106 protein-coding genes (1 of these 106 only partly in view) are annotated in these 113112 nt (G+C 62.4%); 54 read left to right on the forward strand and 52 right to left on the reverse strand.

The annotated features are described in order from the left end of the window. Both FB009_RS10770 and FB009_RS10775 read left to right on the forward strand, forming a co-directional pair. A partial coding sequence (locus FB009_RS10770) for a YDG domain-containing protein (protein WP_234886174.1) occupies positions 1–637 on the forward strand: 637 nt, incomplete at its 5' end. Positions 638–787: 150 nt separating this feature from the next. Continuing rightward, positions 788–1396, forward strand: a complete 609-nt coding sequence (locus FB009_RS10775) for an invasion associated locus B family protein (protein ID WP_012067721.1) — start codon at positions 788–790, stop codon at positions 1394–1396. A gap of 63 nt (positions 1397–1459) precedes the next feature. Here FB009_RS10775 and FB009_RS10780 read toward each other — a convergent pair whose 3' ends face one another. The 8 genes from FB009_RS10780 to FB009_RS10820 form a co-directional block, all read right to left on the reverse strand. Continuing rightward, positions 1460–2593, reverse strand: coding sequence for an imelysin family protein (locus FB009_RS10780; RefSeq protein WP_012067722.1), 1134 nt, complete (start codon positions 2591–2593; stop codon positions 1460–1462). Then, positions 2593–4146: a di-heme oxidoreductase family protein gene (locus tag FB009_RS10785; protein WP_012067723.1), complete on the reverse strand. Its 1554-nt coding sequence runs from the start codon at positions 4144–4146 to the stop codon at positions 2593–2595. Before FB009_RS10785 ends, FB009_RS10780 begins: the two co-directional genes overlap by 1 nt. A 45-nt stretch (positions 4147–4191) precedes the next feature. Beyond that, positions 4192–5472 carry an imelysin family protein gene (locus tag FB009_RS10790; RefSeq protein ID WP_012067724.1) on the reverse strand — a complete coding sequence of 427 codons (1281 nt, stop codon included), beginning with the start codon at positions 5470–5472 and terminating at the stop codon, positions 4192–4194. 144 nt (positions 5473–5616) lie between these two features. Further along, on the reverse strand, positions 5617–6906 hold the full coding sequence (locus tag FB009_RS10795) for an RsmB/NOP family class I SAM-dependent RNA methyltransferase (protein WP_012067725.1): 1290 nt from the start codon (positions 6904–6906) through the stop codon (positions 5617–5619). A 132-nt stretch (positions 6907–7038) separates the two neighbouring features. Further along, positions 7039–7413, reverse strand: coding sequence for a septal ring lytic transglycosylase RlpA family protein (locus tag FB009_RS10800; protein ID WP_012067726.1), 375 nt, complete (start codon positions 7411–7413; stop codon positions 7039–7041). A gap of 461 nt (positions 7414–7874) precedes the next feature. After that, complete coding sequence (locus FB009_RS10810; RefSeq protein WP_012067728.1) at positions 7875–8750, reverse strand: SDR family oxidoreductase; 876 nt, start codon at positions 8748–8750, stop codon at positions 7875–7877. Continuing rightward, on the reverse strand, positions 8747–9910 hold the full coding sequence (gene queG / locus FB009_RS10815; RefSeq protein ID WP_012067729.1) for a tRNA epoxyqueuosine(34) reductase QueG: 1164 nt from the start codon (positions 9908–9910) through the stop codon (positions 8747–8749). The genes FB009_RS10810 and queG overlap by 4 nt, the downstream gene beginning before the upstream one ends. Before the next feature lie 10 nt (positions 9911–9920). Further along, complete coding sequence (locus tag FB009_RS10820) at positions 9921–10613, reverse strand: glutathione S-transferase family protein (protein ID WP_102045682.1); 693 nt, start codon at positions 10611–10613, stop codon at positions 9921–9923. A gap of 156 nt (positions 10614–10769) precedes the next feature. Between FB009_RS10820 and FB009_RS10825 the strand changes: the two genes are divergently transcribed. Then, positions 10770–11576 (forward strand): undecaprenyl-diphosphate phosphatase, encoded by an 807-nt coding sequence (locus FB009_RS10825; protein WP_012067731.1) that lies wholly within the window; start codon positions 10770–10772, stop codon positions 11574–11576. 111 nt (positions 11577–11687) lie between these two features. On the opposite strand, the gene FB009_RS10830 is transcribed toward FB009_RS10825, so the two are convergent. The 7 genes from FB009_RS10830 to dnaN form a co-directional block, all read right to left on the reverse strand. Continuing rightward, positions 11688–11849, reverse strand: a complete 162-nt coding sequence (locus tag FB009_RS10830; protein WP_012067732.1) for a hypothetical protein — start codon at positions 11847–11849, stop codon at positions 11688–11690. 245 nt (positions 11850–12094) lie between these two features. Continuing rightward, entirely contained in the window at positions 12095–13075 is a 981-nt protein-coding gene (locus FB009_RS10835; RefSeq protein WP_012067733.1) for a complex I NDUFA9 subunit family protein, read from the reverse strand. Between the two features lie 120 nt (positions 13076–13195). Then, positions 13196–13483 (reverse strand): DUF1330 domain-containing protein, encoded by a 288-nt coding sequence (locus tag FB009_RS10840; RefSeq protein ID WP_018013208.1) that lies wholly within the window; start codon positions 13481–13483, stop codon positions 13196–13198. Positions 13484–13587: 104 nt separating this feature from the next. Further along, the gene (pyrF, locus tag FB009_RS10845; RefSeq protein ID WP_012067735.1) at positions 13588–14286 is read right to left on the reverse strand and encodes an orotidine-5'-phosphate decarboxylase; all 699 of its coding nucleotides are present in this window, start codon (positions 14284–14286) and stop codon (positions 13588–13590) included. Positions 14287–14293: 7 nt separating this feature from the next. Next, positions 14294–14875: a histidine phosphatase family protein gene (locus tag FB009_RS10850; protein WP_028054342.1), complete on the reverse strand. Its 582-nt coding sequence runs from the start codon at positions 14873–14875 to the stop codon at positions 14294–14296. Between the two features lie 14 nt (positions 14876–14889). Continuing rightward, the gene (gene pmtA, locus FB009_RS10855) at positions 14890–15492 is read right to left on the reverse strand and encodes a phospholipid N-methyltransferase PmtA (RefSeq protein WP_012067737.1); all 603 of its coding nucleotides are present in this window, start codon (positions 15490–15492) and stop codon (positions 14890–14892) included. A 201-nt stretch (positions 15493–15693) separates the two neighbouring features. Further along, a complete protein-coding gene (dnaN, locus tag FB009_RS10860) occupies positions 15694–16812 on the reverse strand; it encodes a DNA polymerase III subunit beta (protein ID WP_012067738.1) in 1119 nt (372 codons plus the stop codon). Positions 16813–17073: 261 nt separating this feature from the next. On the opposite strand from dnaN, the gene rsmI reads away from it, so the two are divergent. From rsmI to FB009_RS10885, 5 genes are all read left to right on the forward strand, one after another. Continuing rightward, positions 17074–18036, forward strand: coding sequence for a 16S rRNA (cytidine(1402)-2'-O)-methyltransferase (gene rsmI, locus FB009_RS10865; protein ID WP_012067739.1), 963 nt, complete (start codon positions 17074–17076; stop codon positions 18034–18036). Next, positions 18026–18394: a YraN family protein gene (locus FB009_RS10870; RefSeq protein ID WP_145161590.1), complete on the forward strand. Its 369-nt coding sequence runs from the start codon at positions 18026–18028 to the stop codon at positions 18392–18394. Before rsmI ends, FB009_RS10870 begins: the two co-directional genes overlap by 11 nt. A gap of 188 nt (positions 18395–18582) precedes the next feature. Then, positions 18583–19530 (forward strand): glutathione synthase, encoded by a 948-nt coding sequence (gene gshB, locus FB009_RS10875; RefSeq protein WP_012067741.1) that lies wholly within the window; start codon positions 18583–18585, stop codon positions 19528–19530. 182 nt (positions 19531–19712) lie between these two features. Then, on the forward strand, positions 19713–21245 hold the full coding sequence (locus FB009_RS10880; protein WP_028054343.1) for a YifB family Mg chelatase-like AAA ATPase: 1533 nt from the start codon (positions 19713–19715) through the stop codon (positions 21243–21245). 16 nt (positions 21246–21261) lie between these two features. Continuing rightward, complete coding sequence (locus FB009_RS10885) at positions 21262–21636, forward strand: SH3 domain-containing protein (protein WP_012067743.1); 375 nt, start codon at positions 21262–21264, stop codon at positions 21634–21636. A 409-nt stretch (positions 21637–22045) separates the two neighbouring features. On the opposite strand, the gene cysK is transcribed toward FB009_RS10885, so the two are convergent. Both cysK and FB009_RS10895 read right to left on the reverse strand, forming a co-directional pair. Beyond that, positions 22046–23014, reverse strand: coding sequence for a cysteine synthase A (cysK, locus tag FB009_RS10890; protein WP_012067744.1), 969 nt, complete (start codon positions 23012–23014; stop codon positions 22046–22048). 135 nt (positions 23015–23149) lie between these two features. Then, the gene (locus FB009_RS10895) at positions 23150–23767 is read right to left on the reverse strand and encodes a LysE family translocator (RefSeq protein WP_028054344.1); all 618 of its coding nucleotides are present in this window, start codon (positions 23765–23767) and stop codon (positions 23150–23152) included. Positions 23768–23933: 166 nt separating this feature from the next. On the opposite strand from FB009_RS10895, the gene FB009_RS10900 reads away from it, so the two are divergent. Further along, positions 23934–24566 carry a LysE family translocator gene (locus tag FB009_RS10900; RefSeq protein WP_012067745.1) on the forward strand — a complete coding sequence of 211 codons (633 nt, stop codon included), beginning with the start codon at positions 23934–23936 and terminating at the stop codon, positions 24564–24566. Between the two features lie 68 nt (positions 24567–24634). Here the strand turns inward: FB009_RS10900 and FB009_RS10905 are convergent, their stop codons facing one another. After that, entirely contained in the window at positions 24635–25543 is a 909-nt protein-coding gene (locus FB009_RS10905) for a DMT family transporter (protein WP_012067746.1), read from the reverse strand. Positions 25544–25676: 133 nt separating this feature from the next. Between FB009_RS10905 and FB009_RS10910 the strand changes: the two genes are divergently transcribed. Then, on the forward strand, positions 25677–26114 hold the full coding sequence (locus FB009_RS10910) for an Lrp/AsnC family transcriptional regulator (protein ID WP_012067747.1): 438 nt from the start codon (positions 25677–25679) through the stop codon (positions 26112–26114). Here FB009_RS10910 and dut read toward each other — a convergent pair. Further along, positions 26107–26589, reverse strand: coding sequence for a dUTP diphosphatase (dut, locus tag FB009_RS10915; protein ID WP_012067748.1), 483 nt, complete (start codon positions 26587–26589; stop codon positions 26107–26109). The genes FB009_RS10910 and dut overlap by 8 nt on opposite strands. A 98-nt stretch (positions 26590–26687) precedes the next feature. On the opposite strand from dut, the gene FB009_RS10920 reads away from it, so the two are divergent. After that, positions 26688–28271 carry a peptide chain release factor 3 gene (locus FB009_RS10920; RefSeq protein WP_012067749.1) on the forward strand — a complete coding sequence of 528 codons (1584 nt, stop codon included), beginning with the start codon at positions 26688–26690 and terminating at the stop codon, positions 28269–28271. Positions 28272–28289: 18 nt separating this feature from the next. On the opposite strand, the gene FB009_RS10925 is transcribed toward FB009_RS10920, so the two are convergent. The 9 genes from FB009_RS10925 to FB009_RS10970 all read right to left on the reverse strand — a co-directional run bounded on the left by FB009_RS10925 (position 28290) and on the right by FB009_RS10970 (position 38948). Further along, positions 28290–29183, reverse strand: coding sequence for a DMT family transporter (locus tag FB009_RS10925; RefSeq protein ID WP_024325363.1), 894 nt, complete (start codon positions 29181–29183; stop codon positions 28290–28292). A gap of 82 nt (positions 29184–29265) precedes the next feature. After that, a complete protein-coding gene (locus tag FB009_RS10930; RefSeq protein WP_012067751.1) occupies positions 29266–30075 on the reverse strand; it encodes an AraC family transcriptional regulator in 810 nt (269 codons plus the stop codon). A gap of 121 nt (positions 30076–30196) precedes the next feature. Further along, entirely contained in the window at positions 30197–30601 is a 405-nt protein-coding gene (locus tag FB009_RS10935) for a GFA family protein (protein WP_012067752.1), read from the reverse strand. A gap of 282 nt (positions 30602–30883) precedes the next feature. Further along, the gene (iolB, locus tag FB009_RS10945; protein ID WP_024325362.1) at positions 30884–31684 is read right to left on the reverse strand and encodes a 5-deoxy-glucuronate isomerase; all 801 of its coding nucleotides are present in this window, start codon (positions 31682–31684) and stop codon (positions 30884–30886) included. A 163-nt stretch (positions 31685–31847) separates the two neighbouring features. Then, entirely contained in the window at positions 31848–32750 is a 903-nt protein-coding gene (gene iolE / locus FB009_RS10950; RefSeq protein WP_012067754.1) for a myo-inosose-2 dehydratase, read from the reverse strand. Between the two features lie 81 nt (positions 32751–32831). Further along, a complete protein-coding gene (gene iolD / locus FB009_RS10955; RefSeq protein WP_024311530.1) occupies positions 32832–34685 on the reverse strand; it encodes a 3D-(3,5/4)-trihydroxycyclohexane-1,2-dione acylhydrolase (decyclizing) in 1854 nt (617 codons plus the stop codon). A gap of 60 nt (positions 34686–34745) precedes the next feature. After that, entirely contained in the window at positions 34746–36713 is a 1968-nt protein-coding gene (locus FB009_RS10960) for a bifunctional 5-dehydro-2-deoxygluconokinase/5-dehydro-2-deoxyphosphogluconate aldolase (protein WP_012067756.1), read from the reverse strand. 118 nt (positions 36714–36831) lie between these two features. Then, a complete protein-coding gene (locus FB009_RS10965; RefSeq protein WP_012067757.1) occupies positions 36832–37686 on the reverse strand; it encodes a MurR/RpiR family transcriptional regulator in 855 nt (284 codons plus the stop codon). Positions 37687–37817: 131 nt separating this feature from the next. After that, the gene (locus FB009_RS10970) at positions 37818–38948 is read right to left on the reverse strand and encodes a Gfo/Idh/MocA family protein (protein WP_102045679.1); all 1131 of its coding nucleotides are present in this window, start codon (positions 38946–38948) and stop codon (positions 37818–37820) included. Positions 38949–39191: 243 nt separating this feature from the next. Here FB009_RS10970 and FB009_RS10975 point away from each other — a divergent pair, with 243 nt between their 5' ends. Then, positions 39192–40016, forward strand: a complete 825-nt coding sequence (locus FB009_RS10975) for a class II glutamine amidotransferase (RefSeq protein WP_012067759.1) — start codon at positions 39192–39194, stop codon at positions 40014–40016. 18 nt (positions 40017–40034) lie between these two features. On the opposite strand, the gene coaBC is transcribed toward FB009_RS10975, so the two are convergent. After that, entirely contained in the window at positions 40035–41258 is a 1224-nt protein-coding gene (gene coaBC, locus FB009_RS10980; protein WP_012067760.1) for a bifunctional phosphopantothenoylcysteine decarboxylase/phosphopantothenate--cysteine ligase CoaBC, read from the reverse strand. Between the two features lie 144 nt (positions 41259–41402). On the opposite strand from coaBC, the gene FB009_RS10985 reads away from it, so the two are divergent. Together FB009_RS10985 and FB009_RS10990 are read left to right on the forward strand one after the other, a co-directional pair. Next, on the forward strand, positions 41403–41861 hold the full coding sequence (locus tag FB009_RS10985; protein ID WP_012067761.1) for an Rrf2 family transcriptional regulator: 459 nt from the start codon (positions 41403–41405) through the stop codon (positions 41859–41861). Next, positions 41851–42756: an NAD(P)/FAD-dependent oxidoreductase gene (locus tag FB009_RS10990; RefSeq protein ID WP_012067762.1), complete on the forward strand. Its 906-nt coding sequence runs from the start codon at positions 41851–41853 to the stop codon at positions 42754–42756. The genes FB009_RS10985 and FB009_RS10990 overlap by 11 nt, the downstream gene beginning before the upstream one ends. A 52-nt stretch (positions 42757–42808) precedes the next feature. Here the strand turns inward: FB009_RS10990 and FB009_RS10995 are convergent, their stop codons facing one another. From FB009_RS10995 to ubiE, 4 genes are all read right to left on the reverse strand, one after another. Continuing rightward, positions 42809–43402, reverse strand: a complete 594-nt coding sequence (locus FB009_RS10995; RefSeq protein WP_024311533.1) for an ankyrin repeat domain-containing protein — start codon at positions 43400–43402, stop codon at positions 42809–42811. Positions 43403–43515: 113 nt separating this feature from the next. Next, positions 43516–44295: an SDR family oxidoreductase gene (locus tag FB009_RS11000; protein WP_012067764.1), complete on the reverse strand. Its 780-nt coding sequence runs from the start codon at positions 44293–44295 to the stop codon at positions 43516–43518. 83 nt (positions 44296–44378) lie between these two features. Further along, positions 44379–45953 (reverse strand): 2-polyprenylphenol 6-hydroxylase, encoded by a 1575-nt coding sequence (ubiB, locus tag FB009_RS11005; protein ID WP_012067765.1) that lies wholly within the window; start codon positions 45951–45953, stop codon positions 44379–44381. 4 nt (positions 45954–45957) lie between these two features. Continuing rightward, complete coding sequence (ubiE, locus tag FB009_RS11010; protein WP_012067766.1) at positions 45958–46734, reverse strand: bifunctional demethylmenaquinone methyltransferase/2-methoxy-6-polyprenyl-1,4-benzoquinol methylase UbiE; 777 nt, start codon at positions 46732–46734, stop codon at positions 45958–45960. 183 nt (positions 46735–46917) lie between these two features. Here ubiE and mutM point away from each other — a divergent pair, with 183 nt between their 5' ends. From mutM to FB009_RS11050, 8 genes are all read left to right on the forward strand, one after another. Next, positions 46918–47838 carry a bifunctional DNA-formamidopyrimidine glycosylase/DNA-(apurinic or apyrimidinic site) lyase gene (gene mutM / locus FB009_RS11015; protein ID WP_012067767.1) on the forward strand — a complete coding sequence of 307 codons (921 nt, stop codon included), beginning with the start codon at positions 46918–46920 and terminating at the stop codon, positions 47836–47838. Between the two features lie 72 nt (positions 47839–47910). Next, entirely contained in the window at positions 47911–48684 is a 774-nt protein-coding gene (locus tag FB009_RS11020) for an enoyl-CoA hydratase (RefSeq protein ID WP_012067768.1), read from the forward strand. A gap of 192 nt (positions 48685–48876) precedes the next feature. Next, entirely contained in the window at positions 48877–49143 is a 267-nt protein-coding gene (gene rpsT, locus FB009_RS11025) for a 30S ribosomal protein S20 (protein ID WP_011974216.1), read from the forward strand. Between the two features lie 1003 nt (positions 49144–50146). Continuing rightward, positions 50147–51592, forward strand: coding sequence for a chromosomal replication initiator protein DnaA (gene dnaA / locus FB009_RS11030; RefSeq protein WP_234838699.1), 1446 nt, complete (start codon positions 50147–50149; stop codon positions 51590–51592). 234 nt (positions 51593–51826) lie between these two features. Beyond that, positions 51827–52201, forward strand: coding sequence for a YciI family protein (locus FB009_RS11035; protein WP_011974218.1), 375 nt, complete (start codon positions 51827–51829; stop codon positions 52199–52201). Beyond that, on the forward strand, positions 52198–53481 hold the full coding sequence (locus FB009_RS11040; protein ID WP_011974219.1) for an RNA polymerase sigma factor: 1284 nt from the start codon (positions 52198–52200) through the stop codon (positions 53479–53481). The genes FB009_RS11035 and FB009_RS11040 overlap by 4 nt, the downstream gene beginning before the upstream one ends. Positions 53482–53767: 286 nt before the next feature. Next, complete coding sequence (locus tag FB009_RS11045) at positions 53768–54250, forward strand: SRPBCC family protein (RefSeq protein WP_011974220.1); 483 nt, start codon at positions 53768–53770, stop codon at positions 54248–54250. 23 nt (positions 54251–54273) lie between these two features. Beyond that, the gene (locus FB009_RS11050; RefSeq protein WP_011974221.1) at positions 54274–55140 is read left to right on the forward strand and encodes a nuclear transport factor 2 family protein; all 867 of its coding nucleotides are present in this window, start codon (positions 54274–54276) and stop codon (positions 55138–55140) included. A 38-nt stretch (positions 55141–55178) separates the two neighbouring features. Here the strand turns inward: FB009_RS11050 and hemW are convergent, their stop codons facing one another. From hemW to rph, 4 genes are read right to left on the reverse strand one after another with little or no spacing between them, the layout of a single operon-like run. Further along, positions 55179–56360, reverse strand: coding sequence for a radical SAM family heme chaperone HemW (gene hemW, locus FB009_RS11055; RefSeq protein WP_018013186.1), 1182 nt, complete (start codon positions 56358–56360; stop codon positions 55179–55181). Between the two features lie 11 nt (positions 56361–56371). Next, positions 56372–57016 carry an RdgB/HAM1 family non-canonical purine NTP pyrophosphatase gene (rdgB, locus tag FB009_RS11060; RefSeq protein ID WP_011974223.1) on the reverse strand — a complete coding sequence of 215 codons (645 nt, stop codon included), beginning with the start codon at positions 57014–57016 and terminating at the stop codon, positions 56372–56374. A gap of 30 nt (positions 57017–57046) precedes the next feature. After that, a complete protein-coding gene (locus tag FB009_RS11065; RefSeq protein WP_011974224.1) occupies positions 57047–57460 on the reverse strand; it encodes a glyoxalase/bleomycin resistance/extradiol dioxygenase family protein in 414 nt (137 codons plus the stop codon). A gap of 28 nt (positions 57461–57488) precedes the next feature. Continuing rightward, positions 57489–58208 (reverse strand): ribonuclease PH, encoded by a 720-nt coding sequence (gene rph / locus FB009_RS11070; RefSeq protein ID WP_011974225.1) that lies wholly within the window; start codon positions 58206–58208, stop codon positions 57489–57491. Between the two features lie 204 nt (positions 58209–58412). Here rph and hrcA point away from each other — a divergent pair, with 204 nt between their 5' ends. Both hrcA and grpE read left to right on the forward strand, forming a co-directional pair. After that, positions 58413–59492, forward strand: a complete 1080-nt coding sequence (hrcA, locus tag FB009_RS11075; RefSeq protein WP_011974226.1) for a heat-inducible transcriptional repressor HrcA — start codon at positions 58413–58415, stop codon at positions 59490–59492. A 158-nt stretch (positions 59493–59650) separates the two neighbouring features. After that, positions 59651–60277 (forward strand): nucleotide exchange factor GrpE, encoded by a 627-nt coding sequence (gene grpE / locus FB009_RS11080; protein WP_011974227.1) that lies wholly within the window; start codon positions 59651–59653, stop codon positions 60275–60277. Positions 60278–60415: 138 nt separating this feature from the next. Here grpE and ptsN read toward each other — a convergent pair whose 3' ends face one another. The 6 genes from ptsN to lptC all read right to left on the reverse strand — a co-directional run bounded on the left by ptsN (position 60416) and on the right by lptC (position 65696). Next, positions 60416–60880 carry a PTS IIA-like nitrogen regulatory protein PtsN gene (ptsN, locus tag FB009_RS11085; protein ID WP_011974228.1) on the reverse strand — a complete coding sequence of 155 codons (465 nt, stop codon included), beginning with the start codon at positions 60878–60880 and terminating at the stop codon, positions 60416–60418. 173 nt (positions 60881–61053) lie between these two features. Continuing rightward, positions 61054–61626: a ribosome hibernation-promoting factor, HPF/YfiA family gene (gene hpf / locus FB009_RS11090; RefSeq protein ID WP_011974229.1), complete on the reverse strand. Its 573-nt coding sequence runs from the start codon at positions 61624–61626 to the stop codon at positions 61054–61056. A 254-nt stretch (positions 61627–61880) separates the two neighbouring features. Continuing rightward, positions 61881–63422 carry an RNA polymerase factor sigma-54 gene (gene rpoN / locus FB009_RS11095; protein ID WP_011974230.1) on the reverse strand — a complete coding sequence of 514 codons (1542 nt, stop codon included), beginning with the start codon at positions 63420–63422 and terminating at the stop codon, positions 61881–61883. 188 nt (positions 63423–63610) lie between these two features. Beyond that, positions 63611–64423, reverse strand: a complete 813-nt coding sequence (lptB, locus tag FB009_RS11100; RefSeq protein ID WP_011974231.1) for an LPS export ABC transporter ATP-binding protein — start codon at positions 64421–64423, stop codon at positions 63611–63613. 12 nt (positions 64424–64435) lie between these two features. Next, the gene (locus FB009_RS11105) at positions 64436–64996 is read right to left on the reverse strand and encodes an LptA/OstA family protein (protein ID WP_011974232.1); all 561 of its coding nucleotides are present in this window, start codon (positions 64994–64996) and stop codon (positions 64436–64438) included. A 31-nt stretch (positions 64997–65027) separates the two neighbouring features. Next, positions 65028–65696 carry an LPS export ABC transporter periplasmic protein LptC gene (lptC, locus tag FB009_RS11110; protein WP_011974233.1) on the reverse strand — a complete coding sequence of 223 codons (669 nt, stop codon included), beginning with the start codon at positions 65694–65696 and terminating at the stop codon, positions 65028–65030. 377 nt (positions 65697–66073) lie between these two features. Between lptC and sppA the strand changes: the two genes are divergently transcribed. The 3 genes from sppA to FB009_RS11130 all read left to right on the forward strand — a co-directional run bounded on the left by sppA (position 66074) and on the right by FB009_RS11130 (position 67971). Continuing rightward, positions 66074–67033, forward strand: a complete 960-nt coding sequence (gene sppA / locus FB009_RS11120) for a signal peptide peptidase SppA (protein ID WP_011974235.1) — start codon at positions 66074–66076, stop codon at positions 67031–67033. Between the two features lie 102 nt (positions 67034–67135). Then, positions 67136–67447, forward strand: a complete 312-nt coding sequence (locus FB009_RS11125) for an integration host factor subunit beta (protein WP_011974236.1) — start codon at positions 67136–67138, stop codon at positions 67445–67447. A gap of 179 nt (positions 67448–67626) precedes the next feature. Beyond that, positions 67627–67971 carry a LapA family protein gene (locus tag FB009_RS11130; protein ID WP_011974237.1) on the forward strand — a complete coding sequence of 115 codons (345 nt, stop codon included), beginning with the start codon at positions 67627–67629 and terminating at the stop codon, positions 67969–67971. A gap of 15 nt (positions 67972–67986) precedes the next feature. Here the strand turns inward: FB009_RS11130 and FB009_RS11135 are convergent, their stop codons facing one another. Beyond that, complete coding sequence (locus FB009_RS11135; RefSeq protein WP_011974238.1) at positions 67987–68445, reverse strand: SRPBCC family protein; 459 nt, start codon at positions 68443–68445, stop codon at positions 67987–67989. Positions 68446–68616: 171 nt separating this feature from the next. On the opposite strand from FB009_RS11135, the gene FB009_RS11140 reads away from it, so the two are divergent. The 5 genes from FB009_RS11140 to FB009_RS11160 all read left to right on the forward strand — a co-directional run bounded on the left by FB009_RS11140 (position 68617) and on the right by FB009_RS11160 (position 74429). Next, complete coding sequence (locus FB009_RS11140) at positions 68617–69774, forward strand: class I SAM-dependent rRNA methyltransferase (protein WP_011974239.1); 1158 nt, start codon at positions 68617–68619, stop codon at positions 69772–69774. Further along, entirely contained in the window at positions 69771–70631 is an 861-nt protein-coding gene (locus FB009_RS11145; RefSeq protein WP_018013182.1) for a TrmH family RNA methyltransferase, read from the forward strand. The genes FB009_RS11140 and FB009_RS11145 overlap by 4 nt, the downstream gene beginning before the upstream one ends. Further along, a complete protein-coding gene (lspA, locus tag FB009_RS11150; RefSeq protein ID WP_011974241.1) occupies positions 70631–71128 on the forward strand; it encodes a signal peptidase II in 498 nt (165 codons plus the stop codon). The genes FB009_RS11145 and lspA overlap by 1 nt, the downstream gene beginning before the upstream one ends. Positions 71129–71175: 47 nt before the next feature. Next, complete coding sequence (locus tag FB009_RS11155) at positions 71176–73422, forward strand: PAS domain-containing hybrid sensor histidine kinase/response regulator (RefSeq protein WP_164855709.1); 2247 nt, start codon at positions 71176–71178, stop codon at positions 73420–73422. Positions 73423–73538: 116 nt separating this feature from the next. After that, complete coding sequence (locus FB009_RS11160; RefSeq protein ID WP_011974243.1) at positions 73539–74429, forward strand: GNAT family N-acetyltransferase; 891 nt, start codon at positions 73539–73541, stop codon at positions 74427–74429. Between the two features lie 258 nt (positions 74430–74687). On the opposite strand, the gene FB009_RS11165 is transcribed toward FB009_RS11160, so the two are convergent. Further along, positions 74688–76973: an NADP-dependent malic enzyme gene (locus tag FB009_RS11165; protein ID WP_011974244.1), complete on the reverse strand. Its 2286-nt coding sequence runs from the start codon at positions 76971–76973 to the stop codon at positions 74688–74690. Between the two features lie 102 nt (positions 76974–77075). Here FB009_RS11165 and mutS point away from each other — a divergent pair, with 102 nt between their 5' ends. From mutS to trmB, 18 genes are all read left to right on the forward strand, one after another. Next, positions 77076–79823, forward strand: coding sequence for a DNA mismatch repair protein MutS (mutS, locus tag FB009_RS11170; protein ID WP_127580665.1), 2748 nt, complete (start codon positions 77076–77078; stop codon positions 79821–79823). A 200-nt stretch (positions 79824–80023) separates the two neighbouring features. Further along, positions 80024–82873 carry a [protein-PII] uridylyltransferase gene (locus tag FB009_RS11175; protein ID WP_011974246.1) on the forward strand — a complete coding sequence of 950 codons (2850 nt, stop codon included), beginning with the start codon at positions 80024–80026 and terminating at the stop codon, positions 82871–82873. Next, positions 82870–84477 carry a murein biosynthesis integral membrane protein MurJ gene (gene murJ, locus FB009_RS11180; protein ID WP_011974247.1) on the forward strand — a complete coding sequence of 536 codons (1608 nt, stop codon included), beginning with the start codon at positions 82870–82872 and terminating at the stop codon, positions 84475–84477. Before FB009_RS11175 ends, murJ begins: the two co-directional genes overlap by 4 nt. Then, positions 84474–84863, forward strand: coding sequence for a VOC family protein (locus FB009_RS11185; protein ID WP_011974248.1), 390 nt, complete (start codon positions 84474–84476; stop codon positions 84861–84863). Before murJ ends, FB009_RS11185 begins: the two co-directional genes overlap by 4 nt. A gap of 90 nt (positions 84864–84953) precedes the next feature. Further along, positions 84954–86018 carry a tryptophan--tRNA ligase gene (trpS, locus tag FB009_RS11190; RefSeq protein ID WP_011974249.1) on the forward strand — a complete coding sequence of 355 codons (1065 nt, stop codon included), beginning with the start codon at positions 84954–84956 and terminating at the stop codon, positions 86016–86018. 52 nt (positions 86019–86070) lie between these two features. Then, positions 86071–86562 (forward strand): universal stress protein, encoded by a 492-nt coding sequence (locus tag FB009_RS11195; RefSeq protein ID WP_011974250.1) that lies wholly within the window; start codon positions 86071–86073, stop codon positions 86560–86562. Positions 86563–86765: 203 nt separating this feature from the next. Next, a complete protein-coding gene (locus FB009_RS11200; protein WP_011974251.1) occupies positions 86766–87332 on the forward strand; it encodes a NifU family protein in 567 nt (188 codons plus the stop codon). A 219-nt stretch (positions 87333–87551) separates the two neighbouring features. Continuing rightward, a complete protein-coding gene (gene tsaB, locus FB009_RS11205) occupies positions 87552–88208 on the forward strand; it encodes a tRNA (adenosine(37)-N6)-threonylcarbamoyltransferase complex dimerization subunit type 1 TsaB (RefSeq protein WP_011974252.1) in 657 nt (218 codons plus the stop codon). 75 nt (positions 88209–88283) lie between these two features. Then, the gene (locus FB009_RS11210) at positions 88284–88787 is read left to right on the forward strand and encodes a GNAT family N-acetyltransferase (RefSeq protein WP_011974253.1); all 504 of its coding nucleotides are present in this window, start codon (positions 88284–88286) and stop codon (positions 88785–88787) included. Positions 88788–88826: 39 nt separating this feature from the next. Then, on the forward strand, positions 88827–89696 hold the full coding sequence (locus FB009_RS11215) for a lysophospholipid acyltransferase family protein (protein WP_011974254.1): 870 nt from the start codon (positions 88827–88829) through the stop codon (positions 89694–89696). 113 nt (positions 89697–89809) lie between these two features. Further along, positions 89810–91228 carry a tRNA (N6-isopentenyl adenosine(37)-C2)-methylthiotransferase MiaB gene (gene miaB, locus FB009_RS11220; RefSeq protein ID WP_011974255.1) on the forward strand — a complete coding sequence of 473 codons (1419 nt, stop codon included), beginning with the start codon at positions 89810–89812 and terminating at the stop codon, positions 91226–91228. Between the two features lie 4 nt (positions 91229–91232). Beyond that, positions 91233–92288 carry a PhoH family protein gene (locus tag FB009_RS11225; RefSeq protein WP_011974256.1) on the forward strand — a complete coding sequence of 352 codons (1056 nt, stop codon included), beginning with the start codon at positions 91233–91235 and terminating at the stop codon, positions 92286–92288. A gap of 63 nt (positions 92289–92351) precedes the next feature. Beyond that, positions 92352–92858 (forward strand): rRNA maturation RNase YbeY, encoded by a 507-nt coding sequence (ybeY, locus tag FB009_RS11230; RefSeq protein ID WP_011974257.1) that lies wholly within the window; start codon positions 92352–92354, stop codon positions 92856–92858. A gap of 12 nt (positions 92859–92870) precedes the next feature. After that, complete coding sequence (locus tag FB009_RS11235; protein WP_011974258.1) at positions 92871–94046, forward strand: hemolysin family protein; 1176 nt, start codon at positions 92871–92873, stop codon at positions 94044–94046. A gap of 253 nt (positions 94047–94299) precedes the next feature. Next, a complete protein-coding gene (gene lnt / locus FB009_RS11240) occupies positions 94300–95895 on the forward strand; it encodes an apolipoprotein N-acyltransferase (RefSeq protein ID WP_024325025.1) in 1596 nt (531 codons plus the stop codon). Positions 95896–96032: 137 nt separating this feature from the next. Then, positions 96033–96452: a helix-turn-helix domain-containing protein gene (locus FB009_RS11245; protein WP_003527670.1), complete on the forward strand. Its 420-nt coding sequence runs from the start codon at positions 96033–96035 to the stop codon at positions 96450–96452. Positions 96453–96845: 393 nt separating this feature from the next. Further along, complete coding sequence (metK, locus tag FB009_RS11250; protein ID WP_011974260.1) at positions 96846–98126, forward strand: methionine adenosyltransferase; 1281 nt, start codon at positions 96846–96848, stop codon at positions 98124–98126. Between the two features lie 216 nt (positions 98127–98342). Continuing rightward, positions 98343–99041 (forward strand): tRNA (guanine(46)-N(7))-methyltransferase TrmB, encoded by a 699-nt coding sequence (gene trmB, locus FB009_RS11255; RefSeq protein WP_011974261.1) that lies wholly within the window; start codon positions 98343–98345, stop codon positions 99039–99041. A gap of 150 nt (positions 99042–99191) precedes the next feature. On the opposite strand, the gene FB009_RS11260 is transcribed toward trmB, so the two are convergent. After that, a complete protein-coding gene (locus tag FB009_RS11260) occupies positions 99192–99449 on the reverse strand; it encodes a BQ00720 family protein (RefSeq protein WP_011974262.1) in 258 nt (85 codons plus the stop codon). 50 nt (positions 99450–99499) lie between these two features. Beyond that, positions 99500–99931: an Hsp20 family protein gene (locus FB009_RS11265; protein WP_011974263.1), complete on the reverse strand. Its 432-nt coding sequence runs from the start codon at positions 99929–99931 to the stop codon at positions 99500–99502. Positions 99932–100092: 161 nt separating this feature from the next. Between FB009_RS11265 and FB009_RS11270 the strand changes: the two genes are divergently transcribed. Continuing rightward, positions 100093–101037 (forward strand): nucleoside hydrolase, encoded by a 945-nt coding sequence (locus tag FB009_RS11270; protein WP_011974264.1) that lies wholly within the window; start codon positions 100093–100095, stop codon positions 101035–101037. An 81-nt stretch (positions 101038–101118) separates the two neighbouring features. On the opposite strand, the gene FB009_RS11275 is transcribed toward FB009_RS11270, so the two are convergent. The 3 genes from FB009_RS11275 to FB009_RS11285 all read right to left on the reverse strand — a co-directional run bounded on the left by FB009_RS11275 (position 101119) and on the right by FB009_RS11285 (position 105981). Then, entirely contained in the window at positions 101119–103509 is a 2391-nt protein-coding gene (locus FB009_RS11275) for a methyl-accepting chemotaxis protein (RefSeq protein ID WP_011974265.1), read from the reverse strand. Between the two features lie 251 nt (positions 103510–103760). Beyond that, positions 103761–104681, reverse strand: coding sequence for a ribokinase (locus tag FB009_RS11280; protein WP_011974266.1), 921 nt, complete (start codon positions 104679–104681; stop codon positions 103761–103763). Positions 104682–104781: 100 nt separating this feature from the next. After that, positions 104782–105981 carry a DNA recombination protein RmuC gene (locus tag FB009_RS11285; RefSeq protein WP_011974267.1) on the reverse strand — a complete coding sequence of 400 codons (1200 nt, stop codon included), beginning with the start codon at positions 105979–105981 and terminating at the stop codon, positions 104782–104784. A gap of 139 nt (positions 105982–106120) precedes the next feature. Between FB009_RS11285 and def the strand changes: the two genes are divergently transcribed. From def to truA, 3 genes are all read left to right on the forward strand, one after another. Continuing rightward, positions 106121–106645 carry a peptide deformylase gene (def, locus tag FB009_RS11290; protein ID WP_011974268.1) on the forward strand — a complete coding sequence of 175 codons (525 nt, stop codon included), beginning with the start codon at positions 106121–106123 and terminating at the stop codon, positions 106643–106645. 75 nt (positions 106646–106720) lie between these two features. After that, positions 106721–107656: a methionyl-tRNA formyltransferase gene (gene fmt, locus FB009_RS11295; protein WP_011974269.1), complete on the forward strand. Its 936-nt coding sequence runs from the start codon at positions 106721–106723 to the stop codon at positions 107654–107656. Beyond that, positions 107656–108399 (forward strand): tRNA pseudouridine(38-40) synthase TruA, encoded by a 744-nt coding sequence (gene truA / locus FB009_RS11300; RefSeq protein ID WP_011974270.1) that lies wholly within the window; start codon positions 107656–107658, stop codon positions 108397–108399. The genes fmt and truA overlap by 1 nt, the downstream gene beginning before the upstream one ends. 54 nt (positions 108400–108453) lie before the next feature. Here the strand turns inward: truA and FB009_RS11305 are convergent, their stop codons facing one another. Together FB009_RS11305 and FB009_RS11310 are read right to left on the reverse strand one after the other, a co-directional pair. After that, a complete protein-coding gene (locus FB009_RS11305) occupies positions 108454–110406 on the reverse strand; it encodes a CHASE2 domain-containing protein (protein WP_011974271.1) in 1953 nt (650 codons plus the stop codon). Then, on the reverse strand, positions 110406–113112 hold the 3' portion of the coding sequence (locus tag FB009_RS11310; protein ID WP_028054030.1) for a FecR domain-containing protein. The gene runs 890 nt beyond the window's last position; the window shows 2707 of its 3597 coding nt (coding positions 891–3597); its start codon lies beyond the right edge, outside the window; the stop codon is at positions 110406–110408. The genes FB009_RS11305 and FB009_RS11310 overlap by 1 nt, the downstream gene beginning before the upstream one ends.

A 113112-nucleotide genomic window follows, 5' to 3' on the forward strand; every position in this document is an offset into this window, starting at 1 on the left:
CAAGCATGCGGGCGCCGGCAAGACGGTGACGGTTTCGGATGTGACGCTCAATGACGGCAATTCCGGCGGCAACTACATCCTGACCTATGCCGATAACACCGCCAGCGAGATCACGGCGCGTGTGCTGACGGTTTCGCTCAGCGGTACGGTGTCGAAGGTCTATGACGGCGCGACGGCAGCGACGCTGTCTCCCGGCAATTACAGCCTGTCGGGCCTTGTGCCGGGCGACGTCGTTTCGATTGTGCTCCTGTCGAGCAATTACGATACCGCGGATATCGGCACAGGCAAGACGGTGAGCGTTGCCGGGCTTAGTCTGTCGGGTGTGGATAAGGCCAACTATCTGCTCGGCTCGAGTGCGGCGAGCGCGGCGATCGGGGAGATCACGTCGGCCGTCACCCCGTGGGATGACAGCGTCAAGCAGGTCGTAGAGCCCTTGTTCGATCAGGAAGAGTCGGGCAAGCCGGACCGCGTGAGCTTGGATGAGACGCTGGGAATCAGAACCGGTAACCGCCTCGACTCGGGCGCTGGTTTGCTGGTGAACTGCATGGAGCCGGAGGGGCGGGTGTTGAAACTGGTCGGCTCGCCCGTCGATGTCACGGGGTGGCAGGTCGCAACCTGTATGAGCGGTAGCCTATAGAAAGAACGAAGTGCAGGGCAGGTTGTGAGTATGACGTTGGCGACCAGGCCAGGCGCAAACAGGAGGCGACGATGACGGATCGTCGTCGAAACGGGAGGGTGGGCGAGGGCCCGCAGCCCAGCAAGCAGAAACATTGAGCGGATCTTTAGAATGAAAACATGTGTGCAGAACGCATTGAGGGCGGTTTTCCTGGCTGCCCTCATCGGGAGCTTCAGTGGTTATGGCAGGCTGGCGCTGGCGCAGGATCAGGAGGCTGCAACGCCTGACTGGACGACCGAAAGCTACGGCGACTGGTCGGTGCGCTGCGCCACCCGCGAGGGCGTTCCGCCCTGCGACATTGTTCAGGTGGCCACCGACAATAAGACCGGGGCGCAGGTCATGCGCCTGTCGATCGCCCATGCCGGCGATCGCGAGCGGTATGGCGTGCAAGTCATCGTTCCCCTGGGCGTACTGATTTCGGGTGGTGTATTGGTCCGTATCGACGATGCGCATGATATCAAGGACCTCAAGTTCACGCGTTGCGATGCGGGGGGGTGTTACATCGAGGCGCTGCTGGACGCCCAGATGCTTACCCCGTTCCGGCGCGGCAACAAGGGTGTGCTCGCCATTATCGATGGAAACGGTAAACCGCTGGTCGTCCCGCTCTCCTTCAAGGGCTTCACAGCGGCATCCGATGTCATGATCGACCGTAACCGCCAGTGGGCGCAAGACAAAGGGAACAAGACCGAGAATCAGAAACCGCCGCGGCGATTACCATAATCAGCGCATAAGGAATTCCTGAACAATTATCTTTGCGGTTTTTGCGAGCTGATCGAAGGGTTGTCAATCGCCGTCGGCGAAGGAGAAACCGGCGCCTAGCCCGATCGATGCCCCGAATTGGCGGTTGAGCCGGTCGAGCAGGTCGGCCGTGTTGAGCGCAATGAAATCGAGTGTGGCGCGCTGCCTTTCGTCGGCAAGCGCTGCGTCGACGGGACCCTCCATACGATCCGCAGCCGCAATCAGGGCCTTGAAAAGGAAGTCGATGGAGCCGGCAATCGAACGGCTGTCGGCCGGTAGAAGCTCTTCCATGCCGGCGGTATCGAAGAGCCTTTGCAGGGCACTGAAATTCGCTGATATCGCCGGCATCGTGTTGACCGAACGCCAGTAGATCGCAAGCTTCGGGCGCCCTTTGTCCGGCTTGCCGTCGATCGTGCCGGCATAGAACGGGCGAAGGCGCTGATCCTTGACCATCTCGACGCTGTGGACGAGAACGCCCAGAAGCTCGGTCGCGGCTTCCTTGTTATCGCGGAAGAGCGGATTGCTGGTTCCGGGCTTCTTCCAGGCGGCCTGGATGCCGTCCGGCTTTTCCCATTCCGCAAGGAACTCTCCCGCTATGTTCCTCAAATTCTGCGAAACGGCAAGCCCGTAGCGGCAGCGAAAGCCGCCGCTCCCGCTCGAGAGGATCTCTGCTCCGTTGCCATAAAGCACCAATTCGAGTGCCCCGAGCCCCTGGACCGCCACGCTCTTCCCCTTGAGACTCTCCGCCGTGGTGGCGCTTTCGTCTTGCTTGGCAAGAATTGCCTGAACTTGCTTCCGGCCGGTGCTCTTCCGGTCGGGATAAAAGAGGAACCGTTCGAAGCGATTTTGTTCGAGGGCCGGGCCGAGGCGGATGATCTCGATCGCGGACCACGCCTGAACGACGCTGGAAAAGGCCGACCGTGCGACATCGAGCGTCGCATCGGACGGTGACTTGCACAGCGCCGCACTCGCATCGGAGAGGCTGTTCGTCGCCTCCGCAAGGTCGCGATAGCCGGGGATGATGAACCCGTCCACGGCCCGGGCCATTACGCTCGGCACGGCTGCCTCGTTGACAGCGCGCGGCGAAAGCGCGTCCTCCTCCTGCGCCGCCGCGGGGGCCAGCGCGAATACGAGGCTAAGAGCCAGGGGAAGACTCGTGAGGGGGGAGCTCAGGCGCATCAGAGGGACTCCAGAAATGTGATCAGGGCTTCGCGGTCGTCCTTCGGCATGGCGGCAAACGCATTGCGGGCCTTCTCCGCCTCGCCGCCGTGCCAGAGGACAGCTTCGGTAAGATTGCGCGCGCGTCCGTCATGGAGCAGAAAACTGTGCCCGCTTACCGTCTCGGTCAAGCCTGTGCCCCAGAGCGGGGGCGTGCGCCATTCGCGACCGGTGGCCTCGCCGACTTGCTGGCCGTCGGCGAGGCCCGCACCCATGTCGTGCAGGAGGAAGTCGGAATAGGGCCAGATGAGTTGAAACGCCTGCGCCTTGTGTACGGCGTCGCGCCGGGTCACGAATTTCGGCGTATGGCAGATGGCGCAGCCCGCTTCGTAAAAGAGCCGTTTGCCCTTCAACGTCCTCGAGGAGCTTGCCTTGCGGCGAGCGGGTACGGCGAGGTTCGAGGAATAGAATGTCACCAGATCGAGGACCGGATCGGGCGCTTCGGCTGTTCCAAGCCGGCGCTGCACCCCGTCCGGCAGAGCGAGACAAGCCGTCTGGCCCGACGTGCAATCGCCATGGCTGCGATCGAGATCGGAGGTGGAAATGCCGATGTCGAAGGCAAAGGCGTCTGCGACCTGCTGGCGTACGGTCGGGTTCTGCGCTTTCCATCCGAACCGGCCGAGCGCAACGAGGCCGCTCCGGCGTTCGCGCACGAAGGCCGCGCGTCCGCTGACGCCGTCACCGTTGCGGTCTTCCGGATCCGCGCGCGCCAGAATGTCGCCCTCGGGGATAGCTTCGACGAGGCCGATGCCGATCATCGGTGACGCGACGCGCGGAGAGAGCGTCGTTGCTGTGTCGAGCGGCCCGTAGGCGGGTTCCGCGACCGAGTAACGAGGCTTGCGGAGGGAGATGGTTTCGCCGCCGGCAAGCGTCACCGGCACTTCCGTATAAATGATCCGCAGTCCGCCCTCGGCCGAAAGCCCCGGCACGGCGCTGCCCTGAAGCTGCGTACCGTAGACCGGATCGGGAAAATTAAGCGCCTTGTGCGAAGCGATCGCCTCGCGCTCTGCTTCGCCGCGCGGAGCGCGGGCGAGACGGAACAGCATCGACGCCGACTCAGCCTTCGGCTCGGGGGGACGTCCGCGCCCGCCGCGCATGTGGCACGTCTCACAGGCTCGGGCATTGTAGAGCGGCCCAAGTCCGTCCGACGCCTGCGTCGAGGAAGGCGAAGAGACCCAGAGCTTTTCAAAAAGCGCCTTGCCGAGATGGAAATCCTGTTCGTCCTCGAAGGCGAGATTGGCGGAGGCGTGCGAGAAGATCATCCGATCGCGAGATCCGGGCGTCGTAGTGGCACCGCCAGGCATCGTCTCGAAAGGCTCGGCTTCGGAAAAGCCCGTTGCCGGTCGCGTGACCTCCGTGACGCGCTCGAGGTCGTGTGCGGAAAGGTCGTCGCGTGTCGCGCGGGTGTCGATCCCGCCATCCGCCCAGCCGCGGATGTTGCCCGCCAACGTCGCGGGGGCGATACCGATAAGCGCGACCAGCGGCAGCGCAAGGAAGCGGGCGATTATCCTCATCGAAGAGGGCCGGGCCGCCTGTCCGCAGCGGCCCGCCTTTTCAGCTTATTGGAAGACCGCTCCGGGATTGTCCAGGCTGTCGGAACCTTCAAGCTCGACGGTGCCGAGTTCGAGCGCGGCGATGACCCGTTCGACCGTCTTGGCCTGGGCGATCAGCCCGTCGATTGCGGCCTGAACCGTTGCGTTGCCCTCCGCATTTCCCTCACCGATCATCTGGTCGTAGGCTTCGACCGTCTCGGCGCGCTTGGCCATCGCCTGCATCTTTTCGACCGTGGCGCCCAGATTGTCCTTCATCTCCTTGTCGAGGGCCGCGTCCTTGGCGCCGACCAGTTCGGAGAGGGAGGGACCGGTAAGCTTGCCGCCGTCGACGCGGGTATATTCACCGCTATAGGCCGACTGGATGCCGATCGCGTCGTGGAGATGCGAGTTGTGGGTGTTGTCGGAGAAGCAATCGTGTTCCTCTTCCGGATCATGGAGAAGCAGGCCGAGCTTCATGCGTTCGCCCGCAAGCTCGCCATAAGAGAGCGAACCCATGCCGGTCAGGATCGCGACCAGGCCGGCCTTCGGATCCGCCTCGACAGCCTTGGTGGCTGCGCCGTCGGGAGTCCAGTTCGCGACCATTTCCTTGAGGTCGGCGACGAGCAGGCTGGTGGCCGCCTTCAGATAGGCGGCGCGGCGGTCGCAATTGCCATTGGTGCAGGCCTCGGTGTCGAAATCCGTGTAGGACCGGTTGCCGGCGCCGGGACCAGTCCCGTTCAGATCCTGTCCCCAGAGCAGGAATTCGATCGCATGATAGCCGGTCGCGACATTCGCCTCGATGCCGCCGGCTTCCTGCAGCGTGCCGGAAATGAGCTCCGGCGTGATGCTCGTCGCATCGACATCCTGTCCGTCGATCTTGAGCACCTTGTTGGCGATCACATTGGCGGTGAAGAGGGCGTTTTCATCGCTTTCGGTGCCGTAGCTCGCGTCGACATAGTCGATGAGGCCCTCGTCGAGCGGCCAGGCATTCACTTTGCCTTCCCATTCGTCGACGATCGTATTGCCGAAACGGTAGACTTCGGTTTCCTGATAAGGGTTGCGTGCCTTGAGCCAGGCCTCGCGCGCGGCCTTCAGCGTTTCTTCGCTCGGGCTTGCGATCAGCGCATCGACGGCCTTGTCCAGTGCCTCAGCCGTCGTCAGCGCGTCCTCGTATTTGGCATGTGCGACGGCTGCGTAATGCTTGACGACCGCGGCGGCATCGGGGGCCGCATTTGCCGGTTGCAACGCCAGCGCCGATGTCGCCGTCATGAGCGCCAGTGCAGCGGTGCGGATGAAATTCTTGGTCATGATCCTCTCCTTATGCTCGTCGGTAGAGCGCACAGGCTCCAGCCCCGTGAAAGCGCAAGAGTCATGGACCAAAAGCAAACTGGTGTCAAAGTGTATAGTTTAGAATGGCTTGAAGTTGCAGCGCCGCCCCAGGAGACGCAAACGCTAGTTTTTCCGCCCCATGAGGCAGAAGAAAAAGCCGTCCGTTCCGGTTGAAGCCGGCGTCAGCGTCACGGTCTTCATATCGGCGGACCAGGGTTGCGGCCTGTCGGTGCCGAAGAGGGCTGCCCAGTTGTCGGCGGCCGAAAGCACCTCGAATTCCGGATTGTCGTCGCAGAAACCGTAGACCTGCGACTCGTTCTCCTCCGGAAGCACGGAACAGGTGACATAGATCAGATGTCCGCCGGGACGCACGAACCGGGCGGCGCCGGCGAGCGCCTCTTCCTGCTGGGCCAATCGCTCCTCGAGGTTCTTCTGCGTCAGGCGCCATTTCGTATCCGGACGGCGCCGCCAGGTTCCGGTTCCGGTGCACGGCGCATCGACGAGCACGCGATCGGCACGACCGACGAGGGACGCAAGTGAACCGGCCGTTTCATGCACCTGGACATTTCTGGTGCCGGCACGCTTCAGCCGCTCGATGATCGGTGCCAGCCGTTTGCGGTCGGCGTCGTAAGCGTGGACCTGCCCCTTGTTGTTCATCGCCGCCGAGATGGCCAGCGTCTTGCCGCCGCCGCCGGCGCAATAATCGAGCACCTGCTCACCCTCGCGCGGGAATACGAGATCAGCGACGATCTGCGAGCCTTCGTCCTGAACCTCGAACCAACCCTTCTGGAACGAGACTTCCGCCGTAACGTTCGGCAGGCGCGAAGCGCCCTCGCCAGCGGGGATGCGCACGCCGTGCCGGGCAATCGTTGCAGGCTCGGCGCCGCTGCGCTCCAGCGCCTTCAATACCTTTTCCCGCGTCGCTTTCAGTGTGTTGACGCGCAGGTCCAGAGTCGGCCTTCCGGCAAGCGCTTGCGCCTCGGCGAGCCAGTCGTCGGAGAAGTTTTCTTCAAACGAGGCTTGCGTCCATTCCGGAATATCGGCCCGCACATGCAGAGGCGCATCTTCGAGCCGTCGTTGATCGAAAGCCGTCATCATGGCTTCGGAAGGCGGCTCGGGCGCGAACCTGTCGTCGGCAAATTCCGCGGCAAGCGTGTCGACGTCAAAGCCCCATTGCCGGTAGAGGACCGCATGGGCGAGAGCAACGGGACTGTCGCTGTCCATGAGATAGGCGTGGGAGAGTTTCATCCGCAGGGCGTCGTAGACGATATTGCCTATCGCGGCTCGATCGCCGGAGCCGGCGAAGCGGTGGGACAGGCCCCAGTCCCTGAGCGCATCGGCGACGGGTCGCTTGCGCTTTTCGATATCGTCAAGAACCTCGATGGCTCCCGAGAGCCTTCCGCCCAATCGCATCTTCGATGAACTCCTTTTTCGCCGTGGTAACGGCGATGACATCGAAGAGCAAGACGGCGACCGCATTATGTGGCAGGGTGGTTGGCTCTTGCAGTCTGGTTCGCCGAGATGCGCCGGGCGAACCTGGTGCCGTCAGGAATTCACGACCGTGTAACAGATGCTGGCGGTGCCCGAGCGGATCATGCCGATCTTCGAGGCGGCGGCCTTAGAGAGGTCGATCACCCGGCCGCGAATGAACGGGCCGCGATCATTGATCCGGACGATGACGGACTTGCCGTTGCGTTTATTGGTGACCTGAACCTTGGTGCCGAACTTCAGTTTCCGGTGTGCGGCGGTCAGGTGCGCGGCGTTCATTCTTTCGCCGGAAGCCGTTTTAGAGGAAAGCGCGTACCAGGATGCCCCGCCGCAACCGGCGCCTGCTGCCTGACTATCGGAGGCCGAGACAAACCCGATCCCGGCGGTGAATAGTGCTGCCGCGGCAGCAGTCTTGATTTTCGCTGGCGTCAAGCGATGCCCCCTTCGGTTCGAAAAATTTAATAGTTCCCTTTGTTGATCGAGCTAATTGAGGTCAAAGATGGCGAAAACGTGCCTCAACCGTTAAGGTCCCATTAAGGATGCTTGATATGTTGTTAAATTTAAAATTCAGCGACAGTTTGAATTAGTTTAAAAGCGTGCTGGAAGTTCTTTGGAATCAGCGACTAAGCGCCCACGACGGCGGCAGGTTGAGGGCAACGACCCCTTGCTGAAATAAAATCATTAAAAATTTCGCCTTCGATGAAATTCCGCCGAATTCGATCGTCGAATTCTTGCTACTATCGCTCAGGTTGCGGAAAATGGCAAAGTATTGACGCAAAAGTGACAGCATTATCGAGTCAAGGTGATTCGCGATAAATCAATACTTGCGAATTGGCCGCAGACTTTCTTTGTCCGGCGCGCGATATTCTGATCGCTTCCGGGGGTTGGCGGGCTTACCGCGGATTCCAGGCGCCGGATGTCCACAATTGTGCAAGCGACACGCGATAGTTCGGGAAGGCCGGATCAAAGCCCGCCTGGCGCAGCCGCGCGTTGGAAACACGCTTGTTCTCACCATAGAATGTGCGCGCCATCGCAGACATCTCGGCGGTTTCGAAGGGAATCTCCGGCGGCGGTTCGATGCCCATCAGCCGGGCCGCTTCTTCGACGACATCCTGCGGCGGCGCCGGTTCGTTATCGGTCACGTTGAAGACCCCTCCCATGCCGCGTGCCGCAAGGAAGGCGCTCGCCGCGCCGATGTCTTCGACACGGATGCGGTTGAAGACCTGGTTCGGCTTGATGATGCGGCGCGCCGTTCCTTCGGAGAGGTTGCGAAACGCGTTCCGGCCCGGGCCGTAAATGCCCGCAAGCCGCAACACCGCCACCGGAACGCCGCGCCGTGCACCGTGCTCGAGCCAGGCGCCTTCAGCTTCCACACGCTCCAGCGAGCGCTGCGAGACCGGGTTGAGCGGCGTATCCTCCGTGACCCAGGCGCCGCCATGATCGCCATAAACGCCGACCGTGGAAAGATAACACACCCATTCAAGCCGGGGCATGAGCTCGGTAAGCGGCGCCGTGCCGGCGCGGAACATCGGGTCGCCTTCGCGGCCGGGTGCGATCGATTGAACGAGATGAGTCGTGTCTCTCATCGCATCCTTGAGCTCGTCCGAAATTTCCGCGCCGTCGAAGAGTATCGGGCGGATACCGGCATCCTGGAGGCGGCCGAGCTTTTCTGCCGATCGAGTGGTGCCGGTTACGGATTTCGCCAAAGGAGCGAGCGCGCTCGCGATCGCCGTGCCCGAATAGCCGGCACCAAGGATCAGGACATTCATAGGCTCACTCCCGCCATTTTCCATTCCGAAAGAACCGCGTCATCATTTTCAGCTTCGCATTGCCGGCCGAAGTCCGCCAGATCAGCGGTTGAAGTCAGCCGCGAAAGCGCCCAGACCGCCATGCCTCTGACGGTCGGCGAGGGGTCCGCCGCCAGCAACTTGCAGACCGGTATCAGGCTCTTTTCGCCGGAATTGCCAGCGGCGATCAAGGCATTCCGGACGAACCGGTCGCGCCCGATGCGCTTGACGGGAGATCCGGAAAAGAAGGTCCGGAAAGCTGCGTCATCCAGGGTCAGCAGAAACGAGAGCTCCGGTTCCCTAAGATCGTTCCGCGCCTTCAGCTTCATCTCCGATGCCGAGCGCGCGAACTTGTTCCAGGGACAGGCCGCGAGACAATCGTCGCAGCCATAGATGCGGTTGCCGATCAGCGGCCGGTACTCCGGCGCAATCGGTCCCTTGTGCTCGATCGTGAGATAAGAGATGCAGCGTCGCGCATCGATTCGGTAGGGCGCTGGAAAGGCATCGGTCGGACAGGCGTCGAGGCAGGCCCGGCAGGAACCGCAATGGTCGCGTTCGGGCTCGTCCAGTTCCAGTTCGGCGGTCGTGAAAAGGCTGCCGAGAAACAGCCAGGAGCCGAACTCGCGGCTGACCAGGTTGGTGTGCTTGCCCTGCCAGCCTATCCCGGCCTTTTCCGCGAGCGGCTTCTCCATGACCGGTGCGGTATCGACGAAGACCTTTACGTCCTCGCCCGCACGGGCGGCGAAACGCGTTGCGATGTCTTTGAGCCGGCCCTTGACCACGTCGTGATAATCTCGGTTCCGGGCGTAGACGGAGATCGCGCCGCGGTCGCGCTTGGCAAGGACATCGCGCGGGTCGTCCTCAGGAGCGTAATTCATGCCGAAGAGGGTAATGGAGCGCACATCCCCCCAGAGAACGCGCGGGTCGGATCGGCGCTCCTCGGTTTCGGCAAGCCACTCCATCGTGCCGTGGCAGCCATCGGCCAGGAACTGCCTCAGCCGCTCCGGCGCTTGCGGGATGGCGTCCGGATGCGTGATGCGACAGATGTCAAACCCCTTGGCCGCAGCTTCCTCCTTCAGGAAGGCGGTGAGGGTCCGTCGTTTCCTGCCCTGGATCTCCGCTTCTGCGGCGTTGCCGGGCATGATTGCGTCCTTAAAAGTCGAGATCCGCATAATGTGAGACCGGGGTCACGCCGCGCACGCGCTCGACGAGCAGAGGCCGGAAGGATGGACGCGACTTCAGCCGCTGGTACCATTCCTTGGCGGCCGGCGCATCGGCCCAGTCGATTTCTCCAAGATAGTCGAGCACGGAAATTGCCGCGGCGGCAGCGAGGTCCGCATAGGAGATGCGGTCGCCGGCAAGCCAGGGACGCGATCCGGCGAGCCAGGAGAGATACTTCATATGCTGGCGGATATTGCTGCGCGAGGTGCGCAGAACCTTCGAATCCGGCGCGCCGCCGCCCTGGTCCGGAGTCATCTGCAGCTTGAAGATGCGCTCACGCACCAGCGGGCGCGTTACGTCGGCTTCCATCTTGTGCAGGAACCATTCGGCGAGCCGGCGGATCTCGGCGCGCTGAAACGGGTCCTCCGCAAGAAGGCGGCGGTCGCGCTTCATGATGCCGCTGGTCTCGTCGAGATATTCGGAGATGATCGTGGCGCCGCAGAGCGCGCGCATGCTGTCGTCGACATAGACAGGGAGCGTACCGGCAGGGTTCAGCGTCAGGAAGTCACGCCGGTTCTCCCATGGCTGTTCTTCGCTCAGCTCCGTCTGATAGCCATATTCTGAGAGAATAAGGCGTACGAACCGCGAAGCTGGGGACATGGGGTGATGATACAGTGTCGGCATCGATGATCAGATTACAGCTGTTTTCGGGGATATTGGCGTCGCGGCATATGCAACTGGCCACGGCTCGTTACAAGGAGCTATAGGTAGTTGCGGTGGCAAACACAAGAGAATCGACTTTCTCCTCCCACATCCAATTATATCAGGAATAACGAATTCATGGCGGATCAATCGATCATAAGTGCGCTCGTGCTCGGGCTTATCGAAGGGCTGACGGAGTTCATCCCGGTGTCGTCGACGGCGCATGTGCTGCTCGCCGGGCACTTTCTCGGCTTCAGGTCGCCCGGAAATACTTTCGCCGTTCTGATCCAGCTCGGCGCCATACTGGCGATCCTGCTCGTCTATTTCCAGAAGCTGCTGTCGATCGCGCTGGCCCTCCCCACGAGCGTCAGGGCGCGCCGTTTCGTCCTGTCGGTTCTCCTCGCCTTCCTCCCGGCGGCGCTGATCGGCGCGGCTGCGCATGGGTTCATCAAGTCGGTGCTCTTCGAGACGCCGATGCTGATCTGCGTCGTGCTGATCGTCGGCGGCATCATTCTCTATGTGATCGACCGTCTCCCCTTGACGCCCCGCTATACCGACGTGTTCGATTATCCGCCGTCGCTGGCCCTCAAGATCGGCCTCTTCCAGTGCCTCGCCATGATCCCGGGCACATCGCGTTCCGGCGCGACGATCGCCGGCGCCTTGCTGATGGGAACCGACAAGCGCTCCGCCGCGGAGTTTTCCTTCTTCCTGGCCATGCCGACAATGGTGGGAGCTTTCGCGCTCGATCTTTACAAGAATCGGGAAGCGCTCTCCATCGACGATATCGGACTGATCGCCGCCGGTTTCATTGCCGCGTTCATCGCCGGCATTTTCGTGGTGCGTTCGCTGCTCGATTTCGTATCGCATCGCGGCTTCACGCCCTTTGCGATCTGGCGCATCCTCGTCGGCACCGCTGGCCTGGTCGGATTGTGGCTGCTAGGATAGCGCTACCCGCAAACATAAAGCCGGATGCGTCTCCTTCGAAACGCACCCGGCTCCTGGCCCCCGCCAAAACTGGAAAATGCCTGGCACGAAGCCGAGGCGAAAATGTCCGGCCTACTCGCCGGAAACCCCGATCGACGCCGTCGTGCACGGGTTGACACCGTAGGCCGGCGTGCAGCCCTTGTTGCTGCTGGCAACGGTGCCGGGTGCCATGAACGAGCCAGCCAGAATAATCAGTGCCGCAGACGCAAAAAAGATTGCGATCGACTTGCCCATGGGACGTTATGCCTTTCGAGTGTGATGTCTGCACCGGCAGCGCCCGCTGAGCGGTGAGTGCGAGCGGTGTTTATGCTGCGATCCTGTCATGATCAATATCAGGGCCAGCTGAATCTGCGGTAAACGGAATTCGGATTTTCAACTGCTGCAGAACTGCAACGCTGTTGCTAAATAGGCACAGTGGGGGCCGCAAAAAAGCCGCCGGCGAACCGGAGGCGTAAGTGCGTTCGCAGCGGAGCCGCGGCTCAGGCGGCGCGGCCGGTGCGGGTATATTGCCCGTGCGGGCGATAGCGTACGAGATAGGTCGGCAGGATCGACTCGAGCATTGTCGGCTCGATGCCTATACCGGCAAACGTGCGCCCTTCAGTTTCAGCCATTGCGGAAACGACATTGTCCGATTTCAGCAACACGACCTGATCGGCCGTGAGCGGCGGTTCGATGAACGGCACCAGCGAAGCGACGCTGCCCATCAGAGAGGCGATGCCGAAGGGGAGCGAGACGAAGGAGCGCTTGCGGTCGATCGTCTTCAGCATGATATCGAGACATTCGCGGAACGAGAGCACCTGCGGTCCACCGAGTTCGTAGATCGTGCCACCCGCGAGCTTGCCGTCGACGGAGCGGGCCACAGCCTCGGCGACGTCCGTGACGTAAACCGGCTGAAACCTGGTATTGCCGCCGCCGATGAGCGGCAGGACCGGCGAGAACCGAGCCATTTCGGCGAATTTGTTGAAAAAGCCGTCTTCGGGGCCAAAGATGATCGAGGGGCGAAGGATCACGGCGGTGGGAAGTATCTCCAGGATCGCTGCCTCTGCGCGCCCCTTCGTCCGTGCATAGCTCGAGTCGGACCTCGCGTCGGCACCAATTGCCGAGATATGGGTCAGAGTTGCGCCCGTCGCCCGCGCCGCCTCGGCGACCGCCCGGGCACCGAAATCCTGAACCGCGTCGAAGGTGTTGCGGCCGTTTTCGAAGAGTACGCCGACGCAATTGATCACATGATCGGCGCCATCGACCGCGCGATCGACCGAGTTGCGATAGCGTAGGTTGGCCTGAACGAATGAGATCTGCCCGACATTGCCGAGCGGTTGCAGGTGGCCGGCAAGATCCGGACGGCGAACGGCGACGCGAATACGGTAGCCGCGTTTGGCAAGTGCGCGCACCACATGACGGCCGACAAATCCGGATCCGCCGAAAATCGTCACCAGCGGCGGAAGATTGGACAAGGTCATGAGAAACGCACTCCTGATGCCAATGGAAGAATTGCTTGCTACATAGCCCAAGCGGCGAGCGAGGTGAAGGCCATTCCGCGCGCTTCGGAGGCCTCCTTCGATGCTTCGCCGAACCTCGCCTCAGACGCCTTCGACGACCACCATCTCGGCATCGGCGGCCTCCTGTCGGATGGCCGCGGCAATCTGGTATTCCGGCGAGTTGTAGCAATCGACCGCCGCCTGAAGCGAGGGGAATTCAATGATGACGTTGCGGGCGCGAACGGCACCTTCGAGCCGTTGGAACTGCCCGCCGCGCGCGAGGAAGGACGCGCCGTATTTCTCGAAGGCGGGCTTTGCCGCCGCCACATAGTCCTTGTAGCGTTCGGGGTCCCTTATATCGACCCGAGCGATCCAGTATCCTTTGGCCATTGTGAGCTCCTCGTCATCAGCGAAATGCAGACGGGATAGTTACTTCCGGCAAATTGTGTCCGGGGTCAAGCATGCCGGACGCAGTCCGGTGGGGTATGCGCCAATCAGCCGGAAAGGGCGCTCTCCATCTCGGCCAGAATCGCGCGGCTTGCTGCAAGAGGGTCAGGCGCGGCAACGATTGGCCGCCCGACGACGAGATGGCTCGAGCCGGCCGCAAGCGCATCGGCCGGCGTCATCACCCGCTTCTGGTCGCCTTTTTCCGCGCCGGCCGGGCGGATGCCCGGTGTCACCAGCGCCATGTCGCCGCCAATGATCTTGCGCACCGCGGCGGCCTCCGCCGCCGAGCAGACAATGCCTCCCATGCCCGCGGCGTGTGCCTGCTCGGCACGGCGCAGGACCAGGCTTTGCGGATCATAATTGTAGCCGGCATCCATCACGTCCTGCTCGTCCATGGAGGTGAGCACCGTCACTGCAAGCAGGCAGAGGTTTGAGCCTCTGGCCGCCTCGACGGCTGATTTCATCGCCTTGGGATAGGCATGGAGCGTCAGCATCGACACGCCCATCTTGACGATGTTCTCCACGCCCTTCGCGACCGTGTTGTCGATGTCGAGCAGCTTCATGTCCAGAAAGACCTGCTTGCCGCTCGCGGCGAGATCGCGCGCGAAGTCGAGACCGCCAGCGAATGCCAGTTGGTAGCCTATCTTATAGAAGAGGACTTCCTCACCGAGCGCCGAGACGATTTTTTCGGCCTCGGCCAGCGTTGGAAGATCAAGGCCGACGATCAGCCGGTCGCGTGCGCTCATATCGAGTCTACCCCTGCCAGGTTTCCATCGGCGTCCAGTCGCATGTGACGGCGCGATCCGCAAGACGGAAGGCGAAGAGATTGCCGCCCCCCGGCAACTGGTCGGCGATGCGGGCGATCGCCGTGCCAGTCATCCGGCATTTGAGCAGCGTGCCGACGCCGCCATGGCCGATGAACGCTATGGGTATGGACGGATCATGCCGGTCGAGGATGGAAAAGACGGCCCTCGAGATCCGTGCCTGTGCGTCCACGGCGCGCTCCCAGCCATCGAAGCTTGCCTCGGGTCGGGCAAAGAACTCATCGGCCGCCTTCTCGAACGCGTCCGGCGGCAGGAAACCGGTGGAGGAACGGTCGTTCTCGCCCATCGCCTGGTCCGTTTCGGTCGCAATACCGGCAGCATCGGCCAGTATCCGCGCCGTTTCGACCGCCTTCGTCTCGCCGCTGGAGATGATGCGCCCAAGCAAACGGACCCATGGCTTCTTCGCCGTGGCACGCGCGCGGGCCGCGCCTAATTCGGAAAGACCCCATTGCGGTACGGGAACCGCGGGTTCGATCCTGATCTGTGGATGCGTGAGATAGATGCCGAACACCGCACTAAGCGCCGTCAATGCGTCTTGCGGTAGACCCAGAGCTGTGCGGGCGGAATGTTGCGCACGACGAAGTCGAAATGCTGGATGCGGTAGCTATCCGGCACGGCGACGACCGGAGACATCGGGCCGTAGGAAATCTGAATGACGGGGCGGCCGAAAGGGATGCGCGAGAGCAGGTCTTCAAGCAGCTCGACGCGGCGGTGCATCGGGAAGTTCAAAAGCGGTACGGCGGAAATGACGCTGTCGAACTGCTGGTCTTTCAGGGAACCAAGCGTGCGGTCAAGATCAAACGCGTCGCCATTGATGAACTGAACGCCGTCGAATTGCGCCTTGAGCTGGTTGTAGAAATCGGTCGAATATTCGATCGATATCAGCTTTTCAGGCTCTATGCCGCGCTCGAGGATCGCCTTGGTGATCACGCCGGTGCCGGGGCCAAGCTCAAGGACGGGCAGGCCGGAGTCCGGATCGACGACGCTTGCCATACGGCGCGCCGTCACCGAGGATGTCGGGAGTATCGCGCCGACGGCGCGGCTGTTGCTCATCCAACCCTTGAAGAAGCGGATTTCTTCGTCGAATTTCCGACCGAATTTTTCCTTCACCCTCAAGCGCAAGCTCATCGAATCCCCTCGCATGTATCATTGCAGCTGCGCTCTTATCGTGATTCGCCGGGCTGCGTGAGCATTTATTCATAATGTGCTTCTATCTGCGGCAAAAACAAGTCCGGCTGCGTCTAAAAGCGACAGTGCATGAACAATGCGCGACGGGAAATAGGATGAAGCGCGCCGAAGGGCGGTTTCATCCGTACCTGCGACAGGCCGTTAGACTCGCATCGGCATTAGGACGTAGAGCGCGTCATCCGCGGCCAGGTCGCGTACCAGCGTCGGCGAACCGGGATCTGCGAGCAGGAAGACCGCCTCGCTGCCGGTCAGTTGCGCGGTGATGTCGAGAAGATACTTTGCGTTGAATCCGATCTCGAGCGGATCACTTTCGTAGCCGACCGGCACTTCTTCGGTGGCGCTGCCCGAATCCGGGTTGTTTACCGTCAGCGTCATCTGGCCATCGGTGAGTGCCAGCTTCACGGCGCGTCCGCGTTCGGACGAGATCGTCGAGACGCGGTCGACGGCCTGCGAGAAGGACTGGCAGTCGACGCGCAATTCCTTGTCATTGCTGGCGGGGATCACGCGCTGATAGTCGGGGAAGGTCCCGTCGATCAGCTTCGACGTCATGACGATGGAGCCGATCGTCAACCGGATTTTCGCGTCCGAGACCTCGACTGTGACGACGACGTCGGGATTGTCGAGCAATTTTTGCAATTCGCTTACGGTTTTGCGCGGGATGATGATGCCGGGCATGCCCTCGGAGCCGGACGGGGCTTCGACATCAGCACGGGCGAGCCTGTGTCCGTCGGTCGCGACGGCGCGCAGCTTCAGTTCGCCGTTGCTCTCGACCGTGTGCACGAAAATGCCGTTCAGATAATAGCGCGTCTCTTCCGTCGAAATCGCGAACTGCGTGCGGTCGATCAGCATCTTCAGATCGGTCGCCTTCAGGCGGAAGGAATGCGAGAACGTGCCGGCGGTCAGGTCGGGGAAGTCCGATTGGGGCAGGCACTGCAGCGAAAATTTGGAGCGGCCGGAGGCGACCGTCATCGCCGTGCCCTCCGCATTGGTGGCAAGCAGCACCTCTGAACCGTCGGGCAACTTGCGCACGATGTCATAGAGCAGGTGCGCCGGAACGGTCGTGGCGCCCGCCTGCTCGACCTGCGCCTGCGTCGCCTCGGTGATCTCCAGGTCGAGGTCGGTCGCCTTCATTTCGAGACTGGCGCCGTCGGAGCGCAAGAGCACGTTCGAAAGGATCGGGATCGTATTTCGCCGTTCCACCACACGGTGGACATGGTTCAGCGATTTCAACAGGTTGGACCGCTCTAGAGTAATACGCATGGATGCTACCGCTTTCAACCGTTGCCGGGGCGGGCGAGGGTCACCGCCGCGGCGTCAACTGCGTGCCCCGGCCGCTTGGCCGGAAGGATGTGGACGGGCAAAATGGCAGAAAGAGAGCCGAAAAAGCAAGGGGTTTCGCGGCCTCTTCCCCAAATGCGAGGCTGTGGGCGCGGCCCGCCCTTGCCCCGGGCTTCCCGCTCACTCATAAAGGGCGCGAGCCGGCTCGTCGTAACCATCGTCCGGTATTTGCAAGGGCCCGCAATGATCGGGGCCACGAGGGATTGGAAGGCGGCGTTGGAGAAGCAGCAATCGGCGGAAGTGTCGGAAAAGGAACGGCAACGCGGCTTTCGCCTGCACAATGCGAATATTCCCGCGCGTCCGCTGGAGCCGTGCCTTTATCTCGTCGCAACGCCGATCGGCAATCTCGGCGACATCACCCTCAGAGCCCTCGAGACAATTGCCGCGGCGGACGTCCTCGCCTGCGAAGACACGCGCGTGACGCGGGTCCTGCTCGACCGCTACGGCATCGTCAACCGGCCTATCGCCTATCACGAGCACAATGCCGCCGAGGCAGGTCCGCGCCTGCTTGCAGCGCTTGACGGCGGCAAATCGGTGGCACTCGTTTCCGACGCAGGCACGCCGCTCGTCTCCGATCCTGGCTATCGTCTGGCGCAGCAGGCGGTCGAGGCCGGGTACCGGGTGGTGCCGGTGCCGGGACCCTCGGCGCCGCTTGCGGCTCTCGTCGGTTCCGGCCTTCCGAGCGATGCCTTCCTCTTCGCCGGCTTCCTGCCGGGTAAGGACAAGGCCAAGCGCGACCGGCTTGCGGAACTCGCCAACATCCCGGCCACTCTCATCTTCTTCGAGTCCCCGCATCGCATCGCCGCGACCCTCACTGCTGCCGCCGAGGTTCTCGGCGAAGACCGGAGGGCGGCCGTCTGCCGCGAACTGACCAAGGCTTTCGAGGAGTTCCGCCGAGGCACGCTCGGCGAGCTCAGGACAGCTTACGACGAAGGCGGCAATGTGAAGGGCGAGATCGTCCTGGTGGTCGGTCCGCCCGAGGCAAGGCCGCAGCCGGAGGCAGCCGATATCGACGCGCTCCTCAGGGCGCTTGCCCGAGATCTGCCGATGGGCAAGGCAGCGACGGAGGCCGCGCATCGCACAGGACTTGCACGCAAGGCGCTTTACGACCGGCTCCTCGAGCTCAAGGACAGCGATGAAGGCTGAGCGATCGGACGACCTCAAGCTGAAGGCTCTGAAGCGGGGCCATCTGGCCGAATACCGCGCGGCGCTCTGCCTGATCCTGAAAGGTTACCGCATCGTTGCGATGCGCTATCGCACCAGGCTGGGTGAAATCGACATCATCGCCCGGCGCGGGGATCTCATCGCCTGCGTCGAGGTGAAGGCCCGGCGGAGTTTTGACGATGCGATCTTCGCCGTTTCCAGCACTGCGCAACGACGCATCCGTGCCGCAAGCGAGGTTTGGCTGTCGCGTCAGGGCGACTTCCATCGCCTGTCGCTGCGCCACGATATCGTCGCCGTCATGCCCTGGCGATGGCCGCGGCATCTGACGGACGCTTTTTGATCGGCGGGAGCGGCAGGAGCCTTCTTGCCTAACCACGGTACGCATTCTACATCTTGCTGGCTTTTCTGCGTGCCGCCTTTTCAGGAGTACAGGCGCAGCATCGCGTTGAAGTGCCGTATAATTCGATTTCCGGCCGACACCGGCCGAAGGAACTATGCGGATCGAAGATCCAGATCAGGAATGGGAAGATGGCAGGAATCGTCAATGTCGGGGTCCAGATGGACCATGTTTCGGGCATCACCATTGCGGGCGATTCGACCTTCGCGATGAGCCTGGAGGCACAGGCCCGCGGCTACCGCCTGTTCCACTACACGCCCGACAAGCTGTCGCTTCGGGACGGCAAGGTCTATGCGACCGCGCAGCAGATGCAGCTGCGCGACGTCAAGGGCGATCACTTCACCCTCGGCGAGGACGAGCGGATCGACCTTTCGACTCTGGACGTCATCCTGCTTCGCCAGGATCCGCCCTTCGACATGGCCTATATCACCTCCACCCATCTGCTCGAGCGTCTCCACCCCAAGACCTTGGTCGTCAACGATCCGGCCTGGGTACGGAACTCTCCGGAAAAGATCTTCGTGACCGAATTTGCGGACCTGATGCCGAAGACGCTGATCACCCGCGATGCGGACGAGATTGCCCGCTTCCGCCAGGAAATGGGGGACATCATCCTGAAGCCGCTTTACGGCAATGGCGGCGCGGGGGTCTTCCACTCGGCGCGCGACGACCGCAATTTCTCGTCGCTCCTCGAAATGTTCGCCCAGATGTTCCGCGAGCCTTACATTGCCCAGGAATACCTGCCGGAGGTCCGCAAGGGCGACAAGCGCATCCTGCTCGTCGATGGCGAGCCCGTCGGCGCGATCAATCGCGTCCCGGCCGAGCACGACTCGCGCTCCAACATGCATGCTGGCGGGCGCGCGGAGGCAACCGAGCTGACGGCGCGCGAAAGGGAAATCTGCACCCGTATCGGGCCGGCGCTGAAAGAACGCGGCTTCCTCTTCGTCGGCATCGACGTCATCGGCGACTATCTGACGGAGATCAACGTCACCTCGCCCACCGGCATCCGCGAAGTGAAGAAGTTCGGCGGCGCCGATGTCGCCGGTCTTCTCTGGGACGCGATCGAGAAAAAGCGCGCCTGATTCGCTCGGCGGGCCTTCATCCTTCATTGTTCTGTAATTGTTCTTGTTTTTAAGCGCATTCCGTGCAAGGTTTGCCGATGCAACCGAATTCGGTTGTGACGGCGGCGTGAGCCGCCATGCCGTATCGGGTTATGCGGAAGGGGCAATGGTCTTTCGCGCTCAGCTCGAATTCAGGGGGCGTCATGGTCGCGCGCGTCAGCACGGTTGCGTTTCAGGGTATCGAGGGCCTTCCGGTCGACGTCCAGGTGATGGTAGCGCCCGGCAGGGTCGGCATGCAGATCGTCGGGCTGCCGGATAAAGCGGTCGCTGAAAGCCGCGAGCGCGTTCAGGCGGCGCTGCATGCATCTGGACTGGCGCTTCCCGCAAAGCGCGTCACGGTCAATCTGGCGCCGGCGGATTTGCCGAAGGAAGGAAGTCATTTCGATCTCGCCATCGCGCTTGGCCTGATGGCGGCGCTCGGTGCTGTCCCGGCGGACGCGCTGTCCAATTATATCGTCATTGGCGAGCTCAATCTGGACGGCACGATCGCCGCCGTTGCCGGTGCCTTGCCGGCGGCGATCGGCGCGAATGCGCTCGGCAAGGGGCTGATCTGCCCCGCCGATAGCGGACCGGAGGCGGCCTGGGCCGGCTCGGAGATCGACATTCTCGCCCCGCGCAGCCTGATCGCGATTGCCAATCACTTCCGCGGCACGCAGGTGCTCTCCCGTCCGGAGCCGGCGGTGCGGATGGCGGCCGCAGGCCTTCCCGATCTCTCCGATATCAAGGGTCAGGAAAGCGCCAAGCGGGCGCTGGAGGTGGCCGCCGCCGGCAATCATAATCTCCTGATGGTCGGCCCGCCGGGTTCCGGCAAGTCGATGCTCGCGGCGCGGCTCCCGTCCATTCTGCCGCCGCTTTCGCCCGCCGAACTGCTCGAAGTCTCCATGATCCATTCGATTGCCGGACAGCTTCCAGGCGGCAAGCTCTCCGACAGCCGGCCGTTTCGCGCGCCGCACCACTCCGCCACCATGGCGGCGCTCATCGGTGGCGGCGCTCGCGCCAAACCGGGCGAGGCATCGCTCGCCCACCACGGCGTGCTCTTCCTCGACGAGTTTCCGGAATTTGCGCCGCAGGTTCTCGATGCCTTGCGCCAGCCGCTCGAAACCGCCACATGCATAATCGCGCGCGCCAATCACCGCGTCACCTATCCGGCGGCGATCCAGCTCATCGCAGCCATGAACCCCTGCCGCTGCGGCATGGCCGGCGAACCGGGGCGCAGCTGCGCCCGCGGTCCGCGCTGCATGGCCGACTACCAGGCGCGGATCTCCGGCCCGCTAATGGATCGCATCGACATCCGTGTCGACGTCCCGGCGGTCAGCGCCGCCGACCTCATTCGCCCCGGCACGTCAGAGCCGAGCGCTGCCGTCGCCCGCCGCGTCGCCCGCGCCCGCGAGCTGCAGAGAGACCGCTTCGCCGTCCTCGGGCATGCCGAGCTCACGAGCAATGCCCGCTCGTCGACGACGGTGATCGAAAAAATCGCCGAGCCCGACGCGGCCGGCCTGCAGCTTCTGAGAGATGCTGCGGAGAAGATGAAGTTCTCGGCGCGCGGCTATCACCGGGTGTTGAAGGTGGCTCGCACGCTTGCCGACCTGGACGAGGCGCCGAGGGTTGGCCGCATTCATCTGGCCGAGGCGATTTCCTATCGAATGGCGGGGGAGCGGCTGCCGGTGGCGGCATAGGGATTGCGTGAGTTCAATGAAAAAAGCCGTCGTCGAGGATCATGAGGCGAGTTACCCAGATCCGATCGCGGTCGAGGCCGGCCAGGTCATCAGGCCGACCGGGGCAAAGGACAACTGGGATGGATACGAATGGCTCTGGGCAGAAGGTCCGGACGGCAAGTCTGGTTGGATTCCGGACACCATCGTGGAATGCCGCTATGGAAAAACATATGCGATGCGCCGCTACTCCGCAGTGGAGCTTACCTGCCGAAAGGGAGAGGTTCTGCTGACTATCGAGGAAATTGACGGTTGGGCCTGGTGCCGGTCCGATGGCGGCAGACAGGGCTGGGTGCCTCTGCGCAAGCTTACATCGCTGGAGGGAGGCGAAGGCGCCCAGCCGTTTTCAGCTTGACTCGGTTGCGGCAGCGGATTCACCGGCTCACCCGGCCAATACCCAGCGGGTCGCAGATGGTGAGGAGCAGCGCCGCGAGTCCCCTTCGCCCCGCCTTGCGGGGAGAAGGTGGCGGCAGCCGGATGAGGGGGCGTTTCAAATCGGCCTGCATTGGGAGGAGCCATGTCGTGGGGAGGAGCCATGTCGTGCACCCGCGGGAACGAAGGCGGTGAAGTGGAAACTCTCCGTCCGCTGCCGCCTCATCCCGCTGCCGCGACCTTCTCCCCGCATGCGGGGAGAAGGGGGGGTGCCGCGCCCGCTCGCTCCCTCGGCAAAGCGGTGAGGACGGGCTCAGGTGGTGCCCCTTGTCCCTTCGCTCCGCCTTGAAGGTGGCGGCAGCCGGATGAGGGGCGCTCGCTGAGTGCTTGCGCTACGCTCCCAACCCCTCGAACAACACCGTCGACAGGTAGCGCTCCGCAAAAGAGGGAATGATCACCACAATATTCTTGCCGGCGTTTTCCTCGCGCTGGCCGATTTCGATCGCCGCCTGGAGCGCCGCACCGGCGGAAATACCGACCGGGACGCCTTCGAGCCTGGCGACGAGCCGTGCTGTTTCAACGGCCTCGCCGGCATTTACGGTGACGACCTCGTCATAGACGCTCGTGTCGAGGATCGCCGGTGCAAATCCCGCGCCGATGCCCTGGATTTTGTGCGGACCCGGGGCGCCGCCGGAGAGTATCGGAGATTCCTCGGGCTCGACGGCGATCACCCGGAGCGATGGCTTACGCGCCTTCAAGACCTGGCCTGCGCCGGTAATGGTACCGCCCGTGCCGATGCCCGATACGAGGATGTCAACCGCGCCTTCCGTGTCGTTCCAGATCTCCTCGGCCGTCGTCTGGCGATGGATTTCCGGATTGGCCGGATTTTCGAACTGCTGCGGAATGATTGCGTCGGGAAGGGTCTCGGTAAGTTCCTGGGCCTTGGCGATCGCGCCCTTCATGCCCTTGGCACCCTCCGTCAGCACCAGTTCGGCACCGAGAAGGGCCAGCATCTTGCGCCGCTCGACGGACATGGTTTCGGGCATGGTGAGGATCAACCGGTAACCTTTCGCAGCCGCCACAAAGGCGAGCGCTATGCCCGTATTGCCGGAAGTCGGCTCGACGAGCGTTGTGCGGCCGGGGGTGATCTTGCCCTGCTCCTCAAGTGATTCGATCATCGCAACGCCGATGCGGTCCTTCACCGAGCCTATGGGGTTGAAGAATTCCAGCTTGGCGAGCAGGTTTGCTTTCACGCCCTTTTCCTTGGCGAGCTTGTCCAGCCGCACGATGGGAGTGTCGCCGATCGTCTCGGTGATCGAAGAAAAGACGCGGCCACGGCCGGGCTTGCGCGCTTCAGACATAGGTTTCTCCCTTGGTTTTGATTTATAGCCCGGAGAATAGGAGCAATGTGCATTTCCTTCCAGAGCGCGAAAGCCCCTTAGCGACGGAGCGGGAGGAAAAAACGATTGCGAAACGGTCGGTCGTGGAATCTTTTTTCAGGTCGCGCGGGTTGCAATATAGGCGGCGGTTCCGGCGAGAATACCGGCTGCGGCCCGGTTCAGGACTTTCAGTGCCTGTGGTTCTCTCAGGAGCGATCGGGCGCGGGTCGCCAGAAGCATATAGGGCAGCAATACCGCAAGAAGCACGAGGAAGGTCGCGACGAGCAGCAGGCTATAGTCGCGGACCTCGATCGAAGCGAGGTCTATCAGGGTCGGAACCAGCGCCACGTAGAAAAGCATCGTCTTCGGATTGCCGAGCGTGACGGCCAGGCCCGCGAGGAAGGAGAGCGTAGCGCTTGTAGATTTCCGGGCCGCGATGTTTTGCGAAAGGAGGCCGGCCGTCCAAAGCTTCCATGCGATACAGCCGAGATAGAACGCTCCGCCGAGCTTGACCAACAGAAACGCGGTCGTGAACGTCTGTGCAACGAAGGCAAGCCCCAGAATCACCGCCGTCAGATAGACCATGTCCCCGACGATAAGCCCGAGTCCCATGAAGAAGGTTTCCCGAAAGCCGGACCCCAGCGCACGCGCGACGAGCGCCGTCACGCCCGGACCGGGAATGATGCCAGCGATAAAGAGAGCGCCGCTATAGGCGAGAAGAGCCGCAAGTGTGATGATCGTTCCTCCTGATGGGTGCAGCTGTACCGTAAACCATTGCCGGGGAAAACCCGACTGAGGTGGTGGCGCGCGCTTTCGGGTAAAATGACCTGGTGACAAGAATGGCGTTGCCCTCACGGGAATGGCCATACACCTTCCGAAAGATTGGGGAGACCGGTGAGCCATGCCCGAAATTCAGAACCTCCTGGGCTTTGCCCTGATCGCGCTCGGCATGGTCCTGACTCCGGGGCCGAACATGCTTTATCTGATCTCCCGTTCGATCTGTCAGGGACCGGCGGCGGGACTGATCTCGCTCACGGGTGTTGCGCTCGGTTTCGTTTTCTACATGGTCTCCGCCGCACTCGGAATCACGGCCCTGCTTCTGGCGGTTCCCTTCGCCTATGATGCCCTTCGTTTCGCGGGCGCGCTTTACCTGCTCTATCTTGCCTGGCAGGCGGTGCGGCCGGGCGGTCGCTCGCTTTTTCAGGTGCGGGACCTGCCGAAGGACGGGCCCCGCAAGCTCTTCGCAATGGGCTTTTTCACCAGCCTGCTCAATCCGAAGGTGGCCATCCTTTACCTGTCGCTGCTGCCGCAATTCGTCAGCCCCGAAGCCGGCAATGTGCTTGCGCAATCGCTTGTCTTCGGCAGCGTGCAGATCATGATCAGTGTCACCGTCAACGCAGTGATCGCAGTGACGGCCGGCTCGGTAGCCGCCTTCCTGGCGGGTCGCCCGTCCTTCATGCTGGTGCAGCGATGGCTGATGAGCACGGTGCTCGCCGGCCTCGCTATCAGCATCGCCGCTGAGGCACGGCGTTAAAGCACTTCCAGGAAAAGTGTGTAACGGTTTTCCGTCCGGAAGTGCGTAAAGCGATCACTTCCAACGATTTAGGCTTGCCGTTTCAATCCACGCTTGGCCGACGGTGGCCGGAGGGTCCAGCCGAGATTTGTGCCCGCGGCTGCAATGAGGATCGCGATCGAGCCTGCGATCTGCGCCGGCTGTAAGGCGTGGCCGAATGCGATGCGGTCGACCAGGATCGCAGCGATCGGATAGATGAAGGAAAGGGCGCCCGTCATGTGGGTCGGCAGCTTCTGAATGGCGCCGTAAAGCAGGATATACATGATGCCCGTGTGGACCACCCCCACGGTCAAGAGGAGCGTCCACTGGAGCGTTCCCTGCGGCAGCGGCGCGGCAAGGGCGAAGGGAGCGAGCATGGCCGCTCCGGTTATGACCTGTACCAGCGCGATCAGATGCGGCGGCGTGCCCTTGAGGAGCTTGGTGACGAGCGCAGCGATGGCATAGAAGAATGCGGCACCGAGCGACAGTGCTATTCCGGTGAGATAATCGACTGGCTCGTAGCCACCCGCGGGCTCGGCGGAGACAATCGCGACCATGCCTGCGAAGGAGAGCGAGAGCCATAGAAGCTTGCTGGCGGTGATCTTCTCTCCGAGAAAGATCGCACCAAGCCCGAGCAGCATGAAGGGCTGCGTGTTGTAGACCATCGTGGCAATGGAGATAGAAGCGCGGGGATAGGCGGCGAAGAGCAGTAGCCAGTTCAGGACGATCGCGACGCCGCCCAACGCCGAAAGCAAGATGACCTTCATCCGCAGGTGCTTGAGGTCGATGAGGCCGAAAAATGCCGCAAGCACGGCAAGCGTCGCGGCGCCGAACACGCAACGCCAGAAGACGACACCCGCCACAGGCTGCCCCGACATCAGCACAAACCAGCCGATCGTTCCCGAAATCAGCATGGCAGCCGTCATTTCCACGCTTCCGCGTCGCAAATCCCTATCCATGACCTTGGCTCCTTCTACTTGTGTCGCAAGAATAATGAGCCTGTTCGCGTGGATATATGGATATTTGTAGGAAGACATGGGAGTATGGCTAAATGTGAAAGGTGAAAAGGCCGAAATGGCTTATGGAGATTTTATGCTGGACGAGCTTGACCGACGCATTCTCGAAATTCTGGCCGGCAATTCCCGGGTGTCGCTGAAGGAACTGGCGCAGGAGGCGGGCCTGTCCTCGCCGAGCGCGGCGGAGCGGTTGCGCAAGCTGGAGGAGCGCGGCGTGCTCGATGGCTTTACGATCTCGGTCAATCCGGCTCGTCTCGGCTACCCGCTGCAGGCGATCGTTCGCATCCGGCCCATGCCCGGAATGCTGCATATCGTCGAGCGGCTGATCCAGGAAACGCCCGAATTCATCGAATGCGACAAGGTTACTGGAGACGACTGTTTCATCGCCAAGATGCTGGTGCGCGATATGGCGGAACTCGACACGATTCTCGATCGCATCGCGGAAAAGGCACAGACGAATACGTCGATCGTCAAATCGTCGCCGGTCAAGCGGCGCTTGCCGCCCCTTAACTGAGGCCCGTCGAGCCGAAGCCGCCGCCGCCGCGCGCGGTTGTGGACGCGCCGTCTGCCTCGCGGATCGCCATTTGGGTGACCGGGGCGATCACCATCTGGGCGATACGCATGCCGCGCTCGACAACGAAATCATCCGAGCCGAGATTGACGAGCAGCACCTTTACTTCGCCGCGATAATCGCTGTCGACGGTGCCCGGCGTGTTGAGGCAGGTAATGCCGTGCTTGAAGGCAAGGCCGGAGCGCGGACGAATCTGTCCTTCATGACCAGCCGGAATCTCGAAGACGAAGCCCGTCGGGACCAGCGTGCGCGCGCCCGGCCGGATCGTCATCGGCTCATCTGCCGGGACGGCCGCGCGGAGGTCCATACCGGCGGCACCCGCGGTCTCGTAGGCAGGCAGGTCGAGGCCTTCGCCATGGGACAGGCGGACGAGGGTGAGGTCAGGGGTGAGATCAGCGCGATTTTCGGGTCTGTGCATGCTCATTCCTTCATAAGCACGGCCCGGCTTGCCGCAGTCAATTGCATATTGGCCCCCGAGCCTGTAAAGGACGCCGCAACTCACAGGATACTCAGATCATGGCCGAAAGCATTGCCGAGGCGGTCTCCCGCCGCCGCACATTTGCGATCATTTCGCACCCGGACGCCGGTAAGACGACGCTCACTGAGAAGCTTCTGCTGTTCGGTGGCGCGATCCAGCTTGCCGGCGAGGTCAAGGCCAAGAAGGATCGCATCCAAACCCGTTCGGACTGGATGAAGATCGAGCGTGAGCGCGGCATTTCCGTCGTTACCTCGGTGATGACTTTCGAATACGACGATACCGTATTCAACCTCCTCGATACCCCCGGCCACGAGGACTTCGCCGATGACACCTATCGCACGCTGACGGCGGTCGACGCGGCTGTCATGGTGATCGACGCGGCAAAGGGTATCGAGCCGCGCACCCTCAAGCTTTTCGAGGTCTGCCGCCTGCGCGACATCCCGATTATCACCTTCGTCAACAAGATGGACCGGGAGAGCCGCGATCCCTTCGAGATCCTCGACGAGGTCGAGCAGAAGCTGGCGCTTGACTGTGCCCCGGTCACCTGGCCGATCGGCCGCTCCAAGACCTTCTGTGGCACTTATCATCTTGCCACCGACGAGGTGCGGGGCGCCGACACCCAGGAGCGCCTGACCAAGGTCAACGGTCCGGAAATGGTTTCGCACCGCCTGCCCGAGAACGAACGCGACACCTTCATCGAGGAAACGTCGCTGGCGATCGAGGCCTGCAAGCCCTTCGACCGCAAAGCCTTCCTCGAGGGCCATCTGACGCCCGTCTTCTTCGGTTCCGCCCTTCGGAATTTCGGCGTCCGCGATCTGATCAATGCGCTTGCCGAATTCGCGCCGCCGCCGCGGGCACAGGTTGCCGATACCCGCACCGTCGAGGCGACGGACGACAAGATGACCGCCTTCGTCTTCAAGATCCAGGCGAACATGGACCCGAATCATCGCGACCGCATCGCCTTCGTGCGCGTCTGCTCGGGCAAGCTCGAGCGCGGCATGAAGGCACGGCTTTCGCGTACCGGCAAGCAGATGGGCCTGACGGCGCCGCAATTCTTCTTCGCCTCCCAGCGCCAGCTCGCCGACACGGCGTTCGCCGGCGACGTCGTCGGTATTCCGAACCACGGCACGCTCAGGATCGGCGATACGCTGACCGAGGGCGAACCGCTCGTCTTTCAGGGCGTTCCGAACTTCGCGCCGGAAATCCTCCGCCGCGTCCGTCTGGAAGACGCGATGAAGGCGAAGAAGCTAAAGGAGGCGCTGCAGCAGATGGCGGAAGAGGGCGTCGTGCAGCTCTTTTCCCCGGATGACGGGGCGCCGGCGATCGTCGGCGTCGTTGGCGCGCTGCAGCTCGACGTCCTGAAGGAACGGCTGCAGGCGGAATACAGCCTGCCGGTCTCGTTCGAAATGTCCCGCTTCTCGATCTGCCGCTGGATCTCGGCCGAAAGCGCCGCCGATCTCGAAAAGTTCATTGCGGCCCATCGCGGCGACATCGCGCGCGATCTCGACGGCGACCCGGTCTATATGGCGCAGGACGGATTCTCGCTGCGTTACGAATCGGAACGCTATCCGGCGATCAGGATGGTGGCGATCAAGGAGTATCACGTCGCCAAGGCGGCGTGACAGGTTCCGGGCATCCTTTCAAGGCTTGCCTGGAAGCGCTCGCGCTCCGGGAAGTGCCAGGGTTAAAACGGCGATAAGTACGCAGCCGATGCCGAGCACCTGGCTGAGACCCAGCGGCTCGTCGAGTATCGTATAGGCGAGAAGCACGGCGGAGACCGGTGCCAGTGCCGTGAAGACCGAGGCCTCGGTGCCGCTCACCTTGGCGAGCCCCGCATACCACAGCAGGAAACCGCCAACCGTCGGTACGAGAGCGTAGTAGACCACTGCCGCAAACGCCGGCACCGTTGCCGCCTCAACCCAGGCCGGCTCGAAAAGGGCGAAAGGTGCGGCGATGGCTCCACCGAAGCCAGCCATGAGAGAAGACAAAGCGAGCGGTTGAATCGGCGTATTCAGGCGCTTGTTGAGAAGGATGAACAGACCTTCGCAGACGACTGCACCGAAGATCAACGCACCGCCTGAAAGCGAATGTGGCCCGGCATTGCCGGACTTGGAGACGATCGCCAGCACCCCTGCGGCGGCCAGGCCGATCGCGAAAAACAGGGAAGGGTGCGGCCTTTCTCCAAGCACGACTATGGCGATCGCCGCCGATACGACAGGAAGCGTGCCGATGATGACGCCGGCATCGGCCGCGGAGGTAAACTTCAGGCCGGAAATGAGCAGTGTGGTATAGCCGACGCTGCCGGCGCCTGCCTGCAGCAGCAGGAGGAGCCAGTCCCGCCTGGTCAGCCGCGGCCATGGGGTCGTCCTTGCCCGCATCAACAAGAGAAAAAGCGGGAAGGCAACCACGAAGCGCAGCGCCGTCGCCGTGAACGGCGGCAGATCGGCCGCGATGATCTTGCTCGCGATCACGGTGCTGCCGACAAGCACCATTGCGAGCGACAAATAAACATATCCCTGAGCTTGCTTCGACATTCTGCCGCCGTCCGGATTGAAGATGGCGGCAGAAGAAACGATCCGCATCGCGCGGTCTTGTACGAAATTGCAGATGCTGAGGTTAGTTCATTGCCTGCGCATAGGCACCGGGCGAGAAGCCGTATTTGCGCACGAAGACGCGCGTCATGTGGCTCTGGTCGGCGAAGCCACCGGCAGTTGCCGCTTCAGCGAGTGGCGTGCCCCCGGCAATCAGCCGCCGGACGATGTCCATCCGACGCTGGATGAGATAGGCATGAGGTGTGAGACCCGTAGACTTGGCAAAGCCGCGCACGAGCTGGAAGCGGCTCAATCCGCTCTCGCGGGCAAGGTCCTCGAGCGTCACGGACGCAAGCGGATCGTGGTCGATCAGGTTTACGGCCCTGGCGACCGACCTGGACACGCTGGCCGGAGCACGTGCCGGGGCAAGCTGCATCGCCTCCGCGAACAGAGTGACGGCGAGTTCATCCCAGCAAAGCGTCGACCCGGGGCTGTCGACCGCTATGGCAGCAGCGAAGATCGCCCGAAAGCGGCCTGCAAGGGTGGGGCTTCTGATCACCGGGTCCGAGAATTCGCAACTCGATCTTTTCCCTTCGGTGACGTCATTGACGAGCGCGGCCACAAGCGGCGGATCGAGGTAGAGCATTCGCCAGGATCGTCCGAGATCGCCAATCGGCGCTCCGTCATGGACCTCGCCGGGATTGACTGTGATCACGTCGCCGGCTTCCGCCGCGACGGTTCCGCGGCCGCTCAGCGACGTTTGCGCACCGGCATGGACCAGGCCGATGCCGAATTGTTCGTGCGTATGGCGGGCGAAACTGTGGTTCGTCGTTGCCTCGACCACATCGATGCCCGCAATGCGACGCGGAAGTACCCTGAAATGCCCTTTTGGCATGTTCCGCTCGCCGCCCCCGTTCTTCGTTGAGCCTCGATGCTGTTATAGAGCAATACCGGGAAAAGCGCGTAGCGGTTTCCCGGGCTTGCGGAACAACAAAAGCTTAGCGGCCACAGGAGGGCTATCCACGTGCTTGCGCCGGTAGCTTGGCGATGTCACCGACCCAGGACAGGGCCGAGGAACACCAGATCTGCTGGCGTGGTGAAAGTTCGCGCCGCTGATTGATCGTGCCGAGGCGGATGCCGATCTCCTCGGCGTCCTCGTCCGTTCCCGTCGTATAAACCGGCGACCCGCAATTGGGGCAGAAGAACTGCAGCCGCTTGCGTCCGTTTTCGCCGATCTTGACGTAAAGCTTCGGCTCGCCGCCCGTCAGCCGGAACGATGATCGCGGCGTGCTGGTGCTGACGCGGTAGGCCGTGCCGGTCAGTCGCTGGCAATCGGTGCAATGGCAGATGGTTACGTGCTCAGGGTCGATCTCCGCTTCGTAGGTCACGAAACCGCAATGGCATTGGCCGTCAATGTGCATCCGACGCTCCTCGTCACTTGTGTTCAGTAGACACGCGAAAGCATTTCCGCTTTCTCCCAATCACGGAAACTCTCCAATCCCTTGTTTTGCCGCAATTCCGGACGGAAAACCGCTACGCACATTTCCTGGAATTGCTCTACTGCATGTTTCCTTTGATCGGATCCGATTGAAGGACAAGAACATGCAGCAGATCAAAGTGCTACAGCGACCTTTGTGCCTCTGATAAGACGCACGGCGCTGTAGTACGCAGGGTCATTCGTCCAGAGCGGTGTCGCGGACGACTCAAATGCCGGTGAAAAGCCATTCGTGTTCCCCGGCATTGTGGAATTTCCAGATCCGCCTCGGCCCGGCCATGACGTTGAGGTAGTAGGAATCATAGCCGTGGATCGCGGCGACCGGATGGTAGCCTTTGGGGACCAGCGTAACATCGCCGTCCTCCACGGCCATGGTCTCGTCCAGGGAGCGGTCGTCGGTATAGACCCGTTGCATGGCAAAACCCTGTGGCGGGTTGAGGCGGTGGTAGTAAGTCTCCTCGAGGTAGCTTTCGGCCGGTAGATTGTCTTCGTCATGCTTGTGCGGTGGGTAGGAGGAGGTGTGACCGCCCGGCGTGATCACCTCGACGACCAGCAGCGACTGCGCCGCGCCGTCGTCCTCCGGCATGATGTTGGTGACGTAGCGCGTGTTGGTCCCCTTGCCGCGTGTCATCTGCGGGTGCGTGCCGGGGCGGATGACCTTCGCCTCGAAGCCCTCGCCGCCGGGCGCGGAGCATATGGCGAGGTCAAGGCCGGTCGTCGCTTCAGCCCGCCAGGTGCCGCCCTTCGGCACATAGACAGCATAGGGTTGGCCATCGAAGGGCGTCATGCGCTCGCCGAGCTCGCCGAAATCCTTGCCATCGACAGAGATTCTCGCCTTGCCGCTGACGAGCACGAGGCAGAGTTCCTTGTCCCCCGCCTCGCCACCGGTCATCTCGCCAGGCGACAGCCGATGAAGTGCGAAGCCGACATAGGACCAGCCGGCGCCCTCAGGCGTGATCTCCTGCATCAGGCCGGTCTGTGCTTTCGGTTTGACGAGCAGTCTGGACATGTAGGTCTCCTCGTATTTGTACCATCTCTCCACGCCCGCCGGGAGAGGGGATACCGGCGTTTGCGACTGGCCCATCCTGCCCCGGCGGCGGAGTGAATTGCATGGTGCGGCATATTCCTTTTCCCCGCTTGCGGGGACAAGGCGGCGGCCGGATGAGCGGCGGCTACATTCTCTCCAGCCCCGCCTCCTTCGCCAATGCCTTCAATGACTTCAGCCCCAGAGATTGGTAGTCGAAGGGGTTGCGCACGGCCGAATCCTGCTCAGCCTCTATCACAAGCCAGCCGTCATAGTCGTGTTCGGCCGCGATTTTGAGGACCGGCAGGAAATCGATGCCGCCCTCGGAATCGCCCGGAACGGTAAAGACGCCGCGGCGTACGCCTTCAAGGAAGGACAATCCTTCGCTTTCGACCACCTTCCGGACGGCCGGGCGGACGTTCTTGCAATGAATGTGGCGAACGCGGCCCATATATTTCCGCGCCAGTTCCGCCGGGTCGGAGCCGCCGAACCAGGCGTGACCGGTGTCGAGCAGCAGCTTGGTCGCCGGACCCGTGTTCTGCATCAACAGGTCGACCTCTTCGCCGGTCTGGACGATGGTGCCCATGTGGTGATGATAGACCAGGTCGATGCCCTGGCTGGCGCAATATCCGGCGATCGCCTCGAGATCGGCGCCGAACGTCTTCCACTCGTCCGCTGCCAGCACCGGCTTATCCTTGACGAGCGACTTGGAATCGTCCCCATGGATGGCGTTCGAGGTTTCGCAGACGATCGCCACCTTGCAGCCATTGTGCTTCAAAAGGTCGAGATGCGGCTGGATAGCCTTCTTCTCCGCCTCGACATCATGGGTCAGCAGATTGGTCGAGTGCCAGCCCGAGACGAAGACGAGATCATACGAGCCAAGCTTCCGCTTCAGCGCTTCCGGATCGGAAGGCATCTTGTGGCCCTTTTCGATGCCGTCGAAGCCGATTTTCTGACAATCCGAAAGGCAGTCCTCGAGGGTCAGATGCGCCCCGATCGAGTGGTCGTCGTCATTGCTCCAGGCGATCGGGTTGGTTCCGTAGCGGATCATGTGCTTGCTCTCTGTTGTCTTGTCTGCCGGAGGCCGTTGGTTCGTAGTTTTGTTTTGGTGCGCGAAGGAGGCCGCAGTAGGTCAACCAAACCGCTGTGACCGGAGGGCATTTTCGTAATCTTCGCGGGCGGCCTTTACCTGGTCGCGGTCCGAAACCTCCGGGACCGCGACGTCCCACCAGTGCCCACCGGCTTCCGTCGTGATCAGCGGATCGGTATCGATGACGATGACGGTCGTGCGAGCCTCGTCTGCCGTTTCGGCAAGCGCCGCTTCGAGTTCGGGGATCGATCCCACCTTTCGGGTGACCGCGCCCATGGCGGCGGCGTGGGCGGCGAAGTCGATCTGCGGCAGCGCCACGTGATGTGTGTCCTTCAACAGGTTGTTGAAGTTGGCGCCGCCCGTACCCATCTGCAACCTGTTGATGCAGCCATAGCCGGCATTGTCGAGCAGCACGATCGTAAGCTTGGCACCGAGCATGACCGAAGAGGCGATCTCGGAGTTCAGCATCATGTAGCTGCCGTCTCCGACCATGACGATCACGTCACTTTCGGGCTTGGCAAGTTTCACGCCAAGGCCGCCAGCGACCTCATAGCCCATGGTCGAGAAGCCATATTCCATATGGTAGCTGCCTGGAGACTCCGCCTGCCAGAGCTTGTGCAGCTCGCCGGGCAGCCCGCCGGCGGCGCAGACCAGTGTCGTTTGCCTCCCGCCACGGGCGCGTTGCACGGCGCCGATGACCTGCGCATCGGAGGGAAGCGCCGCATTGGTGGTGGCCGTCGCCCTGTCGGCTGCAGCAAGCCACTCGGCCTTTCCGGCCCTCGCCTTCTCTGTCCAGGCGCTGTCGGCGCTGTAGCTGCCGAGCCCGCCCGAGATGCGGTTGAGGCCGGCCCGCGCATCGGCGATCAAAGGCTGTCCATCGTGCTTGCCGGCGTCGAAGGGCTGGACGTTGAGTCCGATGATCTTCACCGCTTCATTCTTGAAAAGCGCCCAGGAGCCGGTAGTGAAATCCTGCAACCGCGAGCCGACGGCGAGCACCACGTCCGCCTCTTCCGCCAAGGCGTTGGAGGCAGAGGTACCGGTGACGCCGACCGAACCCATGTTCAGCGGATGCGCGTGCGGCAGGGCGGACTTGCCGGCCTGCGTCTCGAGGACCGGAATGCCGTGTTTTTCGGCGAACTCGGCAAGGTCGGCGCTCGCTTCCGAATAGAGCACGCCTCCGCCTGCGATGATGATCGGCTTCCTGGCAACCTTCAGCGTCTCGATCGCCGCGGCCAGTTCGTCGAGATCGGGCTCGACGCGGCGCGGTACCCAGACTTTTTCGTCGAAGAACGATTCCGGGTAGTCATAGGCTTCCGCCTGAACGTCCTGGCAGAGCGAAAGCGTCACCGGGCCGCAATCGGCCGGGTCTGTAAGCACCTGCATGGCGCGGCGAAGCGCCGGAATGATCTGCTCCGGTCGCGTGATGCGGTCGAAGTAACGCGAGACCGGGCGGAAGCAGTCGTTCGCCGAGATCGTCCCGTCGCCAAAACTCTCTACCTGCTGCAAGACCGGGTCCGGCCGGCGATTGGCGAAGATGTCGCCGGGCAGGAGGAGCACCGGCAGCCGGTTGACGTGTGCGAGCGCGGCCGACGTCACCATATTCAGGGCGCCCGGGCCGATGGACGTCGTGCATGCCATGAAGCGGCGGCGGAAGCTCGCTTTGGCGAAGGCGATCGCCGCGTTCGCCATGCCCTGCTCGTTCTGGGCCCGGTAGGTCGGAAGGGTTTCGCGCACGGCATAGAGCGCTTCCCCGACCCCGGCGACGTTACCGTGACCGAAAATCGCGAAGACGCCGCCAAAAATCGGCACGCGCTCGCCCTCGATGATCGTCATCTGCCGGGTCAGGAACCGCGCCACGGCCTGCGACATGGTCAAGCGCACTGTACCCTGGCGCACGGTTTTCTGGGTCATTGTCTCCTCCTCGCGGCCGAATCCGTGCCGCTTCCTATTTGACCACTATAGATCCCTGGTCTCGCCCAGTTGCAGCCAAAGATCCACGAGTGCCTTGAACTTTGCCGCCATGTCGGTGATCGCCTGTTCGTCGGTCATCCCGCCGGAGAGCCAGGCTCTGGCGGCATCGGCGAAGATCGTCCTTCCGACGGCAAATCCCCTGACCGTCTTCGATGTTCTGGCCGCCGCGAACCCATTCTTCAGCACTTCATAGGGTGCTTCCAGGCCGAGGAGCACCACGCCCCGGCAAAGCGGGTCGCGCCGCTCGATCACGGCATCGATGGCTCTCCAGGCTGCGCGGCTTGCCTGGGGCTCGAGCTTCCACCAGTCCGGCTTCAAGCCTGCATCATAGAGTTCCTCGAGCGCTCTCGGTACAGTCCGGTCGTCGAGTGGTCCATGCTTGCCGGCGATGATCTCGATCAGGATCTCGCGTCCGACCTTGCGCGCCGCCTCGAAGGCCGAACGAAGCTTGGCAATCTGGGCGGTCTTGAGTTCGGCCGGATCGTCAGGGTGGTAGAAGGAAAGCACTTTGATGCAATGGTCGACCGGCCACTCGATAAGGCGGCTGCCGAGATCCTGGCTGAATTCGAACTGCAACGGCCGCGAGCCCGGCAGCTCGACGGGCTTTCCGATCCAGAAATCGCGATAGGCGCCGGCAGCATAAAGCGCATCGCGTCCGTATTTGTCGTCGATGAGCATCCCGAAGCCGGAGCGGCCGGCGGCCACCTCCGCCGCCGCCTTGACGGCGAGGACCTTGAAGGCCGGTATGCGCGAGAGCAGTTCCGGATTTCCCTCGGCAATGTCTTCGAGCTGGCTGCGGTGATCGACGGCAAGCGCCATCAGCAGCGGTATCTCGCGCCTGCGCGTCGTTGCCCAATGCACGTGGTTGATCGCCTCGTCCTTGCGAAGCGCCTTCACCTTGCTGCCGTGCTCGAGGAAGTACTGCAGCTCGGTCCAGGTCGGGATTTCAGGCGCGCAGAGCAGGCGGGAAACCGCGAAGGCGCCGCAGGCATTCGCCCAGGTCGCGCAGGTCGCATGCGGCTCGCCCCTCAGCCAGCCGCGCAGGAAACCGGACATGAAAGCATCGCCGGCGCCAAGGACGTTGTAAACCTCGATTGGGAAGCCCTTGCCGACGATACCGTCTTCGAGGTCGTCCGAGATCGGTCCGTCATAGACGATGCAGCCCATCGGTCCGCGTTTGAGCACGATCGTGGCCTTGGAAAGCGAGCGGATGGACTTGAGCGCCGCGAGCAGATCGTTTTCGCCTGATGCGATCAGCACTTCTTCCTCGGTGCCGACGATCAGGTCGCAATCGCCAAGGACGGTTCGCAGATGTGCGGAGACGCGGTCGGAGGCTATATAACGGCTCTCGCCCGCATCGTGGCCCGCAAGGCCCCAGAGATTAGGGCGGTAGTCGATGTCGAAGACGATCCTGGAACCGTTTTCCTTGGCAATCCTGATCGCCTTGCGCTGGGCTGCGTCCGTATTGGGCTTCGAGAAATGCGTGCCGGTAACGAGGATCGCATGCGCGGAGCGAATGAAGTCTTCCGCCACATCATCCTCGCTGAGCGCGTTATCGGCGCAATTGTCGCGGTAAAAGAGCAGCGGGAAGGATTTTTCGTTTTCGACGGAAAGAATCGCAAGCGCGGTCAACCGCTCCGGATCGGTGACGATGCCGCGCGTCTCGACCCCTTCACGCTGAAGCTGCTCGCGAATGAAGCGGCCCATCTGCTCGTTGCCGACGCGGGTCAGCAAGGCGGATCTCAGGCCAAGTCGCGCGGTACCGACCGAGATGTTGCAGGGGCAGCCGCCGACCGACTTGGCAAAGCTCGCCACGTCTTCCAGCCGCGTGCCGATCTGCTGCCCGTAAAGATCGACCGAGGCTCTGCCGATCGTGATGATGTCGAGAGGCCTGGTTCCCTCTGTTGCAGGAATGTCAGCCGATGGAACTTCAGCCGATGAAATCTGGCTCACTGCATCCTCCCCGTGGACGCCGGGTCGGCGCCGACAATTATACTCATGCCATGGGTCACGGGCATATGAAACATAAATTCCGTTGCCTCGTCAATATGGAATTTACGTTCTATATTACTCACTCCCCCTCGGCGATACGGCGCCGTTTCTCGGCAATCGCGACGGTTAGCGCCATGGCGAAGGCCATGCTGGCCGAGAGCGAACGGAAGCCGGCGTGATCGGCCTCGACGAGTTCGAACCAGACCTTGGAGGATTCGGCGAGCGGCGAGAAGGCGGAGTCGGTCAGCGACACCACGGGCACTTTGCGGTTGGCGAGCAGGCGCGCCTGGTTGGCGCTTTCGCTTGCGTAAGGCGAGAAACTCACCGCGAAGGCGGCATCTTCCCTGTTGGCCATCGCCAGCATGTCGTCGTCGATCCCGGCAGCCGTACCGACATGCTGATATTTCACCTTCAGCTTGCCGAAGGCATAGGCCATGTAGCTGGAGATCGGGTAGGAGCGCCGCTTGGCGATCAGATAGATGGTATTCGCCTTGGCGAGTATATCGACGGCGCGCTCGAAGGAATGGGGGTCGACCGACGTTGCGATGTTTTCAAGCGAGCGATGAGCAGCCGCAACGAAGCCGTTGAAGATCGATCCGCTCTCGAGATTGTTGTGATCGTTCTGGCGCAGCGCCTTCAGCCGCTCCTCGTAGCCGGGCGTGCGTTCGCGCAACCTTGCGCGAAAAATCTGCTGCAGGCTTGAAAACCCTTCGAAGCCGAAATGCTGGGCGAAACGCACCAAAGTCGAGGGCTGGACGTCGGCCGAAGTCGCAATGCTTGCCGCGGTGCCGAAGGCGATCTCGTCCGGATTGTCGAGCGAATAGGCCGCCACCTGCTTCAGCCGTTTCGGCAGTTGCGCCTTGCGCTCGAGAATGACCGCCTTCAGTGTCTCGAAATCCTGCGGGACATCGTTGGTCGTCTCGGGCATGGGCATGGTTCGCGGACTCCGGGCTGCTTGCGATTGACCGACTCTAATGGATTAGCCTATCTCGGGATAGAATGGATATTCCATTTTGATACCTTATCCATGTTGAACGCGGGAGAAGGGCCCAACGGCCACGCCATTCACCCGATCTCCACCCAGGCGTTCGTCCGGGCGGAGTGGTAGGTCGCGGAGAGGACCTTCTGGACCTCATAACCCTCGCGGAAATCGGTAGACGTCCTGACGCCATTCGCGATCGCTTCCAGGAATTCGTGGACCTCGATCGCCTTCAGATCGTTGAAGCCGATCTGGTGGCCCGGAGCGACGCAGAACGCCCCGTAGGGCGGATGTTCCGGACCCGCCCAGATGGTGCGGAAGCCGCGGCTCCTTATATCGTCGCCCGCATAATAGATCTTGATTTCGTTCAGCCGTTCCTGCGTGAAGACGATGCTGCCTTTTGACCCGTAAATTTCGAAGTCGTGCTGCATCTTGCGGCCGGTCGCGATCCAGTTGGCTTCGAAGCTCCCGCTTGCGCCGCTCTCGAATCGAACAAAAGCCCGCGTTACGTCGTCGACTTTGACGGCGCGGGTCTCTGTTGCGCCGCGAGCGAGCGGGCGTTCCGCAACGTGGATTACGGAGTCGGCCAGCACGGACCTAACGGGCCCGACGAGATGGCGCATGCAGGCGATCATATGGCTGCCGATGTCGGCAAGAGCCCCGCCGCCGCTGCGCGGATCGAGCCGCCAGCCCCAGGGAACGGTCCGATCCGCCATGAAGTCCTCCGCGTGAACGCCGCGAAACGACCGTATCTCGCCGATCTCGCCGCTTTCGATGATGTCCCTGGCGAGAAAAATGAGCGGGTTCTTGAGATAGTTGAAGCCGAGCTGGGTGACGACCCCTGCCTTTTCGGCCGCCGCAACCATCTCGGCGCAGTCGGCGACCGTCGGGGCCAGCGGCTTTTCGCAATAGACGTGCTTACCATGGGCAATCGCGGCGAGCGCCATCTCCTTGTGCAGGAGGTTCGGCGTGGTGATATCGATGACGTCGATCTCCGGGTCGATCAGAAGGTCGCGCCAGTCGGTGGTCGCCTTGCGGAAGCCGAGCCGTCCCCTGGCCGCCTCCGCGCCCTCCACAGTCACGTCCGCGACGGATACGAGGTCCAGCTCGAAAGGCAGGTCGAAGACCCGCGCTGCAATCGTGAAGCCGAGAGCATGGGCCTTGCCCATGAAGCCCGTGCCGATCAGGCCGATGCCCAGCCTGCGCCTGCCGCTCATGTCGTTTCTCCCGGGTCAGGCCCTCATTCGCGTTCGGTGGAAATGAAATGAACTGTGCGAACAATGTCAATATGGAATATTTGTTCGAAAACATTTCTCTTTCTTGGAGGGGAACAGGAGGAAACCGCTATGTTTCAGGAAAGAATGTGTTAACGCAATTTTACCATGTTCCGTTGAAACATCGCTGCTGACGGGGGCGCACGAATCATTTTCATATGGCGGGGCCAAACCAGGGTGATGAGCATGTGCCGTTGGGCAGCCTATCGCGGAGAGCCGCTCTATCTCGAAGAACTCGTGACGTCGCCCAAGCATTCCCTGATCGAACAGTCCCATTGCGCCGTCCGGGCTAAGACGGCGACCAATGGCGATGGCTTTGGGATTGCCTGGTACGGCGACCGGCCTGAGCCGGGTCGCTATCGCGATATCTTGCCGGCCTGGTCGGATTGCAATCTGAAGAGCATCGCGAGGCAGATTCGATCCCCGCTGTTCCTCGCCCATGTTCGCGCGGCGACCGGCGGCGGTACACGCCGCGACAATTGCCATCCCTTCGTCTTCGGCCGCTGGTCCTTCATGCACAATGGTCAGGTCGGAGATTTCGAGTATTTGCGGCGGCCGATGGAGACCATGCTCGGCAACGAGCTCTATCAGGCGCGCACCGGCACGACGGATTCGGAACTGCTTTTCCTGCTCGCCTTGCAGTTCGGCCTCGAGCGCGATCCCCTCGGGGCCGTCGCCGAGGCGCTCGCCTTCGTCGAGCGGCTTGCCGAACGCCTGGAGCGACCGGCACTCGTGCGCTTCACGGCGGCTTTTTCCGACGGCCGCGACCTTTACGCGGTTCGATATGCCACCGACTGGAAGGCGCCTACACTCTATGCCGGGCCGATGGGGCCCGCCGGTGGATATTGCCTCGTCTCCGAGCCGCTCAACGATGATGACGATGCCTGGCTGGAGATTCCGGACGGCAGCGCGATCGTGGTCGGCGAAAACGGAGTCGACGTTCGTCTCTTCAGGACCGGCGACGTTCCGCCGCGGCCGGTCCTGGTCATTCCGGAAGAGGTTGAGGCGTAACCGATCGTTGGTGTCGCGCTACTGGGCGGAGAGCTTCTTCTCGATCAGAGCCGCCAGCTTCTCCGCCACGTCATCCTTGCCCATTTCTGGCCAGTCCTCCGTTCCGTCGCGGCCGATCAGCTTCACGCGGTTGCGGTCGCCGCCCATGATGCCGGTTTCGGGCGAGACGTCGTTGGCAAGAATGTAGTCGGCACCCTTCTTCTCAAGTTTGGCGCGGCCGTTCTCGCTGACGTTCTCGGTTTCCGCGGCAAAGCCGATCACGAGCCTGGGCCGAGATGCGTGGTGGCCCACGGTCTTCAGGATGTCGGGATTTTCCGCAAGCCGAAGTGAAGGCGGGGCCTCGCCCGGCCGCTTCTTGATCTTGTTGCCGGCTGTGGATGCGACGCGCCAGTCGGCCACCGCTGCCACCATGACGGCCACATCGGCGGGCAGAGCAGACAGCACGGCATCGCGCATCTCCTCGGCGCGCTCGATCCGCACGACGCGCACGCCGGCGGGATCCGCGATGGTCACCGGCCCCGAAATCAGCGTGACATCCGCACCGAGCCGCGCAAGTGCCGCTGCGATCGCGTGGCCCTGCTTTCCCGACGAGCGGTTGGCGATGTAGCGAACCGGATCGATCGGCTCGTGCGTCGGGCCGGAAGTGACGATCGCCTTACGGCCGGAGAGCGGCCCCGATCCGCCGATCCTCGTCTCGCCAAGCATTCCCTCTACCGCCGCGACGATCTCCAGAGGGTCGGCCATGCGGCCTTCACCTGCCTCTCCGCTTTCAGCCATTTCACCTGTGCCGGGTCCGATAAAGCGGACGCCGTCGCCGGCAAGCGTCGCGCGGTTGCGGCGTGTGGCCGGATGCATCCACATCTTCGGGTTCATGGCCGGAGCGAGCAGCACCGGCCGGTCGGTCGCCAGGAGCACCGTCGAGGCGAGGTCGTCGGCATGGCCATTGGCAATCTTCGCCATGAGGTCAGCCGTTGCCGGCGCCACCACGACGAGATCGCAATGGCGCGCCAGCCGGATATGGCCGACATCCTGTTCGTCCTCGCGCGAAAAAAGCTCCGTAAAGACGTGAGAGGCGGAAAGTGCGCCGACGGTGAGCGGCGTCACGAATCGCTGCGCCGCCGCCGTCATCACCGGACGCACGTCGGCGCCGCGCTCGCGCAGGCGGCGGATCAGGTCGAGGCTTTTATATGCCGCGATGCCGCCGGAGATGATGAGAAGGATACGCTTTCCCGACAGTGTCATTCCGCTTCGGCCTCAGCCGCCTCCGTCCGTTTTCGGCGACCCTACTCGACCGTCTTGCCGCACGCAATTGCGGGCCTAGTTGGTGTGTTGGCCAAAATTTCCAGGCATTGACTTTTTTGAAAATCACGTAACATATTGAGTTACATGAAACGCGATAGTAGACTTTCCATCACCCTGCATGCGCTGCTTCATATGGCGGAGCGTAAAACCATCACCTCGGAAGAGCTGGCGGCCTGCCTGTCCACCAACCCCGTCGTGGTCCGGCGCACGATGGCCGGTCTGCGGGAAGCGGGGCTGGTGCGCTCTGAAAAGGGGCATGGCGGTGGCTGGTCGCTCGCCTGCGACCTCGCAACGGTCAGCCTCGCAGACGTGCATGCCGCTCTCGGGGAGCCTGCCTTTTTTGCGATCGGCAATCGCACCGAGTCCCCCGGCTGCCTGGTGGAACAGGCCGTCAATGCCGCAATGGACGGGGCGCTCCGGGAAGCCGAGCTTCTCCTCCTCCAGCGACTGGGAACGATAAGTCTGGCAGATCTTTCGCGTGATTTTCAGCAACGGATGGCGCTCGGTCGCCAGAAAACGAAGGAGCAAAATCATGTCGGTTGATGCGGCGCCAGTTGATGTAACGATTGTGGGAGGAAGCTATGCGGGTCTTTCCGCGGCATTGCAGCTGGCAAGGGCGAGGCGCTCCGTGGTGGTCGTCGATTCGGGCGCGCGCAGGAACCGCTTCGCCGACACGTCGCATGGGTTCCTCAGCCGCGACGGCGAAGCGCCGGCGGTGATCGCGGCGCACGGGCGGGAGCAGTTGATGGCCTATCCCAATGTGCGATTCGTCGAAGGAATGGCTGACACGGTAAGCCGCGGCGGCGCGAATCTCATCGTCTCGATACAGGGTGAAAAGATCGCCGCGCGGCGGTTGATCCTGGCCACCGGGGTGATCGATGAATTGCCGTCGCTGCCGGGACTTCAGGAACGATGGGGCCGTGCCGTCTTTCATTGCCCCTATTGCCACGGCTACGAGCTCGGGCAGGGGCGAATCGGCGTTCTCGCGACCGGTGAGAACAGTTTTCACCAGGCTATGATGCTGCCGGACTGGGGACCGACCACCTTGTTTGCCAATGATGTATTCGAGCCCGATGCCGCCCAGGCCGCCATGCTCGAGGCACGCGGCGTGGAGATCGAAAGGCAGAAGGTCGTCGCTCTCGACGGGCCGAAGGCGACCTTGGTGCTGGAAGGCGGTCGGACTGTTTCCCTCGAAGGTCTTTTCGTTGCGTCCCGTACCCGCATGGCAAGCGGCCTGCCCGCAGCGCTCGGATGCGCTTTCGAGGAAGGCCCGCTCGGGCCTTTTATACGGACGAATGAGGCAAAGGAGACGAGCGTGGAGGGCGTCTACGCCTGCGGCGATGCGGCGCGCTCGGCGGGCTCGGTCTCCCATGCGGTGGGCGACGGCGTCACGGCAGCCGTGGCTGCCCATAAATCGTTGATTTTCGACGTGCATTGAGGCCGTCTTCCCGGACGGAAAACCCTACACGCTTCTCCTGAAAGTGCTCCGGTCAGCGGGCGCCGGCGGCGGTAAGCAGGCGTTCGATGGCGCGAAAGCCGCGTCTGCTTGCATGGGCGAGGGGCGTCACGCCGTCGCCGTCGGCAAGATCGACATCGGCACCGGCTTCGATCAGCAGCCTGACGATGTCGGTATGTCTGTCGCCGCCATTGCCGAGAATGATCGCTTCGAGGAGTGCCGTCCACCCGAGGCGGTTGACATGATCGACGGCAACGCCGGCCTCGATCAATGTCTTCACCGTTTCCACATGGCCACGCTCGGCGGCCGGAATGAGGGCGGTGCCGCCGTAGCGGTTGGTGCTCTTGAGGTCGGCACCGTGTGCGAGGGTCATCTTCAATATTTCGAGGTGGCCGCGCGCGCCGGAATAGAGATAGGGACTGTCCTCAATCCGGTCCTTGGCATTGACGTCTGCGCCGGCCGCAATAAGCACCCGCGCAGCCTCGATATTGTTCTCATGCGTCGCGATAAGCAGGGCCGTCGCGCCGCTTTCGTCGCGCGCATCGACCTTCGCGCCCCGGTTCAGGAGAGCGCTCACTTCGGGGGCGTTGCCCTGCCTGGCGGCGGACAACAATTCTGTCTCCAGCATGGCGGTCTCCGCGGCTCCCTCTCGGTTCAGCGCTATGATCACGAAAAGGGAGGCGATGATCCGCCACCACCAAGTCCTCGTCCCGTTCATTCTGATGCAGATCGCGGACACGGTCACAGCATCGACCGGCTGAGGCCGCCATCGACGGGAAGCGCAATTCCGGTGATATAGGCGGCTTGGCGGCTTGCGAGAAAGGCGGCGGCAGCACCGAACTCGACAGGCGTCCCATAACGCCCGACCGGAATTTCCACCTGGCTGCGCGCGGCGATGGTTTCGACGCTGACGCCCTCGGCCTCTGCATCCATTCGGTCGAAACTCAGCGTCCGGTCCGTCGCAAGCCGGCCCGGCAACAGCATGTTGACGGTCACGCCTTCGGCTGCGACCTCACCGGCGAGCGTCTTCATCCAGCCGGCAAGTGCGCTGCGCAGCGCGTTGGAGGCCGTCAGTCCGGGGATCGGCTCGCGAATGCTGGTGGAGGCGACGGCGATGATGCGGCCGAAGCCGCGCGCCCGCATCGGCGGAAGCAGCCGGTGGGCGATACGCATCGCGGAAAGCACCATCGCCTCGAATTGAGCCCGCCAGAAATCCGGATCAATGTCGCTGGCATGGGTGGGCGGGGGACCGCCTCCGTTCAGCACCAGAATGTCGATCGGACCGAAGGCGGAGGCGAGCCGGTCAAGGAACGGATCGATGGCCTCGGACCCGGCCAGATCGAGCGCAAAGCCGAGGGCATCCGGACTGATTTCCGCCGCGGCCCTGCCTGCGGTCTCTTCGTTCCGGCCGGTCAAGGCGACCGCAACGCCTTCGGCCGCAAGCGCTTCGGCGATACCGCGCCCAAGCCCCTTGCTGCCGCCCAGAACAAGCGCTTTTTTGCCTTCGATGCCGAGATCCATGGTTCATTCCTCCTGCTTCGACAGCTTTCTCACCCCAGCGGGGGATGGTTCGGAGCCTCAGGCGAGCGGCATTCTATCAACCGTCACGCAAGCTGCCAGGCGATGTAGGTGAGCGTGGCCGCGATCACCCACAATGCAATGCGGCCGGAGCGCGTGTGCCGCGCTTCGGCTCTGCCGATCGCTTCCGAGGTATCCGCATCGAAGCGCAAGCCCTTTTCGCTCATCGCCATGACGTCTGCGGAGAAGCGTTCCGTCCTGGCCGCGATTTCCGGAAGCGCCTCGGCGACCCGGAGCGCCGCATGCATGCCATCGCGCAGATCCGCGACGATGCGCTTCGGTCCGAGATTGTCCCGTATCCACCTGCCGACGACCGGCTCGGAGGCCTTCCACATGTTGAAGCGCGGGTTGAGCGTTCGGGCGACACCCTCGACGACGACCATGGTCTTCTGCAGCATCACCAGTTCGGGACGCGTCTGCATGTCGAAAAGCTCGGTGACCTCGAAAAGCAGCGTCAGAAGCTTCGCCATGGAGATAGTTTCGGCCGGCTGGCCGTGGATCGGCTCTCCAATGGCGCGGATCGCCTGGGCGAAGCTTGCGGCGTCGTGATGCGAGGGAACGTAACCGGCCTCGAAATGGACGTCCGCGACACGCTGATAATCGCGCATGATGAAGCCGTAGAGGATTTCTGCGAGGAAGCGGCGTTCCTTGCGGCCGAGGCGGCCGACAATCCCCATGTCGACGGCGACGATATGGCCCGCATCGTCGACGAACAGGTTGCCCTGGTGCATGTCCGCGTGGAAGAACCCGTCCCTGAGCGTGTGGCGCAGAAAGGACTGGATGAGCGTTTCTGCAAGGCGGTTCAGGTCGTGACCGGCCCTTTTCAGGCCTTCGATATCCGACATCTTGACGCCGTCGATCCATTCCATCGTCACGACGTCCCGGCCGGTGCGCTCCCAGTCGACCCTGGGCACGCGAAAACCGGAATCCTCCTTGGTGTTCTCGCCGAGTTCGGAAAGCGCGGCGGCCTCGAGCCTCAGGTCCATTTCGACCTTGGTCGTCTGCTCGAGCGTCCTCGTCACCTCGACGGGCCTGAGGCGACGCGTATAGGGCAGGAACCGCTCCTGCATGCGCGAAACCAGGTACATGGCTTCGATGTCGGCGGCGAAACGCTGGCGCACGCCGGGGCGAACGACCTTGACCGCAACCCGTTCGCGTTTGCCGTCGCGCATGATCACGGCGGCGTGAACCTGGGCGATCGATGCGGCTGCAACGGGCTCGGAAAATTCGAGGAACAGTGCATCGACCGGCCGGCCGAGCGACGCTTCGATCGCAGCCCTTGATTCGCTCTGCGGAAAGGTCGCCATGCGGTCCTGCAGCAGCGACAGGTCGGCGGCAAGCTCGGCGCCGACCACATCCGGTCGTGTGGCCAGGAACTGGCCGATCTTGACATAGGAGGGGCCGAGCCGTTCCACCGCGCGGGCAAGCCGGTCGTTGCGCTCCTCGAGGCGCGCCTCGCGGCGGGCCAATAGGCCGGCGAGCTTCTGCACGAAACGTGCGAGCGGGGGCAGGTGTTCGGAGGGGACCGCCGCAAACGCGTTCTCGCGCGCAAGGACCCAGCCGATCCGTATGAGACGGAAATATGCGCCTGGCGTGCTCATGCGTTCAGATTTTCCAGCCGGAATGCAGCGCTGCTATGCCGCCGGTATAGTTGGTGAAGGAGACGCGCGCGAAGCCGGCATCGCGGATCATGGCGGCGAAATCGCGTTGGTTTGGAAACTTGCGGATCGATTCGACCAGATATTGGTAAGGTGCATCGTCACCGGTGATGAGCTTGCCGAATTTCGGGATCGCATTGAAGGACCATGCATCGTAGAAGCGGTCGAGCAGCGGCATCTCGACCTCGGAGAACTCGAGTACGAGCAGCCGCCCGCCGCGCTTCAGCACCCGATAGGCCTCGCGCAGAGCCACTTCGATGCGCGGCACGTTGCGAATACCGAAGGCGATCGTATAGGCGTCGAAGGAATTCGCCGCGAAAGGCAGGTCTTCGGCATTGGCCTCGACGAATTCGAGATTGGCTTCGATGCCCTTCTTGCGCGCCCGCTCGGCACCGACCGAAAGCATCGAGCCGTTGATGTCGAGCACGGTCGCTTGAGCCTTGCGCCCGGAGCGCTCGACAATACGGAAGGCGATGTCGCCGGTGCCGCCGGCGACGTCGAGGACCCGGTAGTCCTCGCGGCCCGGCGGGTTGAGCGCCGCGATCATCGCATCCTTCCAGACGCGGTGCAGCCCGGCCGACATCACGTCGTTCATGATGTCGTAGCGTTTGGCGACCTTGTGGAAGACATCGTTGACGAGCGGCTGCTTCTCGCCCGTGCCGACTTCGCGAAAACCGAAAGAGGTCTCCATTCCGCCACTCGCCGATACGCGCTCGTCCGCCATACGAATACTCCACTTCAACGAATTTTGCCGGCACCATAGCGAAATCGCCCGTCGCACGCTATCTGGGCGAGAAGCGACCGGCGGCCGCATGCAGCGGGATATAGGCCATCGATGTCGCTATGGGAATGGCGAGACGCTCACGCGGGCCAACGCGATGAACAAAGGATTGAAGGAAGTCAGCCGATGCCGGAATTGCCCGAGGTGGAAACGGTCAAGCGCGGACTGGCGCCGACGATGGAGGGAGCACTTCTCGTGCGCGCCGAATTGCGCCGTCCCGATCTGCGCTTTCCCTTTCCCGAGAATTTCGAGGACGCAGTCGCCGGCCGGCGTATCGTCGCGCTCTCGCGCCGCGCCAAATATCTGACGATCGAGCTGGAGGGCGGCGACGTCATCATCGCCCATCTCGGCATGTCCGGCTCGTTCAGGATCGAGTTTGACGGTCCCGGGGAGGGCCGCATCAAGGAGAGCGCCGATCCCGCCGTCCCCGGCGATTTCCACCGTCCGCGCAGCAAGGACGAGAAACACGACCATGTCGTCTTCCATCTCGATGCCTCCTGCGGCCCGGCCCGGGTCATCTATAACGATCCACGCCGCTTCGGCTTCATGGCTCTGGCGCGGCGCGAAGCGCTTGCCGAGCACGTCTTTCTTCGCGGCCTCGGCGAGGAGCCGACCGGCAACGCTCTCGATGCGGCCTATCTCGCCGCCCGGTTCTCCGGCAAAGCGCAGCCGCTGAAAGCCGCTCTTCTCGATCAAAGGACGATCGCCGGCCTCGGCAATATATACGTTTGCGAGGCATTGTGGCGTTCGGGCCTTTCGCCGAAAAGGGCGGCAGGTACGCTCGTCGACAAGCGGGCTCGCCCGAAGCAGGCGCTGGTTCAGCTGACGGATGCGATCCGCGCCGTCATCGCAGATGCGATCGCCGCCGGCGGTTCCTCGCTCAAGGATCACATTCAGGCGGATGGCAGTCTTGGCTATTTCCAGCACAGCTTCTCCGTCTATGACAGAGAAGGCGAGGCTTGCCGCACGTCCGGCTGCCGCGGTACGGTTGAGCGCATCGTTCAGGCAGGGCGTTCGACCTTTTACTGTCCGCACTGCCAGAAATAGCGCGCGGCAAGGCACATTTCGCTCCCGGATCTGCCGGGCGCTCGATTCCGAAAATGCGTGAAGGAGACGGGAATGGGTTACGAGACGTTGCTGGTGGAAACGCGGGGCCGCGTGGGCCTAATTACGCTCAACCGACCCCAGGCGCTCAATGCGCTGAATGCGGCGGTTATGCGCGACCTCCATGAAGCGCTGAACGCCTTCGACGCCGACAAGGGCGTCGGCGCCATCGTTCTTACCGGCTCCGAAAAGGCATTTGCCGCCGGGGCCGACGTCAAGGAGATGCAGGCGCTCGATTTCGTCGAGGGTTATCTCGGCGACTTCCTCGGCGGCTGGGAGCGTGTCGCGGACGCCCGCAAGCCTATGATTGCGGCGGTCTCGGGCTATGCGCTCGGCGGCGGCTGCGAACTCGCCATGATGTGCGACCTCATCATCGCTTCCGAAACGGCGAAGTTCGGACAGCCGGAGATCACGCTTGGCGTTATTCCCGGCATGGGTGGGTCGCAGCGGCTGACCCGCGCCATCGGCAAGGCGAAGGCGATGGACCTCATCCTCACCGGCCGCATGATGGACGCGGCGGAGGCCGAGCGCTCCGGGCTGGTGTCGCGCGTGGTGGCTCCCGACAGGCTCCTGGAGGAGGCGCTCGGCGCCGCCGAAAAGATCGCATCCTTCTCGCTGCCGGCGGCGATGATGGCCAAGGAGGCGGTCAGCCGCTCTCTGGAGCTGACGCTGGCCGAGGGGCTGCGTTTCGAGCGGCGGCTCTTCCAGTCGCTCTTCGCGACGGAGGATCAGAAAGAGGGCATGGGCGCCTTCGTCGCCAAGCGCAAAGCCGAATTCAAAAACAAGTGAGGCACGGGTGGCACGCGGTTTTCTCAAATTCCGCGTTGACGTAGGGGCGGTTTCCCTTTATACGCCGCCCTCAGTTTGGAACGCACTCGTTCGAGGCTTTCCGATAATGCTCCCGAATTGCTTGTATGACAGGTCGCAGTGACCCGGCACGGCGAGGGCGGAGTTCATGTCAGTTTTCGAAGAGAGGCATCAATGGCCAATACAACTTCGGCGAAAAAGGCGACCCGCAAGATCGCACGCCGTACCGCAGTGAACAAGGCCCGTCGTTCGCGTGTTCGTAACTTCGTCCGCAAGGTCGAAGAGGCGATCGCTTCCGGCGATCAGGCAGTCGCAGCCGCCGCCCTGAAGGCAGCGCAGCCGGAGCTGATGCGTGCCGCTACCAAAGGCGTGATGCATTCCAACACGGCGTCGCGTAAGGTTTCGCGCCTGGCGCAGCGTGTGAAAAGCCTTTCGGCCTAACCCGGCTAAGAAAAAGTTCTGTTGATGAAGTGCCCGGCGTTCGCGCCGGGCTTTTCCGATTCGCATTGCGCTTGACGTCAAGTTCGATTCATCCTGCCGCGCTCATGTCAGTCCAGTGACATATTTTTTTTAATAAAATCAGTGGCTTACGAGAGGTTGCGGCAAAAATGTTATCCTGCAACCCAACCGGATTGAGTCCGGAGTGAGTCAAGCCATTTTTTATTTTTTTTCTTTTTCGCCAGCTAAACAAGACCGCAAAAAACAAAACCGTTGATTCAACAGGGATTCTCGAAGGACTCGCGGAGCGGCATGCAAAAGCCAGCACGAGAGTCAACTGTCGGCGCTCATGGACCGATAAAAAACGCGATTGATCTTGCCGGGCGATCCTGCCTAAATGCCTTCCACAGGGGACGCAGATCATATCTGTACGAGGAAAGTTTACGGGTCATTCCAGCGGGATGGCCTTGGGCTTTCTGTCACCTGTGGCGGGGTTAATTCCACGTCGATCAATCAGAAAAGTCGAGACGATAAAACCGGGCGAGCCTTCGCACCGGAGCGAGGACGTTTCGTCTTATGGTTGCCGACCTGGGCGTCGCATTTCGAATGTGTGGGAGTAGGAACGAGGAAGGCGCGAGCTGTCCGCTTTGTACAACGATGCGGTCAGCGGCAACGAGGAAACGGTTTCGCTTGTCTTGAAAAGGGGCGGTTGGAACCGGTAAGGCGAAGCGCTAGGGGACATTCGCTTGAAGCGAAGGCAGCGGATGGGCGCAGCGCGCCGGGACGGGATATGAGGAGCCCGCATCGGTGCGTATCAGAGCGTTCGGCTGACGCGGCATGGCTTTGAGCGGCCGTGGCGGGCGGACATAAAAAATGAGGCCGCCAGAAATGACGGCATCGGATAAAGAAATTGGAAGGCGGCAAAATGCAGATGAATTTGGCGACGGCACCTGAAGGTTTTCAGGCCGGAAGCAATCAGTCTCAGGCGGCGGGGGAAAAACACGACATGCGGCATGACGCACTCTTCGAGCGGGTAAGTGCGCGTTTGAAAGCCCAGGTCGGACCGGATGTCTTCGCGAGTTGGTTTGGGCGCCTCAAGCTTCATTCAGTGTCGAAAAGCGTCGTGCGCCTCTCGGTCCCGACGACCTTTCTGAAGTCCTGGATCAATAATCGTTATCTCGATCTGATCACCTCGCTCGTCCAACAGGAGGACAGCGAGATATTGAAGGTGGAGATCCTGGTGCGCACCGCCACCCGCGGACATCGTCCGGCGGCTCCTGAAGAGAGGGTTTCTGCCGCGGTGGAGACGGTGCCCGTCGCTTCTGTTCGCCGTTCTGCGACATCCCCTTCGGTGGCGATCTCTGCCTCGACCGTTGCGGCAGCTCCGGCGAGGCCCCATCAGACGCCGCTTTTCGGGTCGCCGCTTGATCAGCGGTACGGTTTCGATAGTTTCGTAGAGGGTTCCTCCAATCGGGTCGCGCTCGCGGCAGCGCGTACGATTGCCGAGGCCGGCGCCGGCGCCGTGCGCTTCAATCCTCTTTTCATTCATTCGAGCGTTGGCCTCGGTAAGACCCATCTGCTGCAGGCGATCGCGCTGGCGGCGCTCCAGAGTGCCCGGGCGCCGCGCGTCGTTTATCTGACGGCCGAATATTTCATGTGGCGTTTCGCAACGGCAATCCGCGACAATGATGCGCTCTCGTTGAAGGAGTCGCTTCGCAACATCGACCTTCTCATCATCGACGATATGCAGTTTCTACAGGGCAAGTCGATCCAGCACGAGTTCTGCCATCTCCTGAACATGCTGCTCGACTCCGCCAAACAGGTGGTCGTCGCCGCGGATCGCGCGCCGTGGGAATTGGAATCGCTCGACAGCCGCGTTCGCTCGCGCCTTCAGGGAGGTGTCGCGATCGAGATGGAAGGGCCGGACTACGAAATGCGCCTGGAAATGCTGAAGCGCCGCCTCGAAGCGGCGCGCCAGGACGATGCGACACTCGAAATTCCGCTCGAGATCCTGAGCCACGTCGCCCGCAACGTAACGGCCAGCGGCCGCGAGCTGGAGGGAGCTTTCAATCAGCTTCTCTTCCGCCGCTCCTTCGAGCCGCAGCTTTCGATCGAGCGGGTCGATGAACTGCTGGGCCATCTCGTCAATGCCGGCGAACCGCGCCGGGTCCGCATCGAGGACATCCAGCGCGTCGTGGCCAAGCATTACAACGTCTCGCGCCAGGAACTGGTTTCGAACCGCCGCACCCGCGTGATCGTCAAGCCGCGCCAGATAGCCATGTATCTGTCCAAGACGCTGACTCCGCGTTCCTTTCCGGAGATCGGCCGCCGCTTCGGCGGACGCGACCATACGACCGTGCTCCACGCGGTGCGCAAGATCGAAGAGCTGATTTCGGGCGACACCAAGCTCAGCCATGAGATCGAGCTGTTGAAGCGCCTGATCAACGAATAGAGACAGGTAAGTTTCCACTTACAAAAGCCCGGTCCGCCGGGCTTTTTTGTTGAATCGGAGCAGTTCCGGAAAACCGGCACCGTTTCCGCTCGGAGGTGCACGATCTGGCGGGCGCCTCCTGTCCTTATCACAGGCTTTTGAAGGAGGGCTTCAGCAGAAGCCTCGCTGTTTTTTTCGCCCCGCATGTCGGCTATCACTAGCGCCAAGCGTCTTCAAACCAGAGCGGAGGTCTCAATGCTTTACGCCGTACTTTGCTACAATGATGAAAGCGTCACCAGCTCCTGGAGCAAGGAGGAGGATGACAGGGTCATGCGTGATCTCAGCGTCGTCCAACGGAAATATGCCGAGTCGGGCAAGTTGGGGCCGGTTGCGCGCCTGGTGCCGACGACGGCGGCGGCGACGCTGCGCCACAGTGCCGGCGAGACGATCGTCATCGATGGTCCCTTCGCCGAAACCAAGGAACAGTTGCTGGGTTTCTATCTGATCGATTGCGCCTCGCTCGACGAAGCGCTCGACTTCGCGCGCGACCTCAGTAACGCCAATCCGAGCACGGGCTCTTACGAGGTCCGGCCGCTCGCCCTCTATAAACCCGGTGAGTTGCCCTCATGACCGACACAGCCTGGATCGATCTCGCACTGGTTTCCGCACGGCCACAGGCCATGGGTGCGTTGCTGCGATACTTTCGCAGCCTCGACCTGGCGGAGGAGGCGTTCCAGGAAGCCTGCATCCGGGCACTGAAAAACTGGCCGCGTACCGGTCCTCCGCGCGATCCCGCCGCCTGGCTGATCTTCGTCGGCCGCAACAGCGGCATCGACCGGGTGCGCAGGCAGTCGCGCGAGACGGCATTGCCGCCGGAGGAACTGCTCTCCGACCTTGGCGACAGGGAGAGCGAGCTCGCCGATCGCCTCGATGGCGCACACTATCGCGACGATATCCTGCGGCTGCTTTTCGTCTGCAGCAATCCGGCGCTTCCGGCGACCCAGCAGATCGCGCTTGCACTGCGCATCGTATCGGGCCTTTCCGTCAGGCAGATAGCCCGTGCCTTTCTTGTCGGCGAGGCGGCGATGGAGCAGCGCATCACCCGCGCCAAGGCGCGTGTTGCGGCCGCCGGCATCCCTTTCGAAACGCCCGATGCCGCCGACCGGGCGGAGCGCCTCGCTGCAGTCGCGACGATGATCTATCTTGTCTTCAACGAGGGCTACTCGGCGATGAACGGCCCCGAGGGTGTCTCCGCAGATCTCTGCGACGAGGCGATCCGCCTGTCCCGGCTGCTTCTTCGGCTGTTTCCGGCCGAGCCGGAGATCATGGGGCTGGCGGCGCTTCTGCTCCTCCAGCATTCGCGCGCCCGCGCTCGGTTCGATGCCGCTGGCGCCGTGGTCCTGCTCGAAGATCAGGATCGGCAGCTCTGGAACCGGCCGATGATCACCGAGGCGCTGGCGATGATCGACAAAGCGATGCGCCACCGGCGTCCCGGTCCCTATCAGATCCAGGCCGCAATCGCTGCCCTGCACGCCCGCGCCTCACGGCCGGAGGAAACGGATTGGGAGGAAATAGACCTCCTTTACCAGGCGCTCGAACGCCTGCAGCCCTCACCCGTCGTGACCCTCAATCGCGCCGTCGCGGTTTCGAAACGCGAGGGGCCCGAGGCCGCGCTGGCGATGATTGAGCCTTTGGGCGAGCGGCTGTCCGGCTACTTCTATTATCATGGGCTGCGCGGCGGCCTCCTGAAGCGGCTTGGCCTTGCATGCGAGGCGCGCAAAGCTTTCAACCAGGCAATCGCACTCGCCACCAACGCGGCCGAAGCGGCCTATATCCGGACCCAGCTCGATCACCTCGCGGCTGCGCCGATGCCGGAACCTTCCTTCTCAAGTGATTGTCCTGGCGCGTAGGCAGGCCTCCGCGATCTCAAGCGCGGGACGCACAAGCCCTTAGGCAGTTCGGCAAGGCCTTCATGATGAGGATTGCCGCGGCCTTTGGCGAGGCGTCGCGCAAATCGGGGCGACGCGTCAATCGGATGGAGTAAGCGGCCGAAGCCGCCTATATCCGCACCCGGCTCGATCCCCCCGGCTGCGCCGATGCCGGTTGCGGAAGAAAAGCGAAAAAATCTTTCGACCCGCTGTCGGCGGCCGGCTTCCTCCTTCGTCCTTGGACTGAGCCAACATGGAGGAACTGAAAATGACTGCAGCGACTGACGCAAAATCCACCAGCGAACGGGAACTGGTTCTCACCCGCCTGATCGATGCCCCGCGGGAGAAGGTCTACCAGGCCTTCACGGAAGCGGCGCTATTGAAGCAGTGGTTCGCCCCTTTGCCGTGGACGATCACGGAAGCGGAACTCGACGTCAGGGCAGGCGGTACCAACCGTTTCGTCATGCGCTCGCCGGAAGGGGAACTCTATCCCAATCAGGGCGTCTACCTGGAAGTCGTGCCGAACGAGAAGATCGTCGTCACCGATGCCTTCACGCAAGCCTGGATACCGTCCGACAAACCGTTCATGACCGCGATCATGACCTTCGAAGATGAAGGCGGCAAGACCCGTTACACGGCGCGTGCGCTTCACTGGAACGTCGAGGATCGCGAAGCGCATGAGAAAATGGGTTTCCACGAGGGCTGGGGCCAATGCGCCGATCAGCTCGCCGCTCTCGTCGCAAAACTCTAGAACTCTAAGAGGAGGATCTGGCCATGACTGTCACCGAACACAGGACTGCGGCCGTAGCGGAGATCAGGAGTGTCATCGGGGACTGGGCCGAGGCGCTGCGCCGGAAGGATGCCGCCCGCGTTCTCGCAAACGGCACACAGGATTGCGTCGTCTTCTCGCTGGCACCGCCCCTGAAGGCTTCGGATGCAGACGCGGGAGGTCTTGATGCGTGGTTTTCCACGTGGAAAGGGCAGCTCGGTTTCATCCTCGAAGACCTCGACATTGCGGTGAGCGGCGACGTCGCCTTCGCCACGGCACTCACGCATCTCTCGGGCGAGAAGCAGGACGGCGAGAAGGCGGCGCTGTGGTATCGTCTGACCCTGGGCCTCAGGCGCACCGACGGGGGCTGGAAGATCGCGCATCAGCACGAATCCGTTCCCTTCTATATGGATGGGAGTTTCAAGGCGGCAATCGATCTCGATCCCCGGTCCGAGGTCGACTGGCAAGCGCCGTCGCGCCCCCCGATGCCCGGGGTCATCGCTTATCTCAACCTGGAGGACGCGGATGCGGCGGCCTCCTTTTACGGCCGGGCTTTCGGCGCAAAAGAGGAGGATCGAAAATATGCGCAGGACGGCAGCCGTCTCATCCATTGCCATCTGACGATCAATGGCGGCGCATTGATGCTGAACGATCCCTTCCCCGAATTCGGCCATCCCTGGAAACCGCCGGAAGGTTTCGTGCTGCATCTCGTCGTCGACGACGCGGATGTCTGGTGGAAACGCGCGGTGGCGGCCGGCGCCGAGGTGACGATGCCGCTGGAGATCGCGTTCTGGGGCGACTATTACGGCCAGCTGCGGGATCCTTTCGGGGTAACCTGGGGGATCGTCGCCCCGGTAACGGGAGGCGATTGACGGGGGAGGGCGGGCACCTCATCCCGCTGCCGCGATCTTCAGCAGGCGAGGTCGGCTACCACGGCATCCAAAATGAGCATGCCGGAGGGCGTGCAGCGCAGCCGCGAATTGCCGATACGTTCTATGAAGCCGTGTTCTATCAGGAATTCTTCCCGGGCCGGGTCCGGATTGCGGCCCGAGAGACTCTGCCACCGGGCCAGATCGACACCTTCGCGCAGTCTCAACCCCATCAGCAAAAGCTCATCGGCCTGTGCCTCGAAATCGAGAAACTCCCGTTCGACCATGCCGTCACCATGCTCTTCGACGTTTTGCAGCCAGGCCTCGGGGTTGCGCTCGGTTGCGGTCGCGATCTTGCCCGATCCGACCTGCAGCCGGCCGTGAGCGCCGGGGCCGATGCCCGCATAGTCGCCATAGCGCCAATAGGTGAGGTTGTGCCGGCTCTCGGCGCCCGGCCGGGCATGGTTGGACACCTCATAGGCGGGCATGCCGATGTCGGCGGTGATCTCCTGGGTCGCTTCATAAAGCACCGCCGACTGCTCGCCGTCCGGAACGATGAGCTTGCCTGCCTTGTGCAGACCGTAAAACGGAGTGCCTTCCTCGATGGTCAATTGGTAGAGAGACAGATGATCGACGGCGTAGGAGACCGCCTCCTTCAGCTCCCGCTCCCATTCCTCGACGGTCTGGTTGGGCCGCGCATAGATCAGGTCGAAGGACATACGCGGAAAGATCTCGCGCGCGAGCCGTATCGCCTTGAGGGCATCCTCGACATTGTGCAGCCTTCCGAGGAATTTCAGGTCGCGATCGTTCAGCGCCTGGACGCCAAGCGAGACGCGGTTGACGCCGGCGGCCCGATAGCCGCGAAAGCGCGTCGCCTCGACGCTTGAGGGGTTGGCCTCCATGGTAATCTCGATGCCGTCAGGCACATGCCAGTGCCTGGCTATGCCATCGAGGATCGCCTCCACCGTCTGAGGGTCCATCAGCGACGGAGTGCCCCCGCCCATGAAAATGCTGGTGACGGTTCTGGGCCCGGAAAGATCGCGCACTGCCGCCATTTCCTTCAGGAAGGCGGCGACGAAACGGGGCTGCTCCACCGGCGTGTGGCGGACGTGGCTGTTGAAATCGCAATAGGGGCATTTCGCCGCGCAGAACGGCCAGTGCACATAGACCCCGAAACCGGGGTCCATTCCGTCACCGATCGCTGAAAGCGGGGCTATCTGCATTGTCTCGTTTCTCAGGCGCCGAGGCAGGTTTCGGCGAACAGCTTGAAAGCGCGGGCGCGGTGCGACAAAGCCTCTGGATCGCCCGGCTTCCATCCATGCTTCTCTTCCGCGCGCATTTCACCGAATGTTGTGTTGTAACCCTTGGGTTGGAAGACCGGATCGTAGCCGAAGCCGCTCGTGCCGCGTGGCGGCCAGACGACAGTGCCCTCCACCTCGCCGCGAAAGAGTTCGACATGTCCATCCGGCCAGGCGAGGCAGAGAACGGAGACAAAGCGCGCCGTCCGGCTCTCGGGCATAACGGCGCCCTTGTCGCGGAGCGCCTCTTCGACCTTCTCCATGGCCATCTGGAAGTCGCGGCTGCCATCTTCGCGCTCCGCCCAGTTGGCGGTGTAGACGCCGGGTGCGCCGCCGAGCGCATCGATCACGAGGCCGGAATCGTCGGAAAGCGCCGGCAGCCCGGAGGCCTTGGCCGAGGCGAGCGCCTTGATCGCCGCGTTCTCCTCGAAGGTCGTTCCGGTCTCCTCCGGCTCGATGAAATTCAGGTCTGCTGCCGATTTAGCCTCGAAGCCGAGCGGCCCGATGAGATCGCGGATCTCGCGGATCTTGCCGGCATTATGGCTTGCGACCACCAGCGTCTTGTCACTCAGTCTGCGCATTACATCCGTTCCGTTCAGGTATGGCCGAATTCAGTCCTTGGCCCAGAGGCCGGCTTCCGCGCATTCGAGGCTGTTTCCAGCCGGATCGCGGAAATAGAAGGAGCGGGCACCGTTCGGCCAACAGATATCAGCCTCGATCTCGACGCCGGCTGCTTCCAGCTTCGTCTTCCAGGCGTCCAGCGCCTCAGCGGCGACGCGGAAGCACATATGGCCGTTCCCCTTCGCACCATGCGGGGGCACCGGAAGTGCGTTCGGCCCCGGCGGCTTCACCGTTTCTTCGGGGTTGAAGATCAGCAGCACGCCTTCACCGCAGCGGAAAAAGACGTGCCGGTTGCCGGCGCGCGTAATCTTTTCGAGACCGAGGACCATGCCGTAGAAGGCCTCCGCCCGGTCGATATCTTCGGCATAAAGCGCAGTCTCAAATATACCTTCGAACGTCGGCACGAGATCGTCCTCTAAAACCCGTGCTGGATCAGCCGGCGATCGCCAGCTTTTGCATTTCGATGAGCTCGGCGATTCCGTTCTTGGCGAGCAGCATCAGACTTGCGAATTCTTCCTCGCTGAAGGGTTTGCCTTCCGCAGTTCCCTGGATTTCGACGAGGCCGCCGCTGCCCGTCATGACGAAGTTGGCATCCGTCTCCGCAGCCGAGTCCTCCAGATAGTCGAGGTCCACCACCGGCTGGCTGGCGAAAATGCCGCAGGAAATGGCGGCAACATGGTCCTTCAAGACCTTCTCCAGCTTGACCATGTTGCGGGCCTCCATCCACTTCAGACAGTCGTGGAGGGCAATCCAGGCACCGGTAATCGATGCCGTGCGCGTACCGCCATCGGCCTGGATCACGTCACAATCCACCGAGATCTGGCGCTCGCCGAGCGCCGGCAGGTCGACGACCGCTCTGAGAGACCGCCCGATCAACCGCTGGATTTCCTGCGTACGGCCGCTCTGCTTGCCGGCTGAGGCCTCACGCCTCATGCGCTCGCCGGTCGCACGCGGCAGCATGCCGTATTCCGCAGTGACCCAGCCTTTGCCGCCGTTGCGGAGCCATCCCGGAACTTTGTCCTCCAGGCTTGCAGTGCAGAGCACGTGCGTATCGCCGAAACGTACCAGGCAGGATCCTTCCGCATGCTTGGAGAAATTGCGCTCGAACGAGACCTTGCGCATTTGGTCGGTTTTTCTGCCGGATGGCCGCATCGTCAACTCCTGTCGATCCCTGCTGAGCCTTCTAGAGCCTTTCCTGTCCAAATGGAAACAATTCTGTTGCTCAAGCGAAGTGGAATGTCTGCCTTGTCGGCGCGCGCCGTAGCCCAAGCATCTCCTCGGCGTTTTTCCCTTTTGCCAATCCGCCTGTGGATCACTATATTCCTTCCTGACACCGAACATTGATCACGGAGTGACATGGTACTGCGCAACCCTGACAAGAAGGGGATCGCATCGGCGCTGGATGAGCGCTCCGGCGAGATCTTCCGCCGTATTGTCGAGAGCTATCTGGAAAGCGGAGAGCCGCTCGGCTCGCGCAATCTTTCGCGGCTTTTGCCGATATCGCTGTCGCCTGCCTCGGTGCGCAACGTCATGAGCGACCTCGAGGATCTGGGCCTTATCTATTCGCCCCATGTCAGCGCCGGCCGGCTCCCGACGCAGACGGGCCTGCGTTTTTTCGTCGATGCCTTTATGCAGGTGGGCAATCTTTCGCCCGAAGAGCGCGCCTCCATCGAAAGGCAGGTGGGACCGGGAAATAGGGACCATTCGGTCGAGAACCTTCTTACCGAGGCGAGCCAGATGCTGTCGGGCATGTCGCGCGGCGCCGGTCTCGTCATCACCACCAAGAGCGATCCCGTCCTCAAGCATGTCGAGTTTATCCGGCTGGCGCCGACAAAGGCGCTTGCGGTGCTCGTCGGCGAACACGATCAGGTGGAGAACCGCATCATCGAGCTGCCGGCTGGGATCACGAGCGCGCAGCTCACCGAAGCGGCCAATTTCGTCAACGCCCATCTTGCCGGGCAGACGATTCCCGAACTGCGGACGCAGCTGGAAAAGGTGAAGGAGACCGTTCGCGGCGAACTCGATGCCCTCTCGCAGGATCTGGTCGAGCGCGGGCTGGCGATCTGGTCCGGAAGCGAGGGCGACGGCCAGCCGGCGCGACTGATCGTGCGGGGCCGCGCCAATCTGCTCGAAGGACTGGAAGGGACTGAGGATATCGAGCGGCTGCGCATGCTCTTCGATGACCTCGAAAAGAAGGACAGCCTGATCGAGATACTCAACCTTGCCGAGAGCGGCCCGGGCGTGCGTATCTTCATAGGCTCGGAAAACAAGCTGTTTTCGCTCTCCGGATCCTCTCTGATCGTCGCGCCCTATCGCGACAGCGACGACCGCATTGTGGGCGCGGTCGGGGTTATCGGACCTACCCGGCTCAACTATTCCCGCATCGTTCCGATGGTGGATTACACCGCGCAGCTCATGTCGAGGATGTCGCGCTGACGAATCCTTTTGGCCGATAACTCAATCGACCCTTGATTTTTCGGGCTCAAACATCGATATCGGGCTTCAAATCCAGGCAACAGAACGTTCAAGCAAAGCGACTTCCGCTGGTTTGATGATGCCGAAGACAGCAAAAGACAGAAATTTCGGAGAACGTCATGACCGACGAAACGAACAAGAACGGACCCGAGGCCGCGGCACCTGAAGAATTCGATGCAGCCGCGCAGCCGGAAACCGCGGAAGAGCCGGAGGCGGACGTTTCCGCCGCCGCGCCGGATCCTCTTGAGCTCGCAAAGGCGGAGAATGCGGAGTTGCGTGACAAATACCTGCGCCTTGCCGCAGAAATGGACAATCTTCGCCGGCGCACCGAACGTGACGTGAAGGACGCGAAGTCCTATTCAGTCGCGGGCTTCGCGCGCGATATGTTGGCCGTTTCGGATAACCTTCGCCGTGCGCTTGACGCTATTCCGGCGGATGCCCGAGAGGCGGGCGATGCCGGCTTGAAGGCACTCATCGAGGGTGTCGAGATGACGGAGCGGTCGATGCTTGCCGCGCTTGAGCGTCATGGCGTGAAGCAGCTGGACCCCACGGGCCAGAAGTTCGACCCGAACTTCCATCAGGCCATGTTCGAAGTTCCGAACCCCGAGGTTCCGAACAACACGGTCGTGCAGGTCGTCCAGGCCGGATACACCATTGGCGAACGCGTTCTGCGCCCGGCAATGGTCGGCGTCGCCAAGGGCGGTCCAAAGGCGGCTTCCTCCGAAGGCGAAACGCCCCCTGCCTAACGGCGGGAAGAAGTCTTCAAGAATGCGAGGCTCGCCGCGTCGGCGCCCTCCTTCGGCTGGTCAGTCCTCGGGTCAAGCTCGGCGCTAAACCCGAGGAGAGGGCCAATTGCCTTGCGGGTCGATTGCTTCCGCCTTTGCTCAGGCAGCGTGTGAGGTCGTGTCGTCGCCAAGCAGGGTGTAGATCGCGCTTGCCGAGTCGCTCGCTCGGATACGCGTCACCATGTCATGATCGCGCAGCACGCGCGCGATCCGCGACAGCGCCTTCAGGTGATCGGCGCCGGCACCTTCCGGCGCCAGCAGCAGAAAGACGAGGTCGACCGGCTGGTCGTCCAATGCCTCGAAATCGACCGGCGTATCGAGGCGCGCAAAGATGCCGACGATCGACGGAAGATTGCTGAGCTTCCCGTGCGGGATGGCGATACCGTTACCCACACCGGTCGAACCGAGCCGCTCCCGCTGCAGAATGACGTCGAAGATCTCCCTCTCCGGAAGACCGGTGAGCTTCGATGCTTTTGCCGCCAGTTCCTGGAGGAGTTGCTTCTTCGAGTTGGCCCTCATGGCCGGGATGATCGCATTTTGATGCAGCAAGCCTGCCAATGCCATTCTTTTATCCTCGTTCGCCGGTTAGAGCCTGGCGATCTCATCACAAATGCGCCGTGATGGCTCTACCCATCTTTGTCTCGGCGGACCGAATGCACAGAAAAGTCGAGCTTTTCCGCCGTCCCGCTGGTCGGAAAGACGGGGAAAGCCAGTCCGGTCGGCTTCCCCGTCTCCACTCATGCCTTGATATTGGCGGCGTCGATCCAGCCAATATTCCCATCGTTACGCCGATAGACGATGTTCAGGTCGTCCTTGCCGGGGCTGCGGAACATCAGCACCGGTTCATCCGTCATGTCCAGGGCCATAACTGCATTGGCAACGGACATGGTTCTCAACTGTTTCGTAGTTTCGGCGACGATCGTCGGTGCGTAATCGTCGGGAACTTCGTCGTCCTCGAAGGGCACCGAGTCCATCACCCGATAGGCCACTTCGGTGGCATTCTGCCCGTTGCCATTGTGATGGTCCTTGAGTTTGCGCTTGTAGCGCCGAAGCCGTTTCTCGATGCGCTCCGAAGCCGCGTCGAAGGCTGACTGTGGCTCATTCGCCTGGCCGTTTGCCTGCAATACCACGCCCGTATCGAGATGAAGCTTGCAGTCGGCGCTGAAGCGCGACCCGGATTTTTCCACAGTGACCTGGCTCGAATATCCTCCGTCGAAATATTTGGTTACGGCCTGCTCGATCTGCTCGCCGATGCGGACGCGAAACGAATCGCCGATTTCCATATGTTTCCCAGACACGCGCACACTCATGGAGTTTCCTCTCTTGTTCGTGAATTGCGTGTCCAGTCTATTCCAAGCGCTCCCGTCATCCAAGCTTTTCAGCTACGCAAGCGCTGAACGACCGAAATCACGGGCGTGGCGCTGCCTTGCGGAGTCCTGTCGTTGGCAAGCGCGGCGGCCTAATATCCGCTGTGTCGCGGAGAGTCAATTACAAGTCGTGAAATTAACGTTCGCGAGGGCTCGGCGGTTCCGCCTGCGAGCGGGATGCGTGCGGAAAACCGCGCTCATCCGACTCTTGCCAGTGCGCGCTTTTCCCGGCGGCGTTGGACAGAGGAGGGGATATGCATCGCCTCGCGATATTTTGCGACCGTGCGTCTGGCGATGTCTACGCCCGCCTTCTTCAGGATATCGACGATGTCGTCGTCCGATAGCACGGCATCAGCGCTTTCCTGATTGACCATCGTCCGGATTCGATGGCGCACGGACTCGGCCGAGTGGGCATCGCCGTTTTCGGCCGAGCCGATCGACACAGTAAAGAAATATTTCAGCTCGTAGAGCCCGCGCGGGGTCAGCATGTATTTGTTGGACGTCACCCGGCTCACCGTCGATTCATGCATCTTGATCGCATCCGCGACGGTCCTGAGGTTTAGCGGGCGCAGATGGTCGACGCCGTGCATGAGAAAAGCGTCCTGCTGCCGGACGATCTCGCTTGCCACCTTCATGATCGTTCTGGCGCGCTGATCGAGGCTGCGCGTCAGCCAGTTGGCGTTTTGCAGGCATTCATTGAGGAAGATCTGTTCGCCACTGCTCTTTCGGCACGAGCGGGATATCTCTGCGAAATATTCGTGATTGACGAGAACGCGGGGCAGGGCGTCCGGATTGAGCTCCACGAGCCAGCCGCCATCCGGTGCGGTGCGAACCACGGCATCGGGGATGATCGTCTCGAACGAACCGGTTTCGAAGCTGGTGCCAGGTTTCGGATCGAGCTTGCGAATCTCGGCAAACATGTCGATCAGGTCTTCCTCGTCGACCCCGCAGATCTTTTTAAGGCTCGCGAAATCGCGCCTTGCCAGGAGATCGAGGTTGCCCACGAGCGCCTCCATAGCCGGATCGAGGCGATTGCGGGCGCGCAACTGAAGGCCAAGGCATTCCCCAAGGGTGCGCGCAAAGACGCCCGGCGGGTCGAACTGCTGCAGGACGTCGAGTACGCGCGTCACGTCCTCGCTTGCCGAGCCGAGCCGCTCCGCCGTCTCGGCGAGATCGGCGTGCAGATAGCCGGCATCATCGAGCTGATCGATGAGATACTGGGCGATCAGGCGGTCGGAGGCCGATCCAAGAGCAAAGGGAAGCTGCTCGATGAGCGCCTCCCTCAATGTCTTGCGGCTGGCAACGAAATCGTCGAGATCATAACTTTCGCCGTCGCTCGCGCCCGGCATAGACTTCCATTGGCCGAGCAGCTCGGGCGCATCCGCCCGCTGCGGAGTCGTGTCGTCCGGGAAGACGTTGGCGAAGTCGGAGTCGAGGCCATCGCTGAGCCTCTCGCCGGATCTCGACGTGGCGCTGTCGTAAACATCGCCCTCGCCTGCCCCTTCGTCGATTTCGCTGCCGGCCTCCTCCGGCTGAGGTCCTGAATCCCCGCGCTCCGCCGTGCTTGCCTCATCGGACGGCGATTGGACCTCCAGCAGCGGGTTCTTTTCGATCTCTTGCGCGATGAACTGGGTGAGCTCCAGATGATTCATCTGCAGCAGCTGGATCGACTGCATCAGTTGCGGCGTCATGACCAGCGACTGCGACTGTCTTAAATGAAGGCTGGCGGACAAGGCCATGCTGACGCGACGCTCCCGTCAAAATCTTCGAGGCCGCGTCTGTTGGACGTGCGGCGCTTTACTTGGCCCAAAAATTGCTTATTAGACGGGTTTGGTCAAGCGCAGACACCACGGTCCCGCGCGTTTCAGCGGCTGGCGGGCCGATCCTGGGTATGCACGCGCCCGAAGCGCCTTTCGGGCAAGACCCGTCAGAGGCTGAAATTGTCGCCGAGATAGAGCCTGCGTACGTCGGGATTGGTGACGATGTCGTTGGCGCGTCCATGCGTCAGCACTTCGCCGGCATGGATGATATACGCCCGGTCGATCAGGCCGAGTGTCTCGCGCACATTGTGGTCGGTAATGAGCACGCCGATGCCGCGTGAGGTCAAATGGCGCACAAGCGCCTGGATGTCGGCGACGGAGATCGGGTCGACGCCCGCGAAGGGCTCGTCGAGCAGCATGAAGGTTGGGTCGGTCGCGAGTGCACGGGCGATTTCAAGGCGCCGCCGCTCGCCGCCCGAAAGCGCAATCGCCGGTGACGTGCGCAAATGCGTGATCGAAAATTCGCCAAGCAGGTCGTTGAGCTTGCTCTCCCGGCGTTCGACATTGTTGTCGTGAACCTCGAGCACGGCGCGTATGTTCTCCTCGACCGTCAACCCGCGGAAGATCGAAGCCTCTTGCGGAAGATAGCCGACGCCGAGCCGCGCCCGGCGGTACATCGGCATCGTCGTCACATCGTTGCCGTTGATCTCGATCGAGCCCTCGTCAACGGGCACCAGACCGGTGATCATGTAAAAACAGGTCGTTTTGCCCGCACCGTTCGGACCCAGCAGGCCGACAGCTTCGCCACGGCGCACGACGAGCGAGACACCGTTGACGACACGTCGCGAGCGGTAGGACTTCGTCAGGCCGCGGGCTATCAGCGTGCCGTCATAGCGGGTTTTGTCGACCGCGCGGGCAGCTGTGGCTGCCGCCGGCGGCTTTTTGCCCCGTTTGCGTTTGTGGAGGAAAGGAATCTGCACGAGCGGTCTATGTCAGTTCGTCTTGCGGGACTGCGGATCGAGTTGGATCTGTACGCGGCCGCCGCAGGCGTCCAGCTGCGCTTCGCCCGTGTTCATTTGGACGTTCAACTGGCAGCCGACGAAGACGTTTTTGCCTTCCGAAAGCACGACTTTCTCGCCCTTGAGCACGATCGTCTGGTTGGTCAGGTTGACGATGCCGCTTTCGCCCGTCGCCTGCTGTGTACCGGAGCTGAGGAATACCTTGTTATTGACCTCGATCCGGTCGATGTCGGCGTTGCCGCTGGTGACCGAACCGCCGCCCGCCTTGTAGAAGACCGTCATGTTGCCGGCCTGCAGCGTCGTCGTGCCCTGGACGACCTTCACATTGCCGGTAAAAATCGCCTTGCTCTCGGGATCCTTGATCTCCAGCTTGTCGCTCTCGATCTGGATCGGCTGGTCGTTGGAAAGCTGGAGGCCCTGCATGCGGCTGGAGGTTGCCTGCGCGAAAGCGGCGGAAGCAATGAGAGAAGCGCCGAGCCCGGCCACGGCCAGAGCGGCTGAAATCCTAAAAAGAGCGGCAGGTTTGACCGACATGGCTGCAGGGGATCCTGTTCTTGGCGTCCGGTTATTTCGCGGTTTTGCGGATGGCGCTGGGTTCGATGTTGACCCTTACCATACCTTCAAATGTTACAACACGTCCCTTATCCGTCATTCGCAGCTTCTGCGCAATGATCGATCCGCCCGTCATGCTGATGGCAATCGGGTGTTTCGTCTCCATTTCGCCGGCATTGATGTCCAGATAGGCGGATTGGAAATCGGCAATGACGCCATTATTCATGGAAATCGTGAACGGCGCGTTCATATCGAGCGTATTTGCGCCGCGATCGTAAACGCCGCTTTGCGCATCGACCGTCGCGATCAGCGTGTCGTTGACAGGCATCTCCGCATGAATGGTTTCAAGCGTGATGATATTGGGATTGGCAATATCCTGAAGCGCTCGCTGAGCCTTCATCGAATAGCTGATATCCTGCTTGTTGCGGCCGGATATCGCGGGGTTCTGCATGACGATCTTGCCGTTCTCGATCGTTGCCGTCTCGAGCTGCAGCTCTTCGGGCAGAAATGCGCGCACGAAAGAAACGGCTGCGAAGACCAAGGCGATCAGGCCGGCGATCAGCGGAAGGATGACTTTCAGGCGCTTTACGCGCGCCGAATGCCGAGCCGCCGAAGCATAAGCATCGGCAGAACTCGTACCCGATTCGGCAAAGGTTGCGGGGAATCGCGCTTCGTTCAGCATCAAGAGCCTGTCAGTTCCGTCAGACCTCGGTCAGACCGAGGGGATATACATACATCGGCGTAAGCCGTGGTGAATATGGTTGTTTCACTGCCGTCCGGCAATGGCGCGGCGAAACTTTGCGTTGTAAAACACATGTCGCCGCAGAATTCCGCCGGGCACGATCTACTCCAGGCCGCGCCGGACCCCAAGCGGTTTATTGCAGACAGTCAGTTCGTGCATCGGTTCGCGCATATTCTCGATGCAGGGCCGCGGCACTTTGAGCCGCTTGCCCTAAATCGCGTTCGACATAGAGACATGTAGTAGCTTGCCGCGGCTGAGGCAGATAGCATGTTCCGCAGGAAACTGACAGAACACCGCATCAGAAATCGGAGACACCCATGGACGAACTCGCCATAGCCGACCGCCGCAGCCTGCGCAGAAAGCTGAGCTTCTGGCGTTGGGCGGCGGCGGCCGTTCTCTTCGCCGGCGGCCTTGCCCTGTTTGCCTTTTCCGGCTGGGGCGATGTGACGGAGCGCGCCCGCGATCACGTTGCGCGCGTCGCCGTCACAGGTTTGATCCAGGACGACCGGGAACTGGTCGAGCGGCTGGAACGGATTGCCGAGAACCAGTCAGTCAAGGCATTGATCGTGACGATCTCGTCCCCGGGGGGCACGACCTATGGGGGTGAGGTCATATACAAGGCGGTCCGCAAGGTGGCCGCCAAAAAACCGGTGGTCTCGGACGTGCGCACGCTTGCCGCGTCGGCAGGCTACCTGATCGCGCTCGCGGGCGACCGTATCGTCGCCGGCGAGACGTCGATTACCGGTTCGATCGGCGTCATCTTCCAATATCCCCAGGTCAAGACCCTGATGGACAAGCTCGGCGTGTCGCTCGAATCGATAAAGTCGAGGCCCCTCAAGGCCGAGCCCTCGCCGTTCCATCCTCCGAGCGACGAGGCGAGGGCCATGATTCAGGCGATGATCGACGACAGCTACGGATGGTTCGTCGACCTGGTGGCGGAGCGGCGCAAACTGCCGCGGGCGGAAGCGCTCGGCCTTGCGGATGGTCGGATCTTCACCGGCCGGCAGGCACTGGAAGGCAAGCTCGTCGACGAACTCGGCGGCGATGATGAAATCAGGGCTTTCCTGGCCGAAAGGAAGGTCTCGAAGGACCTGCCCGTCCTCGATTGGGAAGCTCCGAGCAGCACGCTGTCTTTCGGCCTCGGCTCGCTCCTGGCCGAAGCCGTCAAGGCGTTGGGATATGAGGCTTTTCCGGCAATGAAGGGCCTCGAAAAGACCGGCCTGGACAAGTTGTTTCTTGACGGTCTTCTTTCGGTTTGGCAGGTTGAAGGGCAATGAGGAAGGCGTGTGTGCTACCCGCGTCACGAGGCCGTAGCTGCAGGCGAGCCTTCCCGTATTCACAAACGCAGACAAAACAAGCAAAAAACCAAGGGGGCGAACGTGATCAAGTCTGAACTGGTGCAGATTGTGGCGGCGCGCAATCCGCATCTCTACCACCGCGATGTCGAGAACATCGTCAATGCGGTACTCGATGAGATCACGGATGCGCTTGCTGCCGGAAACCGCGTGGAGCTACGCGGTTTCGGCGCATTTTCGGTGAAGAACCGCCCTTCGCGGTCCGGTCGCAACCCGCGTACCGGCGATTCCGTCTTCGTCGAAGAGAAGTGGGTGCCCTTCTTCAAAACCGGCAAGGAATTGCGTGAGCGGCTCAATCCGGGCATGAACGGCAACGACAACGGGGAAGACGATTGAGGAGAGTCGCGTAGGAATTCAGGGCCTCCTCGCGGGTGCCGATACCCGCGCCCGTTCGAAAGCACGCCGCTTCGATTGAAACAGGGTGGCCCGCTTTACGTCTTTTTTGCATGCATGTCGTTTGCGCAAGCTGCCCCATCCGGGGGACATGCATTAACTTTCATGGTCGGAGCGGGTGCATGCTCAAGAAACTCATCAACATCGTCGTTTTCGTGCCGCTGGGAGTGCTGCTGATCATATTGAGCGTGGCCAATCGCCAGACGGTAACGCTCGCGCTCAATCCGTTCGAACCGTCCGACAGCCTGCTGTCGGTCTCGGCGCCCTTTTTCGTATTCCTCTTTCTCGCAGTGATTCTGGGGCTCGTCCTCGGCGCCGCGGCAACCTGGTTCACTCAGGCGAAATATCGGCGCCGTGCGCGCAGTGAGGCAAGCGAGGCGGTGAAATGGCATCGCGAGGCGGAAAAGCAGCGCAGCCAGGCGGAGAAGCTGGCGACGCAGGCGAGCCTGCCCGCGCCGCAGGGCTGAGGTTGGCGACGCGCCTCAGCTTGCCGCCTGGGCCTCGCCGCTGACGGCAAGGTTGAAGTCTGCGAAGAATTGCTGGGCGAGCTTGCGCGCCGTAGAATCGACGAGGCGCGAGCCAAGCTGGGCAAGCTTGCCGCCGATCTCCGCCTTGACATCGTAGCGAAGCACCGTTTCGGCGCCCTCGTCCACAAGCGTGACGTCAGCCCCGCCCTTGGCGAAACCGGCTATTCCGCCCTTGCCCTCGCCGGATATGGTGTAGCTCGCGGGGGGATTGAGGTTTGACAGAACGACCATGCCGGTGAAGGAAGCGGAAACAGGGCCGATCTTGATCTTGACCACGGCCGCAAGCTCCGTCGGCGATATCAATTCGAGAGACTGGCAGCCGGGAATGCATCGCTTCAGAATGTCTGCATCGTTCAGGCCACGCCAAACCGCTTCGCGGCCGGCCGCGATACGTTCCTCTCCGCTCATATTCATGCCGGTCCTCCCGTTAACTCTTCCTGACGATCTTCGCAATCGGAAACGGCTTTGCCAAGAGCACCGGCGATGCTATTTGCAGGCTGAGCAAGCCCGCGTCCGGTTCGGATCGGGAGGCAGGGGTCGGGAACGGCTGCGCCGAATGGTTGAGCAACGTCCAAGGATCAGCGCGTGAAGGAAAAAGATCGGCGATCGAAGAACGCCTCCGTGACGGCGGCGAAGAGCCGGGGCGCCGAGGCGCGCGGCGGCCGTCATGAGCAAAGGCTGCCGCCAGCAAAAAGCGCAGGGCCCGCGGCGAGGACCGGATCAAAGACGGGGGCAGGAGGGCCATCGCTGAAACCGGCACCGCGCAAGGCCGAGCGGACCTCCGCCCAGAACAGCGCCCCGTTGCGCCGCCTTGAACTCAGGACCGGGGAGAAGCCTGCCGAGACGGTGCCGCTGATCCTCGCGACCGCCGCCACCGGCGGCTATCACCTGATCGATAGCGGCGATGGCGAGAAGCTCGAGCAATATGGCCCCTATCGCATCGTCCGTCCGGAGGCCCAGGCGCTCTGGCCGAAGGCCCTGTCTGCATCCATCTGGGAAAAAGCCGATGCGGTCTTCACCGGCGATACGGAAGAGGACGGGATGGGTCGCTGGCGGTTCCCGGGGGATGTTCTCGGCGAGACCTGGCCGATGCAGCTCCTGGACACGGATTTCCTCGGCCGGTTCACATCCTTCCGCCATGTCGGCGTCTTTCCGGAACAGCTCGCCCACTGGTCGTGGATGCGGGACCAGGTTGCCGGCGCCGGCCGGCCCCTGAAGGTTCTCAATCTCTTCGGCTATACCGGCGTTGCTTCGCTCATCGCGGCGAAGGCGGGTGCGGAAGTAACCCATGTCGATGCCTCGAAAAAAGCGATCGGCTGGGCGCGCGAGAACCAGGCAATGGCGCGAGCCGAGAAGCTGCCAATCCGCTGGATCTGCGACGATGCCATGAAATTCATCCAACGGGAGGAGCGGCGCGGCAGCCGCTACGACGTCATCCTCACCGACCCGCCGAAGTTCGGCCGCGGCCCGAACGGCGAGGTTTGGCAACTGTTCGATCATCTCGCGGCGATGCTGGACGTCTGCCGCGAGATCCTGTCACCGGACGCGCGGGGCCTCGTGCTCACCGCCTATTCGATCCGTGCCAGCTTCTATTCGATTCACGAGCTCATGCGGGAGACCATGCGCGGGCGCGGCGGGCGGGTGGAATCGGGCGAACTCATCATTCGCGAGGGCGGTCTCGACGGCGCCAGGCCGGGCCGGGCGCTCTCGACCTCCCTCTTCAGCCGCTGGGTACCGAAATGACCAACGACAGAAGCGACCATGGCACCCCACGCGTAGGGCAGGTGAAGGAGGTCACCAGCCTCACCAACCCGATCATCAAGGATATCCGGGCGCTGGCGCAGAAGAAGCATCGCGACGAGACGCGCTCCTTCATAGCCGAAGGACTGAAGCTCGTCATAGATGCGCTCGATCTCGGCTGGAGGATCAGGACGCTCGTCTATGCCAAGGCGGCGAAGGGCAAGCCTCAGGTCGAGCAGGTGGCGGCGAAAACCGTGGCGAGAGGCGGGCTCGTCCTCGAGGTCAGCGAGAAGGTGATCTCCGCCATTACCCGGCGCGACAATCCGCAAATGGTTATCGGCATCTTCGAGCAGCGCTACCAGCCGCTCAAGGATATCCATCCGCGGGAGGGCGAGACCTATGTCGCGCTCGATCGGGTGCGCGATCCGGGCAATCTCGGCACGATCATTCGCACGGCCGACGCGGCCGGCGCTTCCGGAATCGTTCTTGTCGGCGAGACCACCGATCCCTTTTCGTTGGAGACAGTTCGGGCAACCATGGGTTCGGTCTTCGCCATGCCGCTCGCACGGGCGAATGCGGAGGATTTCCTGCGTTGGCAGCGAGCAGCGGGCGTTCAGGTTGTGGCGACACATCTGGCTGGCTCCGTCGACTATCGGACGATCGACTACAAATCGAAGCCTGTCGTGCTTCTGATGGGTAACGAGCAGGCGGGCCTGCCGGTGGAACTGGCGCGGGAGGCCGGTGCACTCGCGCGCATCCCGCAGTCGGGACGTGCCGACTCGCTCAATCTCGCCATTGCGACCGGTATCATGCTGTTCGAGGCACGGCGCCATCTTCTCTCGCTGGATGAGGGCCGATAATGCAGGAACGAACGCTGTTCTCGCGGCCGCTCCCGATTGCGCTCTTCATCCTGACCGCGCTCGCCGCCGATCAGTTCATAAAATATCTGGTCGAGGCGTTTCTGCCATTCCAGCAGGGCGTGCCGGTCGTGCCGATGCTCGCCCTCTACCGCACCTATAATTACGGTGTCGCCTTCTCGATGCTGTCAGGCATGGAGGGCTGGTTCATCGTCGGCATTCGCCTGGGTGTCGTCACCTTCGTGCTCTGGCTCTGGCGCCGCACGCCGAAAGACCGTTTCTTCGCCCATCTGGGTTACGCCATGATCATTGCCGGCGCGCTCGGCAACCTCGTCGACCGGCTGCTTTTCGGCTATGTCATCGATTATATCCTGTTCTACACGGCGACCTGGTCCTTCGCCGTCTTCAACCTTGCGGACAGCTTCATCACCGTCGGCGCCGGCGCGATCATTCTCGATGAGCTGCTACAAGCGAAAAAGGAACGGTCGCTAAAACTTTAGACGTCGGCTGAAGGCATTCGGAAGGCTCGCCATGGTAGTCCGCGGGCATGAGCGAACGGATGTTTCGAGGGCGTATGAGGGCTGGCGCGGAAACGGCACGGGAGGCCGGCGGGACCGCCGCGCCAGCAGCGCCTACGGTGAAGATCGGCGCCGCGCTCCTTTGGCAGCGCCGGTTTTGGGCTGATCCTTCGGCAGGGGCGCCGGTCGCGCGGCTCGCCTATGCTCTCGCCGGCATCGCTGCGGCAATGCTGCTCCTCGCGGTCGGTGCGAGCGCGGGTCTGCACCTGTTGTCTGCGATCATTGCGGCCGGGGGCATCGCCGGTGCCTTCCTGCTGCTGTCCGGTCGAGACGAAGCGTCCGGGAGCCTTAGGGCCGGCGCCCGCGAAACTGCGCAGGACGCCGCGGCGCCCCTTGCATCCATCCATGACGCCATGGGCGATCTCGTCATCGTCCGCGACCCCGACGGCAAGGTCATGCAGGCCAATGTCGCCTTCCATGAGCTTTGCGGATGCGCCGACGCGCGGGGCCTGACCTGCGCGGAGCTGGGATTGCGCTTCGAGCCGAAGCCGGACCCCTACCGCTACTTCGTGCATATTTGTACGTCCGCAGGCACGCGCCTCTACGATTGGCACGACGTGCTTGTCCGCGACGCGCATGGCCGGCTGATGCGCCATAGCATTGCTCGAGACGTCACGGAGGATATGCTGGCGGCAAGCCAGAGAGAGGAGGCGAGGCAGCGCGCCGAGGAGGCGAGCCGGGCCAAGTCCCGTCTGCTCGCCACCGTCAGTCATGAGATCCGTACGCCGCTTTCCGGCATCCTCGGTATGAGCCGGCTCCTCGCAGAGACGCGGCTGTCGGACGAGCAGAAGAACTATCTCGTCGGCATGCAGCAGTCCGGACACACCCTGGTCCAACTCGTCGAGGACCTGATCGATTTTTCCTCGCTTGCCGCCGGACGGTTCCAGCTGCGCCCGTCGCAGCAGGACCTGCGTCAGACGGTCGAGAACGTGGTCGAGATGCTGTCTCCCCGCGCGCATGAGAAGGGTATCGAGATAGGTGCAACGGTCGCCATCGAGATACCCGAGCGGATGCTGTTCGATGCGGCGCGCCTGCGCCAGGTGCTGTTCAACGTGGTCGGCAACGCGGTGAAATTCACCGAGAAGGGCGGCGTTATCGTCTCTGTCGATATCGAGAATGGCTCGTTGCGCATCCGGGTTGACGATAGCGGACCCGGCATGTCCGCCGACGCGCTCGCACGCGTCTTCGAGGAGTTCGAGCAGGCCGGTGACGAGGCCCAACGTGCGAAGGGAACGGGGCTCGGCCTCGCAATATCCCGGCGGATCATGGAAGCTTTCGGCGGCAGCCTTACCGCCACGAGCGTTTCCGGCAAGGGAAGCCGTTTCGAGATCCGGTTCCCGATGGATGTCGCCGGTCTCTCGACAGTTCCGGTTCGCCGCGGCATTCTGGCGGGTGCGCATGTGCTTGTCATGGCGCCCGAAGGGCCTTCCTCAGCCGCGCTTGCCGCCACGATCGAGACGCTGGGCGCCACGTGCCATAGGGCTTCGACGCTTGCCGTCGCGCGGCGGATCGTCGCCGGCGCGCTCGCCAATCGGCTGCTGCTGACGGATATCATTGTCGATCACCGCCACGCTGGACAGTCTCGCGAGCTCCTTGCTCTCGAGCCGGCGATCGCCGGCCTGGGTTTGCGCAGAACCTATCTCATCAGCCCCGAGGAGCGGGCGGGCCATCCCGTGAGCCGACTCGGGGGCTATGAGGCCTGGCTGATCCGCCCTCTTCGCGAGAAATCGCTGATTGGGGTGCTACTTGGGCGACTCAGGGGAATGGAAAAGCGCGATGCGATCAACGACAACAGACCGGTGCTGCGGGAGGAGCCAGCGGCCGTGAAGGCGGATGTTCGCGCCATCCTGCTTGCAGAGGACGACCCTGTGAACGCGCTCGTCTTGCAGTCGGTTCTCAGCCGGGCCGGCCATGCCGTCGATCACGTCGGCGACTTCATGGCGCTCGAGGCCGCAATCCGCTCGGCCGCGCCGCCCCTGATCGTCACAGACCTCAACATGCCAGGGGGCGATGGTCTCGACATGCTCCGACGTCTTCGCGAAGCGGAGGCCGCTGGCAACAGGCGGCGTGTGCCGGTTCTCGTCCTGACCGCGGACGCGCGCGCCGATATCTATGAGCGCCTTCGAGTTGCGGGAGCGGACGCCGTGCTGGTGAAGCCTGCCGATCCGCAGCGGCTTCTTGCCGAAGTCACCCGCCTCATCCACCCCGCAGCATAGATTTCCACGCTTCCGGCCCCTTACCAGGTCGGGGTTGTATACTGCCCCGGTGTCACTATGTTGTTGCAGAAACGTGGTCTAAGCCCGACAGGAATGACGGCTCGGGATGACACGGTATGACGATCGAACTTCTGGATTCGACGAGCGTGGTTGACACCTCAAATGCTTTTGTACGCAAGACGATTGCCGCTCCGGCGACCGATATTCTTGGGCGGATCGGCAATCTCGAAACGCGCCTCGCCCGGTCGGCAGCCGAAATCGACGCGGCGCAGGCGGTTCGCTACAAGGTCTTCGTAGAGGAGATGAGGGCACAGGTGTCGCCCGACGCCGAGCGACGCAAGCGCGACGTCGACGGTTGGGATGCGATCTGCGATCATCTCCTGGTGCTCGACACTTCAATCGATGGCGATGTGGAGGAGCAGATCGTCGGAACCTACCGCCTGCTTCGCCAGGACGTCGCCGAGCGGGCCAGCGGTTTCTACTCGGCTTCCGAATTCGCGATCGCCGAACTTCTCTCGCGTCACCCGGAGAAGCGCTTCATGGAGCTTGGACGTTCCTGCGTGCTTTTGAAATATCGGACCAGGCGCACGGTCGAATTGCTGTGGCAGGGCAATTGGGCCTATGCCCTGAAGCACGGTATCGATGCGATGTTCGGCTGTGGTTCTTTTCCCGGCGTGATTCCCGAAGAGCACGCGCTCGCGCTCTCGTTCCTTCATCACAACGTGCGGGTCAGGGACGAGTGGACCGTTGCGGCCCGGCCGGAGCTTTACCGGACAATGGACCTTATGCCTTCGGAGGCGATCGATCCGAAGAAGGCGCTGGCCGCGCTCCCCCCGCTCATCAAGGGCTACATGCGGCTCGGCGCAATGGTCGGCGACGGGGCGGTTGTGGATCAGGCGTTCCGCACCACCGACGTCCTGATCGTCCTGCCGATCAGCAATATTTCCGGGCGTTATCTGAACTATTACGGCGCAGACGCCGGGCGCTTCTCCTCGTCTGTATCCTGACTGTCCATCGCTGCGCTTCGAATTTTCATGACGGAAGTATATTGAACCAAAAAGGAGAACATTCGCCGCTCTGCCTGCGAAGGCAGGCTCCGCGAGAAAATCTGGAATTTTCATCACGAACGAATTTGACCAGTCATCAAATATTGGGCCCGCATCCGTTTTCTGGAAGCGGGCTCCTGTTTTTAAGCGCTTGCGCGATCCTGGCGACGCGGTGACAGTCGAAATGCCGGCAGTTTTACGACTTTCCGCCGACCCGCGTCACGTCCCGGCGTTATAGGCCGCTATTGCTGCAAGGTTGACGAGGTCGGAGTCCTTCGCCGACATGGAGGCGATCTGGACCGATTTGTCCAGGCCGACCAGCAACGGACCGATCACGGTCGAGCCGCCAAGTTCCTGGAGCATCTTCGTCGAAATCGATGCCGAGTGGAATGCGGGCATGACAAGCACGTTCGCGGTGCCCGACAGCCGGCAGAAGGGATATTGCTCCATCACCCGCGCGTTGAGTGCCACGTCGGCGGCCATCTCGCCGTCATATTCGAAATCGACCCGGCGCCTGTCGAGGATCTTCACCGCCTCGCGTACCCGCTCCGAGCGTTCGCCGGAAGGATGGCCGAACGTCGAATAGGCGAGCATCGCCACTCGCGGCACGTAGCCGAGCCGCTTTGCGAGGCCGGCTGCCTCCTCGGCGATATCCGCCAGTTCCTCTGAGGTCGGCATGTCGTGCACCGCAGTGTCGGCGACGAGCACCGTGCGGCCGCGGCAGAGCGCAATAGAAACGCCGATCACGCGATGGCCGGGCTTTGGATCGATGCAGCGGCGCACGTCCTCGAGCGCGGTCGAATAGTTGCGCGTGAGGCCCGTCACCATGCCGTCCGCATCGCCGAGCGCCACCATCGAGGCGGCGAAATGGTTGCGGTCGGTATTGATCAGGCGCTGCACGTCGCGGAAGAGATAACCCTTTCGCTGCAGGCGCGAATAGAGAAAGTCAGTATAGGCGCCGACGCGCTTGGACAGGCGCGCATTGACGATCTGGATGCCCGCGCGGTCGAGGTCGATGCCTTCGCGCTCGGCGGTCTCGCGCATCACTTCCTCCCGACCGAGCAGCAGAGCCGTGCCGAGCTGCTGGTTGGCGTAGGCGATAGCCGAGCGCATCATCTGCACTTCCTCGCCTTCGGCGAAGACGATCCGCTTCGGCTGACGCCGGACGCGCTCGACAATGCGCTGCAACGTCGAGGCGATGGGGTCGCGCCGTGCCGAAAGCTGCTCCCCATAGGCCTTGAGGTCCTCGATCGGCTTGCGGGCGACGCCTGTCTCCATAGCCGCCTTTGCAACGGCCATCGGGATCGCCGAAATGAGCCGCGGATCGAAGGGAACGGGAATGATATATTGCGGCCCGAAGCGCGGCCGATTGCCTTGATAGGCGGCGGCGACGTCGTCCGGGACGTCTTCCTTGGCGAGATTGGCAAGCGCTTCCGCCGCAGCGATCTTCATCGCGTCATTGATTGTCGAGGCGCGCACGTCGAGCGCGCCGCGGAAGATATAGGGGAAGCCGAGAACGTTGTTGACCTGGTTCGGATAATCCGAACGGCCGGTCGCGACGATCGCGTCATTACGAATGTCGGCGACCTCTTCCGGCGTGATTTCCGGATCGGGATTGGCCATGGCGAAGATGATCGGCCGCTCGCCCATGGAGCGAACCATGTCGGCAGAAAGCGCTCCCTTCGCGGAGAGGCCGAAGAATACGTCGGCGCCGTCGAGGGCCTCCGCAAGCGTCCGGCGGTCGGTTTCGACCGCATGTGCGGACTTCCATTGGTTCATGCCATCGGTGCGGCCCTTGTAAATCACCCCCTTGGTATCGCAGAGAATGATATTTGCCGGGTTGAAGCCCATCGACTTGATGAGTTCGATGCAGGCGATTGCCGCCGCGCCCGCCCCGTTGCAGACAAGCTTGGTCGACTTGAAGTCACGGCCCGTCAGGGTCAGCGCGTTGATGAGGCCCGCCGCTGCGATGATCGCGGTACCGTGCTGGTCGTCATGAAAAACGGGTATGTCCATGACTTCGCGCAGCCGCTGTTCGATGATGAAGCAGTCAGGCGCCTTGATATCCTCGAGATTGATGCCGCCGAAGGAGGGGCCGAGAAAGCGGACGCAATTGACGAACTCGTCAACGTCATCCGTATCCACTTCGAGGTCGATCGAGTCGACGTCGGCGAAGCGCTTGAACAGGACGGCCTTGCCTTCCATGACGGGCTTCGAGGCGAGCGCGCCGAGATTGCCGAGGCCGAGGATTGCGGTGCCGTTGGAAATCACCGCAACCATATTGCCGCGCGCGGTATAGTCGTAGGCCGTTGCCGGGTCTTCGGCGATTGCCTTCACCGGAACAGCGACACCGGGCGAATAGGCGAGAGACAGATCCCGCTGCGTCGCCATTGGCTTCGTCGGCGAAATCTCCAGCTTTCCGGGGCGGCCTTGAGAGTGAAAATCGAGCGCTTCCTGCGCCGTGACGCTCGTCATCGCGCGGTCGGACCTATCGATACCCGGCATGTTTCCTCAACCTCCTGTGGGCGACCCTCCCGGTCTGCCTCTTTGTTGTTGTCGTCTATAAATGCTTGCGGGTAGTGTGACATCTCTTTTTTTGGAACAATCATGAATTTCCTGATGGATGCATCGAACCGAACGGGCGACGTCCTTTCCGTGTCCGATCTCGCGAGCGAAGAGAGCCGCTCCACCGCCACGCCGATGATGGAACAGTTCATCGAGATCAAGGCGAACAACCGGGATTCGCTCCTGTTTTACCGCATGGGTGATTTCTACGAGCTGTTTTTCCAGGATGCGGTCGAGGCCTCGCGCGCACTCGGTATCACGCTGACGAAACGCGGACAGCACATGGGGCAGGAAATCCCCATGTGCGGCGTGCCGGTGCATGCGGCTGACGATTACCTGCAGAAGCTGATTGCGCTCGGCTATCGCGTCGCGGTCTGCGAACAGGTGGAGGACCCTGCCGAGGCGAAGAAGCGCGGCGGCAAATCGGTCGTGCGCCGCGATGTCGTCCGCCTCGTAACGCCGGGAACGATCACCGAGGACAAGCTGCTCTCGCCCTCGGAATCAAACTATCTCATGGCGCTCGCGCGCATCAGGAGCGGCTCGGAGCCCGCTTATGCGCTTGCCTGGATCGATATTTCGACGGGAATCTTCCGCCTCGCCGAGACCGCGGAGAGCCGGCTTCTTGCCGACATATTGCGCATCGAACCACGCGAACTGATCCTGCCGGATACCGTCTTCCACGATCCGGATCTCAGGCCCGTTTTCGACGTGCTCGGGCGGGTCGCGGTACCGCAGCCGGCCATCCTTTTCGACAGTGCGACGGCGGAAGGCCGGATATCACGCTACTACGGCGTCGGGACGCTCGACGGCTTCGGCAGTTTCTCGCGCGCGGAGCTCGCCGCCGCATCGGCGGCAGTCTCCTATGTCGAAAAGACCCAGCTCCAGGAGCGCCCGGCGCTCGGCATACCGGAAAGGGAAAGCGCCGCCTCGACCCTCTTCATCGATCCGGCAACCCGTGCCAATCTGGAGCTCGCCAAGACGCTGTCGGGCTCGCGCGACGGCAGCCTGCTCAAGTCGCTCGACCGTACGGTGACGAGCGGTGGCGCCCGGCTGTTGGCCGAACGGCTGATGTCACCCCTGACCGACCCGGAACGGATCAATCGGCGGCTCGATTCCATCGAAATGCTGGCCGACCAGCCGCGCTTCACGGCCGACGCTCGCGATGCGCTTCGCAGGGCGCCGGACATGCCGCGCGCCCTGTCGCGGCTCGCGCTTGGCCGCGGCGGCCCTCGCGATCTCGGTGCCATACAGGCGGGCATGCGGGCCGCGGTCGCGATCGCGGCGCTTCTCTCGGGTGCCGAGCTTTCGGTGGAACTGGCTGAAGCGCGTGACGCGATCGCGGGCTTGCCGCGGGACCTCCTCGCGCGCCTCGACGCGACCCTTGCGGAGGAATTGCCGCTTTTGAAGCGCGATGGCGGTTTCGTCCGCGAAGGTGCTAACGCCGAACTCGACGAGATGCGCGCTCTGCGCGACCAGTCGCGCCGCGTGGTTGCCGATCTTCAGCTCCAATATTGCGAAGAGACCGGAATCAAGTCGCTGAAAATCAAGCATAACAACGTGCTCGGCTACTTCATCGAGGTGACCGCCGGAAATGCCGGCGCCATGATCGATACGGATGCGGGCCGTGCCCGCTTCATCCACCGCCAGACCATGGCGAACGCCATGCGCTTCACCACGACCGAGTTGGCGGAGCTCGAAACCAAGATCGCCAATGCCGCGGACCGCGTTCTGGCGATCGAACTCGAGACTTTCGAGGTCATGACGCGCGAGGTGGTCGCCGAGGCCGAAGCGATCAAAGCGGCGGCGCTGGCGCTGGCGACGATCGACGTCTCGGCCGGACTGGCGGTGCTTGCGGAGGAGCAGAACTATACGCGCCCCGCCGTCGACCGCTCGCGCATGTTCGCGATCGACGGGGGCCGCCACCCCGTGGTGGAGCAGGCGTTGAGACGCCAGGCCGCCAATCCCTTCGTCGCGAATGGCTGCGACCTTTCCCCGCCCGGTGGGGAAGAGGGCGGCGCGATCTGGCTCCTCACCGGCCCCAACATGGGCGGCAAGTCGACTTTCCTGCGGCAGAACGCGCTGATCGCGATCATGGCGCAGATGGGGTCCTTCGTGCCTGCATCCGCCGCGCATATCGGCGTCGTCGACCGCCTCTTCTCACGCGTCGGGGCATCGGACGACCTCGCGCGTGGCCGTTCGACCTTCATGGTCGAAATGGTCGAGACGGCTGCGATTCTCAACCAGGCGACCGACCGCTCGCTGGTGATCCTCGACGAGATCGGCCGCGGCACGGCGACCTTCGACGGCCTGTCGATCGCCTGGGCGGCTGTCGAGCATCTGCACGAGGTCAATCGTTGCCGCGGGCTGTTCGCGACCCATTTCCACGAATTGACGGTGCTTTCCGAAAAACTCGGCCGGCTTTCCAACGCGACCATGCGCGTCAAGGAGTGGGACGGCGACGTCATATTCCTGCATGAAGTGGGGCCAGGGGCAGCCGACCGCTCCTACGGAATCCAGGTCGCCCGGCTTGCCGGCTTGCCGGCGTCGGTCGTCGCCCGCGCGCGGGACGTTCTCGCCAAGCTTGAAGACGCGGACCGCAAAAATCCGGCGAGCCAGCTGATCGACGACCTGCCGCTGTTCCAGGTCGCGGTCCGGCGCGAGGAGGCGGCGAGGGCACCGGGACTTTCCAGGGCGGAGGAGGCCCTGAAGGCGCTCAACCCGGACGACATGACGCCGCGCGAGGCGCTCGACGCGCTGTACGCGCTCAAGAAGCAGCTTTCCAACCGCTGATTTCGCGCCGCTATTTTCCCTGTTATTCGGCCGGCAAACGGGCTATACAGCGGCGCTTGCAACGAATGATCTAGAGCGGGATGAGGAAAAGTGTGTGCGGTTTTCCGCCCGCATCCCGGTCTATCTCTTTGGAATCGATCACGTTCATGTTTTAGGAAAACATCGTGATCTCAGTCGGACAGGACGCCCTTCGGCACTTCATGGCCAGACACGAAACCTCCTTTCCCGAAATCCTGGATGTGGCGGCGCTTCGGGCCAGGTGCGACTTCATCGCCTCCGCTCATGCCGAACAGCGCGAACCAATGCGCCGGGCCTTGCTCGCGGCCTTCAAGGAGGCAAATATTGCGGGCCGCGCCAAGGCGCGCGAATTGCTCGCCGCTGACGGCGCAGGAATAAAATGCGCTGAGCGCATCTCGTGGCTTCAGGACCAACTCATTACGCTGTTGCACGACTTCGTGCTGAACCAGGTATTCGACGCCGCTAAAGCCCCTGAGACTTCCCGGATAGCCGTCACGGCTGTCGGCGGTTACGGGCGCGGAACGCTTGCACCCGGTTCCGACATCGACCTCCTCTTCCTCCTTCCTGCCAAGAAGGCGGTCTGGGCGGAGCCGGCGATCGAGTTCATGCTGTATATTCTCTGGGACCTTGGCTTCAAGGTCGGCCACGCGACGCGCACGATCGAGGATTGCATTCGCCTGTCGCGGGCCGACATGACCATCCGGACAGCGATCCTCGAATGCCGCTATGTCTGCGGTTCCGTCGCCCTGGCAAGCGAGCTCGAAACGCGCTTCGACCATGAGATCGTCCGCAATACCGGCCCGGAATTCATTGCCGCCAAGCTCGCCGAACGCGACGAGCGACATCGCAAGGCGGGCGACACGCGCTACCTCGTCGAACCGAACGTCAAGGAAGGCAAGGGCGGCTTGCGCGATCTGCACACGCTCTTCTGGATTTCGAAATATTTCTACCGGGTCAAGGATTCCGCCGATCTCGTCAAGCTCGGCGTGCTTTCGAGGCAGGAGTACAAGCTCTTCCAGAAGGCGGAAGATTTTCTCTGGGCGGTGCGCTGCCATATGCACTTCCTGACCGGCAAGGCTGAGGAACGCCTCTCCTTCGATATCCAGCGCGAGATAGCCGAAGCGCTCGGCTACCACGATCACCCCGGCCTTTCGGCGGTCGAACGTTTCATGAAGCATTACTTTCTCGTGGCGAAGGATGTCGGCGACCTGACGCGCATCTTCTGCTCGGCTCTGGAAGATCAGCAGGCCAAGGACGCCCCCGGTATTTCCGGCGTGATCAGCCGCTTCCGCAATCGTGTCCGCAAAATCCCCGGCACGCTGGATTTCGTCGACGATGGAGGGCGCATCGCGCTCGCGAGCCCTGACGTTTTCAAGCGCGACCCTGTGAACCTGCTGCGCATGTTTCACATCGCCGATATCAACGGGCTCGAATTTCACCCGGCGGCGCTGAAGCAGGTGACGCGCTCCCTCAGCCTGATCACACCGCATTTGCGAGAGAACGAGGAAGCGAACCGGCTTTTCCTGTCTATCCTGACCTCCCGCCGCAATCCGGAACTGATCCTCCGCCGAATGAACGAGGCGGCGGTTCTTGGCCGCTTCATTCCGGAATTCGGCAAGATCGTATCGATGATGCAGTTCAATATGTATCACCACTATACCGTGGACGAACATCTTCTGCGCGCGGTCGACGTTCTCTCCCGCATAGAGCGGGGACTTGAGGAGGAGGCGCATCCCCTGACGGCGATGCTGATGCCGGCCATCGAGGATCGCGAAGCCCTTTATGTCGCGGTGCTGCTGCACGACATCGCCAAGGGACGCCCGGAGGATCATTCGGTGGCCGGCGCAAAGGTCGCCCGCAAGCTTTGCCCGCGTTTCAGGCTTTCGCCGAAACAGACCGAGACGGTCGTCTGGCTGGTCGAGGAACATCTGACCATGTCGATGGTCGCGCAGACCCGGGATCTCAACGATCGCAAAACCATCGTCGATTTCGCCGAGCGGGTTCAATCCCTCGAGCGGCTGAAGATGCTGCTCATCCTGACGGTCTGCGATATCCGCGCGGTCGGACCCGGCGTATGGAACGGCTGGAAGGGGCAGCTGCTGCGGACGCTCTATTACGAGACAGAGCTCCTGCTCTCCGGCGGCTTTTCGGAACTGTCGCGCAAGGAGAGGGCGAAGCATGCCGCCGACATGCTGGAGGAGGCGCTCGCCGACTGGCCCAAGGAGGAGCGGCAGACCTATGTGCGACTGCACTACCAGCCCTACCTCCTGACCGTAGCGCTCGACGAGCAGGTACGTCATGCGGCCTTCATCCGCGAGGCGGATGCTGCGGGCAGGACGCTCGCGACCATGGTGCGCACCCATGACTTCCACGCCATAACCGAAATCACGGTGCTGTCGCCGGACCATCCGCGCCTGCTGACCGTCATCGCCGGCGCTTGCGCTGCTGCGGGTGCCAACATCGTCGGCGCCCAGATCCACACGACTTCGGACGGCCGGGCGCTGGACACGATTCTCGTCAACCGCGAGTTCTCGGTCGCCGAGGACGAGACGCGTCGTGCGGCGAGCATCGGCAAACTGATCGAGGACGTGCTCTCCGGCCGCAAGAAACTGCCCGACGTGATCGCAAGCCGGACGCGCTCGAAGAAGCGCAGCAGGGCATTCACCGTGACGCCGGAGGTAACGATCAGCAACGCGCTGTCGAACAAGTTCACCGTCATCGAGGTCGAGGGCCTCGACCGGACGGGTCTTCTCTCCGAAGTGACCGCGGTCCTGTCAGACCTGTCGCTCGACATTGCGTCGGCCCATATCACCACCTTCGGCGAAAAGGTGATCGATACATTCTACGTCACCGACCTGGTCGGCTCCAAGATCACCAGCGAAAACCGGCAGATGAACATCGCGGCTCGCCTCAAGGCGGTGCTGGCGGGCGAGGTGGACGAAGCCCGCGAGCGCATGCCCTCGGGGATCATCGCGCCGACGCCTGTGCCACGCGCATCCCATGGTTCCAAAGCGACAAAAGCCGAAACATGAGTCTGCTCAAGAAATTCGCGACGGTCGGCGGCGCCACGCTCGGAAGCCGGCTCTTCGGCTTCATCCGGGAAACCTTCATGGCGGCCGCGCTCGGCACGGGTCCGGTCGCCGACGCCTTCAACACGGCGTTCCGGCTGCCGAACACCTTCCGCAGACTTTTTGCCGAGGGGGCGTTCAATTCGGCCTTCGTGCCCCTTTTCGCCAGGGAGATCGAGGCGAGCGGCATGGATGGCGCCCGCCGCTTTTCCGAGGAGGTCTTCGGCGTTCTTTTCACCGTTCTTCTTCTGCTGACGATCGCCATGGAACTGGCAATGCCTTTCATCGTGGGGGAACTGATCGCACCTGGATTTGCCAGTGATCCGGCCAAGTTCGAGAGCACGGTGACTTTCGCGACCATCATGTTTCCCTATCTCGCCTGCATGTCGCTGGCGGCGATGATGGCGGGCATGCTGAATTCGCTGCACCGCTATTTCGCGGCAGCCATCGCGCCGGTCTTTTTGAACTTCATCCTGATCGGCGTGCTGGCCTACGCCTGGTATAGCGGCCAGGACGCGGTTGCGGTCGGCCGCGCCCTCTCCTGGGGGGTGCTGGCCGCGGGGCTGGTTCAGCTCGCGATCGTCTGGATCGCGGTTCGCAATGCCGGCATCCGAATCGGCTTCCGCCGGCCCCGGCTGACCGCGAACGTGAAACGCCTGCTCGTGCTGGCCCTCCCCGCGGCGATAACCGGCGGCATCACCCAGATCAACCTGCTGATCAATACCAATATAGCCTCGGCAAAGGAGGGGGCCGTCTCATCGCTCGTCTATGCCGACCGCATCTATCAGCTGCCGCTCGGCGTCGTCGGCATCGCCGTCGCGACCGTACTTCTGCCCGAGCTGGCGCGCGCTCTGCGCGGAGGCAATATCAACGAGGCGGCGAACCTGCAGAACCGTTCCGTCGAGTTCACCCTGTTCCTGACGCTCCCCGCCGCCGCGGCACTGCTCGTCATGTCGGAGCCGATCGTCAGGCTCCTCTTCGAGCGCGGCCAGTTCTCGCCGGAATCGACCGTCGCCGTCGGGCGTATTCTGGCGATCTACGGTCTGGGCCTGCCGGCCTTCGTTCTGATCAAGGCCTTCATACCCGGCTTCTTCGCCCGCGAGGACACGCGCACGCCAATGATCTTCGCCGGAATTTCTGTCGCTGTGAATGTCTCCCTGGCACTCACGCTTTTTCCGGTGCTGGCAGCGAGCGGCATCGCGATGGCCGAAATCGCCGCGGGCTGGGTGAATGCGCTTCTCCTCTTCGCAACGCTCGTCTGGCGCGGGCACTGGGGGCGCGACATCGCTTTGCTGACAAGGATCCCTCGTCTGGTGATCGCGGCTGCAGTCATGGCGGCCGCATTGATCTTCGCCATAGACTGGCTCGCATTTCCGCTTTCTTCGGCCGCATCGCTTGCGACCCGCGCCCTTACCCTTTGCGGGCTGATCGCCGGCGCGATGGTAATCTATTTCGCGGTCGCATTCGGGATCGGCGGCGCGAGCCTCTCGATGGTGCGCCGGAGCGTCAAACGGGGTGCATCGGCCTCGTCCGCCGAGCCGGCGGGCAAAGCGGGCGATGAACAATGAAACAGACGATCGCCCGCGTGGCCCTGGTCGTGCCCGACTATGACGAGGCCATCGCCTTTTACTGCGAAAGGCTTGGTTTCGATCTCCTCGAGGACGCGGATGCCGGCGGCGGCAAGCGCTGGGTGGTCGTGCGGCCGAAGGGCGCGGCCGAGACCGCTCTCCTGCTCGCCAGGGCCGAGGGCGAAAGGCAATGCGCCGCAATCGGCAATCAGACCGCCGGCCGGGTCGGCTTCTTCCTTTTTACCGACGATTTTGCGCGCGATCACGCTGCAATGCTTTCCGCCGGCGTCGAATTCCTCGAAGTGCCTCGATACGAGGCATACGGAATTGTCGCAGTGTTCACCGATCCGTTCGGCAATCGCTGGGATCTCCTGCAGCCGGCGTGACCCGCCTCTTGATTGCGCCCGTGCTGCCGTGCATAAGCGCGGCGGATATCAACTGGAGACGGGCCCTCCACAAGCCCGATTGAGGACGACATGACCGAATTCAAGCCGCTCGTATTTTCCGGCGTTCAACCGACCGGCAACCTGCATCTCGGCAATTATCTGGGCGCGATCCGGAAATTCGTCGCCCTTCAGGACAACAACGACTGCATCTACTGCGTCGTCGATCTCCACTCGATCACGGCGCAGCTCGTGCATGAGGACCTGCGGGGCCAGATCCGGTCGATCGCAGCCGCCTTCATCGCATCGGGCATCGATCCCGAAAAGCACATCGTCTTCAACCAGTCGGCCGTGCCGCAGCACGCCGAGCTCGCCTGGATCTTCAACTGCGTCGCCCGCATCGGCTGGATGAACCGGATGACACAGTTCAAGGACAAGGCCGGCAAGGACCGGGAAAACGCCTCGCTCGGCCTCCTTGCCTATCCGAGTCTCATGGCAGCCGATATCCTCGTCTATCGCGCCACCCACGTGCCTGTCGGCGACGACCAGAAGCAGCATCTGGAGCTTACCCGCGACATCGCCCAGAAGTTCAACATCGACTTCATGGCGCATATCCGGGCGCGCGGCTACGGCGTCGACATCGTCGTCGGCGAAGAGCCGATCCATGCCTATTTCCCGCCGGTCGAGCCGCTGATCGGCGGTCCGGCGCCGCGCGTCATGTCACTACGCGACGGCACCAAGAAGATGTCGAAATCCGATCCATCCGATTTGTCGCGCATCAACCTGATGGACGATGCCGACACGATCCTGAAGAAGATCCGCAAAGCCAAGACCGATCCGGACGCGCTGCCGAGCGAGGCGGACGGTCTCAAGGGGCGGCCGGAGGCCGAAAATCTCGTCGGTATCTACGCGGCGCTATCCGACAGGTCGAAGGACGAGGTGCTTGCCGAGTTCGGCGGGCAGCAATTCTCGGCTTTCAAACCGGCCCTGGCCGATCTGGCCGTGACCGTACTTTCGCCGATCACGGGCGAGATGCGCCGATTGATGGGCGATACCGCGCATATCGACGCTATCCTGCGCAAGGGCGGCGAGCGGGCCAGGGAGCGCGCCGAAAAAACAATGCGGGAGGTCCGCGAGATCATCGGCTTTTTGCAGTAGTTGGTGAAAATGAGACCTTGCGGGCGCCGCGCGGCGTTGTAATGTTCGGCGCATGGTTTCAACGCGACTCTCACGACTGGAAGGTCATCGCCGCAAGTTCATGGCGGTGATCGACGATACGCCCGAATGCGAACGCGCCGTGCATTATGCCGGCATGCGGGCCAAGAACTCCAATGGCGGCCTCGTGCTGCTCTACGTAATTGCCGACGGCGACTTCCAGCAATGGCTGGGGGTCGAGGAGATCATGCGGGCCGAAGCGCGCCAGGAAGCCGAATCGACCCTGGCCAAAATCGCGCAGACGGTGCGCGAACGGATCGGCATCGAACCGGAGATCGTCATTCGCGAGGGCATCGCCACCGAGCAGATTCACGCCGCCATCGAGGAGGACCGGGACATCGCCATTCTGGTGCTTGCGGCGGGATCAGCCAAGGAGGGACCGGGCCCCCTCGTTTCGTCCATCGCGGGAAAAGCTGCTGCCTTCCCGATCCCCGTCACCGTCATTCCCGACCTTTTGACGGATGAGGAAATTGACGCACTGACCTGACCTCCTGCCGGCGTTCCGGTCCGCCGCGCATGGTGCGCGGCAGCACTTTACTTGCCGCATGTTTTGCCCATCGATGGAAAACGATAAAAGGAAACATACATGCGGCGCTATTACGCCTTGCGGGCCACACCCGAGGCTCCTATATTTTTGGAACAATTCTAAAGAGCCGGTCGAGGAGCGCTCCCGGCAGAATGGAGTGAGACATGTTCATCCAGACCGAAGCGACGCCGAACCCGGCCACTTTGAAGTTCCTGCCGGGCAAGGTCGTGATGGAGAACGGCACCGCTGAATTCCGCAGCGAAGAGGAGGCCCTTGCAGGATCGCCGCTTGCAGCCCGGCTCTTTTCGATCCCCGGCATTACCGGGGTCTATTTCGGCTATGACTTTATCACCGTGAGCAAGGAAGCGCAGGAGTGGCAGCACCTGAAGCCTGCAATCCTGGGCTCGATCATGGAGCATTTCATGTCGGGGCAACCGATCATGTCGGGTGCCGGTCGGGCGGAACAGCTCGACGAGGATGAGGAATTCTTCGACGAGGGGGATGAGGCAATCGTCGCGACGATCAAGGAACTGCTCGAGACGCGCGTACGACCGGCAGTCGCCCAGGACGGCGGCGATATCACCTTCCGCGGCTTCAAGGACGGAACCGTATTCCTCAACATGAAAGGTGCATGCTCCGGCTGCCCCTCCTCGACCGCGACCTTACGACATGGCGTGCAGAACCTGCTGCGTCACTTCGTTCCGGAAGTCGAATCGGTCGAATCCGTTTGACCCGAAGCGGTTCAAGGCGCGGTAACTGCCTTTCAGCCCGCGCCCCTCGGTCAGCCTAGGGTTATTTTCCTTATAGGTTTTCCGTTTTCCTTATACCGGTGTGGTTTTTGGGATAAAATCACAAATGTGATTCCGAAGTGCCGCGTCGATTTGGTGACGCAATGCGGCTGCCCACGCAGTCGTACCGCTTGGGGTGCAGGGGAGGAGGCCGCGGCTGAAATGTTTGTTCTTGCCATAGATACATCCGGGGCCGGCTGTTTCGCTGCGGTCTATGACGGTGGCGCAGGAAAGCTGCTTGCGTGTGCGGGCGCGGATATCGGGCGTGGCCATGCCGAACGCCTTATGGAATTCGTTGATGAGGCCTTGAGCGCCTCGGGTCGGGAACTTGCCGAGATCGACCGCATCGCCGTGACGACAGGTCCGGGATCGTTCACCGGAATCCGCGTCGGCGTTGCCGCTGCGCGCGGCCTCGCTCTGGCCCTCGCAAAGCCCGCAGTCGGCATAACCACGCTTCGGGCCGTTGCCGAAAGCGAAAGCCTGAAACAGAATGGCCAGCCGGTGCTCGCCGTGATCGACGCGAAGCGGGAAGAGGTTTACCTTCAGGCTTTCGATGCCTCGGGACGGCCGCAAGGCGAGGCTGAAATCCTGTCCGTCGAGAAAGCGCGCCTGCGCTTTTCCGGATTTGCCGGTATCATCTGTGGCTCCGGTGCTCATGCCGTCACCGGTGCCGCGGGCGGAAAGCCTGACGAGGTCGACATGGAGACGCTCGCCCGGCTGGGCGCCATGGCCGATCCGGCCTCGGCGCCTGCGAAGCCGCTTTATCTGCGCGGGCCGGATGCCAAACCCCAGGCTGGCTTCGCGGTGGTCCGCGCCTGACCGGAAGAAGCCGAGCATATTCGCCCGGTTATCTTCAGCCAATCATATCTCCTAAAACGTCCAAGAAGCGCCCTGATGAGCCTTACCGACTACTTCACCCGCCGCACAGAATTCGACATTTTCCCGCTTGAAGAGGCAGATCTGGGCGCCGCCGCGGCACTGCACCGCCAGCGCTTTGCCTCTGCCTGGAGCGACGGCGAAATACACGGGTTGCTGAGCCAGGAGACGGTATTCGGATTCGTTGCGCGCCAGACCAATGCCAATGGAAGGTTCCGCCCCGCTTTCGGCGGCTTCGTGCTGTCGCGGGCGGTTGCCGGCGAAGCCGAAATACTGACGATCGGGGTCGATGCGCGATTTTCGCGTTCCGGTCTGGGTTGGCGCCTGATGCAGGCGGCGATGCGGGAGGCCGCCTCGAAGGGGGCCGAGGCACTCTTCCTGGAAGTCGACGAGACGAACCAAGCCGCGATCGGGCTCTACGGAAAGCTCGGCTTTCACAAGGTAGGCGAGCGCAAGGCCTATTATCAGGCGCGGCCGGGCGAGCGCAGCGCGGCGCTTGTCATGCGGCTCGATCTTCGATAGATCGCACCACTGAACGCGAGAGCTGGAAGGTGCCTGCGGATGATCAATTGGGTGCGGGTCGCGCTTTGCGGCATGCTGCTCGTCATGATCTCGCTGGTGCTGATGCCGGTCCAGATCCTCTGTCTTTGGCTCGATCTGAGGCCCCGACGCTGGCTGCCGCGCTACTGGCATCGTGTCGCCTGCCTGTTGCTTGGACTGCGCGTGCGCGTCCATGGCGAGCTCGATCGCCGCCGCCCCTTGCTCCTAAGCGCAAATCACGTGTCCTGGAAGGACATCCTGGTGCTTTCCTCCGTGGCGGACGTCGTCTTCGTCGCCAAGTCGGACGTCAGGTCCTGGCCGATTTTCGGGGTTCTCGCCCGCCTTCAGGCATCGGTTTTCGTGGAACGGGAGCAGAAGCGCACCACGGGCAATCAGGTCAACGACATCGGACGGCGGCTCGCCGACGGGGAAATCGTCGTGCTCTTCCCCGAAGGAACGACTTCCGACGGCAACCGGCTGCTCGACATCAAATCCTCGCTGTTCGGCGCCGCCGCATCGGCCGTCCCGCAATCGCCGACGGGCGCGGTCCACGTCCAGCCGCTTGCGATTTCCTATACCGGCATCCACGGAATGCCGATGGGCCGCTATTATCGTCCGATCGCCGCCTGGCCGGGCGACATCGGCCTGCTCCCGCACCTTCTCGGCGTGCTGAGAGAGGGCGCTCTTGAGGTCGACGTCGATTTCGGCGAGGCGGTGGACTTTGACCGGCACACCAAACGCAAGGAGGTGAGCCGCATCATCGAGCAGCGCATTCGCGGGATGCTGTCGGACCGGCTGCGGGGGCGCTCCCGATCCACCGCGAAGGGCGAACCGATTCCCGCAGTCCCTGCCGTGCCGGGCGTCTCGTCAGACGTGCAAAGGTCGCGGTAGCACTCGCAATTGCCTCATTCAGGGATCACCCTGAAACGACGGTTGATATCGACCGGCGCCCTACCGGCCCGAAAATGCTTCAAATTTGGGGCGCTATGCACTAAAGAGCCGGCATGACCCAGGAAACCGCTCTTTTGCCGACGTCGCCCGAAGCGGGCGACCTGAACGTCCCGGCGCGCAAGGTCTTCGTCAAGACTTACGGCTGCCAGATGAACGTCTATGACTCCGATCGCATGTCGGATGCGCTGTCGCGCGACGGCTATGTTGCGACCGATGTCTTGGAAGAGGCCGATTTTGTCCTGCTCAATACCTGCCATATTCGCGAAAAGGCCGCAGAGAAGGTCTATTCGGAGCTCGGCCGCCTGCGTGACCTGAAGAAGGCGAAGGCGCGCGAGGGCCGCGAGATGCTGATCGGCGTTGCCGGTTGCGTCGCCCAGGCCGAGGGCAAGGAGATTCTCCGCCGGGCGCCTGCAGTCGATCTTGTCATTGGGCCGCAGACCTACCACCGCCTCCCGGAAGCGCTGAGGCGGGCCCGCACCGGCGAGCGCATCGTGGAAACGGATTATGCCATCGAGGACAAGTTCGTCCATTTGCCGGCGCCAGACAAGGCCAAGACTCGTGCGCGCGGCGTTACGGCCTTCCTGACGGTACAGGAAGGCTGCGACAAGTTCTGTACCTTCTGCGTCGTTCCCTACACACGCGGCTCGGAAGTCTCACGTCCCGTGGCACAGATCGTCGCGGAGGCGGAGAAGCTCGTTGAGGGCGGCGTGCGCGAAATCACCCTGCTCGGTCAGAATGTCAACGCCTGGCACGGTGCCGGTCCGCACGGCCGCGAATGGGGGCTCGGCGATCTCTTGCGGCGTCTCGGCGAGATCGAGGGGCTCGCGCGCCTGCGATACACCACCAGCCACCCCCGCGACATGGACGACAGCCTGATCGAGGCGCATCGGTCGATGGCGAAGCTGATGCCCTATCTGCATCTGCCGGTGCAGTCAGGCTCGGATCGTATCCTGAAGGCGATGAACCGGCGCCATACGGCAGCCGAATATCTGGCGCTCGTCGCGCGCATTCGAGCGGTGCAGCCGGACCTTGCGCTTTCGGGCGACTTCATCGTCGGCTTCCCCGGCGAGACCGATGAGGACTTCGAGGATACGCTGCGCCTTGTAGATGCCGTGAACTATGCACAGGCTTTTTCGTTTAAGTACTCGACGCGTCCCGGCACGCCGGGCGCCGAACTCGAGCAACAGGTTCCCGAGGACGTGAAGGCGAAGAGATTGGAAATATTGCAAGCTTTGCTCATCAAGCAGCAGCGCGGCTTCGCCGAAGCCTGCGTCGGCCGCGAGATCGACCTGCTGCTGGAGAAGCCGGGCCGCATGCCCGGGCAGCTCGTCGGTCGCTCGCCATGGCTGCAGCCCGTGAATGTTGATGCAAAAGCATCGCAAATCGGTGACATTATCAGAGTGCGAATCACCAAGGCCGGGCCGAACAGCCTGTTTGCCGAGATGATCGGGGAAACGGAAGCAAGGAGCTGACCGCTTGAACGGACACGAACTGATTTCTTCCTCACCGCGCCAGTCGAAGACATCCGCGACGGACGCCAATCACTTCGTGCTCACCTTCGAGAACAACCGCTTTGCGAGCGAACTCTTCGGCCAGTTCGACCAGAATTTGAAGCTGCTTGAAGAGCGGTTGCGCATCGATGCCCGACCGCGGGGAAACTCCGTCGCAATCTCCGGTGACGTGGTTGCCACCAATCAGGCGCGCCGCGCTCTCGACTATCTCTACGGAAGGCTGCAGAGTGGCGCTTCGATCGATACATCAGATGTCGAAGGGGCGATCCGCATGGCGGTCGCCGCCGACGATCAGCTACAGTTGCCGACGATGGAGCGCAAAGCCAAATTGACAATGGCCCAGATTTCGACGCGCAAGAAGACCATCGTTGCGCGCACTCCGATGCAGGATGCCTATATCCGCGCGATGGAGCGGTCGGAACTCGTCTTCGGCGTCGGCCCGGCCGGCACCGGCAAGACCTACCTTGCCGTCGCTCATGCCGCCCAGCTGCTGGAGCGTGGCGCAGTCGACCGTATCATTCTCTCAAGGCCGGCGGTCGAAGCGGGCGAGCGTCTCGGCTTCTTGCCGGGCGACATGAAGGAGAAGGTCGATCCCTATCTCAGACCTCTCTATGACGCGCTCTATGACATGATGCCGGGCGACAAGGTGGAGCGGGCAATCACCGCAGGTGTAATCGAGATCGCGCCGCTTGCCTTCATGCGCGGGCGCACGCTCGCCAATGCCGCCGTTATCCTGGATGAGGCACAGAACACGACATCGATGCAGATGAAGATGTTCCTGACGCGTCTGGGCGAAAACGGCCGGATGATCATCACGGGTGATCCGAGTCAGGTCGACCTGCCGCGCGGCGTGAAGTCGGGCCTGGTGGAGGCGCTGCAGATACTCAAGGGAGTAGAGGGCGTCTCGGTGATCCGCTTCAAGGACGCCGACGTCGTCCGCCATCCGCTGGTGGCGCGGATCGTCAGAGCCTATGACAGCCAGACGGCGGTTCACGACGAGAGCGAGCAGGGCGATCGTTGATCTTGTTTATTGCGTGATTTACCCGGAGAGGAGCCTCGCTTTTCGGATCGCGGGCGGTCGACGATGACGGCATTGGACATTCAGATCAGCGTCGAGGCGGGCGACTGGCCGCCCGAGGACGAGCTTCAGTCTTTTTCCGAGGTCGTTCTCGAGGCTGCCGCCGATTTTCTCGCGCGTGAGGAGAGGCAGCCACTTTCGGCGGAAGCGGCTGAGCTGTCGCTTGTCTTTACGGACGATCAATCGATCAAAGCAATCAATGCGGAATGGCGAGGCCAGGACAAGCCGACCAATGTTCTGTCGTTTCCCGCATTTCCTGTGACGCCAGGCAAGATGCCGGGCCTGATGCTCGGCGACATTGTGGTGGCCCACGAGACCTTGAGGCGCGAAGCGGCGGAGCTCGAAAAGCCTTTCGATGCGCATTTGACGCACCTTCTCGTCCATGGATTCCTGCATCTTTTCGGGTATGATCATATCGAAGACGACGAAGCGGAGAGAATGGAGCGGTTGGAGACTCGCATTTTGGCGCGTCTTGGCCTATCTGATCCCTACGGGGACCTTCCCCCGGTTTGACAGTTTGGAACAATGAGCGACTTCAAGACAGAGCCGGCCGCTGTCGCGACCGAGGAGGCTGAAGCCTCCGGCGACGCCGAGGCCGGTAGTAGTACCGCCGCCCGATCCGAGGGCAGCAAATCCACATCATCCTTCTGGAGCCGTGCCGCGCGCCTGTTGCGCGGTGTGAGTCCATCAAGCCTGCGCGAGGATCTTGCCGACGCGCTGATGACCGACACCGGAGGCAATGCGGCCTTCTCGCCCGAAGAGCGGGCGATGCTCAACAACATCCTCCGCTTTCGCGAGGTTCGTGTTGAAGACGTGATGGTTCCGCGAGCCGACATAGAGGCGGTGGACCAGAACATCACCATCGGCGAACTCATGGCCCTCTTCGAGGAGTCTGGTCGCTCGCGTATGCCGGTCTACAGCGAAGGGCTCGACGATCCCCGCGGCATGGTCCACATCCGCGATCTCCTTGCCTATGTGGCCAAGCAGGCGCGCAACCGGCGCCGCAACGGCAAAGCTCCAACGGCGCCGACGACCGCAACGACCACGAATGGCGACAAGCCCGAAAAGGCCCCCCGACAGCAGAAGCCGGGTTTCGATCTCTCTCGCGTTGACCTCGACAAGACGGTCGAGGAGGCGGGAATCATCCGTCAGCTGCTGTTCGTGCCGCCGTCGATGCTTGCCTCGGATCTCATGCAGCGCATGCGCGCTGCGCGCATTCAGATGGCTCTCGTCATCGACGAATACGGCGGGACGGACGGTCTTGTATCGCTCGAGGACATCGTCGAGATGGTGGTCGGCGATATCGAGGATGAGCACGACGACGAGGAGGTGATGTTCGCGCGCAGCTCCGACGACGTCTTCATCGCCGACGCTCGTGTGGAGCTGGAGGAAATCGCCGAGGCGGTCGGGCCGGACTTCGATGTACGCGAGCAACTCGAGGACGTCGATACGCTTGGCGGTCTCGTTTTCGCATCGCTCGGCCGGATTCCCGTTCGAGGCGAGGTGGTGCAGGCGATTCCCGGTTTCGAGTTCCAGATACTCGATGCGGATCCACGTCGCGTCAAACGCGTCAGGATCATGCGCAAGCGCCCGTCTTCGCGCCGCCGCCCGCCGAAGGTCGAGAAGGAGCCGCTGCCAGAGGCGTTTGCCACGACCGGCGCCACGGGCGCCGGTGTCCGGCCTCCGGCTTCGTTGGAATAGTGCCCGCCGGCGTCAAAGATGCGTCATCCTTCGGACGTGCTGATCCCGAGCGACGCGGCCCTTTTCCCGGTCGGGAAGTGCACGGGCGATGAGGTGCATCGGCGGCCCTCCTTCAGGACGGGACAAGCAGCCACTTTTTTGGAAGACTGCCGCCGATTGATTCGGTCGGCTGCGTGTGTCCTTGAATCGCAGCCGTTTCAAGGACAGGGTCCGCACGATGCCTTGCCCACGACCGGCGCCGACTGGAGGTTCAATGGAAAGACTGGCAGGCAGAATCATACTTCTCTCCGGGGTGTCGCGGGCATTCGTCGGTTTTCTCGCCGGCCTCCTGGCGGTGCTTGCCCAGCCGCCATTTGGCATTTTCGCGGCGGCTTTCGTCTCTTTTCCAGTCCTCGTCTGGCTGATCGACGGGGTGGCGCCCGATCCCTCCGACGGCGCATTCCGGCGGCTGAGGCAGCCCGCCGCAATCGGCTGGTCCTTCGGCTTCGGCTATTTTCTGGGCGGTCTCTGGTGGCTGGGCAATGCGCTCCTGGTCGAAGCGGACGCGTTCGCCTGGGCGATACCCCTTGCCGTCGTCGGCCTTCCAGCCGTTCTCGGGGTTTTTTACGCGCTGGCGGTCGTCATTGCCCGCTGTCTTTGGTCCGACGGCTGGGGCCGGATCGCTGCCCTTGCGCTCGGCTTCGGCATCGCCGAATGGCTCCGCGGTTTTGTTTTTACCGGCTTTCCGTGGAATGCCATCGGTTATGCGGCCATGCCGATGCCGTTGATGATGCAGTCGGCAAGCGTCGTCAATCTCTCAACGATCAACATGCTGGCCGTCTTTGTGTTCGCCGCTCCTGCTTTGATCTGGACGGGCAAGGGCGCGCGCACCGGCCTTGCCATCGCGGTAGCGCTCTTTACGGCGCATATCGCATTCGGCTTCTACCGGCTCGCTCAGCCGGCGCCGCCGTCGGCTGCACCGCAAATGGCGGTACGCGTCGTACAGCCGGTCATCGACCAGGCCAAAAAGCTCGACGACCGCGAGCGCGCCTCGATCTTCGAGGACCACCTCTCATTGACGGCCGCCCCGGTTCAAGGTGGCGGCAAGCGTCCGGACATCGTCGTTTGGCCGGAAACGTCGATCCCTTTCATCCTCACCGACAATCCCGACGCGCTGGCGCGGATCGCGGAGGTTCTCAAGGATGGGCAGATACTCGTCGCCGGCGCCGTCAGGGCCGAGGATGCAGGCGCCGGGCTGCCGTCGCGCTACTATAACTCTGTCTATGTTATTGACGACCGGGGCCAGATCATTGGCGCGGCGGACAAGGTGCATCTGGTGCCGTTCGGTGAATATCTCCCCTACGAGGACCTGCTGACGTCCTGGGGCTTGAGTTCCATCGCGGCTTCGATGCCGGGCGGCTTCTCGGCAGCCAGGATGCGCCCTGTGCTCACTTTGCCGGGCGGCAGAAGACTTTACCCGATGATCTGTTACGAGGCGATCTTTGCCGATGAGGTGGACGCCAATGCGCGCCTCGCCGACGTGCTCCTCAATGTCACCAACGATGCCTGGTTCGGTGACACGCCAGGTCCGCGCCAGCATTTCCATCAGGCGCAGCTCCGCGCGGTTGAAACCGGAATTCCCATGATCCGCGCTGCGAATACTGGTATTTCAGCAGTTGTTGATGCACGTGGTGTTTTAGTGTTAGTATTAGGCTACAATTACAGGGGTGTTTTAGACACAATTCTGCCGGGAAAACTGCCTACGCTAACGGACGTCCCGACGCGCAGCCGGATTTTTTGGTTGTCGATGGCTATTCTATCTATAGTTGCATCATTCTCGCGTTTTGGTTTCAATATTAGGAAGAATTGACGTAAAACCCCCAAAATTGCATAGTGAATGCTTCATCAACCCTTATCTGTCGCCGAGCGCGCCGGGGTTGCTGTGGCGCAAAAGAAGACAATTCTAGGTTGTTGGACAATAATAACAGCGTGTTTAGGAAGGCGAATATGATTGAGAATAAAAAGAAGCCGAACCCGATCGATATTCATGTCGGTAGCAGGATTCGCCTTCGTCGGACGATGCTTGGCATGAGCCAGGAGAAGCTCGGCGAGAGTCTGGGGATTACCTTCCAGCAGATCCAGAAGTACGAAAAAGGCACGAACCGCGTCGGCGCGAGCCGGTTGCAGAACATATCGCAGATACTCAATGTGCCGGTATCGTTCTTCTTCGAGGATGCGCCGGGGGATGGCGGCGGCACCGGGCCGGGGATGGCCGAGGCGTCGAGCTCCAATTATGTGGTTGATTTCCTCTCATCCTCGGAAGGTCTGCAGCTTAACCGCGCCTTCGTCAAGATTTCCGACCCGAAGGTTCGTCGCAAGCTGGTCGACCTCGTAAAGGCTCTGGCCGCCGAGGCGGAAAGCGAATAGGCCGCCAAAGGGGATGTGCGTGCGGCTTTCAGCCCGTGCTCCGCGTCTCAACTCTTTGGAATCGATCACGTTCATGTTTTAGTCAGCCCGACCCAGGAACATCGTGATCTCCGGCACGAAAGAAGCGGCGTCGAGCCGCTTCTTTCGTATGCTGCCCTGCGAGAAGGGGCGCCCGCCCGTTCGATCGAGACACGCGCATGCTTCATCCGACGGCTGTGCGGTGTGTGGGTCTGCTGATTCCGGGCGATGATTCCCGCCAAGCGTGCGTTTACCGAAAGGGGAACATCGCAGCGATGCCGATATAAAGATATATTTATGTCGTTGTGTGCTTGTTTTTCGCCGGCAAAACCACTAAACGTTTGACCGCTTCTTTTCATTGAGGGGACTTCCCGCATGCGCGCAAACTACCTGTTCACGAGTGAATCCGTAGCCGAAGGTCATCCGGATAAAGTGTGTGACCGTATCTCCGACGAAATCGTCGATCTGGTCTACCGCGAAGCGGCGAAGACCGGTGTCGATCCTTGGACTGTGCGCATCGCCTGTGAAACGCTGGCGACGACCAATCGCGTCGTCATCGCCGGGGAGGTCCGCCTGCCGCCGAGTCTTTTGAAGAAAGACAAGAACGGCAACGATGTCATCAATCCCTCGAAGTTCAAGTCTGCCGCCCGCAAGGCGATTCGCGATATCGGCTACGAGCAGGACGGCTTCCATTGGAAGACGGCGAAGATAGACGTTCTTCTGCACTTCCAGTCGGCGCACATCGCACAGGGCGTGGACAACGCATCGGACAAGCAGGGCGAGGAAGGTGCCGGCGACCAGGGCATCATGTTCGGCTATGCCTGCCGCGAGACCGCCGAGCTCATGCCGGCGCCGATCTACTATTCGCACCGCATTCTGAACCTGCTTGCCGCAGCCCGCAAAAAGGGCGAAGGCGAGGTCGCAAAGTTGGGTCCGGACGCCAAGAGCCAGGTGACGGTACGCTACATAGACGGCAAGCCGGCCGAAGTCACCTCGATCGTTCTTTCCACGCAGCATCTCGACGATAGCTGGGATTCCGCCAAGGTTCGCTCCGTCGTTGAACCCTATATTCACGAAGCGCTGGGAGACCTGAAGATCGCCGACGACTGCACCTGGTACATCAATCCTACCGGCAAATTCGTCATCGGCGGCCCGGACGGCGATGCGGGTCTTACCGGTCGCAAGATCATCGTGGACACCTATGGCGGTGCTGCCCCGCATGGCGGCGGCGCATTCTCCGGCAAGGACACGACCAAGGTCGATCGCTCGGCGGCCTATGCCGCACGCTATCTTGCCAAGAACGTCGTGGCGGCGGGTCTTGCCGAGCGTTGCACCATACAGCTTTCTTACGCAATCGGCGTCGCCCAGCCGCTGTCGATCTACGTCGACCTGCACGGCACCGGCAAGGTCTCGGAAGATCAGGTGGAGAACGCAATCCGCAAGACGATGGACCTGTCGCCGACCGGCATCCGACGCCATCTCGACCTCAACCGGCCGATCTATGCAAAGACCTCGGCCTACGGTCACTTCGGACGGAAGGCAGGCCGCGACGGGTCGTTCTCTTGGGAAAAGCTCGACCTGGTCAAGCCGCTGAAAGAAGCAATCGAGAGCGACTCTTCGGCCGTCAACGGACGAGCGGCAAGCCGCGCAGCCTGAGGGCCGCGGGTGAGGCAGCTTCGGAAAGAGGGCCGTTGAAGATAGCGCAGCCGCCATTATCAGGCGCGGCATCGATCAGGGCGGGCGCTCCGGGAGGAACGTCCGCCTTCATTGTGCTTCCGGTAAAACACCGTAACGCAGCACCCTTTTGAAACGACGCACTTCCGAACGAAGGATGGTTCACCCTGTTCCGGTAAGTGCCCAGGGAAGAACGACATGACCGAAACGCGCGGTGCCAGAGCGACGGAGGCCTTCTTCGGTCGCCGGAAGGGCAAACCCCTGCGGGAACGCCAGGCGGCACATCTCGAAAACCTGCTGCCTGAATTGAAGATCGACCTCGAACACGCGGCTCCGGCCGATTTGAAGGAACTCTTTCCCGTGTCCGTCGAACGCGTTCGCCTGGAGATAGGTTTTGGCGGCGGCGAGCACCTGATCCATCGCGCCGCGGAAGATCCCGCCACCGGCTTTATCGGCGTGGAACCCTTTGTCAATTCGATGGCGAAACTGCTCGGGCAGATCGAGGCGAAGGCTATTCGCAACATCCGGCTCCATGACGACGACGCGACGCAGGTGCTGGATTGGCTGCCGGCGGCATCCGTCGACCAGATCGATCTGCTTTATCCCGACCCCTGGCCGAAACGGAAGCACTGGAAGCGGCGTTTCGTCTCCGAGGTCAACCTCGACCGCTTCGCACGCATCCTGAGGCCCGGCGGTGTCTTCTGCTTCGCCTCGGACATCGACAGCTATATCAATTGGACGCTCATCCATTGCCGTGACCACGCGGCCTTCGAATGGACGGCGGCAGGAGCGGCGGACTGGCTGGCACCCTTTGCCGGATGGCCAAGCACCCGCTACGAAGCGAAGGCGCGCAGGGAAGGGCGCAGTTCGGCCTATTTGAGCTTTCGGCGCAGTTGAGCTTGGCCACTGGAGTTTGGCCCCTCATCCGGTCTGGCGGCCACTTTCACCCCGCAGGAGGGGCGAAGGGCACGTGCGTTGCCATCGGAACCCGAGCGGGCGCAGCACCCCCTCTCCCCGCTTGCGGGGAGAGGGGCAGTTTTTATCCACTCAATGCAGGCTGACCGTGCGAAGTTCGTCTTCGGCCGCCTTGTAAAAGGTGCTGGAACGGTTGTCCGTCAGCAGGATAGGCGTGCCGTCGGCGCCGAACAGGGCCCATAGATCGATTCCAGGGCCCATTTCAGGCGCTTCCGGAAAGCAACGGGAGACTTCCTCAGAACGCATCTTGCGGATATAGCCGACCTCGCCTGCGCCAAGATGCGCAAGGTCGTTCTTCGACAGCGATGTCTTGATGGCTTTCAGTCCCATGGTCATGCTCCGTGGTCGCCGGCCGCAGGATAGAAATCCCGCCGGTTATCCTATTCTGGGACCGAAATATTAATTTTCTTTACCATACGGACCGGTTCGGGACGCACCAGGTCCACCGCAAGCAGGCCGTTGCGCAATTCGGCGCCAAGCACCTGCATCCCGTCTGCCAGCACGAACGTCCGCTGGAACTGCCGGGCGGCGATGCCACGATGGAGATATTCCTTTTCGCCCGTCTCGATCTGGCGGCCGCGGATGACGAGTTGGTTTTCCTCGGTCGTCACGTCCAGGTCCTCCTCGGAGAAACCCGCGACGGCGAGTGTTATCCGCAAGCGTTCGGGTGCGCCAGCGGCGGAATCGCCGCGAATGCGTTCGATGTTGTAGGGAGGGTAACCGTCATTGCCCTTGGCAATGCGCTCAAGGGTCTTCTCCATGCTGTCGAAACCCACCAGAAGCGGGCTCGTAAAAGGCGTTATTCTGCTCATTATCCAAGCCCTTGCAGCTCAAGCGACCATGTCGGACCTGCCCAGCAGCATCCTGTCAGCAATATGGTGGCTGTGTGCAATGAGTGCAAGCCGCTTGCCTAGGCGCCCACGCAAATCATAGTCTCTCACTCGAGAGCGATGGTCCGGCAGGGAGATGAAAAGTGTCAAGCGCGAGAAAAATCATCATCGACACGGATCCGGGTCAGGACGACGCAGCGGCAATCATGCTCGCTTTCGGCAGCCCGGAAGAAATCGACGTCCTCGGCATCACCACCGTCGCCGGCAATGTCCCGCTGACGCTGACGGCGCGCAATGCTCGGATAGTCTGCGAGCTTTGCAACCGGACCGACGTCCGGATCTTCGCAGGCTCCGAGCGGCCGGTCGCCCGCCCGCTTGTCACCGCCGAGCATGTTCACGGCAAGACGGGGCTCGACGGTCCTCAACTCGACGAGCCGACGATGCCGATTCAGGAGCAACACGCCGTCGATTTCATCGTCGAAACGCTGCGTGAGGAGGCACCGGGTGCCGTCACGCTTTGTACGCTCGGTCCGCTTACGAACATCGCGCTGGCCTTGACGAAGGCACCGGAGATCGCGCCGGCGGTTCGCGAGCTCGTGATGATGGGCGGCGGCTTCTTCGAGGGCGGCAACATAACGCCGGCGGCGGAATTCAACATCTATGTCGACCCGGAGGCAGCCGAGATCGTCTTCCGCTCCGGCATCCCCATAGTGATGATGCCTCTCGACGTTACCCATCGCGTTCTCACACGGAAGGCGCGCGTTGAGAAGATTCGCGACATCGGCAGCCCGGCGGCAGTCGCCCTTGCGGAAATGCTCGAATTCTTCGAGCGGTTCGACATCGAAAAATACGGCACCGATGGCGGGCCGCTGCATGATCCGACGGTGATTGCCTATCTGCTGAGGCCCGAGCTTTTCACCGGCCGGGACTGCAATGTCGAGATCGAAACGGCGTCGCCGCTCACCACCGGTATGACCGTGGTCGACTGGTGGCAGGTCACCGGCCGCGCGCACAATGCCAAAGTCATGCGGCACATCGACGACGAGGGTTTTTTCGAGCTTTTGACCGAACGCATCGCGCGTATCTGAGAGGCAAGCACGCCCGTCTGGGAGATGATGACGGCGCCCGATGAGTTCAGGCGCCGTTTGGAAGTCCGAAGCCGTTGGGGATCAGAATTCTTCCCAATTGTCCTGTGCGAGTGCACTGGATCCGGAAGTCTTGGCAAGCCCGCGTTGCGTCGAAGTCGAGTAGGCGGTATTGCGCGGCGCCGTTGCCGAACGGTTCTCTGCCGTAGAAGCCTGGCGCGGCGCAGGGGGTTCCGCCGCACGCATCCGCGCGGCCGTCCCGCGCAGCATTTCGGCCGGTGCCTGGGACTGCGCTGTTTGCGGAGCGACCTGGAAGCGGGCGACCAGGGCGGAGAGCGCGCGGGCCTCGTCGTTCAGCGCCATGCTCGCGGCGGTCGTTTCTTCCACCATGGCCGCATTCTGCTGCGTCACCTGATCCATCTGGTTTACGGCAGAATTGATCTCCTTCAGGCCGACTGCCTGTTCAGAGGCTGAGCTGGAGATCTGGCGGATAAGTCCATTGATCTGCACCACCTGCTCGGCGATCTTCTCGAGCGCGCCGCCCGCCTTCCCGACGAGGTCGACCCCCTCGCGAACCTGTCCGGCTGACGTGTTGATCAGCGTCTTTATCTCCTTTGCTGCATTCGCCGAGCGCTGCGCGAGTTCGCGGACTTCCTGTGCGACGACCGCGAAGCCCTTCCCGGCTTCGCCGGCGCGGGCCGCTTCCACCCCGGCATTGAGCGCCAGAAGGTTGGTCTGGAAGGCGATTTCGTCGATGACGCCGATAATGCGGCTGACTTCATGGGAGGACTGCTCGATGCCGTGCATGGCCGCGATCGCCTTCTGCACCACTTCGCCGGATTGTTCGGCGTCGCCGCTTGCCACCTCGACGGATTTCGCCGCGATCTTGGCGTTTTCGGCGCTGGCGTTCACTTGCGACGTCAGCTCGTCCAAGGCTGCTGCAGTCTCCTCGAGGCTGGCCGCCTGCTGTTCCGTCCGATGCGACAGGTCGTTGGCGGCACTTGAGATCTCTCCGGTGCCGCTGCCGATGTTGACGACGGAGTGATTGACGGTGCGGATCGTCTCTTCAAGGCTGTCCATCGTCGCGTTGAAATCTTGCTTCAACTGCGCGTATTCGCCGGGAAAGTCGCCGGAAATGCGGAAGGCGAGGTCGCCCGAGGCGAGGTGCGACAGGCCTTTGCCGAGACGAGCGACGATGTCGCGCTGAAGCGCGCCGGCCTCGCTGCGTTCGGTTTCAGACCGGCTGCGTTCCAGCTCCGCCTGTTCCCTCTCGTGGCGGGCCTCGCTTTCGAGCCGCCTGTTGTCGGCCAGCTGGTGACGGAACCCTTCGAGCGATCTGGCTACGGCGCCGGTTTCGTCGGAACGTTCCTGACCGGAAATCGGCTGGCCATATTCTCCATCACTGAGCGTCTCGACATCGCGGACCAGACCGGCTAGCGGCTTCTGGACGAAGCGGCGAACAGCGAAATAAAGACCGGCGAGAACCGCGCCGAGGACCACCAGGCCGCCGACGATCATCATAAAGGTCTGGTCCTGTACAGGCGCATTGATGGCTGTGCGGGGCACGTCGACAAGCACGACCCAGTTTGCGTTCACATTGGGCAGACTGAACGGAAACACCACGCGGTCGAATGGTTCATTGCCGTCATATTGCAGATTCCCGACCATGCCGGCGGCACCCGTCGACAGGGCGTTCTTCACGACCTCGGCGCCTTCGCCGTCATATTCCTTCATCAAGAGCTCGGGTATCGGCGCGGAGAGCCACTTGCCGCTTTGCGATAGCAGATAGACCCGGCCCGAGCCGAACGGCTTGATCGCCGAGAGGCGGTCGGCGAGGGTGGCGAGCGAAATGTCGACGCCCGAGACGCCGATCATCTTGCCGTTCGAAACGACGGGATAGGCGATCGACGTCATCGTGGTTGGGACATCGGTGCCCTCGGCGAGATATGGCTGGGTGATGGATCCTTTGCCGCTCTTCGCCGCAAGACTGTACCATTCGGCCGAATAGTCTGCCTTGAAGGTTGAAAGCTGTATATTGCCGTTGCGGTCCTTCGACCAATAGGGCGTGAACGCGCCCTCGTTATTGCCGCCGAGCTCCCTATTGCCGACGATGTCCTTTCCATCATAGGCCTTGGGCTCTTCGGCGAACCAGCTGCCGAAGGCAAAGGCATGCTGCTCCAGATTGGCCTTGAGGAGGTTGATGGCGCCGGCGCGGTCGGTCGACTGCCCACCATGTCCGCGTCCAAGCACGCCCGACATGGTGCGCGCAGCGGCGGCGAGCTCGCCAACGCTGCCCGCGATGTCCGAGGCAATCGCGCGCGCTTCCGTTTTCGCGCCGTCGAAGACCAGCGTTTCCACACGGTCCTGCGTCTGGGAGATGAGAACGAAATTGGACGAGAGCAGCACAAGGGCGATGGTGCCCCCGGTCACCGCGATCAGCTTGGTCGCCAGCGATCTGGCTCGAAACTTGAACATGATATCCTCACGTACTGAGAGGTCCGCAGGTGTGAGCCCGCGGCGCGACATATTCGAAACTGTGGGTGAAGCTCCGTCATGGAGCACCTGATGCCGACCGGCATGGAGGAGCGGCCGAACCGAAGCTGGCCTGCTCGCTGATCTGATTAAACGATCAAAGATTAAAATCCGGCCAACACTGGCCCCGATTCTACAGTTTCCGCTCCTGTGACAAGGACAGAAATTGAAGAAGTCTTGTTCAACCTTCGCAGCTACGCAATCGCGGAATTGCTCTGGAGCCGGGCAGCGACCTCGGCGGCAAGCGGGATCGAGGGCTGGGCGCCGGGCTTGAGGCAGGCGAGCGAGCCCGCAACCGCAGCGCGGCGCAGAGCCTCGGCGAAGTCGAGGCCGGCGTCGAGGCCGGCGGCGAGATAGCCGCAGAACGTATCGCCGGCACCCACGGTGTCGACGGGCTCTATCGTCAGTCCTTTGGCACGATGGAGGTCGCCTTCGTGGAACGCCACCACGCCCTCGGCGCCGAGCGTAACGATGACTGACTGACCTGTCTCTGCATGCAGCTGCTTCATCGCCTCTTCCCGCTCGGTGCCGGTGATGCCCGATTTCCCAGCGAGCAGCTCGAACTCCGTTTCGTTGGCGATGACGAAATCGGCGCTGCGACCGAGGCGGGCCGCATCGGGCGTCAGCGGCGCTATATTGATGATCGAACGAACGTTCCGCCGCTTTGCTTCAGCAAGGGCCTTTTCCACCGAGGCTGCGGGGATTTCCAGCTGCAGCATCAGCGTGTCGCCGGGCGACATCTTTTCGACCGCGCTCGCAGCGTCGTCCTCGCTCACGATCGCATTGGCGCTGGCAACCACGACGATGACGTTTTCGCCATCGCCGCCGACGATGATGTGCGCCGTACCGGTCGGCTCCGCGACGGTCTTCGTCAGATCAAGATTGGTGCCCGCCTCTCTCAGCAGCGCCAGCGCTCCCTCGGCGAAGGCGTCGGACCCGACCGCACCTGCCATCTGTACCGAGGCGCCGGCACGGCGCGCGGCGAGCGCCTGGTTTGCTCCCTTGCCGCCTGCCGCAGTGGAAAAGCCTGTTCCGGCGACCGTCTCGCCGGGCTTCGGAAGGCGAGCGGTCGTGGCGATCAGGTCCATATTGATGGACCCAAAAACAGTGATCATGTGAAGGCATCCCGTCGGCTTGCTTCTTGTTCATGTCGTCATCCCGAAATCGCTGTGGATTTCAGGGCGAGACGCTTTTGCCGGAGAGTGCCCGAGAGGATCAGTCTTCGTCAACCACTCTCAGCTTCAACTGCCCCATGCGGCCGTCCATAGAGCGTCCGCCTGCTTCGCCCGTCTTGGCGCCCGGATCGGCTTCCGCCTGCAATTCAAGCGCCTCGATCTTGGCACCCCGCCGGGTCAGCTTGTCCGAGGAGATCAGGATTTCGTCGACGTCCTTCTGGGTCATGGCGAAATGGCCCTGGAGCTTGCGTACACGCTCGTCCAGGCGCGAGAGGTCTTCCATCAGCCGCACAACCTCGCTTTGGATGAGATGCGCCTGCTCGCGCATCCGGGCGTCCTTCAGGATAGCTTGGATCACCTGAATCGACAGAAGCAGGAGCGACGGCGAAACGATGATGATCCGCTGTCGATGCGCCTTCTGGACGATAGCCTCGAAATGTTCGTGGATCTCCGCGAATATCGATTCAGAGGGAACGAAGAGGAAGGCCGTGTCCTGCGTCTCTCCGGCAAGCAGATATTTGCTGGCGATGTCACGGATATGAACTTCCATATCGCGACGGAAGGCCTGCGCGGCCTGTTGCCGCTGTTCCGCGCTCTCCGCGTCCCGCATCGAATTCCAGGCTTCGAGCGGAAACTTTGCGTCAATGACCAATAGCGGCTGATCCTTCGGCATACGGATGGTGCAATCCGGGCGCGCTCCGTTGGAAAGCGTCGGTTGGAAGGCGAAGGCGCCCATCGGCAGGCCGTCGGCGACGATCGCCTCCATGCGCGATTGGCCGAAGGCGCCGCGCGTCTGCTTGTTGGCGAGAATGCTTTGCAGCCCCGCCATGTCCTTGGCCAGCAACTGTATGTTGTTCTGAGCGTTGTCGATCACCGCGAGCCGCTCCTGAAGCCGTCGCAGGTTTTCGTGCGTCGCCTTCGTCTGCTCGTTGATGGAAGCGCCGATCCGGTGCGTCATTCCGTCGATGCGCTGGCTGAGCGACTGGTTCAACTCCGCCTGCCGGGTGCCGAACACCTCGGCCATGGCCGCGACGCGTCCCTGCATTTCCGTCTGCGCCACGATGAGCGCCGACATCCTCTCGTCGTGCTCGACCGCTCGACGCGAAGCGGCACGGCGAGCGAAAATAGCCGAGAGCAAGGCCACCAGCAGGGCGGCGGCAGTGACGAGCCACCCGGCCGTAACAGGCTGGGTCCCGACGACGAATAGAGGCTGATCGAAGGAAAAAGCTATGGGCTCCATGGCCGCAACGTAAACGGATTCGCATTGCAAGGCCAGATCAAAACGGGAACAAACAAGATTGTGCCCACAATCAGGCCGGAGACCAGGGGTACGGCAAATTTCTTGCGTGTCGACGGAAAGATCGGCTATGGGGATCGACATGACGATCAAGCCGCTCATCATTCTTCCCGATCCGGTTCTGCGCCAGGTGTCGACACCCGTGGAAACCGTTGACGCCGATATTCGCCGGCTCGCCGACGATATGCTGGAAACCATGTACGATGCGCCCGGTATCGGGCTCGCCGCGATACAGATCGGCGTGCCGAAGCGCCTCCTGGTGCTCGACGTGACGAAGGAGGGAGAGGAGAAGCAGCCGCTCGTCTTCATCAATCCGAAGGTCGTTCGCTCTTCCGAGGAGCGTTCGGTCTATGAGGAGGGCTGCCTTTCGATCCCCGACTACTACGCCGAGGTCGAACGGCCGGCCGCGATCACTGTCGAGTACGTCGACCGTGAAGGCAAGGAACAGGCAGTTGAGGCCGATGGCTTGCTCGCTACCTGCCTGCAGCACGAGATCGACCATCTGAACGGTGTCCTGTTCATCGATTACATTTCAAAGCTCAAGCGCGATATGGTGATTCGCAAGTTCACAAAGGCGGCGAAAACGCGCGGCGCAAAGGCGATCTGATCCTTCGCGTTGCGGCCGCATTCAGCTGGAGCCGCCGCTCGCTCGCGGGCAATCGAAAGAGACGGAGGCCGTCACTTGCCGCTTCGCATCATCTTCATGGGTACACCGGAATTTTCCGTGCCGACGCTTCTTGCGCTCGCCGGGGCGGGTCACGAGATTGCCGCCGTGTATACACAACCGCCGCGGCCCGGCGGGCGGCGCGGCCTCGATCTCCAGAAATCGCCGGTGCACCAGGCTGCCGAGCGTCTCGACATTCCGGTCCTGACGCCCGTCAACTTCAAGGAAGCCGCGGACCGCCGAACCTTCCGGAATTTCGGTGCCGATGCCGCGGTCGTGGTCGCCTACGGCCTGCTTCTGCCTGAGGAGATACTCTCGGGCACCCGCTGCGGCTGTTACAACGGTCATGCCTCGCTCCTGCCGCGCTGGCGGGGGGCGGCGCCGATCCAGCGGGCGATCATGGCCGGCGACCGGGAGACCGGCATGATGGTGATGAAAATGGACAAGGGGCTCGATACCGGTCCCGTCGCTCTCGCCCGGTCGGTGCCGATCCACGCTACGATGACGGCCGGCGAGCTGCACGACCGGCTGAGTGAGGTCGGAGCGAAACTGATGACGGAGGCGATGGCCCGGCTCGAAGCCGGTGAGCTTCCACTGACGCCGCAACCTCAAGAGGGCGTCGTCTACGCCGCCAAGATCTCGAAGGAAGAGACCCGGATCGATTTCTCCCGTCCGGCGGCCGAGGTGCACAATCATATCCGTGGTCTGTCGCCCTTTCCCGGCGCCTGGTTCGAACTTGATATCGCCGGACGGCGCGAACGCATCAAAGTGCTGGGATCGGAGATATCGCAAGGGGAGGGTGCTCCGGGGCAAGTGCTGGACGGTTCGCTCGCGATCGCTTGCGGCGAGGGCGCGGTACGCCTGACGAGATTGCAGCGTGCCGGCGGCAAGGCGCTCCCCGCGGCCGATTTCCTGCGCGGCACGCCGATTGTTGCCAGCGCGGGGATTGGCTGATGCCCCGCTTTCGCCTGATCGTCGAATATGACGGTACCGATTATGTCGGCTGGCAGCGGCAGGACAACGGCCCCTCTGTTCAAGGAGCGATCGAAAAAGCGGTCCTGTCGCTTACGGGCGAGACGGTCCGGGTCCGCGGCGCAGGGCGAACCGATTCCGGCGTTCACGCCAGGGGTCAGGTGGCTCATCTCGATCTAACCCGCGCGTGGAAGCCGTACACGCTTCAAAACGCCCTCAACGCGCATCTGTCGCTTGCCGGCGAGCGCGTTTCGATCCTGGAGGTCGAGGAAGCCGCCGCCGATTTCGACGCGCGTTTCTCGGCCATCCGCCGACACTATCTCTATCGGATCATTTCCCGCCGATCACCGCTGGCGCTTGAGGCGCGCCGTGCCTGGTGGGTGCCGAAGGCGCTTGATCATGACGCAATGCACGAGGCAGCGCAGCGCCTCTTGGGCCATCACGACTTCACGACCTTCCGCTCTGCCAACTGCCAGGCGACGAGCCCGATGCGCACGCTGGACCGGCTGGACGTCACGCGCACGGGCGACCTGATCGAAATCCGCGCCAGCGCGCAAAGCTTCCTTCATAACCAGATCCGTTCTTTCGCGGGCTCCTTGAAGCTGGTCGGCGAGAGCAAATGGACGCCGGACAACCTCCAAGCCGCGCTCGAGGCGCGGGACCGCAAAGCCTGCGGTCCGGTCGCCCCGCCGGACGGACTTTATTTCATGCGCGTCGATTACTGACGCCGAGATCACGATGATTTTCGGGAGGCGGCGGAAAAACGCAGACGGTTTTCCTCATCCCGCTCTGAATTTCTCCCGCTCGCGCTCATAGTAACGCCGAAGCGGCGGCAGCGCCGATTTGAGTTCGTCCAACAGGTCGTTATCGGCGGGGAGGTCGCCGTCATATTTCCGGGCGAGGTAGGTGCGGTGGCGTGCGAGCTCGGCTTCCGAAGCGCCTTCGACGACCGTAAAGACCGGTGAGACCGCGCTGCGCCCCTTGACGGTGATGCGGTCGAGTTCGGCCACCGGAAATTCCGAGGCGGCGAGCGCTGCCGTCCGCTCGCCCAAGAGCAGCGGCACGCCGTAATTCTTGGAAGCACCCTCGAGGCGCGAGGCAAGATTGACCGCGTCGCCAAGCGCCGAATAATCGAAGCGGCGGGCCGAGCCCATATTGCCGACGACGCACTCGCCTGTGTTGATGCCGATTCCGATCCTGAGCGTCTTGGGTGGGCGTCCCGCCGCTTTCGCTTCGGCTTCCAGCTCGGCATTGAGCTTGGCGAGCGCGGCGAGCATGTCGCGCGCCGCCTGAACCGCATGGACGGCATGGTCCGGATCGTCGAGAGGTGCGTTCCAGAAGGCCATCAGGCAGTCGCCGATATATTTGTCGATTGTGCCGCGCCGGTTGAGCACGGCTTCCGAAAGGGGTGTCAGAAGCCGGTTGATCAGCGTTGTCAGGCCCTCCGGATCATCCTTCATGTCCTCCGAAATCGTGGTGAAGCCACGAACGTCGCAGAATAGGACCGTGAGCGTCCGCCTTTCGCCGCCCAGCTTCAGCTGCGAAGGGTCGCTTGCCAGGCGCTCCACCAGCGCGGGGGATAGATATTGCGAGAAGGCGCGCGTGATCTCGCGGCGGCGGCGCCTTTCTTCCGCGTAATCGAGGCCGGCCTGCCCGACGGCTACGCCGACGAAAGCAAGCGCCGGGGCAAGCGGCGAGACGAAGACATGGCCGAGGCGCATGAGTGCGTAGCTTGCAAGGAAAATCGAGGCGAGAGCGAGAGCGCCGTAACCGAGCGTCTTCCAGCTCGTCGATCTCAAAACGGCAAGCGATGCGGCGAGGGTGGCAAGGATGATCGCTGCGATGGCAACCGTCACTCCGGCCTGTTCGACGAACAGCCGGTGCACGAGATTGTCGTAAATCGTCGCATGAATTTCGGCACCGGCGACGCGTCCGCGCGAGAAGACCGTATCGGACGTGGCGAAGGCATCGATGCCGCCGCCCGCGATGGACGGCGCATTCTGCAGGCTGAGACCGACGATGACGATCCGGTCGCGAAACGTCCCTTCCGGAAGGAAAGCCTCGGGATCGAGCGCCTGGTAATAGGAAACGGTCGGATAGGTCCGTGCCGGTCCGAAGGTCTGCATCAGGGCTCTTCCCGGCGGCCGCGCCAAATCCGCTCCGGCGACACTTGCAATCGTCGTCGCGAAGCCGTCCGAATAGGAGGGGATCTGCCTGAGTATGCCGTCGCCGCTGAGAGTGACCGAAGCGACGCCCACCTTGGCGCCGCGTTCCAGAAAAACGGGCAGGGGCTCGGTCCGGACGAACTGCTCGGCCTGAGGCGTCCGGATCAGCGTCTCGTCGCCGGCAAGCACCACATCGGGTCCCAGGACTTCGGCGAGCGCGCGATCGTTCTCCGGCGCGGCGGCCGGTTCGGCGAAGATCACGTCGAGAGCGACCGCTCTGGCGCCGGCGGCCCTCAGCGACTGGATCAGCCGGGCGTGCAGAGCGCGCGGCCAGGGCCATTGGCTGCCGATCTCGGCCATCGACGGTTCGTCGATCGCGACGATAACGGGGCCGTCCTCCGGAAGGTTTGGCCGGCCGAGGATCGAGAGATAGTCGTAGGCGCGCAGGTCAACGAGCGACCAGGAACCGGTCAGCGAGACGAGCGAGACGAGGGCGGCTACCAAGGCCGCCAGGGCGGCAAGCTTTGCCCGCCGGGAGGAAAGGCGAAGCTGGCGAGAGGCCTTCATCAGAACCGCACTTTGACTGTGCCCTTGACCGTGGGACCCCAGCCGGGCAGCCCGTCCCGCAGCTCGAATTCCTCATCGAGCAGATTGAAGCCGGCGAGTTCCACCTCGAACCGCTTGTCGAAGGGTTCCCATTGGAGGGCGGCGTCGAGCGTCCAGAAATCATCGAGCGTCGTGGAACTGTCATTGCGTTTGCCGATATAGTTGGCGGCGACAGTCGTCTTGATACTGGCGGTGCTGACATAGGTCAGCGCTATCTGACCCGAGTTTTCCGGCAGGAAGGGCAGATCGCCGCTGCGGCCCGTCGACAGATCGTCGCTTTCCGTGCGGGCCACTGTGGCGGAAAGGCCGAAGCCGTGGCCGAGCGCGAGGTTTGCGGTCAGTGCAACGCGGTTGACCCTTGCTTTTTCGAAGTCGAAGTCAGCCAAGGAGAAGGGGAGATCGATGGAACCGTTGAGGATCTCCTGATGCTGGTAGTCCACGGCCGTAAAGAGCCAGTCGTTCCATTCTGCGTCCCAGCGCAGCGCCAGCGTGTCGGCATAGCCGTCGGTGCCGATCAAAAACTGGTTGGGCTGCAGCCCTACGATGCCGATCGGCGCAAGCGTAGCAGAGCCGAAATTGTAGCCCTCGCGCTGGATGGCGGCGCGCAGCCAATGCCGCTCGGCCGGTGCCCACGCGATACCGAGCTTCGGCTCAAGTCGGATATTGTTGTCGTTAGCGTCCTCTATGTAACGGGCGAACAGCGCGCCTTCGATCTTGAGGTCGGGGGTGATTTCGTAAAGGCCGTCGACATAGGCCTTTGCCACCGCTTGCGTGGATGATCTGTAATCTGTTCCGGTTTCGGAAGGGAGCGGCGGTACGTTAATATTTAAGATCGTCCTGATGTCGGACCTTATCTTCCCGGCTTCGGCGCCGTAGCGCCACGTCAGGTCGCCCTCTCCATACATGTGGTTCAAGGCAGCAATGTAGGTTCGTTCTTTTGCGTCGACATCAGCGCTGATCTCAGCCCCACCAGCGCGCTGAATTTCACTGTCTCCGGTCCGGAGCTCTTTGAAAAACAAGGCGGCGTTGCCGATGCTGCGGTAGCCGAATGTATGACTCCAGGCGAGCCCCGAAGTCACACCGGAAGAGTCGTCCCCAATCTCGACTTGCAGCGGGACCGGCAGTAACTCCCGGGCATCGTCGACGTCCGAATAATTGGTGAAAGCAACGACGCGGTCGTCGGGCGTCGGGCTGGCCGTAACATAACCATTGCCTCCTATAATCCGCAGTTCGCGTTCTACGCGCAAGCCGTCGGACTCGAACGTATCCCGCGGCTCCTCCCACTGAAACGTGCCATAGACGCTGATCGGGAACGGCGAAACCGTGAAACCGCGAACAGCGGCTTCGCCGACCCAACCGGTATGGTCCTCATTGGCAATGAATCCACCCCCGATCTCTGTTTCGAAAAAGGGCGAACGCAGCAGGTTGACCGTTCGCTCGCGGCTGGCGAGCATGTGCGGCTCGATCAGAAGTCCCTGGATGAGAGCGGAAAAGCTCGTCGTATTGACCGTGTTGGTGATGGCGTTGGCGGCGAAATCATAACTGTTGAAGAAGGGACTGACGCTGCCGCGGACCGCCTGGTCTACATAGCTCGCGCCGGTGAAAGGATCGAAGACGGCATCGCCGTAATACTGGCCCCAGGCATCGAGCCCCTGCAGGCGGAAGGCGTCGTTGAGTGTCGAGCCCTGCTCCTGATTGGCCCCGAGTGCCGCCGTGTCGCCGCCCTTGGCGCGGGTGCGGCGCAGGGCTTCCTGAGCGTTGAGAATGGCCGCGTCGGCATCATAGGCGTCGATTGCTATCGCGGTTCTGACCGTCGCTACAACGGGGTCGTTCGGGTCGAGCCGGTCGGCATTGTCGAGCGCCTGAGCTGCCGGGATGCGGTCGCCTTTTTCGTAATGGGCGGCGGCAAGCAGGAGCTGTGCGTTCGAATAGGCCGGGTTGGCCGTCGAGCCGGCGAGAAGGTCTTCGACCGCCCTGTCAACATCGCCGTTCTGCATTTGATAGCGGCCGCGCGCCACAAGCGCGACGTCGAAGGACGGATCGACCGAAAGCGCGGTATCGATCTCGCGCTTCGCCTCGGCCATTCGCATTTCATCCAGATATTGTATTGCGAGGTTTGCGTGAGAGACAGGATCCAGCGGATCGAGCGCGATCGCCTGCTTGAATGCGGCCTCCGCGGCCCGATTGTCGCCGCGCGCGCCCTGGACCAGACCGAGCGCATTCCAGATGGACGAGGAACCGGGCGCGGTCTGCAGCGCCCGGTTCAGATCCGAAAGGGCGCCCTCGAGATCGTTGTCGATGTGATAGCGGTAATGGGCACGCGCCTCGAGCGCAGTCGGATCTTCGGGATCGATCGAAAGCGCCCGCTCGACGCCGTCGCGAAGCTCGTCGCGGTCGTCCAGCAACATCGCGAGCTGCGCGCGGGCAGCGGGCAAAGTGGGATCATCAGGATATTGCCGCTCAGCCCTTTTGATCACCGCGATCGCTGCGGGGATGTCTTCCCGAAAACCTGCCGTCCACGCCTGGGCCATGCCCGCATAGCGGCCGCTTGCATCGCGCGGCGGATTTTCCACGCGGTCGGGATTAGCCAGCCCGCGCGCAAAATAGCCGCCATAGGCCGCGATCGTGCGTCGGCTCGGGTCGAGGCCGCGTTCGGACTTCGCGAAC

Source organism: Sinorhizobium medicae, from assembly GCF_007827695.1.
Lineage (GTDB): Bacteria > Pseudomonadota > Alphaproteobacteria > Rhizobiales > Rhizobiaceae > Sinorhizobium > Sinorhizobium medicae.

What these genes read in the sequence shown, in the direction of transcription:
- FB009_RS11165 (WP_011974244.1), bottom strand. Translation starts at nt 76,973, where the DNA reads ATGCCGGGTATCGATAGGTCCGACCGCGCGATGACGAGCGTCACGGCG.
- FB009_RS10810 (WP_012067728.1), bottom strand. Translation starts at nt 8,750, where the DNA reads ATGAATGTCCTGATCCTTGGTGCCGGCTATTCGGGCACGGCGATCGCG.
- cysK (WP_012067744.1), bottom strand. Translation starts at nt 23,014, where the DNA reads ATGTCTGAAGCGCGCAAGCCCGGCCGTGGCCGCGTCTTTTCTTCGATC.
- miaB (WP_011974255.1), top strand. Translation starts at nt 89,810, where the DNA reads ATGACCCAGGAAACCGCTCTTTTGCCGACGTCGCCCGAAGCGGGCGAC.
- FB009_RS11185 (WP_011974248.1), top strand. Translation starts at nt 84,474, where the DNA reads ATGAAACAGACGATCGCCCGCGTGGCCCTGGTCGTGCCCGACTATGAC.
- rph (WP_011974225.1), bottom strand. Translation starts at nt 58,208, where the DNA reads ATGCGGCCATCCGGCAGAAAAACCGACCAAATGCGCAAGGTCTCGTTC.
- iolB (WP_024325362.1), bottom strand. Translation starts at nt 31,684, where the DNA reads ATGTCCAGACTGCTCGTCAAACCGAAAGCACAGACCGGCCTGATGCAG.
- FB009_RS11280 (WP_011974266.1), bottom strand. Translation starts at nt 104,681, where the DNA reads ATGATCACTGTTTTTGGGTCCATCAATATGGACCTGATCGCCACGACC.
- FB009_RS10995 (WP_024311533.1), bottom strand. Translation starts at nt 43,402, where the DNA reads ATGCTGGAGACAGAATTGTTGTCCGCCGCCAGGCAGGGCAACGCCCCC.
- rsmI (WP_012067739.1), top strand. Translation starts at nt 17,074, where the DNA reads ATGATCGGGGCCACGAGGGATTGGAAGGCGGCGTTGGAGAAGCAGCAA.
- FB009_RS10920 (WP_012067749.1), top strand. Translation starts at nt 26,688, where the DNA reads ATGGCCGAAAGCATTGCCGAGGCGGTCTCCCGCCGCCGCACATTTGCG.
- pmtA (WP_012067737.1), bottom strand. Translation starts at nt 15,492, where the DNA reads ATGAGCTTGCGCTTGAGGGTGAAGGAAAAATTCGGTCGGAAATTCGAC.
- ubiE (WP_012067766.1), bottom strand. Translation starts at nt 46,734, where the DNA reads ATGGCGGACGAGCGCGTATCGGCGAGTGGCGGAATGGAGACCTCTTTC.
- ybeY (WP_011974257.1), top strand. Translation starts at nt 92,352, where the DNA reads ATGACGGCATTGGACATTCAGATCAGCGTCGAGGCGGGCGACTGGCCG.
- FB009_RS10925 (WP_024325363.1), bottom strand. Translation starts at nt 29,183, where the DNA reads ATGTCGAAGCAAGCTCAGGGATATGTTTATTTGTCGCTCGCAATGGTG.
- mutS (WP_127580665.1), top strand. Translation starts at nt 77,076, where the DNA reads ATGAATTTCCTGATGGATGCATCGAACCGAACGGGCGACGTCCTTTCC.
- truA (WP_011974270.1), top strand. Translation starts at nt 107,656, where the DNA reads ATGCCCCGCTTTCGCCTGATCGTCGAATATGACGGTACCGATTATGTC.
- FB009_RS10935 (WP_012067752.1), bottom strand. Translation starts at nt 30,601, where the DNA reads ATGCACATTGACGGCCAATGCCATTGCGGTTTCGTGACCTACGAAGCG.
- tsaB (WP_011974252.1), top strand. Translation starts at nt 87,552, where the DNA reads ATGTTTGTTCTTGCCATAGATACATCCGGGGCCGGCTGTTTCGCTGCG.
- trmB (WP_011974261.1), top strand. Translation starts at nt 98,343, where the DNA reads ATGACCGAAACGCGCGGTGCCAGAGCGACGGAGGCCTTCTTCGGTCGC.
- FB009_RS10780 (WP_012067722.1), bottom strand. Translation starts at nt 2,593, where the DNA reads ATGCGCCTGAGCTCCCCCCTCACGAGTCTTCCCCTGGCTCTTAGCCTC.
- FB009_RS11245 (WP_003527670.1), top strand. Translation starts at nt 96,033, where the DNA reads ATGATTGAGAATAAAAAGAAGCCGAACCCGATCGATATTCATGTCGGT.
- pyrF (WP_012067735.1), bottom strand. Translation starts at nt 14,286, where the DNA reads ATGAGCGCACGCGACCGGCTGATCGTCGGCCTTGATCTTCCAACGCTG.
- FB009_RS10775 (WP_012067721.1), top strand. Translation starts at nt 788, where the DNA reads ATGAAAACATGTGTGCAGAACGCATTGAGGGCGGTTTTCCTGGCTGCC.
- FB009_RS11145 (WP_018013182.1), top strand. Translation starts at nt 69,771, where the DNA reads ATGACCAACGACAGAAGCGACCATGGCACCCCACGCGTAGGGCAGGTG.
- FB009_RS10985 (WP_012067761.1), top strand. Translation starts at nt 41,403, where the DNA reads ATGAAACGCGATAGTAGACTTTCCATCACCCTGCATGCGCTGCTTCAT.
- FB009_RS10840 (WP_018013208.1), bottom strand. Translation starts at nt 13,483, where the DNA reads ATGGCCAAAGGATACTGGATCGCTCGGGTCGATATAAGGGACCCCGAA.
- FB009_RS11135 (WP_011974238.1), bottom strand. Translation starts at nt 68,445, where the DNA reads ATGAATATGAGCGGAGAGGAACGTATCGCGGCCGGCCGCGAAGCGGTT.
- FB009_RS10830 (WP_012067732.1), bottom strand. Translation starts at nt 11,849, where the DNA reads ATGGGCAAGTCGATCGCAATCTTTTTTGCGTCTGCGGCACTGATTATT.
- FB009_RS10785 (WP_012067723.1), bottom strand. Translation starts at nt 4,146, where the DNA reads ATGAGGATAATCGCCCGCTTCCTTGCGCTGCCGCTGGTCGCGCTTATC.
- FB009_RS11040 (WP_011974219.1), top strand. Translation starts at nt 52,198, where the DNA reads ATGACCGACACAGCCTGGATCGATCTCGCACTGGTTTCCGCACGGCCA.
- FB009_RS10825 (WP_012067731.1), top strand. Translation starts at nt 10,770, where the DNA reads ATGGCGGATCAATCGATCATAAGTGCGCTCGTGCTCGGGCTTATCGAA.
- murJ (WP_011974247.1), top strand. Translation starts at nt 82,870, where the DNA reads ATGAGTCTGCTCAAGAAATTCGCGACGGTCGGCGGCGCCACGCTCGGA.
- ubiB (WP_012067765.1), bottom strand. Translation starts at nt 45,953, where the DNA reads ATGAGCACGCCAGGCGCATATTTCCGTCTCATACGGATCGGCTGGGTC.
- FB009_RS11215 (WP_011974254.1), top strand. Translation starts at nt 88,827, where the DNA reads ATGATCAATTGGGTGCGGGTCGCGCTTTGCGGCATGCTGCTCGTCATG.
- FB009_RS10970 (WP_102045679.1), bottom strand. Translation starts at nt 38,948, where the DNA reads ATGAGCGGCAGGCGCAGGCTGGGCATCGGCCTGATCGGCACGGGCTTC.
- FB009_RS11275 (WP_011974265.1), bottom strand. Translation starts at nt 103,509, where the DNA reads ATGTTCAAGTTTCGAGCCAGATCGCTGGCGACCAAGCTGATCGCGGTG.
- hrcA (WP_011974226.1), top strand. Translation starts at nt 58,413, where the DNA reads ATGGTACTGCGCAACCCTGACAAGAAGGGGATCGCATCGGCGCTGGAT.
- FB009_RS11035 (WP_011974218.1), top strand. Translation starts at nt 51,827, where the DNA reads ATGCTTTACGCCGTACTTTGCTACAATGATGAAAGCGTCACCAGCTCC.
- FB009_RS11020 (WP_012067768.1), top strand. Translation starts at nt 47,911, where the DNA reads ATGGGTTACGAGACGTTGCTGGTGGAAACGCGGGGCCGCGTGGGCCTA.
- FB009_RS10900 (WP_012067745.1), top strand. Translation starts at nt 23,934, where the DNA reads ATGCCCGAAATTCAGAACCTCCTGGGCTTTGCCCTGATCGCGCTCGGC.
- FB009_RS10975 (WP_012067759.1), top strand. Translation starts at nt 39,192, where the DNA reads ATGTGCCGTTGGGCAGCCTATCGCGGAGAGCCGCTCTATCTCGAAGAA.
- FB009_RS10990 (WP_012067762.1), top strand. Translation starts at nt 41,851, where the DNA reads ATGTCGGTTGATGCGGCGCCAGTTGATGTAACGATTGTGGGAGGAAGC.
- FB009_RS11000 (WP_012067764.1), bottom strand. Translation starts at nt 44,295, where the DNA reads ATGGATCTCGGCATCGAAGGCAAAAAAGCGCTTGTTCTGGGCGGCAGC.
- rpoN (WP_011974230.1), bottom strand. Translation starts at nt 63,422, where the DNA reads ATGGCCTTGTCCGCCAGCCTTCATTTAAGACAGTCGCAGTCGCTGGTC.
- FB009_RS10965 (WP_012067757.1), bottom strand. Translation starts at nt 37,686, where the DNA reads ATGCCCATGCCCGAGACGACCAACGATGTCCCGCAGGATTTCGAGACA.
- FB009_RS10930 (WP_012067751.1), bottom strand. Translation starts at nt 30,075, where the DNA reads ATGCCAAAAGGGCATTTCAGGGTACTTCCGCGTCGCATTGCGGGCATC.
- coaBC (WP_012067760.1), bottom strand. Translation starts at nt 41,258, where the DNA reads ATGACACTGTCGGGAAAGCGTATCCTTCTCATCATCTCCGGCGGCATC.
- FB009_RS10905 (WP_012067746.1), bottom strand. Translation starts at nt 25,543, where the DNA reads ATGGATAGGGATTTGCGACGCGGAAGCGTGGAAATGACGGCTGCCATG.
- FB009_RS10880 (WP_028054343.1), top strand. Translation starts at nt 19,713, where the DNA reads ATGGTCGCGCGCGTCAGCACGGTTGCGTTTCAGGGTATCGAGGGCCTT.
- hemW (WP_018013186.1), bottom strand. Translation starts at nt 56,360, where the DNA reads ATGCAGATAGCCCCGCTTTCAGCGATCGGTGACGGAATGGACCCCGGT.
- FB009_RS11210 (WP_011974253.1), top strand. Translation starts at nt 88,284, where the DNA reads ATGAGCCTTACCGACTACTTCACCCGCCGCACAGAATTCGACATTTTC.
- metK (WP_011974260.1), top strand. Translation starts at nt 96,846, where the DNA reads ATGCGCGCAAACTACCTGTTCACGAGTGAATCCGTAGCCGAAGGTCAT.
- mutM (WP_012067767.1), top strand. Translation starts at nt 46,918, where the DNA reads ATGCCGGAATTGCCCGAGGTGGAAACGGTCAAGCGCGGACTGGCGCCG.
- FB009_RS11260 (WP_011974262.1), bottom strand. Translation starts at nt 99,449, where the DNA reads ATGGGACTGAAAGCCATCAAGACATCGCTGTCGAAGAACGACCTTGCG.
- FB009_RS10820 (WP_102045682.1), bottom strand. Translation starts at nt 10,613, where the DNA reads ATGCCGACACTGTATCATCACCCCATGTCCCCAGCTTCGCGGTTCGTA.
- FB009_RS11130 (WP_011974237.1), top strand. Translation starts at nt 67,627, where the DNA reads ATGCTCAAGAAACTCATCAACATCGTCGTTTTCGTGCCGCTGGGAGTG.
- hpf (WP_011974229.1), bottom strand. Translation starts at nt 61,626, where the DNA reads ATGAGTGTGCGCGTGTCTGGGAAACATATGGAAATCGGCGATTCGTTT.
- FB009_RS11195 (WP_011974250.1), top strand. Translation starts at nt 86,071, where the DNA reads ATGGTTTCAACGCGACTCTCACGACTGGAAGGTCATCGCCGCAAGTTC.
- ptsN (WP_011974228.1), bottom strand. Translation starts at nt 60,880, where the DNA reads ATGGCATTGGCAGGCTTGCTGCATCAAAATGCGATCATCCCGGCCATG.
- FB009_RS11305 (WP_011974271.1), bottom strand. Translation starts at nt 110,406, where the DNA reads ATGAAGGCCTCTCGCCAGCTTCGCCTTTCCTCCCGGCGGGCAAAGCTT.
- iolE (WP_012067754.1), bottom strand. Translation starts at nt 32,750, where the DNA reads ATGATCCGCTACGGAACCAACCCGATCGCCTGGAGCAATGACGACGAC.
- rdgB (WP_011974223.1), bottom strand. Translation starts at nt 57,016, where the DNA reads ATGCGCAGACTGAGTGACAAGACGCTGGTGGTCGCAAGCCATAATGCC.
- FB009_RS10885 (WP_012067743.1), top strand. Translation starts at nt 21,262, where the DNA reads ATGAAAAAAGCCGTCGTCGAGGATCATGAGGCGAGTTACCCAGATCCG.
- FB009_RS11200 (WP_011974251.1), top strand. Translation starts at nt 86,766, where the DNA reads ATGTTCATCCAGACCGAAGCGACGCCGAACCCGGCCACTTTGAAGTTC.
- def (WP_011974268.1), top strand. Translation starts at nt 106,121, where the DNA reads ATGACGATCAAGCCGCTCATCATTCTTCCCGATCCGGTTCTGCGCCAG.
- FB009_RS11155 (WP_164855709.1), top strand. Translation starts at nt 71,176, where the DNA reads ATGAGCGAACGGATGTTTCGAGGGCGTATGAGGGCTGGCGCGGAAACG.
- dnaA (WP_234838699.1), top strand. Translation starts at nt 50,147, where the DNA reads ATGCGGCATGACGCACTCTTCGAGCGGGTAAGTGCGCGTTTGAAAGCC.
- FB009_RS10870 (WP_145161590.1), top strand. Translation starts at nt 18,026, where the DNA reads ATGAAGGCTGAGCGATCGGACGACCTCAAGCTGAAGGCTCTGAAGCGG.
- rpsT (WP_011974216.1), top strand. Translation starts at nt 48,877, where the DNA reads ATGGCCAATACAACTTCGGCGAAAAAGGCGACCCGCAAGATCGCACGC.
- FB009_RS11235 (WP_011974258.1), top strand. Translation starts at nt 92,871, where the DNA reads ATGAGCGACTTCAAGACAGAGCCGGCCGCTGTCGCGACCGAGGAGGCT.
- FB009_RS11160 (WP_011974243.1), top strand. Translation starts at nt 73,539, where the DNA reads ATGACGATCGAACTTCTGGATTCGACGAGCGTGGTTGACACCTCAAAT.
- FB009_RS11265 (WP_011974263.1), bottom strand. Translation starts at nt 99,931, where the DNA reads ATGAGCAGAATAACGCCTTTTACGAGCCCGCTTCTGGTGGGTTTCGAC.
- sppA (WP_011974235.1), top strand. Translation starts at nt 66,074, where the DNA reads ATGGACGAACTCGCCATAGCCGACCGCCGCAGCCTGCGCAGAAAGCTG.
- lptC (WP_011974233.1), bottom strand. Translation starts at nt 65,696, where the DNA reads ATGCTGAACGAAGCGCGATTCCCCGCAACCTTTGCCGAATCGGGTACG.
- queG (WP_012067729.1), bottom strand. Translation starts at nt 9,910, where the DNA reads ATGCCCGGCAACGCCGCAGAAGCGGAGATCCAGGGCAGGAAACGACGG.
- FB009_RS11175 (WP_011974246.1), top strand. Translation starts at nt 80,024, where the DNA reads ATGGCCAGACACGAAACCTCCTTTCCCGAAATCCTGGATGTGGCGGCG.
- trpS (WP_011974249.1), top strand. Translation starts at nt 84,954, where the DNA reads ATGACCGAATTCAAGCCGCTCGTATTTTCCGGCGTTCAACCGACCGGC.
- grpE (WP_011974227.1), top strand. Translation starts at nt 59,651, where the DNA reads ATGACCGACGAAACGAACAAGAACGGACCCGAGGCCGCGGCACCTGAA.
- dnaN (WP_012067738.1), bottom strand. Translation starts at nt 16,812, where the DNA reads ATGCGTATTACTCTAGAGCGGTCCAACCTGTTGAAATCGCTGAACCAT.
- FB009_RS11105 (WP_011974232.1), bottom strand. Translation starts at nt 64,996, where the DNA reads ATGTCGGTCAAACCTGCCGCTCTTTTTAGGATTTCAGCCGCTCTGGCC.
- lnt (WP_024325025.1), top strand. Translation starts at nt 94,300, where the DNA reads ATGGAAAGACTGGCAGGCAGAATCATACTTCTCTCCGGGGTGTCGCGG.
- FB009_RS10910 (WP_012067747.1), top strand. Translation starts at nt 25,677, where the DNA reads ATGCTGGACGAGCTTGACCGACGCATTCTCGAAATTCTGGCCGGCAAT.
- gshB (WP_012067741.1), top strand. Translation starts at nt 18,583, where the DNA reads ATGGCAGGAATCGTCAATGTCGGGGTCCAGATGGACCATGTTTCGGGC.
- FB009_RS11285 (WP_011974267.1), bottom strand. Translation starts at nt 105,981, where the DNA reads ATGGAGCCCATAGCTTTTTCCTTCGATCAGCCTCTATTCGTCGTCGGG.
- FB009_RS11045 (WP_011974220.1), top strand. Translation starts at nt 53,768, where the DNA reads ATGACTGCAGCGACTGACGCAAAATCCACCAGCGAACGGGAACTGGTT.
- FB009_RS11050 (WP_011974221.1), top strand. Translation starts at nt 54,274, where the DNA reads ATGACTGTCACCGAACACAGGACTGCGGCCGTAGCGGAGATCAGGAGT.
- lspA (WP_011974241.1), top strand. Translation starts at nt 70,631, where the DNA reads ATGCAGGAACGAACGCTGTTCTCGCGGCCGCTCCCGATTGCGCTCTTC.
- FB009_RS10835 (WP_012067733.1), bottom strand. Translation starts at nt 13,075, where the DNA reads ATGACCTTGTCCAATCTTCCGCCGCTGGTGACGATTTTCGGCGGATCC.
- FB009_RS10795 (WP_012067725.1), bottom strand. Translation starts at nt 6,906, where the DNA reads ATGCGATTGGGCGGAAGGCTCTCGGGAGCCATCGAGGTTCTTGACGAT.
- dut (WP_012067748.1), bottom strand. Translation starts at nt 26,589, where the DNA reads ATGCACAGACCCGAAAATCGCGCTGATCTCACCCCTGACCTCACCCTC.
- FB009_RS10790 (WP_012067724.1), bottom strand. Translation starts at nt 5,472, where the DNA reads ATGACCAAGAATTTCATCCGCACCGCTGCACTGGCGCTCATGACGGCG.